The sequence below is a fragment of the Kaistia sp. SLG-1 genome (assembly GCF_059699055.1).
The window spans coordinates 528,841-642,675 of sequence record NZ_AP048544.1; the positions used below are offsets into that span (position 1 = coordinate 528,841).

The window sequence follows — 113,835 nt, forward strand, 5'->3', positions numbered from 1 at the left end:
ATGGACGATCTTGCCCTTGCCGCCGAGCGATTCGATCAGCGCCTTGGTGCCGAGATAGGCCGAGTTGTAGACGTCGGTGCCGAAGCAGAACGAGATCTTGGTCGGGTCCTGCGCGCAGCCGGCGAGGGCGAGCGACGGGACGTTGTTGGCGGCCAGTTCCTCGACGGTCGAGTTGATGCCGACGGCGTCGCCCGGGAAGATGCCGAACGCGTTGTAGCCCTGGGTGACCAGGCTCTCGAGCAGTTCGGTCTGCAGGTTGAGCTTCCACTCAGCCGGGACCTTGTAGTCGACCGCGGCGATGCCGAAGTCCCGCGCCGCGTCCTTGCCGGCCTGTTCCCAGGGGGCGAAATACGGATGCGGACCGGCCGGAACGAGCGCGATCTTGTTGTCGGAAGCGTGCGCGGCACCCGCGGCCAGGCCCATCAGGGCGGCAGCGAGCATCGGCAGGGCGCGCGAACGCACGCCGCGGTAGCGGTTCTTCATGATGTCCTCCCTCGGCGATAGACGCGGGCTGCTCCACCAGTCCACGCTCGCATCTCGATGTAAGCACGATCGCATATCGCGTGCAATATACGATTTCAACCTGTGAACGAGATCGAAGCCGGCGGACAAAAAAGGGCCCCGCCCCCGGGGTGTGGGGCGAGGCCTAGGAAGGTCAGGTTTGGGGTCAGATTCTATGGATTAGCTGGAGCGTCCGCGGCATGGGGGGCGGTGCGCGCGGACGCTCCAGGTGGGCTTACTCCGCCTGCCGGGGGGCGGTGTCAGCCGAACCGTTCGGGGCCTGGTCGCGCGGGCCGTGGTCCCGGCCATGATCGCGGCCGGGGCCATGATCGCGGCCGTGGCCACGCATCGGCGGGCCGAAACGCAGTTCGGCATCCGCGAGTTTCTGCAGCTGTTCCGGCGACAGCTTGGCCTTGAGCGCGTCGATCGCCTTCTGCAGATCGGCCGCCTTGGCGGCGCGTTCGGTGGTGATGGCGATCAGCCGCTCCTCGCGGGCGAACGGCGCCTTGGTCGCGTCCTTGGGTGCGTCGGCCGAAGCTTCGACGTCCGGCCGGGCCGGCCGCTGGAACATGGCGAGCACGGCGTTGGTATAATCGCGCCAGGCGTCCTGCTGGTCGGCGCGGACGCCGATCAGCGTCTCGACCGTGTTGAGGTGCTGGGCGATCCGCATCTGGATGCGTTCGCTCCGCGCACCGTGGCCCCAGTGCTTGCCGTCATGCTGACGCCGCATGTCGCCGCGGTCGCCGGTGGTGGCGCTGTCGGGCTGGGCGAAGGCAGGCGCGATGGCGGCAACCGAGACACTGGCGAGGGTGGCGATAGCGAGAGCTGCGAGAGTGCGCTTCATTGAGGATCTCCAAGGGCTACGCTGAACGAGGGGGCTAAGCTGGTGAAACCGAAACTAGGGAGCGGCCGTTTCCCCGATAGGTCGTTTCGTTTCCGAGCATGTCCGCGAGCAACGATTTTGTTGCGAAATGTTTCCGTCGCTGGTTTTGAGATGCTCGGTTACGAAAAACCCGCCCCCTCCCACCTAGGACGCGGTAGAGATTTTTCGATCGGGCTCGCGCACCGCGAGCATCGCAGATGGAGAGATGAGTAGCCCGCCACGATGTCCACCGCCGTCCCGCATATCCTCGTCGTCGATGACGATCTTGAAATCCGCAAGCTGCTCGGCCGTTATCTCGACGGCCAGGGTCTTCGCGTCACGCTCGCCGCCGACAAGCGCGAGCTGGAGGAGAAGCTGGAAACGCAGCAGATCGACCTGATCGTGCTCGACGTCATGTTGCCGGACGGCTCCGGGCTCGACATCTGCCGCCAGCTGCGCGATCGCCGGCCGCAGGTGCCGGTCATCCTGCTGACGGCGTTGAAGGAGGATGTCGACCGCATCATCGGGCTCGAGATCGGCGCCGACGACTATCTCGGCAAGCCGTTCAATCCGCGCGAGCTGCTGGCCCGCATCCGCGCCGTGCTCCGCCGCACGGGCGATCTGAGCGAGGCGCCGGCCGCGATCTCGCGTTACCGCTTCGCCGGCTTCGTCGCCTCGCCCGAGACGCGCGCGCTGGCCGATCCCGAGGGCGCCGACATCGTCCTGACCGGGGCGGAGTTCGATCTGCTGCGCGTCTTCCTCGACCGGCCCGGCCGCGTGCTGTCGCGCGAGCAGCTGCTCGACCTGACGCAGGGCCGCGAGGCCGATCCGCTCGACCGCTCGATCGACGTGCTGATGAGCCGGCTGCGCCGCAAGCTCGGCGATGACGGCAAGTTCCAGATCTTCAAGACGGTCCGCAATGGCGGCTACCAGCTGGCGGTGAAGGTCGAGACGGAGGGCGAGGCGTGAATTCGCTGCGCCTGAAGATCGCGCTTCTCGTCATCGTCGCGATCGTCGCCGTCGTCGGCATGGCGACGCTCGTCGCCGTCAGCGTCATCGGCCGGCCCGGCCCGGCGCGTACGCTCGGCCCGGCGGCGATGCAGATCGACCTGATCGCCCGGCTGGTCGAGCGCCATCCCGAGGATTTCCAGGACGGCTACCTCTCGCGGGGGACGCTGCACGGCAAGGATCTCGGCATCCGCCTGCGGCCGGAGCCGGCGCGCGGGCCGGTGCAGGAGGAACTGACGGAATCGCTGCGCGAGATCCTTGCCCATTTCGGCCATCCGCGCGAGGTCGTCGTCACCGAGCCCCGCGTGCGGGGGCCGACGCTCGTCTCGATCCCGATCGCCGATCTCGGCTACATCGCCGTGCCGCTCTCGAACACGCCGACGCCCCGCGCCGGCTGGTCGATTTTGATCGGCTGGATGGTCGCGATCGTGCTTGGCGCCACGGCGATCGCGCTGGTGATCGCCGGCCGGCTGACCCGGCCGCTGCAGATGATCGAATCCGCCGTCGCCTCCGTCGGCGCCGACGGCGTGCTGCCCGTCCTGCCGGAGACCGGCTCGGCCGACATGCGGGCGACCGCGGAGGCGCTGAACCGCCTGTCGGCGCGCCTTAAGAACGCCATGGAGAGCCGCATGCGCCTCGTCGCGGCGGCGGGGCATGATCTGCGCACGCCGATGACGCGGATGCGGCTCCGGGCCGAGTTCCTCGACGACGACGAGCGGCAGAACTGGCTGAACGACCTCGACGAACTCGACCGCATCGCCGACAGCGCCATCCGCCTGGTGCGCGAGGAGGTCGAGGCGGGCGAGCGCGAGCCGGTCGCCCTCGACGAGCTGGTGCGGCGGCTGACGACGGAGCTGGCGGCGCAGGGCCGCGACCTCGCCGCCGGAACGCTGGAGCCGCTGCAGGTGGCCGCCGCGCCGCTGGCGCTGACGCGGGCGCTGCGCAATCTGATGATCAACGCCGCGACGCATGGCGGCGGCGGCATCGTCTCGCTCGGGCGCGAGGACGGCATGGCGGTGATCCGCATCACCGACCAGGGGCCGGGCATTCCCGACGCGATGATCGAGCGCGCCTTCGAGCCATTCTTCCGCGTCGATCCGGCACGCCGGCAGTCCGTGCCGGGGGCAGGCCTCGGCCTCGCCATCGCCAAGGAGATCGTCGAGCGCTTCGGCGGCCGCATCGCGATGCGCAACGGCAGCGACGGCGGCCTGGTGCAGGAGATCGCCCTGCCGCTGGTGCCGCCGGCGGGCGCGCAGCCTGATCCGGCGAGCGCATAGAACGCCGCATGAGCCGTTCTCTCGGCTGTTGCCAGCGCGTCATGCCGGCGTGCTAGGGTCCCGCGCTCTTCCCGCCTGAACGGATCAGAAAATTGGCTCTCTCCCCTGAACAACGCGCCGCCCGCCTCGCCCTCGCCAAGGAGGTCGCGCGCGAAGCCGGCGCGCTGGCGCTCGGCTATTTCGAGCGGCTTTCCACCCTCGCCGTCGAATTCAAGCATGGCGGCCAGGATGTCGTCAGCATCGCCGACCGCGAGGTCGAGGTGCTGATCCGCGCCCGCATCGCCGACGCGTTTCCGGAGGACGGCGTGCTGGGCGAGGAGGACGGCCTGGTCGAAGGCGCGTCCGGCGTGCTCTGGGTGGTCGATCCGATCGACGGCACCAGCCCGTTCCTGAACGGCCTGTCGCACTGGTGCGTCTCGATCGCGGTGGCGGTCGACGGCGAGGCCGAGATCGGCGTCATCTATTCGCCTGTCAACGACGAGTTCTTCGCCGGCGCCAAGGGCCTCGGCGCGTCCCTGAACGACGCGCCGATCGCGGTCGCGCCGACCCGAGCCATCGAGGACGGCCTGCTCGGCTTCGGCAGCAACCATCGCATTCCGCCGGAGGATGTCGGCCGTTTCGTCACCGCGCTGCTGGAAGCCGGCGGCATGTTCTATCGCAACGGCTCCGGCGCGCTGATGCTCGCCTATGTCGCCTGCGGCCGGCTCGTCGGCTATTACGAGCAGCACATCAATTCCTGGGATTGCCTGGCCGGGCTCTGCCTGATCCAGGAGGCCGGCGGCTGGCACAACGACTTCCTCGCCGGCGAGGGCATGCTGCAGGGCAACCGCGTTGCCGCCGGCGCGCCGCAGATGAAGGCCGGCCTCGTCGCCCTGCTGGAGCGCGTGGGCGCCTCGACCGAAACGATCGTCTGAGGCAGACCCTCACCCCAACCCTCTCCCGCAAGCGGGAGAGGGAGCCGGGCTGCGCCGATCTCTGGTCAAGGCGGTTGCCGCATCCTATTCGTGTAGGCGATGGTTCGGTTCCCCTGCTTTCCCAAGGAGTCGCCCGTGGCCGAAACGACGTTGTCCTTCAAGTATCGCCTCGAGCAGGAGACCCCGCGGCTGGGGTCGGGCGGCACCACCCGCGGCGCCTCCGTGCATGAGTTTCCCGCCAGCCAGGGCATCGCCGGCGTGTCGATGCGGCTGGAGCCGGGCACTCTCCGCGAGATGCACTGGCACGCCAACGCCGCCGAATGGGGCTATGTCATCTCCGGCAATTGCCGCACCACGCTGATGCGTCCCGACGGCAGCTCGGCGATCGACACCTTCGCCCCCGGCGACGTCTGGTATTTCCCGCGCGGCTGGGGCCATTCGATCCAGGGCATCGGGCCGGGCGAATGCCATTTCATCCTGATCTTCGACAATGGCGATTTCTCCGAGGACCACACCTTCTCGGTCACCGACTGGCTGTCGCGCACGCCGCCCGAGGTGGTGGCGCAGAGCCTCGGCATCTCGCTCGAGGAAGTCGCGAAGCTGCCGAAGGGCGAGGCCTATTTCGCCAGGGGGCCGGTGCCCGACGACGCCTCCTTCCTCTCGGCGCCGCGCAAGGAGCAGGAGCTTGTCACCGTCCACCGCTATCCGCTGATGGCGCAGGTGCCGCGCCGCGTGCCGGGCGGCGGCGTGCAGCGCACGGTGACGGTCAACGAGTTCCCGATCTCGACGACCATGGCCGGCTCGCTGCTCGAGATCCAGCCGGGCGCGCTGCGCGAGCTGCACTGGCATCCGAACGCCGACGAGTGGCAGTATTTCATCGAGGGCACGGCCGAAATGGCGGTGTTTCTGGCCGAGGGCAACGTCGTCATCGACCAGTTCGAGGCCGGCGACATCGGCTATGCGCCGATGGGGGCCGGCCACTACATCAAGAACACCGGCCCGGGCGTGCTGCGCGTGCTGATCGGCTTCAACAGCCCGGTCTACGAATCGAACGAGCTGTCGACCTGGCTCTCGACCAATCCGGCCGCCGTCCTCGCCACCAATCTCGGCCTGCCGGCCGAGACGGTCGCGAAGCTGCCGAAGGAAGAGCACTTCTTCGTCCCGAAGCGCCCCGGCTGACGGGGCTGAAATATCCTTCCTTCACCTCTCCCTGAGGGAGAGGTCGGACCGCAGGTCCGGGTGAGGGTTTACGGCCTCTCCGGATGGTTCCCTAAACCCTCACCCGCCGCACCTCGTGCGTCGACCTCTCCCTCAGGGAGAGGTGAAGCGCGCTTCGCGCGGGCTGTTCGCCGAGTTCCGTCTGCAGTTCGCGGGAGAGACAGGCACCATTCTGTAGCCCACGCTCGCCGTCATCCCGGACGCAGCGAAGCGGAGATCCGGGATCCATCCCGCCGGGTTGCCCAGAGGCTGGAAGGATCTTCGTCGTCCCCGCGAACCCGGCTGGATGGATCCCGGGTCAAGCCCGGGATGACGCCGGTGTGTGTTGCGATGCCGTGCTCTTTCACCTCTCGCCCAGGGAGAGGTTGAAACCCTCCTACACCCCCGGTCCCGACGCCTCGCGCAGGTAGCGGACCGGGCGTTCCGGGGCGAGCGCCAGCGCCGCGCGAACAATCGCCTGCGCGTCGATGCCGTGGTGGCGGTAGAGATCGGCGATGGTGCCGGTCTGGCCAAAGTGCTCGACGCCGAGCGAGCGGGTGCGATGGCCGCCGACCGAGCCGAGCCAGCCGAGCGTCGCCGGATGGCCGTCGAGCACCGTCACGATGCCGCAATGATGCGGCAGGTCGGCGAACAGCCGTTCGACATGCGACCGGGCATGGACGAGCCCACGCTCGCGCGCCCGCCCCGCCGCCGTCCAGCCGGCGTTGAGCCGGTCGGCGGAGGTGATGGCAAGCAGGCCGATGTCGCGCCGGTCCTCGGCGAGCAACCCCGTCGCCTCGATCGCCTCCGGCGCCACGGCGCCGGTATAGGCGATGATCACCTCGGCGTTCGGGCCGGGCTCGCGCAGCCAGTAGGCGCCGTCGACGATGGCGCGCGACAGCTCGTCGTCGATGGTGCGGACCGGCTGTTCCAGCGGTCGCGTCGACAGCCGCAGATAGATCGAGCCGCCGGTCTGGTCGCGCAGCCAGGTGCGCTCGTCCGGATCGCCGTCGCCGTTCCGCTGGATGTAGTCGAAGCCGAAGCGGAGGATGGTGGCGAGCTCGTCGACGAAGGCGGGCTCGAAGGCGGCGAGCCCGTCCTGCGCCATGCCGATCAGCGGGGTGCCGATCGACTGATGCGCGCCGCCTTCCGGCGCCAGCGTGATGCCGGACGGCGTGGCGACGAGGATGAAGCGGGCATCCTGGTAGCAGGCATAGTTCAGCGCGTCGGCGCCGCGATAGATGAACGGGTCGTAGAGCGTGCCAACCGGCAGCAGGCGCTCGCCGTTGATGGAATGGCTGAGGCCCAGCGCCGACAGCATGAGGAACAGGTTCATCTCGGCGATGCCGAGCTCCAGATGCTGGCCCGACGGCGAGAATTCCCAGTTGAAGGTCGAGGGAATCCGTTCGGCCTTGAACGTGTCGGCCATGTTCTCGAGCGCGAACAGGCCGCGCCGGTTGACCCAGGGGCCGAGATTGGTCGAAACGGTGACGTCGGGCGAGGTGGTGACGATGCGGTTGGCAAAGTCGGAATCCTCGCGCGAGATCTCGTTCAGGATCTGGCCGAAGCCCGCCTGGGTCGAGAGCTCCTTGCCGCCGACGCCGGGGGCGGGCAGCACGGCCGGCACATCGATATGCGGCGCGACGGAAGCCTTTTCGCGCTGGTTGAACGGCACGGCGTCGAGGAAGGCCTGAAGCGCTTCCGGTGCTGCCGAAAGGCCTTCAAAATTCTCCCATTCATGGCCGGGGCGGACGTTCATCGCGGTGCGGAACGCGTCCATCTGGGTCGGGTTCATCAGGCCCGCATGGTTGTCCTTGTGACCGGCGAGCGGCAGGCCGAAGCCCTTGATCGTATAGGCGATGAAACAGGTCGGCCGGTCATGCTCGCCGGCTCTCGCGAAGGCGTCGAGCAGGGTGGGCAGGTCGTGGCCGGCGAGGTTGGTCATCAGCGTCGCCAACTCGGCGTCGGAGCGCGCCTCGATCAGCTTCGTCACCGGACCCTGGTCGCCGATCTCGTCGAGAAGGCGCTTGCGCCAGGCGCTGCCTCCCTGGAAGCAGAGCGCCGAATAGAGCTGGTTCGGGCAATTGTCGATCCAGTCGCGCAGGCGCTCGCCGCCCGGCTCCTGGAACGCCGCTTCGAGCAGTACGCCATATTTGAGGACGACGACGTCCCAACCAAAGTTCTGGAAGATCGCTTCGAAGCGCTGCCAGAGGCCCTCGCGGACGACGGCATCTAAGCTCTGGCGGTTGTAGTCGACAATCCACCAGGTGTTGCGGAGGCCGTGCTTCCAGCCTTCGAGTAGGGCCTCGAAGATGTTGCCCTCGTCCATCTCGGCGTCGCCGACCAGCGCGATCATCCGGCCTTCGGGGCGATCCTTGGCGCTCCAGCTCTTGGCGCGGACATAATCCTGCACCAGCGAGGAGAACAGCGTCTGCGCCACGCCGAGGCCGACCGAGCCGGTCGAGAAGTCGACGCCGTCGATGTCTTTTGTGCGCGAGGGGTAGCTTTGGGCCCCCTTGTAGCCGCGGAAGTTTTCGAGCTTCTCGCGGGTCTGGCGGCCGAGCAGGTACTGGATGGCGTGGAAAATCGGGCTCGCATGCGGCTTGACCGCGACGCGGTCCTGCGGCCGCAGCACGTCGAGATAGAGCGCGGTCATGATGGTCGCGAGCGAGGCGGACGAGGCCTGGTGGCCGCCGATCTTCAGCCCCTCGGCATTGTCGCGCAGATGGTTGGCGTTGTGGATGGTCCACGCCGCCAGCCAGAGGATCTTCTTCTCGAGCTCCGCCAGCAGGGCGAGCCGGGTCTCGGCCGAAGGGGTGGTGTTGGGCGCGCTCGACATGGACGATCCTCCATCGATCCGGAAACCGAGAATGGACCGGGCGGGGTGCCCGGTCCAGCCATTCCGTGCCGCGCCGGGGCGCGACAGGTATTCGCGGCGCCCGCGGCGCTTAGCCGATGCGCACGCCGGTCGCGGTGTCGAACAGGTGGATGCGCTCGACCGGGAACGAGACGCTGACCGTATCGCCGCGCTCGGCGAGGCCGCGCTCCAGCGAGAACGCCTTGACGTCGCTGCCGAAGGCGTTGGCGTGCAGGATGGTGCCGAAGCCGGTCGGCTCGACCAGGTCGATCCGCGCCTGGATGCCTTCGAGCCCGGTCTTGCCGACGAGGACATGCTCGGGGCGGATGCCGAGCGTCACCTTGGTGCCGTCCGCCGTCGGCGCCGGGCCGGCGAGCGGCACGACGACGCCCTGCGCCAGCGCGACGCTGCCGCCATTCCCGGCGCGATAGGTGCCCTCGAACATGTTCATCGCCGGCGAACCCATGAAGCCGGCAACGAAGAGATTGGCCGGCCGGTCATAGAGGTCGAGCGGGCTGCCGACCTGCTGCACGATGCCGGCGTTCATGGCGACGATGCGATCGGCCAAAGTCATCGCCTCGATCTGGTCGTGCGTGACGTAGATCGAGGTGGCGCCGAGGTCCTGGTGCAGCTTCTTGATCTCGCCGCGCATGTGCTCGCGCAGCCGTGCGTCGAGGTTGGAGAGCGGCTCGTCGAACAGGAACGCCTTCGGCTTGCGCACGATGGCGCGACCCATGGCGACGCGCTGGCGCTGGCCGCCGGAGAGCGCCTTGGGCCGGCGCTCCATCAGCGGCGTCAGGCTGAGCTTTTCCGCCGCGCCTGAGATCGCCGAGGCGATCTTCTCCTTGGCCGTCTTCCGCAGCCTGAGGCTGTAGCTCATGTTGCCGGCGACCGTCATGTGCGGATAGAGCGCGTAGGACTGGAACACCATGGCGATGTCGCGGTCCTTGGGGTCGAGTTCGTTGACGCGCTTGCCGCCGATCTGGATCTCGCCGGCGGAGATGTCCTCCAGGCCGGCGATCATGCGGAGCAGGGTCGATTTTCCACAGCCGGACGGGCCGACCAGCACGACGAACTCGCCGTCCTGGATCGTCAGGTCGACGCCGTGCAGGATCTTGACGGCGCCGTAGGCCTTGCGGACGCCGGTGATGTCGATGGATGCCATTGCGATGCTCCCTCAGCCCTTGACCGCGCCGGCCGTCAGGCCCTGCACGAGGTAGCGCTGGATAAAGAAGAAGAAGAGACAGGCGGGGATCAGTGCGAGCACGCCCGCGGCCATCATCTGTCCGAAATCGACCGAGAACTTCGAGACGAAGCTCAAAAGTCCGACCGGGAAGGTGCTGGCGTCGACGCCGGAGATCAGCATCAGCGCGAACAGCAACTCGCTCCACGCCGCCGTGAACACGAAGCCGAGCGTCGCCGCCATGCCGGGAAGCGTCAGCGGCAGGATGATCTGGCGGAACGCCATGAAGCGCGTGGCGCCGTCGATCATCGCCGCTTCTTCCAGGTCCTTCGGGATACCGTCGAAGAAGGACTGCATCAGGAAGGTCGCGAACGGCACGTTGAAGGCGACATAGACGAGGATCAGGCCGGAGAGGCTGTTGGTGAGGCCGAGCGGCGACAGCATCTTGAAGATCGGCGCGATCAGCATCACCAGCGGAAACATCTGGGTCAGAAGCATCAGTCCGACGATCCAGAACTTGCCGCGGAACGAGAAGCGCGACATCGCATAGCCGCCGAGCGAGGCGAGGATGGTGACGATGAAGGCGGTCGACAGCGACACGATCATCGAGTTGCGGAAGAACAGCGGGAAGTCGCTGTGCCGCAGCACGAAGTCGAAATGGTCGAACACGGTCCTGGACGGCCAGAGGCGAACGCCCTCGGAATAGAGCAGGTCGTTCGGCGTGACCGAGACCTTGAGCACCCAGAACAGCGGGAAGAGGGCGAACACCACGTAAGCGAGGATGGCGACGCGGTGGGCGACGGTGGCGACGATGCGCTTGTTGCTGGTCATGGTCTCAGCGCTCCCTGAGCAGCGTCTGGCGCAGCAGGATGATCAGCATCGAATAGACGAGCAGCAGTGCGAGCAGCACCATCGCGATCGCCGAGGCGTAGCCGAAATCGAGCCTGCGGAAGGCCTGGGTGAAGATGTAGCTGGCGACGATCTGCGTCCGGTCGGCCGGGCCGCCATTGGTCATGACGACGATCAGATCGGCGAAATTGGCGATCCAGACCGTGCGCAGCATGACGGTGATGGCGATGGTCGGCGCCAGGAAGGGCAGGGTGATCGAGCGGAAGCGCTGGAACGGCGTGGCGCCGTCGATGGCCGCCGCCTCGTAGAGATCGCGCGGGATCGACTGCAGCGCGGCCAGAAGCGTGATGGCGAAGAAGGGGATGCCCCACCAGACATTGGCGATGATCGGGCCCCACATGGCGTGGTCCGGGCTCGACAGCAGGTTGTCCGGCGCGTCCATCAGCCCGAGGGCGAACAGCCAGTGCGGGATCGGGCCGACGATGGGGTTGAACAGCATCGCCCAGTTGAGGCCGGACAGGAAGCTCGGCACCGCCCAGGGCAGGAAGCAGAGCGCCTGCGCCAGGCCGCGGCCGAAGAAGGGCTTGTCGAGCAGCAGCGCCAGGATCAGGCCGAGGAAGAACTGCAGCGCTACCGAATAGCCGGTCCAGTAGACGGTGTTCTTGAGTGCCTGCCAGAAGGTCTTGTCCTTGGCGATGGCGCGGAAATGATCGAGGCCGATGAAGCCGCCCGAGAACGGATCGAGCAGCGTGATGTCGCGGAAGGCGTAGGAGATGCCGATCACCAGCGGCACCAGCATCACCGTGACGATCAGGATCAGGGCCGGGGCGGAATAGAGATAGGGCTCGCTCGCCATGGCGAGTCGCCGCAGGAACGGTCGTCGGTCACGCCCGTAGGGGGCGGCGTTCACGGCCTCTGTCATCGAAAGTCGATCCCTCTGGTCTCTTCGCAGCCTGCTGGGCCTCGGTTCGGCGGCGGTCGCAGTCGCGGAAATGGGTTTCGGGAGGCGCCGTCGCTCGAACGAGGGAACGCGTCATTCCCGCAACCTTCCCGGCCGGTCTCCGGCCCTCCGCGAGGGAGGGCCGGGCGGTCGTATCGGCCGGCGGGCGAGCCCGCCGGCGCGCGCCTTACTTGTTGGCCAGGAACTTCTGCTGGCTCTTGGTCAGGTACTCGGCCCACTGCTGGCCGAGCTCTTCCGGCGTGATCTCGCCGAGCAGCGCCTGCTGGCTGGTCTTGATCACCACCGAGTCCTTGAAGAAGGCGAACTCGGGCAGGTAGCTCGGCATCACGGTCGGGACGACGTCCTTGTCGGAAAGCTCCTCGAACCAGCCCTTGAACTGCTCGCTCGAATAGAACGGATCGGTCTCGGCCGACTTGCGGGCCGGCAGCGCGCCCGTCTTCTTGTTCCAGGCGATGTTGCCTTCCTTGCCTTCAAGCGCCGCGAGCAGCTTCCAGGCGGCTTCCTTGTCGGAAGCGGTCGAGAACATCGACCAGCCGGCGAAGCCGATCGTCGGGAAGGTCTTGCCATTCTCGCCCTTCGGCATGGTCATGATGCCGTAGTCTTCCGGCTTCATCCGCTCGGCGATGGCGATCAGCGCGTCCGGATCCTGGTCGAGCATCGCGCAGGTGCCGGAATAGAAGCCGGCGACGATCTCGTTGAAGCCCCAGTTGACGCTGTCCTTCGGGGCATAGCCCTTCTTGTACAGATCGGTGAAGTAGGTGAGGCCCTTGACCCAACCCGGATCGGCGAAGGTCGACGTGCCGTCTTCCTTGAAGAAGGCGTTGTCGCCGTTGGCGGTCGCGCCGAACATCACCCAGCCGTTCAGGCCGCCGGGGCCGCCGCGCATGCAGTAGCCCGACTTGCCCGGCAGCGCCGAGACCTTCTTGGCGGCCTCTTCGAACTCGGCCAGCGTCTTCGGAACCTCGGTGACACCAGCTTCCTTGAACAGGTTCTTGTTGTAGAACATCGCGCGCAGATAGAAGCCGTAGGGCAGCATGTAGGCGGTGTTCTTGACCGAGCGGCCGAGCTCGAGGGCGCGGTCGTTCAGGTCGGACGCTTCATCCCACTTGGCGATGTAGGGCTCGAGGTTCTCGAGCATGCCGCGATTGGCATAGAGCGACAGCCAGGTGTCCGGCATTTCCATGACGTCGGGCGTCTCGCCGGCGGCGACCATGGTCGCGAACTTCTCGAAGGCCTGGCCCCAGGGCAGCGAGATGATCTCGACGGTGGTGCCGGGATTGGCTTCCTCGAACGTCTTGACGATGCCCTTCAGCGTCTCGGTGCGCTCCGGGCTGGTGATCACTTCGACGAGCTTCAGCTTGGTGTCGGCGAGCGCCGATCCGGCGAGCAGCGCCGTCATCACGGCCGCTGCGGCGATCTTCCTGAACATGGTGGTTTCTCCCTCTGTTGATTTGAGTGTTGGTTACGGACGCCGGGCGGATTCGATCGCCGCGGCGAGATCGTCCCAAAGTGCGTCGGCCCCCTCGAGGCCGACATGCAGGCGGACCATGTTGGCGTCGACGCCGAAGTCGATCGCCGAATTGGGTCCTGCCGCCTGTACCCGCACGACCTGGGCGGGCACGACGAGGCTTTCATGGCCGCCCCAGCTGACGCCGAGCTTGAACAGCCGAAGCTTGTCGGCGAAGGCGGGGATATCGACCACGCCATCGCGGAAGGTGAACGAGAACAGGCCCGACGTGCCGGAAAGCCCGGGCGGCAGCGCGTTGGCGAGGCCGGGATGGGACACGGAGGCGACGGCGTCGTGATCGGCGAGGCGGCGCGCCACATGCAGCGCGGCGGCTTCATGCGCCTTCATGCGGATCGGCAGCGTGCGCAGGCCGCGCACCAGCAGCCAGGCGTCGAAGGGCGACAGCTTGCCGCCGAGATAGGGCAGGGTGCCGGAGCGGATCTTGCCGACCAGCGCCTTCGAGCCGACGACGACTCCGGCGACGACGTCGCTGTGGCCGCCGAGATATTTCGACGCCGAATGCAGCACGAGATCGACGCCGAGCTTGATCGGCTGCTGGAACACCGGCGAGGCCCAGCTGTTGTCGATCGCCGTGATGACGCCATGGCTCCTGGCGAGCGCCGCCAGCGCCTTGACGTCATGCGTCTCCATCGTCCAGCTGGTCGGGCTCTCCATGTAGAAGAGCGCCGCGCCCGGCAGCGCCGCCGCCACGGCCGCCTCGTCGCGGCCGTCGACATAGGTGACGCTGACGCCGTAGCGCGAGAGCAGCGTCTCGAACAGGCGGTAGGCGTCGGGATAGACGTGGCGCACGCAGACGATGCGGTCGCCGGGCTTGACGAAGGTGATCACCGTCGAGGAGATCGCCGCCATGCCGCTGCCGAAGGCGAGGCCGTCCTCGGCGCCTTCCATGCCCGCCACCTTCTCCTCGAAGATGCGGACGGTCGGGTTCAGGCCGCGGCTGTAGACCGGCCGCACCTTGTTGCCCTTGTAGGTCTCTTCCATCTCGGCATAGGACGAGAAGGTGAAGAGCGAGGTCTGCACGATCGGCGGCACCACCGCCTCATAGGCGTTGGCGTCGTCATGGGCGGCGACGAGGGAGGCGTGGTCGAAGGCCGCTACGCTATCGTTCATTTCATTACCTTGTCGGGATGGGGGGCGGTGTCCTGCGACATCTCCCGGATGTCTTCCTCGACGATCTCGAGGATCGCGAGGGTCTCTCGGCGGGCGCGGTCGGCGTCCTGCGCCGCGATCGCCTCGAAGAGCTTGCGATGCATCGGATGCGAGCGATTGGCGAAATCGGGCCGGTTGAACGGCTTCGTCCAGAAGTTCTGGAAGGTTCCGCGCATCTGCTCCAGCAGTTGGCCGAACATCGGGTTGTGCGAGGCGTCGTAGACGGCGAGGTGGAAGGCGAGATCGGCCTCGCCCGAGGTCCCCTCGGCGCGATGGACGCGCTCCAGCTCGATCAGCCGTTCCTCGATGGTGGCGAGGTCGGCCTCGGTCCGCCGCACCGCCGCCAGCGCGCCCGCCTCGGCCTCGAGCCCGCGCCTTATGTCGAGCGTCGCCAGGAGGCCCTCGCGCATGTCGCTCGCATCGATCTGCAGCGGCATGTGGATGGTGTCGGACGAGATGCCGCGCAGCAGATAGGTGCCGCTGCCCTTGCGCGATTCCATCACGCCGAGCGCCTGGAACTGGCGGATCACCTCGCGCACGGTCGACCGGCCAACGGCCAGCGCCTGCATCAGCTCGCGTTCCGTCGGCAGCCGTTCGCCCGGCTTCAGGCCGGAGAGCGCGATGAAATCGGCCAGCGCCTTCATCACCGTGCCGGCGCGGTCGGAAGCGGGAAGCGGGGTGAGGCCCGGAAAGGCGATCGGCTCGCCGGCGCGCTGCCTGGTGTCTGACGAGAGGGTCGTCTTGATCACGCTGGGTCCCCGATCGGACGTGAGCTAAAATTGGTCTGACATCTGATAATTTCTGCAGGAGGGGCTTTTCGTCAAGGGCGAAAGTTTCGGCAAGCCGGCGGTGTTTTGGGCGGCGCTGTGGATTTCGATGCTGCGGGAAGGGGTGCGACGAGGCATGAAATTGCGGGCGCTCGCGAAAAACTCCGCGATTCCGCCACTTATGGCGCGGCGTCCGACCTGCTAGCCTCGCAGGGCGCATCCAGCGCCGGGCGAGCAACCATGAGCGACCAGCCGGAACTTCAGATCACGCCGACGCGGTTCGAGATGGAGCTCGACGGTCATGTCGCCTTCATCCTCTATCGGCTGCAGGGCGATGTCGTGGAACTCGTCCATACCGAAGTGCCGCCGGAACTCAGCGGTCGCGGCATCGGCACCAAGCTGGTTCGCGCCGTGCTCGACAGGCTGCGCGACCAGGGCGCGCGGATCCATCCGCTCTGCCCCTTCGTCGACGCCTATATCGGCCACCATCCGGAATATGCCGATCTCGTCACCGACTGAACCCGACGCCAGCCTTCCGCGTTCAAAGACCAGGACTTCGACCAGAACTTCAGAGACCAAGACTTCAGAGACCAAGACCCCGGACATCTATTCCCCGCCCGCAAGTCTTCAGTAGCCACGTATCCCGCAGCCCGATGTAGCAGCCCGATTCATGGAGATGCCTGATGCCTGCCTATGACGCCATCATCATCGGCACCGGACAGGCCGGTCCGCCGCTCGCGGGCCGGTTGAGCGCCGCAGGCCAGAAGGTCGCCATCATCGAACGCAACCTCGTCGGCGGCACCTGCGTCAACACCGGCTGCACGCCGACCAAGACGCTGGTCGCCAGCGCCAAGGCGGCGCAGATGGCGCGCCGCGCCGCCGAGTACGGCGTGGTGATCGAGGGCTCGGTCGGCATCGACATGCGCAAGGTGAAGGCGCGGGCCGACGCCGTCTCCGGCGCCTCGCGCGACGGCGTCACGGCCTGGATCGACGGCATGGAGAACTGCACGCTCTATCGCGGCCATGCCCGCTTTCTCGATGCCAGGCGCGTGCAGGTCGGCGATGACGAGCTCTCCGCCGACCGGATCTTCATCAATGTCGGCGGCCGCGCCGCGATCCCCGACATTCCCGGCATCGCCGACGTGCCGCATCTCACCAACAGCACGATGATGGACATCGACGCCGTGCCGGAGCACCTCCTGGTCATCGGCGGCAGCTATGTCGGGCTGGAATTCGCGCAGGCCTATCGCCGCTTTGGCGCCCGGGTGACGGTGTTCGAGACGGGGCCGCGCCTGGTCCGCCGCGAGGACGAGGACATCTCGCGGGCGATCGCCGAGATCCTTTCGGCGGAGGGCATCGACATCGTCGTCGGCGCCACCAGCCTCAGCGTCGGACGGGCCACCAACGGCGCCGCGGCGGGCGGCATGATCGCGCTCAGCCATGACGGGCCGAACGGGATGCGCACCGTCTCCGGCTCGCATCTGCTGGTCGCGACCGGTCGGCGGCCGAACACGGACGATCTCGATGTCGCGAAGGCGGGCATCGCCCTCGACGCGCATGGCTACGTCATCGTCGACGACGCGCTCAGGACCAATGTCGACGGCATCTGGGCGCTGGGCGACTGCAACGGTCGCGGCGCCTTCACCCACACCTCCTACAATGACTTCGAGATCGTCGCCGCCAACCTGCTCGACGACGATCCTCGGCGCGTCACCGACCGCATTCCCGTCTATGCGCTCTATACCGATCCGCCGCTCGGCCGCGTCGGCCTCACCGAGGCGGAGGCGATCCATAGCGGCAAGCGCGTCCTGGTCTCGAAGCGGCCGATGACGCGGGTGAGCCGGGCGATCGAGAAGGGCGAGACGCAGGGCTTCATGAAGATCGTCGCCGACGCCGACAGCGGCGAGATCCTCGGCGCCGCCCTGCTCGGCACCGGCTGCGACGAGGCGGTGCACTCGCTGATTGACGTCATGTATGCGCGCCGGCCGTTCGAGCAGGTCCGGCGCGGCGTCCACATCCACCCGACCGTGTCCGAACTGCTCCCGACCATGCTCGCCGAATTCAAGCCCGCCTTATTATCGTAGCGCCGCACTGTCGCGTTGTGCATTTCGGTTGCGTGACGCGCACGTCGCCGACGCGCGGTGGTGGCAGGAACGGCCATGTATGGTAAATGTTAAGGATAGTCTCATAGAGACAGGAGCGTAATCGGCCGATGTAGCGTTCCGGCGGCGTGTATGGGTGTTGTACTGTTGAAAGTCCCTGTCCTTAAACCGCGCGGCACCCGCTCTCGGCGCAGGATTCGCCAGACCGTCGCGTCGGCAATGGTCATCGTGGTGGCGGGGTCGACAGTTACCTACGCGCAGGACGGTGGATTCCTCAACGGCATCCGGTCGCTTTTCGGCAAGGAGAAAGTCGAGCCGGTCGCCGACGCCGTCCCCTACAAGCCGACCGTCAACGTCCCCGATGCCGCGCGCTCGCTGCGCAAGGCGATCACCGCCGCCTCCAATCTCTATTCGATGCGGAAGTCGCCGCCGTCCGGGGCGGCTGGCCTGCTCCGGCGCGCCCGCGCCGACATCGACCAGATCACCGGGGCGCTCTATTCGAACGGTTACTACGCCGGCTCCATCCGCATCACGATCGCCGGCCGCGCGCTCGACGCGCCCGATATCCTGCAGGCGATCGAGGCCGCCCGTCCGGCGGGCCCGGTCCCGGTCGAGATCGACGTGACGACCGGGCCGCTGTTCCATTTCGGCAGCATCACGCTTGTCGACGAGCGGAACCGTCCGCTGCCGATGGCACCGACCTTGCGCCAGCTCGGCATCGAGCCCGGCGGCGAGGCGAAATCCTCCGCCATCCTCGACGCCGAGAGCCACATCACCGATTTCTACCGCGACAAGGGCCACGCCTTCGCCAAGGTGGTCGACAAGGACGTCGTCGCCGACCACGCGACGAACCTCGTCAACGTCACCTATGTCGTCAACGCCGGCCCGGCGGTCGCCTTCGGTCCCGTCACGGTCTCCGGCGCGGAAAAGGTCCGCCCCTCCTTCGTGCAGGAGCGGGTGCGCATCATTCCGGGCGAGATGTTCTCGCCGCAGCGCCTCGCCGACACGCGAAAATCGCTGCTGCGCTACGAGGCGTTCTCCGGCGTCCGCATCCGCGAGGGCGACAAGCTCGACGCCGACGGCCGCCTGCCGGTCGATGTCGAGGTGACCGAGCGCAAGCCGCGCTATGTCGGCTTCGGCGCCAAATATTCCTCGACCGACGGTTCGTCGATCAACGCCTTCTGGGGACATCGCAACCTGTTCGGCGGCGCCGAGACGCTGCGCCTCGACGGCCAGGTGTCGTGGTTCGGCGGCTCGTCCAGCGCCGTGCCGGATTCCAATCCGCTCGGCTACCGCTTCGCCGCGACCTTCGGCAAGCCGGGCATCCTGACGCCGATCGACGACCTCGTCGCCCAGGCGGCGGTGCTGCGCGAAGTCACCGACGCCTATGTCCGCGAGGCGGTGACCTTCACGGGCGGTGTCCGGCGCAACTATTCCGACCAGTTCTCCGTGCAGATCGGCCTCGATCTCGAACAGTCGCATGTCCAGGATTCCAGCGGCTCGCGCGACGACACCATCGTCGGCGTTCCGATCGACATTGCCTACGACACCACCGACAATCCGCTCGATCCCTCCAAGGGCATCCGCGCCGCGGGCACCTTCGAGCCCTTCGCCTATCTCGGCCAGGCCAGCGCCGGCCCGATGATGTTCAAGGGCTCGCTGTCGTCCTACAAGGCCCTCGACGAGGACAAGCGCTACATCCTCGCCGGCCGGATCTCCGCCGGCACGATCTTCGGCGCCGACCTGCTCGACGTGCCGCCGCAGCGGCGCTTCTATGTCGGCGGCGGCGGATCGCTGCGCGGCTACGACTACCAGTCGGCCAGCCCCCGCAACGCCCAGGGCGACATCATCGGCGGTCTCAGCTACCTGACGGCCTCGGCCGAGGCGCGCATCAAGGTCACCGATACCATCGGCATCGTGCCCTTCTTCGACATGGGCGCGGCTTCCGAGGGCTCGGTCCCCGATCTCGGCGATCTAAAATATTCCGCCGGCCTCGGTCTGCGCTATTATACCGGCATCGGCCCCGTCCGGCTCGATGTCGCCATACCGCTCAATCCGGAGCCCGACGACAAGGGCTACGGCATCTATATCAGCCTTGGACAGTCGTTCTGATGACCCGCGCCCTCAAGATCCTGCGCTGGCTCGGCGTTGGCCTCATCGTCCTCCTGATCGCGCTCGTCGGCGCGTTCGGCTTCCTGCAGACAGGTCCGGGCCTGCGCATGCTTGCGAATGTCGGCAGCCGGCTCGCCAGCAGCGAGGGGCTGACCGTCCGCATCGACGGCATTTCCGGCTTCGTGCCGTCCAACCTGACGATCGCCCGGATCGAGGTCGCCGACGCCACCGGCCCGTTCGCCTCGGTCGACAATCTGCACCTCGCCTGGCATCCGCTGTCGCTCCTCTCCGGCAAGGTCTCGATCGCGGATCTCTCGGCGGCCCAAGTCGCTGTGTCGCGCCAGCCGGTTTTGCCGCCGGCGCCGGCGGAGAAGAGCTCCGGCGGCGGCATTCCGTTCATCCGCGTCGCGCTCGATCGGCTCGACATCGCCAAGATCGATATCGGCGAGCCGGTGCTCGGCATGGCCGCGGTCCTCAACCTGCAGGCCTCGGCCCGCCTGGTCGATCTTGCCGAGGGACTGGCGCTCGATTTCGCGCTGCTGCGCGAGGATGCGCCGGGCGAGATCAAGGGCAGCGTCCGCTACGCCCCCGGCAACGGCACCGATTCGCTCTATCTCGACGTCACCGCTTCCGAGCCCGCCGGCGGCCTCGTCGCGCGCCTCGCCGAGATCGAAGGCCTTCCGGCACTGTCGCTCTCGGTCAAGGGCAACGCGCCGCTCGACAATTGGGACGGCCGCATCGCGCTCGACGCGGGCAGCGCCGGCAATCTCGGCGGCACCGCCGCCGTCAAGCAGGTCGAGAACGGCCGCCGCGTCATGCTCGATCTCGCCGGAGAGATCGCCGGACTGGTTCCGGCCTCGATCCGCCCGCTCTTCGCCGACCGGACGACATTGCTCGGCTCGGCGATCCTCGAGCCGGAAGGCCGCATCGCCATCGAGGGGCTGAACGCCACCGCCGCCGGCTTCGGCCTGGCGCTGGTCGGCAGCCTCGACACCAAGGCGAAGACGGCGGATGTCACGCTCGATCTCGTCGGCGGCGACCCTTCGCATTTCGCCGCCTTCGCCCCCGGCGTGACCTGGTCCGGCTGGCGCCTCAACGCCGCCGTCAACGGCCCGTTTGCCACGCCGACGGTCGACGCGACGCTCTCCGCGCAGTCGCTCGCCGGTTCCGGCTATGGCGTCGCCGACCTGAAGATCACCGCCAAGACGACGCCTGCCAGCGCCGGCGGCCTCGATTTCACTGTCGACGGCACCGCGACCGGCCTTTCCGCCGAGGATCCGAAGGTCGTCGCCGCGCTCGGCAAGTCGGCCCGGCTGCAGGCGGCAGGCTCCGTCGGCGATTCCGGCCCGGTCCTGACCTCGGCCACGGTGGCGCTGGAGCCGCTGGACCTCGCCTTCGCCGGCACCGCGGCGGCGAACGACGTCAAGGGCGCGCTCCGGCTCGAGCGCTTGAACCTCGCCGCCTTCTCCGGCCTCGCCGGACGCCCACTCACAGGCAGCGCCGTGCTCGATGCCAAGATCGACGCCGATCCGTCGAAGCGGCGCGTCGCCGTCGATCTCGACGGGTCGTCGAAGGACATCAGCACCGGCATCGCCCAGGTCGACGATTTCTTCGCCGGCGAAAGCCGGGTCAAGGGCTCCGTCTCGTTGGCCGAGGATGGCCGCATCGCCGTCAACGGGCTGACGCTTGCCGCCCGCGGCCTCGACGTCGCCGTCGATGGCGGCATCGAGAAATCAGCCGCCGACCTGACCGCGCGGGTGAAGCTCGCCGATCTGAAGCAGCTCGATCCGCGCGTCTCCGGCGCCGCCAATGCCGATCTCCGCTTCACCGGCGGCCTCGACGCGCTCGGGCTGACCGGCAAGGTCGCGATCCCCGCCGGCATGGCCATGGACCAGAAGATCGAGAATTTGGCGCTCACCGTCGACCTCACCGATCTGACCGGCCTGCCCGGCGGCACGGTCGCGCTCGACGGCAAGCTCGCCGGCAAGACCGCCAAGGGCGGCGCGAGGCTGACCTCGCTCGCCGATGGCGGCCGACGCGTCGACGACCTCGACCTCGCCATCGGCGCCGTGCGCGCCAAGGGCGCGGCGGCGCTCGCGCCCTCCGGCCTCGTCGACGGCAAGATCACCATCGCCGCCTCCAACCTCGCCGATCTCTCGGCGCTGGTGCTGACGGAGCTCGCGGGCCGCCTCGACGCAACAATAGTGCTCGACGCGGCGAACGGTGCGCAGCGCGTCGCCGTCGACGGCTCGGCCGCGGGAATCCGCGTCGCCGGCAACCGCGTCGACAAGGCCGACATCAACGCCCGCCTCGTCGATCTCTCCGGCACGCCGGTGATCGACGGCAAGGTGGTGCTCTCCGGCGTCGTCGCCGGCGGCCAGACGATCGAGAAGGCGACGGTCACGGCGAAGAGCGCCGGCAGCGCCACCGATGTCACGCTCGACACGGCGCTGCTCGGCGCCAGCATCGACGCCAAGGCGCGGATCTCGCCGGCGGGCGAGGCGACCAATGTCCGCCTCGATGCGCTGAAGATCGCCCGCCCCGGCACCAATGTGACGTTGGCGCAGCCCGCCAACATCGCGATCGCCAAGGGCGGCGTTTCCATCGACAGGCTGGTGCTCGCGACCGGCGACGGCCGCACGACGATCAGCGGCAAGGCCGGCGAGACGCTCGATCTCAATGTCGACCTGCGCAACCTGCCGCTCGCTCTCGCCGCGCCGACGCTCGACATGAAGGGCACGCTGAGCGGCACGGCGCGGATTACCGGCAAGGCCGCCGCGCCAGCCGGCAATTACGATCTCCGGATCGCCAAGCTCACCAATGCCGATATCGCGCGGGCCGGCCTCGGTCCGTTCGACATCACCGCGAAGGGCAATCTCGGCGGCGGCCGGGTCGGCGTCGAGGCGACCATCAACGCGCCCTCCGTCTCCGGCCTGACGATCAACGGCTCGGTGCCGATCGCCAGCGGCGACATGGATCTGAAGATCAAGGGCGCCATCGACCTCGCCATCGCCAACACGGCGCTCGCCACCTCCGGCGGCACCGTGCGCGGCAAGGCCGTCATCGACGCCGCGCTCGCCGGGCCGACCGCGGCGCCGCGCGCCTCCGGCACGGTGCGCGTCTCGGGCGGCAGCTACAATGATTCGCTGAACGGCATCGCGCTCTCCAACATCGAGGCGGTGCTGACCGGCACGGATCGCGCCGTCCAGGTCACCTCCTTCGCAGCCCAGACCGTCCAGGGCGGCCGCATCGTCGGCAAGGGCAATATCGGCCTCGATCCCGCGCAGGGCTTCCCGGCCGCCATCGAGGTCACGCTGCAGAAGGCGACGCTGGTCTCCAGCGACCTGATGCGGCTCGTCGCCGACGGCAACATCAACATCCAGGGTCCCGTCGCGACGCGGCCGAAGATCGTCGGCCAGATCAAGGTCCGCAACCTCGACATCAACATCGCCGACATCCCCTCGGGCGGTCTCGACCCGCTCTCCGTCCGACACGTCAACACCGGCAAGCAGCCGGCGGCCAAGACCGGCATCCGCGCGCAGGCGAAAGCCCGCGCCGCCGCCACGGCGAAGAAGAAGACCCAGCCGGCGAGCCCCTTCGTCGCCGATCTCGACCTTCGCGTCTCGGCGCCGAACGGCGTGTTCGTGCGCGGCATGGGCATGGACGCGGAGTTCGGCGGCGACCTGACGCTTCGCGGCACGACGGCCGACATGGTGACGCTGGGCGGCTTCGAGCTGAAGCGCGGCCGCTTCAACGTCGTCGGCCGCCAGCTCGACTTCACCCAGGGCAAGATCACCTTCAACGGCAGTCTCGATCCGGAGCTCGACTTCAAGGCCGACACCACCGGCGGCGATGTCGTTGCCAGCATCATCATCACCGGTAACGCCTCGGCGCCGGAGGTGAGCTTCGCCTCGACGCCGACGCTGCCTCAGGACGAGGTGATCGCGCGGCTGCTGTTCGGCCGGGCGATCAGCACGCTGACGCCGGGACAGGCGCTGCAGGTGGCGCAGACCGTGGCGCAGTTCTCGGGCCGGGGACCGGGCGTGCTCGATTCCGTGCGCAAGTCGCTGGGCGTCGATTCCCTTTCCATCGGCACCGATGCCTCCGGCAAGGGCGGCCAGGTCGGCATCGGCAAGCGGCTGAACGACAAGGTCTATATCGGCGTGCAGCAGGGGACGTCGCCGGATTCGAGCAAGGTCACGGTCGACGTCGACTTGACCCGCAACATCCGCATCCAGGGCGCCGCCGGCGCCGACGGCTCCAACGAGCTCGGCATCGGCGCGCAGTGGGATTACTAGGGGCTCTCTAGGGCCGCGCCGGAATGGCTCTCCCTCATCGCATCCTCCGCCGTCATCCCGGGCTTGACCCGGGATCCATACGGCCGAGGCCTAGGGAGCTTCGCGCGGCCAACGCTCCGGCTGAATGGATCCCGGCTCGGAGGCCGGGATGACGGCGAGCTTGGGGCGGGCGTTGTGCGATATGTCCGCCGATATCGCCGGCAGGTGAGGGGTTTCGGCCTCACCGGAAAGACCTGCTTCTCATCCCACCCTCCATCGTCATCCCTGCGAAAGCAGGGATCCATGCAGCCGAGGCATGGGGAGGTTCGCGCGGCCACGCTCCGGCTGAATGGATCCCGGCTCGGAGGCCGGGATGACGGCGAGTTTGTGGCTGGTTGCCGCCGATTGATGCGACCTGCTACGCGTTGCCTCCACCGGCTCCGCCATCATCCTGAGGTGCTTCGCGCAGCGAAGCCTCGAAGGAGGGTCCAGTGGAGCGCCTCCGAAGGCAGCCAAGGTCGCGTGCGCTCCCTGGACCCTCCTTCGAGGCCCGGCTTACCCCGGGAACAGCGTCAGGCCGCCGTCGACGCGGAGGACCTGGCCGTTGATGAACTTCGAGCCGTCGCCGGCGAGGAAGGCCACCGCGTCGGCGATCTCGGCCGGCTCGGCGTAGCGGTTGAACGATTTTCCCGACGAATCCATCTTCACGGGGTCGACGACGCGGGTCGCCTGGAAGCGGGCCGACTTGGTCGGGCCGGGGCTGACCGCGTTGATGCGCACGCCTTCTTCCAGAAGCTCCTTGGCGAGGCAGCGCGTGTAATGCACGACGGCCGCCTTCAGCGTCGAATAGACCACTTCCGGCGAGCAGCCCATATGCGCCGCCGCCGAGGCGATGTTGATCACCGAGCCGCTGCCGGCCTTAACCATCGGCGGCACGAAGGCCTGGCAGACCAGCATGGTGCCGATCAGATTGTTGTTGGTGAGGACCTGGATGTCCTCGAACGAGATGTTGAGCGCGTCGTTCGGCTTCGGCTTGTTGCCGGAGGCGCCGATGTCGCCGCCGGCGCAGTTGACCAGCACGTTGACGGTGCCGAGCTTCGCCTCGATCTCCTGCTTCATCTTCTGGACGGCGGCCGGGTCGCCGATATTGCCGGTGACGGCGACGGTGCGCACGCCGTGTTTGGCGATCTGCTCCGCGACCTCGCCGAGGTCCTTCGCCTCGCCATATTTGGCCGGGCCCGTCCAGTCGAGGTCGTGGATGGCGACGTCGGCGCCGAGGCTCGCCAGCTTCTCGGCCATGGTGCGGCCGAGGCCGCGGCCCGAGCCGGTGACGAAGATGACTTTGCCGGAGAGTTCCTTGCTCATTTGCGAGCTCCTTGTCTGCCCCCGAAGGGATCTGCGTTGAAAATCTGAAAGGGGGCGGCCTAGGCCATGACGCCGAGCGCCTTCATGTTGGCGACGCTGCGCCGGATCATGTCGAGCTCGTAGGAAACGAGCGCGCCGTCGTCGCCGCGTTCCCACGGCGTGCGATAGTCGGCGTCGTCGGCGAGGCGGTTGCGGCGGGCGGCCTGGAGGCAGGCGGCGAGCGAGCGGGCGGAGCGCGGCGGATAGCCGTTCCACCAGTCCTGCGTCAGAAGCCGCACATGCCGGACGTCGAGCGCGCCCGGCTCCAGCACGGCGGTCAGCCGCTCATGGTGCTCGCCGAGGATCGCCAGCACTTCTTTGAACGGCACGGCGCCGTCGCCGATCGCGCAGCGGACGAGACGAAAACCTTCGTCGGTGAACTGGACGTTGTAGTCCTTGAGATGGACGTGCCGGACCCAGGGCGCGATGCGGCGGGTGAAGTCGAGCGGCGCCTCGGCCACCGGCAGCGTGTTGCCCGTGTCGTAGCAGATGCCGACGCCGCCCTCGACTTCCTCGCAGAAGCCGACCAACTCGTCGGAGGTGAAGTCCTGGTGGTTCTCGATCACCAGCGTCCGCCCCTCGGCGACGGCGCGCGGCGCATATTCGGCGAGCGCCGCATGCGCACCGCGCACGTATTCGTGCCATTTGTCGCCGGCAGCATAACGGTCGCCGCAGAGCACGGACGTCAGGCAGACGCGGATCAGCTTGGCGTCGAGCCGCGCCGCCGAGCGGAAGGCGCTGTCGAGCGGCCCCTGGTTCAGCCCGCTGCTGATCACCGGCGTCATGCCGAGCGCGGCGAGCCTCTCCTTCAGCGCCGCCGCCCCGACATCGTCGAGCCTGGCGATCCACGGCTCGAAGATCTCGAGCGTCTTTGCGCCCAGCTCCTCGGCCAGCGCGATGAAGCCTTCGAGCCCGCGCCCGTCCGGATTGGCGCGCGGCGTGCCGTGCCCCTGCAGGCCGAGATGATAGGTCAATCCATAGGGGTTCAGTCCGACTTGCAGCATGACGATTCCGTTCCGGCGAAGGGATTTTTGCGCGGCGTTCTAGATCAGGCCGCCGTCGACGATGATGGATTGCTTGGTGATCATGCGGCTGTCGTCGGCGCCGAGGAACAGCGCCGTGCGGGCGATCTCGTCGCCCTGCAGAACCTTGCGGATGCATTGCAGGCGGACGAGTGCGTCGACGCTTTCCGGCGTCTTGTACCAGAGCGCATGCTGCTTCTCGGTCATCACCGCGCCCGGCTCGATCGCGTTGACGCGGATGTTGTCGGCGCCGAAGGCGCGGGCGAGGCTGCGCGTCAGGCCGAGGATCGCCGCCTTGGCGGCGGTGTAGGCCGGCATATTGGGCGCGCCGCCGCGCCAGGCGATCGACGAGAAGTTGATGATCGAGCCATAGCCGAGCTGCCGCATCTGCGGCCGCACCGCCTGGGCGGTGAAGAACTGCGGCCGCAGATTGATCGATTGCGACCAGTCCCAGTAGTCGGGCGTCACCTCGTCGACCTCGCGGCGGTCGTCATTGGCGGCGTTGTTGACGAGGACGGCGATCGGCCCGACGTCGCGGCCGGTCTCGGCGATCACCGCCTGCGTCGCCTCGACGTCGGTCAGGTCGCAGCGGCGGAAGAGGGGCTTGTGCTGCGCGCCCTTGAGTTCGTCGGCGAGCGCCTCGCCGGCCTCCTCCTGGATGTCGACGAAGACGACCTTCGCGTCGCTGCCGGCATAGGCGCGGACGATGTCGGCGCCGATGCCGGAGGCGCCGCCGGTCACAAGGACGACGCGCCCGGAGAGGCTCGGATATTTGGCAAAATTCATGGCATGCGGCCTGTCGGGTCTGGGTCTTGAAGGGAAGGATCAGCCGATCGGTCAGATCAGGTTGCGGGTGGTGGGATCGAACAGGCAGGCATGCGACATGTCGATGCCGAGCGTGATCGTTTCGCCCATGCGCGGCGCCTCGTCGGGATCGAAGCGGCCGGTGACCTCGAGGTCGCCGACCCGCATCAGCCCGATCGTCTCGGCGCCGGTCGGCTCGACCATCTCGACGGGGGCGTCGAGGCTGGCGATGCTCTTCTTGGCCGCCTTCAGCTCCGGCGAGAAGCGGAAGATATGCTCGGGCCGGACGCCGAGGATGACCTCGCGACCCGGCGCGCCCGGCGAGATGCCGTCCTGCAGCGCCAGGATCGCCGTGCCGCCCGTCGCCTTGAAGGAGACCGCCGGGCGGCCCTCAGCGTCGGTCGCCAGCGTCGCGGGAATGAAGTTCATCGCCGGCGAGCCCATGAAGCCGGCGACGAACATGTTCGCGGGCCGGTCATAGACCGTCTGCGGCTCGTCGAACTGCTGCACCTGGCCCTGGTGCATCACGGCGATGCGCGAGGCGAGCGTCATCGCCTCGACCTGGTCGTGCGTGACATAGACCGTCGTCTTGCCGACGCGGTGATGCAGCTTCTTGATCTCGGTGCGCATGTCGACGCGCAGCTTGGCGTCGAGGTTGGAGAGCGGCTCGTCGAACAGGAACAGCTTCGGGTCGCGCACCAGGGCGCGGCCCATGGCGACGCGCTGGCGCTGGCCGCCGGAGAGCTGGCCGGGCTTGCGGCCGAGCAGCGGCTCGATCTGCAGCAGGGCCGCGACGCGCTTCACCGCCTCCTCGCGCTGCGGCTTCGGCACGCCGCGGCTCTCCATGCCGAAGGTGATGTTTTCGCGCACCGTCATGGTCGGATAGAGAGCGTAGGACTGGAACACCATGGCGATGTCGCGGTCCTTCGGCGCCACCGAATTGACCAGCCGGTCGCCGATGCGGATCTCGCCTTCGGTGACGCTTTCGAGGCCGGCGATCATGGCGAGCAGCGTCGACTTTCCGCAGCCCGACGGCCCGACGAGTGCGATGAACTCGCCGGTCCGCGCCTCGATGTTGATGCCCTTCAGCACTTCGACGGCGCCGAAGCTCTTGCGCAGGTTGCGGATGGTCAACGAAGACATGCAAGCCTCATCATTGGGTCGCGTTCGTCACGAGAGGGCGCCGTCACTTGATGGCACCTTGGGTGAGGCCCCGCACGAAATACTTGCCGCCGAGGAAGTAGACGAGCAGGGGCGGCATGGCGCCGATCAGCACGGCCGCGCTCATCACGTCATAGGCGCGGACATTGGTGCCGCTCGCCGTCAGCGCGACGAGGGCGGCGGTGATCGGTTGTTCGCGCCCGGAGGTGAACACGACGCCGAACAGATATTCGTTCCAGATGCCGGTGAACTGCCAGATCACGGTGACGATCAGGATCGGTGGCGACAGCGGCAGGATGATCCTGCGGAAGATGCGCCAGAACCCGGCCCCGTCGATTCGCGCCGCCTTGATCAGGTCGTCCGGGATCGAGACGTAGTAGTTGCGGCAGAACAGCGTCGTGAACGAGATGCCCTGGACGACGTGGACGAGGATCAGCCCGTAGGTCGAGTTGGTCAGGCCGAGCTTGCCGAGGATGAAGGCCCAGGGCATCAGCGCGATCTGCCCCGGCATGAACACGCCGAGCAGCATCAGCGTGAACAAGACTTCCGAGCCCTTGAAGCGCCATTTCGACAGCACGTAGCCGTTCAGCGCGCCGAGGAGCGTCGAGAGCAGGGTCGCCGGGACCGTCATCCAGAGCGAGTTCAGGAAGTTGCGCTTCATGCCCTCGCAGGTGCCGCCGATGCAGTAGGTGCTCCAGGCTTCCGACCAGGCATGCAGGGCGAAGCTGCGCGGGAAGGCGATCAGGCCGTTCTGCGCGATCTCCGGCTGCTCGCGGAACGAGTTGAACACCACCACCAGCAGCGGCACGAGATAGACGATCGCGAACAGCGACAGCAGGCCGTAGATCACGACCCGGCTGAAGAAGTGCCGGCGGAAGGCGGCGGCCGCCTCCTGGTCGTGCACCCGGGCGAGCGTGGCGTCAGTCATGTCGGCTCTCCCTGCGATGGCGCCAGACGACGAAGAAGGAATAGGGCACCAGGACGACGGCGAGGGCCGCCAGCATCATGATCGCGGCGGCGGCGCCTTCGCCGATCTGGCCGCGCTGGAACATCAGGTCGTAGACATAGATGGCCGGGAAGGTGGTCGAGATGCCCGGGCCGCCGCGCGTCAGCGCCGCGACGAGATCGAAGGTCTTGATGGCGAACTGGATCTGCACGACGGCGACCGCGAGGAATATTGGCGCGATCACCGGCAGGATCACCCGCCGATAGGTGCGGAAGGCCGAGGCGCCGTCGATCTGCGCCGCCTTGACGAGATCGGGGTCGACCGAGCGGAGGCCGGCGAGGAACAGCGCCATGGCGAAGCCGGAACTCTGCCAGATGCCGGTGATGATGATCGCGTAGATCGCCGTGTTGCGGTCGGCTGCCAGCGCGAAGTTGAAATCGGTCCAGCCGAGGCTCCGCACCAGCATCTGGATGCCGTCGACCGGATTGTACAGCCAGCTCCAGACCGTGCCGGTGACGATGAAGGAGACGGCGAGCGGATAGAGGAAGATCGTCCGCCAGATCGCCTCGCCGCGCACCCGCTGGTCGATCAGGATGGCCAGCAGCAGGCCGATCGCCATGGCGCCGGCGATGTACAGGGCGGAGAAGAGGAACAGGTTGCTGTAGGCGATGTTCCAGCGCCGGTTGCTCCAGAGCGACACGTAATTGTCGAGCCCGACAAAGCCGTAGCTGGGCAGGAGCGAGGAATTCGACAGCGAGATGTAGAGCGTCCAGATCGTGAAGACGAAGACGTAGATGAACGACGCCGCCAGCGATGGCGCGAGAATGAGGATGGGCGAAATCCGGGTCAGGCGTTCCCGCCATGTGGGGCCGGAAGCTTCCGGTCCGGAAACCCGGCCGGCTTCAGCATCGATGGTCGACATGGCTGGCCCTTGCATGAAAACGAAGGATCGGGCGCGGCGCGCGGCACCGCGCCCGACGAAGGGTTCGTTACATCTGGGCCTCGACGGCATCCGCGATCGCGGTCGCCGCCTGTTCCGGCGTCATCGCGGGCGTGTTCACGAACTCGGTGACCTGGTCCATGATCGCGCCGCGGAACTTCTGCGGGATGGTCATGTTGTGGGCCATCGAGCGGACCAGCGTGTTGCCGTCGATCGATGCCTGCAGGTCCTTCTGCGACAGCTGCTGGCAGGGGTTGAAGCCGTGCGACAGGTCGACGTCGAGCCGGGCCGGGATCGAGCCCTTGGCCTGGTTGAACACCGTCTGGAATTCCGGCGACAGGATCGTCTTGGCGAGCAGCTGCTGGCCTTCGATGAAGTCCGGATCCTTCTGCTTGAAGAAGACGACGGAGTCGGAGTTCAGGATGAAGCCGGGCTTGCCCCAATCTGTCGGCGCCTGGGTGCAGTTGTAGTCGACGCCTTCCTTGAAGCCGGCCGCCGTCAGCAGGCCGATGGTCCAGTCGCCCATGATGTGGAAGGCGGCGTCGCCGCGGCCGACCAGCGCCGACATCGAATCCCAGTCACGGCCGACCATGCCGGGATCCATGTATTTCGACGTCATCAGGCGAAGCTGGGTCAGAGCCTTGACCATGCCCTCGCTGCGCAGCGCGTCGACGTCGCCCTCGACGAAGGCTTTGCGGTAGAGGTCGATGTCCTGGCCGTAGAGCACGACTTCGAGGACGGTCGAATCCGTCCAGTCGGCGGTCGAATGCGAGATGCAGATCTTGCCGGAGGCGACGACCTTCTCGCAGGCGGCGTTGAACTCCGCCCAGGTCTTCGGGATGCCCTCGACGCCGGCTGCCTTGAGCACCTTCGGCGACGACCACAGCCAGTTGATGCGGTGGATGTTCATCGGCGCGGCGACCCAGTTGCCGGTCGGCTTCATCACCGGCAGAAGCTCGGGCGCGACGACCTTTTCCCAGCCCTCGGCGGCGGCGAGCTCGTCGAGATTGGCGGTCATGCCCGTCGCGTTCCACTCGGCGATCTCGGGGCCCTTGAGCTGGACGGCCGGCGGCGCGTTGCCGGCGATCACGTCGGCGCGCAGCTTGGCGAGCGTGTTCGACGTGTGGCCGGCGATCGAGGTCTGTTCCCACTTGCCGCCGGCGGCGGTGTACATTTCGCCGAGCTTGGCGATCGCCGCGGCATCGGAGCCTGTGGCCCACTGGTGCAGCAGGTTGGTCTTCGGTTCGGCCAACGCCGTCCCGCTCAGGAGAGCAAAGGTCAAAAGACCAGCGCTCGCCTTCCAAGTGAAGGTCATGGTTTCTCTCCCTGGATGTGCCGCCTGATACTTGCGACCGTTTTGCGCGGCGACTTGTTATTTTGGTGTTCGGTGCGTCTCCCCTGTATTTTGACGCCTCTTTTTTTCTAGGACGAACATATTTACCTGTCAACGCAGCTACGGTATCGGCAGTATTCGCGCTGCACTGCCAAAATGACTGCTTGCGCGGTGCGAAAACGGGCGAGATTTCGAGGATTAAGATCTTGTCGCTGCAACAGGATTGGCCGATGCTGCAACGCCCGCCCGAGACGTCGCCGCCGGGGCGGGCGGCCATCGACGGCTTGCATTAAAAGAAGGCATGGGATCGAACGACCGATTGGTTCGGCCATCGGCCGGATGCCCGAGCGGGAAAGAGAAACGATGACGACAGATCGCACGACGCGAAGGCCGCTACGCCCGGTTGCCGACGCTCCCGCCGAGCGGACCGCCTACCGGCCGTCGGGCCAGAATCTCGTCCATGCCGCCGATCACAATCTGCGCGTCACGCTGGAGGCGCTGCGGCGTACCGGGCCGATGAGCCGGCTGGAGCTGGCCCAGGTCACCGGCCTGACCGTGCCCGGCATCACCAACATCGTCCGCCGTCTAGCCGCCGACGGGCTGGTGGCGGAGGAGGCGGGGCCGAGCGGCTCGCGCGCTAACCGCTTCGCCATCATCCCGGACGGCGCGGTGGCGCTCGGCGTCGACATCGACGGCGCGCAGGCGAGCCTCGTCGCCATCGACCTGCTCGGCCGCATCGTGCTGCGCGACGCGGCCGAAATCTCCGTCGACGATCCGGCGCCCGCGATCGTCCGGCTGGTCTCGGAGGCGCTGGCGCGCCTCGCCGCGCGATCGGCGGGCCGGGTCCTCGGCGTCGGCCTGACGGCGGCGGCGGACTGCGTCGACGGCGTGCGCGCGGCGCTGGCGCCGCTGACGGTGATCGCCGAGCCCGACACGATCGCCGCGGCGCTCGGCGAACGGCAGTTCGGCACCGTGGCCGCCGACGACAGCTTCGTCTACGTCCTGCTCGGCCCGTCCACCCGGGCCGGCATGGTCATCGGCGGCGTCGTGTTCAACGGGGCGGAGCACAAGGCCGGCCGGGTCGGCACGATGCGGACCGGCGAGGACGGCAGGCTGCTCGACGAGGCGCTGTCGACGGCGCCGCTGGCCGGCTTCGATATCGGCGATCCGGAGGTGGCGCGCTGGATCGAGGATGCCAGCGCCCATCTGATGGATTCGATCATCGCCTTCTCCGCCTTCCTCGCGCCGCGCGTCATCTTCGTCGGCGGGCGGCTGCCGACGGCGCTGCTTGACGCGCTGGTCCTGCGGCTCGGGCAGCGGCGGCAGGAGCGCATGACCGAGCCGACCCATCCCTACTGGCTGCCGGAGTTGGCGCGCGGCACGCTGGCCGAGGACGCGGTGCTGGTCGGCACCGCCGCGCTGCCGTTCCTGGAATTCCTGCTGCCCGATCCCCGCCGGCCGTTCCGGCCGCGGGCGCTATAGGCTCGTCTGTTCCGGCGTCGTGACGGCGAGACGCCGTTCCAGCCGGGGCGCGCTGCCGCGCAGGGGCGCGCGGGTCAGCTGCGCCGGATCGGCGGATTCGAGCCGCAGCGCATGCGAGAGCGGCATGGTGGCGGCGCCGAGTGCCGCGGCGTCCTCGGAAGCCGCGGCGCGGTGGATGCGTGGCGTCGGCCGCGGATCGCGCGACAGCGCCTCGCGCACATAGAGCAGCAATTCGTCGAGGATCGTCACCGGGATGCGGCCGCCGATCAGCACGGCATCGGGGTTGATCAGCAGGCCGATGTCGATCGCCGCCTCCGCGATGTGCTGCGCCGCGCCGCGGAGCCACTGGCCGAGCAGCGCCTTGCCGCGCGCGTCGAGGGTGAGCAGCTCCTGCGGGCGGGTCACGACGACGCCGTGCTTGGCCAGGAAATCATAGAGGATGAACAGCGAGACGACCTGGCCGAGCGGCTGGATGCGTTCGCCCGCCGGCGCGTCCGGCAGCGTCACCGGCAGCCAGCCGATCTCGCCGCTGATGCCGGTGGTGCCGTGATAGCAGGCGCCGTCGAGCACCAGGCCGCCGCCGAGGCCGGAGCCGAAGAAGATGTAGAAGAAACTGCGGATCTCGGCGCCGAGGCCATAGCTCAATTCGCCGATCGCGGCGGCGGTGGCGTCGTTGTCGATCAGGATCGGCAGGTCGGTCAGGCGGGAGAAGCGCTCGCGGATGTCGACGCTGCGCCAGAGCTTGTAGGCCGGCGGCATGCCGATGAATGGGATTTCGCCGAGCCAGTCGGGGATGGCGATGCCGATGCCGGCGAGCCGCGTCTCGTCGATCGCGCGGCGGCGACGGAAGGTCTTCAGCGCCTCCTTCATCGCGGCGAAGAAGTCGTCCGGCAGCATGTAGCGCTCTTCGCGGTGGATGCGGTCGCGGATCGTGCCGACCGCGTCGATGGCGACGATGGTCAGGTGGTCGCGGCCGATGCCGGCGCCGACGGCGAAGCAGCCTTCCGGATTGATCTCGAGCTCGATCGCCGGCTGGCCGCGCATGCCGTAGCGCCGGCGCGCCTCGACGACGAAGCCGTCGTCGATCAGCTTTTCGGTGATGCGGGCGACGGCCTGCTTGCTGAGGCCCGAGCGCAGCGCCAGCTCGGTGCGCGAGATCGGCGCGTTCCAGCGGATGGTGCGCAGGATGACGGCCTGGTTATGGCTGGCCGCCAGTCCGGAATTGGAGCCGGCGAGATCGCCCGGTGCCGTCAGGAATTGGATCAAGATGTCATTGCCGCCGGAGGAGATCATGGTTGATCGTCCGCCGGCGGATAGAGGGCAAGGGGTGCTATCTTGTCAAGGATGGGCGTCGCCTATCTCTGCTTGATGAGCCAGCTTCTGACTTCGAACGGACGCAGGTCCGCGCCGGCCGCACGGTCGTCCGCTTCCTCCAGGATGTTGACCGGACCCGACAGCTGCCAGCCGTCCTTCGGCGCGACCTCGAAGCGGCCGCGGCCGCCGGCCGGCTCGTAGACGCGGAGCACCAGCGCGCTGCCGTCCTCGCTTCCCTTCAGGCCGCCGAGGCCGGCCGGAATGCCGGAGATCGCGATCGGCGTCTGCACGCCGGCGGCGAGGCCCGAGGCGCGGGTGGCGAGCAGCGGCTGGTTCAGGTCGAGCGCCTCCTCGCGGACGCCGCCCTCGTTCCAGGCGCCCTGGTGCGGCAGCAGCGAATAGACGAAGCTCTGCTCGCCCTCGTCGGCCAGCGGATCCGGATAGATCGGCGCGCGCAGCAGGCTGAGGCCGAGCACGTTGCCCTTGAGGCTGTGGCCGTACTTGCCGTTGTTGAGCAGCGCCACGCCGAAGCCCGGCTCCGACAGGTCGGCGAAGCGATGCGCCGGCACCTCGAACTTCGCCTCATCCCACGACGTGTTGTTGTGGGTGGTGCGCCGGACGACGCCGAAGGCGCATTCGAAGGTGGCGAGGTCCGAGCGGACGTCGACGGGCGTCAGCGTCCGGAGCAGGACGCGGCGGTCGTGCCAGTCGAGATCGGTCTTGATGTCGAGGCGCGGCGAGTTGGCGAGGAGCTGCAGCGTCTGGGTGATGGTCGAGTCGCGGAAGCGGCGGACGATCCGGATCGCGGCGCGATGCGGGCCCTTCTCGACCACTTCGAGGCTCTCGAACGAGGTCAGCTCCAGGCCATGGTTGGCGTAGTCGTCCTCGAGATCCCAGGCGTCCCAGTTGCGCGGCTTGTCCATGGGATAGACCCAGAGCTGGTTGCCGCGGCCGGCCAGCGCCTCGCGCTGGCTGCGCTTGTCGAAGAGGCTGGCGAGCGTGCCGTCCGGGTTGAGCGTGACGCGGATCAGGCTGTTTTCCAGCGTGTTCTTGGTGACGCTGAGGCCGGCGGTCGCAGCCGTCGCCTTGTCGTCGAGCACCAGGATGCCGAGTGGCGGCACCACGGCGTCGAGCGCGATCACCTCGCCGTCGAGCTCGACCCGGACCGGCCGGGCGTGCAGGTCGGGATTGACGAGGACGAGCGCGTCCTTGGCGTCGCCCTTCGGTAGCTGGCCGACGAGGGCATCGAGCGCCTGCTTCTGGGCGTCGAGGCCCGTCTCCAGCGCCTCTCCCAGCTCGCGCTCTGCGTCCTCGTAGATCTCGCGGATGCCCGAGCCGGGCAGGATGTCGTGGAACTCGTTCTTCAGCACCTTGCGCCAGGCAAGCTCCAGGCTTTCCGGCTGGGCGGCGCCCAGGAGGTTGGCGAGCGAGGCGACCGTCTCGGCGGTGATCAGCGCGCGCTCGGCGTGGCGATGCAGGCGCTTGGTGTGGCTCTGCGTCGTCAGCGTGGCGCGGTGCAGCTCGAGATAGATCTCGCCCTGCCAGACCGGGATCTGCGCCGCCGGCACCTCGTGCATGCGGGCGAACACGTCCTCGACGCGCACCGGCTTCAGCGCGGGGATGGCGGGGAAGTCGGCGAGCTGGGCCTGACGCTCCAGCATCTCCGGCGTCACGCCGCCGCCGCCATCGCCATAGCCGACGGCGAGCAGGCTCTCGTCATGGATGGTCTTGCCGCCGAAATTGCCCCAGGTGCCGAGGATCGCCTCGGGTTCGGTCGAGCCGTTATAGCCGCGCACCGGATTGTCGAAGGTGTGGGCCAGCACGCGGCTGCCGTCGAGGCCTTCCCAGTAGAACAGGTCATGCGGGAATTTGTTGGTCTCGGACCAGTTCACCTTGATGGTGAAGAACGAGTCCATGCCGCCCTGCTGCAGCAATTGCGGCATCGCCGGCGAGAAGCCGAAGCAGTCCGGCAGCCAGCAGACGCGGTGGCGGACGCCGAACTTCTCCTCGAAATAGCGCTGGCCGTAGAGGATCTGGCGCACGAAGCTCTCGCCGGTCGGCATGTTGGTGTCGGGCTCGACCCACATGCCGCCGATGGTCTCCCACTGGCCGCTCTTCACCGCTGCCTGGATTTCCTTGAACAGCGCCGGATCGTCTTCCTCGATCTGGGCGTAATAGGCCGCCGTCGACTGGTTGAAGACGAAGTCGGGGAAGCGTTCCATCAGGCGGAGCGCGGTGTTGAAGGTACGCCGTGCCTTGCGCCGGGTCTCGTCATAGGGCCAGAGCCAGGCGAGATCGATATGGGCGTGGCCGGTGATGCCGAGATTGCCCTGCTGCGGATAGCGCGCCTTCAGGCCCTTCAGCGTCTCGCGCAGATCGGTGAGCGCGCGCTGGACGCTGGCGCGATGGTCCTGGCGCAGGCCCTCGGGGTTCGCCTTCAGCGGCGGCAGCTGCCAGATCTTCTGCTGGCCGCGCTGCGGCGCCGTGCGCGCCACATAGTCCTCGGTCGCCGACGGCCAGTCGAGGGCTGCGAAGGTCTGCTCGGCGGCGGTGATCAGATGCGGCACCACCTCGTGCGCGCCGAGGAAGTGGGCGGCTTCCGAGACCTGGCGCAGCAGCAGGCCGAGCTCGTGCACCGGCTGGTCGATCCAGGCGAGATGCGCGCGGGTCAGGCGCGGCTCGCGCACCGGCTCGCCGAAGGGCAAGCGGGCGACGGCGTCGACATGGATCTTGAAGCTGCGGCCGGGGACGGGGAATTCCTGGTGGTAGGGATCGAGGCCGAAGCGCTTCTCGCCGCCGTCGTCGTTCGGGGTGAGCGTGATCAGGCTCTCGCCGCCGACGTCGATCAGGAGGCGCGTATCCGCGAGCGACCAGTGCTCCGGCACGGTGGCTTCCGTGTCGAAGGCGATGGCGCCGTCCTTCTTCGGCCAGAAGCCGCCGATCGCGAGCGGCGAGCCGTTGAACAGCCAGCCGTCGACCGCCACGGTCTCACGCTCGCGCCAGAACCCCAGTTCTTCGACGCGGACGTCGATGCGGGCAAGCCGCTGCTGGAGGGTCAGGGACATTGGAATTCTCCGTATCAAAAAGAAGCTCAGAAAAGCTCAGGAAAGGGGGATGGGAGTTGGGTTCAGCCCTTCACGGCGCCGGCGGTCAGGGCTCCGACGATCATGCGCTGCAGAAGGAGGAAGGCGATGATGGCCGGCACCACGGCCACCAGACAGGCGGCGGCGAGAACCTGCGTCGACGACGAGTTCGACGTGCCGGCGAAGTTGAAGATCGCCACCGAGATCGGCAGCTGCGCGTCCTTGTTCAGGAGCAGGAAGGGGATCAGGAACTGCGACCAGTTCAGGATCATGATCAGGATGAAGGCCGAGGCGAGGCCGGGCGCGGCAAGCGGCAGCGTGATGCGCCAGAAGGTGCCGAAGCGGCTGCAGCCGTCGATGGCGGCGGCTTCCTCGAGCGATTTCGGGATGCCGTCGATGGCGCCCTTCACCAGCCAGGTGCACATCGGCACGCTGATGGCGATGTAGACCATGGTGACGCCGAAATGGCTGTTGATGAGGCCGAGCGCGCTCATGTAGCGGTAGAGCGGCACCAGGATGACCAGCGGCGAGATCATCTGGAAGGCGAGGATCACCATCATCAGCGCCGACTTGCCGGAAAACCGGAAGCGCGAGAAGGCGTAGGCCGCGGGCGCCGCCACCAGCAGGCAGCCGATGCCGCCGAGCGCCGACAGCTTCAGCCCGTTCCAGAGATAGAGCAGGAAGGTCGGATCCGAGAGGATCTGGGCGAAATTGTCGAGCGTCGGCCGCTTCGGGATGAAGCGCGCGGCGCCGAGGAAGACCTCCTGCCGCGTCCGGAGCGACAGCGACAGCAGCCAGGCGAGCGGCGTCAGGAAGAAGGCGGCAATGAGGATCGCCATCAGATAGGTGAGGGCGTCGCCCAGTTTCTCTTGGCTTGCGGCGTTCATTCGGAAGCCTCCCGGCGCGGCAGGAACGACGCGTAGAACAGCGCGAGCACCAGGCTGATGGCGAGCATCAGCACGGAGAGCACGCTGCCTCCGGCGAGGTCGTAATTGCGGAACACCGTGTTGAAGGTGAAGAGCGACAGCACCTCGGTGGCGCGGCCCGGGCCGCCGCCGGTCAGCGAGATGATCGCGTCGAAGGTGTTAAGGGTCTGGATCGTCACGAGGATCGAATTGACCAGGATGGCGGCGCGCAGCTGCGGCAGCGTGATGAAGCGCAGCTTCTGGGGGCCGCTGGCGCCATCGACGCTCGCCGCCTCGTAGAGGGTCGGGTCGATCGCCTTCAGCGCCGCGTAGAACACGATCATCGAGAAGGCGGTGCCGCGCCAGACATTCGAGAGGACGGCCGAGACCATGGCCATGTTGGGATCGGACAGCCAGGCGACCGGCGAGATGTGTATCAGCCGCAGCACGCTGTTGATGGCGCCGAAGGGCGCCTCGCTGAACAGCATCTGCCAGATCAGGCCATTGGCGATGCCGGGAATGACCCAGGCGATCAGCACGATCGTGCGCAGCGCGACCATGCCGGGCAGCTGGCGCCGCTCGCCGCGCATGACGATGAGCGCGATGGCGAGGCCGAAGATCTGCTGGCCGACGACGCTGCCGAAGGTGAAGAGGAAGGTGGTCCAGAGGATGCCGAGGAGGGAGGGGTTCTCGAACATCGCCCGGATGGTGGCGAAGGTATACTGCTCGTTGCTGCCGACCAGGCTCGCATTGGTCAGGCCGAGGCGGAACACGTCGATGATCGGATAGAGATAGAAGACGCCGAGCATGACCGCGACGGGCACGAGCCATGTGAAGGGATTGGCCTCGAGGCGGCGGCCGAGACTGGGGCCGGCTAGGCTCCGGCCCATGGCCATCGAAGCGGTCTGTGTCGTCTGCATGCTGTCACTCCTGCCCAAACGCGGCGGTCGGTGTCCCCGGCCGGACTGGCCGGCCGGGGATTTCGCTCGCGTCAGAGCCGTGCGTAGGCGGCCTGGACAGCGGTATTGGCGGCGTCGAGAGCCGCTTCCGGCGTCTTGGTGCCGGAGAGCACGTCACCCATCATGATCTGGATCTGGTTCGAGATCTCAGGATAGATCGGCACGCCCGGACGGGCCTGGCCGTTGACCAGCGCCTTGGCGAAGGTCTCGTTGGCCTCGGTCTTGAAGACGTCGTACTTGCCGTAGAGGGCCGCGGCCGTCGGCAGCTGCTGCTGCAGCGCGTTGCCGGGGCCGGCATAGATCTCCTTGATCACGGCCGCGCACATGGCGACCTTTTCCGGATCGTTGGAGAAGGCGCCGAAGGTCCAGCCGCCGGTGCCGGTCGAGCGCTGGTCGGCGGTCGGGCCGGGGATCTCCGAGAAGGTCCACTTGGCGAACTCTTCCGGCTCCAGCGTGTTCTTCAGCTGGCCGTACTGCCAGTTGCCGCCGATGAACAGCGCCGCCGTGCCGGCCGCAGCGGCCGCGTTGAATTCGTCATAGTTGACGATGGTGGCGACGCGCTTCGGAGCAGCACCCGAATCGACGAGATCCTTGAAGTAGTTGACGGCCTTCAGGAACTTTTCGCGGTTCTCGCCCTCGGCGAAGATCGGCTTGCCCTTGTCGTCGACGAGCTTGCCGCCCTGGGCCCAGAAATTGGCGAGCCAGTCGAAGGTGGTGCCTTCCCAGCGGCCGCCGTTGAACAGCACGCCTTCGCCGCCCTTTTCCTTCGAGGCGAGGGCAGCGGCCTTCAGCTCAGCCCAGTCCTTGGGCGCATCCGGAACGATTTCCTTGTTCCGGTAGAGGACACGCAGGTCGGTGTTCCACCACCAGGCGTAGATCTTGCCATCCGGGCCGGTGATGCCTTCGCGGATGAACGGGAAGAGGTCGGCGACTTCTTCCTTGGTAAAGTATTCGTCGAGCGGCTTCAGCACGTTGGCGCCCTTGAAGAGGGCGAGCACGAAGCTGTCGACCGCGGCGCAATCCGGGCCGTGGCCGGACTTGGCCTGCTCGAGCATACGGGCCTGTTCCTGGCCGATATTGTCGGACATGCGCTCGAGATCGATGCGCCAGCCCGGATGGCGCTGGATGAACTCGCTGAACAGCTTCTGGTAACCCTCGGCCCAGACCGGATCGGTGCTGGTCGGGCCGTCATTGGTCAGGCGGAGCGTAAGGGATTTCGGCGCATCGGCGGGGCCGACGCGATCCTTGGTGACGAGGTTCTGGGCTTGGGCCGTGACGGCGACGAACGCGGCGGCGGAGGCCAGCAACGCGGTGACGAGACGCAGGCGCATCATGAAAATCTCCCGTGGGGTGCATCCTCGAACGGACGGCTTTTCGCGGCCGTCTCTTCTTGCGGCACATCCATTTTTCGGGTGCCTTAAAAAGATTAAATCACATCGATTTTATACGAGCAAGGGGCGAAAATTCCCGCCGGACGCCGGGTCCGGAATCGGACTCGGCGGAAAAACAAATCCGGCATTCCGGGCGCGCGGGCGGTGCGGCCCGTCAAAAGATCGGGTAAAGGCCGGCCGCGAACCGCCGGCGTTCCGCCGGCTTTCCGCCAATTCTCAGTCGATGGAAATTCCCGTCAGGCAGCGGCGCCGCGATGCTCGCGAAACGCGGCGGCCAGCGTGCGAAGCGCCTCGCGCGATTTGCGGTCGGTGAGCGTCGAATGCAGCACGATCTCGGAGGGCGGCAGTTCCGGCAGCCGGAAGCGCGGGCCGACCTCGATCGTGCCGGGCGGGGCGAGGCGGCTCGAAAACGCGCCGATGGCGAGGCCGGCCGAGACGGCGGCGGTCACCATCGAGGAGCTGCCGCCGAGAAACACCTCGGTCCAGGGAATTCCGGTGGCATCGAGGGCGCGGGTGGCGATGTCGCGCACGCCGCAGGAGGGGGCAAGCGCCGCGAGCCGCACCGGCTCGCCCTGCCGGTGCTCGAATTGCGGCACGGCGAACCAGCCGAAATGCTCCGGCCCCAGCACCTCGCCGTCGCGGCGATCGTCCTCGCGGCGGATGATGGCGGCGTCGAGCTCGCCGCGGTCGAAGGCGTCGAGCAGGGTGCGCGAATTGTCGAGCCGCACCTCGATCGTCAGGCCGGGATCATGCGCGTTGAGGCGCGCCAGCAACGTCGGCACTTCCGGGCCGGCGACATGGGCGGCGATGCCGAGCGCGAAGTGGCGGCGACAGTCGGTGAGCCCGGCAAGCGCTCTTTCATGCGCGGCGAGAAATCCCCGTGCGCCGTCGAGGAACAGGGCGCCCTGGGCCGAGAGCCGCACCGAGCGCGGCGTGCGTTCGATCAGGCGCTGGCCGACCCGGTCCTCCAGCCGCTTGAGCTTGACGCTGATGGCGCCCTGGGTCGTGCCCAGCGCTTCCGCCGCGCGGGTAAAACTCTGGAAGTCGGCGATGGCGACAAAGGCCCGGACCGAGTCGACGTCCAGCGTCATCATGGCGATCATCCGAAATTGTTGTCCCTGAAATAGATATCCATCCGGTTTCGCTGTCGTCAAGCGCCCGCTAAGGTCCGGCCCGAACCACCCGCGTCCCGAGCGCCCGCCTTTCCGCGTCGCGTGCCCGCTCGCGCTCCAGTCGAAAGCCAGAACCATGTCCGCCACCTCGCAACCGGCCTTTTCGCGCCGGAGCCTTGTCGCTCTCCTCGCCGTCAGCCTCTCCTCCCTGATGTTCGGGCTGGAGATCTCCAGCGTTCCGGCGATCCTGCCGACGCTGGAAAAGGTGCTCGGCGCTGATTTCGTCGAGCTGCAGTGGATCATGAACGCCTACACCATCGCCGTGACGACCGTGCTGATGGCGACGGGCACGATTGCCGATCGCTATGGCCGCAAGCGGGTCTTTGTCCTCGGCATCGCCGCGTTCGGCCTCGCCTCGCTCGCCTGTGGGCTGACGGAAAGCGTCTCGGTGCTGATCGTCGCCCGCTTCCTGCAGGGCATGAGCGGCGGCGCCATGCTGATCTGCCAGGTCGCGGTGCTGTCGCACCAGTTCCAGGAGGGCCGGGCGCGCGGCCTCGCCTTCAGCGCCTGGGGCATCATCTTCGGCATCGGCCTCGGCTTCGGCCCGATCGTCGGCGGCGCGATCGTCGCGGTCTGGAGCTGGGAATGGGTCTTTCTCATCCATGGCGCGCTGAGCCTCGTCACGCTGGGGCTGGCGCTCGGCGGCGTGGAGGAATCGCGCGATCCGGAGGCGACCCATCTCGACCTTCCCGGCATCGTCACGCTGTCGGTCGCCGTGTTCTGCCTGGCCTACTTCATCACCCAGGGGCCGGATCTCGGCTTTGCGAGCCCGGCGGCGCTCACGATCCTCGCCGTGTCGGTTGCGAGCTTCCTCGCCTTCCTCGTCGCCGAGAAGGTGAGCCCGAGGCCGATGTTCGATTTCACCGTGTTCCGGATCCGTCCGTTTTCCGGCGCGGTGATCGGCTCGGCCGCCATGAACATCAGCTTCTGGCCGTTCATGATCTACCTGCCGATCTGGTTCCAGGCCGGCCTCGGCTATGACAGCGTGGCGGCGGGATCGGCGCTGCTCGCCTATACGCTGCCGACTTTGGTCGTGCCGCCCGTGGCCGAGCGGCTGTCGCTCCGCTATAGGCCCGGCCTCGTCATTCCGGCCGGCCTCGTCCTGATCGGGCTCGGCTTCTTCGCCATGAAGCTCGGCAGCGGCGTCGAAAACGCGAGCTGGCTGACGATGCTGCCCGGCTGCGTCCTCGCCGGCATCGGCCTCGGCTTCACCAACACGCCGGTGACCAACACGACGACGGGATCCGTTCCCGCCGCGCGCGCCGGCATGGCGTCCGGCATCGACATGAGCGCGCGCATGATCTCGCTCGCCATCAACATCGCGCTGATGGGCTTCCTGCTCGTCGAAGGCGTCCGCGCCTCGCTGCAGGCGGCGCTACCGGCCGATGTCGACCCGGCGATTTTGCGCCAGCTGGCGCAGCAGGTCGCCGCCGGCACGGCCGTTTCGACAGAGCATGGCGTTTCCGGCGCGGTCGTCCATCAGGCGCTGGTCGACGGCTTCGGCTGGATCCTGCTCTATGGCGGCATCGGCGTCTGGCTGCTGGCCGTGGCGAGCTATCTCGTCTTCGGCCGCGGCGCGGCGAGCAAGGCCGCCTGCCCGGCGGGGCAGGCCGCGCGGTGAGGCGAGAACCGGACGTCAGTACGGCGTTTCGCCGGCGTCGGCGTTGATCGCCTGGCCGCGCACCAGCATGGCGTCGTCGCCGAGCAGGAACGAGGTGACGCGCGCCACTTCGACCGGCTGCAGATGGCGGACGAGCTGGGCCGACAGCATCTTGTCGAAGATCGCCGGTGCCGGTTCGGACGTGAAGGACGAATAGGCCTCGGAGACCTCGCGCAGCATCGGCGTGGCGACGCCGCCCGGGCAGACGCAGTTGACGTTGATGTCATAGGCGGCCAGAGCCTCGGAGAGCATGCGCGTCATCGAGATCACGCCGGCCTTGGAGGCGCTGTAGGCGAGCGACTCGACATGGCCCTTCTTGCCGGCCTCCGAGGCGATCGAGACGATGGCGCCGGGGATCGAATGCTCGATCATGTGCTGCGCCACAAGGCGCGAGATGTCATAGGCGCCGAACAGGTTGATTTCGAACTGGCGCTGCCAGTCGGAACGCGAGATCGCCAGCGGATCGGCATGCAACACGATCGCCGCCGAATTGACGAGGCCGTCGATCCGGCCGAGCAGGTCGATCGCTTTCGCCACGCCGGCCGCGACCGCCGCTTCCGAGGCGACGTCCATGACGACGCCGAAGCAGCCGCCGGCGGCGCCGCCGAGCGCCTCGACCGTGGCGTCGACCGCCTCCTGCTTGAGGTCGGCGATGACGACCCGCGCCTCCTGCGCGATCAGGAGCTCCGCGATCGACCGGCCGATGCCGCCCGTGCCGCCGGTGACGAGGAAGCCCTTGCCGGCATGGACGGGGAAGGTGCGGCTCTTGCGGATCGGCAGTGGCTTGTCCGGGCGGCGGGTCTCGTATTTCGACATTCGGGTTCCTTCGCCGGCATGCGCCGGCCCTTCCAGATCGCGGGTCAGAGGGGGCGATCGGGGGGCATCGCCTGCGCGCAGAATAGGCGTGATCGATAGGCGGTCAATCGCAGTTGTGGCCCGTTGTCTGAGTCGATATCTTCCGGCCATCCAACAAGCAGGAGACGTAAGATGAGGCTTCGGGGTCTTTTGGCTGGCGCGGCTGCGCTGATGGCGGTGACGGCGGCAGAGGCCCAGGACGCGAAGCCGCTGATCGTCTTCGTCTCGCCCAATCCGGTCGGCGTGAACGACTTCCTGAAACTCGCCAAGGTCGGCGCGGAAAAGGCGGCGGAAACCGTCGGCGCCACCGCCAAGGTCTATGAGAGTACGGACCCGACCACCATCCGCCAGAACCTCGACGCCGCCGCCAAGGAAGGCGCCAAGGTGGTGATCGCCGTCGGCTTCGAGTTCAACGACATCCTGCCGGAAGTCGCCAAGTCCTATCCCGACACCAAGTTCCTGCTCGTCGACAGCTGCCCGCAGACGCCGGGGCCGAACGTCCATTGCTCGGTGTTCCGCGAGTATGAGGCGAGCTTCCTCGCCGGCGCCGAGGCGGCGCTGACCAGCGAGACCGGCAAGGTCGGCGCCATCGGCGCGCTCGATATCCCCTTCATCCATCGCTACACCGACCCCTTCAACGAGGGCGCAAAGCATGTGAAGCCGGAGATCGAGATCGCCCCGACGCTCTGGATCGGCGGCAACAACCCGTTCTCCGATCCGGCCCGCGGCCAGCAGCGCGCCAGCGTCATGGTCTCCGACAACACCGATCGCATCATGGCCGGCGGCGCCGGCTCGAACGGCGGCATCTTCAAGGCGATGGAAGACCTGCCGGGCGCGGCGGCCTTCGGCGTCGACAGTAACCAGTGCCCGCAGGCGCCGGGCCTCGTCATGGACAACGTCCAGAAGCGCACCGACATCGTGATCGAGAAGGGCGTCGCCGGCCTGTTCAAGGGCGACCAGCCGGCCTTCGCCACCTACGGCCTCGCCGAGGGCGGCATGACGCTGACCAGCCTGGAGCCGGGCCTCGAGGAATCGGGCTGCCTGATCGTCAAGTTCCCGGACGTGATCACCAAGGTGAAGGCGCTGCGCGACGAGGTCGTCGCCGGAACGGTGAAGGTCGCCGATCCGATGCAGCTCGCGAAGTAGAGCTCAGGAAGTAGAACTCGTCCGCGGCGACGTTCGGGCTTGAGGCCCAGACCAGCCCGGCGTACTGGCGGCCATCGAGGCCGCTCAAATCGGATGCCAACCCGGCTCCGTCATCCCTGCGAAAGCAGGGATCCATGCAGCTGGGTTGGGCCGCGATCGGGATGGATCCCCGCTTTGGCGGGGATGACGGAGTAAAGATGATCGTCGACCCTTCCCGAAAGACATCGGAACCGCCACTACCCATGTCGACGATCGAGCTCGAAGCGTCAGGCATCGTCAAACGCTACGGGCCGCTCGTCGCCAATGACCATGTCGACCTCTCCGTGTTGCGCGGCGAGGTCCACGCGGTGATGGGCGAGAACGGCGCCGGAAAGTCGACGCTGATGTCGATCCTCTACGGCATGCAGGCGCCGGATGCCGGCCGCATCGTGCTCCGAGGCGCCGAGATGCAGTATCGCTCCGCGCTGGATGCGATCGGCGCCGGCATGGGCATGGTCCACCAGGCCTTCAAGCTGTTCAATTCGCTGACCGTCTGGGAAAATGTCGTCTATGGCATGGAGCCGACCCGCTTCGGCTTCATCGACCGGCGCGAGGCGGCGCGTCGCGTCGCGGCGCTGGCCGAGCGCTACCGCCTGCAGGTCGATCCCCATGCCGTCGTCGGCCGTCTCTCGGTCGGCGTGCGCCAGCGCGTCGAGATCCTGAAGGCGCTCTATCGCGACGCCCGCGTGCTGATCCTCGACGAGCCGACCGCCGTGCTGACGCCGCAGGAGCGCGACGGCCTGTTCGACATCATCCGCCACCTAACCGCCGACGACCGCACCATTTTGTTTGTGACGCACAAGCTGCACGAGGTGATGGCGATCACCAACCGCGTCACCGTGCTGCGCGACGGCAAGGTGGTCGACCGCATGGTGACGGCGGAGACCTCGGCCCGCGAGATCATCCGCGCCATGACGGGCAGGGCGGTCAATCTGACCGTCGAGAAGCGCCCCGCCAGTCCCGGCGCCGTGGTGCTGGAGGCGCGCGGCCTGACGGTCGCCACCGATGGCGGCAAGCCGGTGGTCGATCGCGTCGATCTCAAGATCCGCGCGGGAGAAATCGTCGGCATCGCCGGTGTCGCCGGCAACGGCCAGACCGAGCTGATCGAGGCGCTGACCGGCCTGCGCATTCCGGATGGCGGCAGCGTCGCCATCAACGGCGCGGACGTCACCCGCGCCGATGTCGAGCGCCATCGCGACGCCGGCCTCGCCTACATCCCGGAAGATCGCGCCACGACCGGCACGGCGCTCGCCGCCTCGGCTGCCGATAATCTCGCCATGGGTTTTCAGCGCAAGCCGCCGCTTTCGAACGGCAGCCTGCTGGACCGGAATGCGGTCACCTCGCATGCGAAGACGCTGATCGAGAAGTTCGGCGTCAAGATCGGCTCTGAGACGCTTGCTGTCGGCACGCTGTCGGGCGGCAATCTGCAGAAGGTGGTGGTCGCGCGCGAGCTGTCGCATCGGGCACCGCTCTTGATCGCCGAGCAGCCGACGCGCGGCGTCGATGTCGGCGCCATCGAGTTTATCCATGGCCAGCTGATCGCCGAGCGCGATCGCGGCGGCGCCGTGCTGCTCGTTTCGGCGGAGCTGACCGAGATCCTGGCGCTCTCGGACCGCGTCCTCGTCATGTTCGACGGCCGCATCCTGGCGGAACTACCGGCGGCCGAGGCCGACGAGGAAACCCTCGGCCTCCTCATGGCCGGCCGCGTCCGTGACGCGCATCTGACAGACGGAACGGAGGCCGCATGAGCGAGCAGAGCGTGCGGACCACGAGGTTGCCGCGCATCCCGGCCGTGCCGCTGGCGATCGGCATCGGCATTCTCATCGGCGGATTGCTGGTGCTTGCCTCGGGCGGCGATCCCGTCGCCGCCTATCGCGCCATCCTCGTCGGCGCGCTGGCGCCGTCGAACTGGCCGAATACGCTGAACTGGGCCGTGCCGCTGGTCGGCATGACGCTGGTCGCAGCACTCCCCTTGCGCGGCGGTATGGTCAATCTCGGCGGCGACGGTCAGCTCGTCATCGGCGGCCTCGTGGCGGCTCTTGCCGCGCTCTATCTGCCGCTGCCCGGGCCGCTTCTGATCGCAGCCAGCATCCTCTGCGCCATGATCGCGTCCGGCCTCTATGCCTCGCTCGCCGCCTGGGGCGAGACGCGTTTCGGCATCCCGATGCTGATCTCGACGCTGCTCCTCTCCTATCCGGCGATCGGCATCGCTTCCTATCTCGTCGGCTTCCCGCTGCGCGACATGGCGACCGGCCTTGCCCAGACCCGTATGATCCCGGAAGCGGCGCGGCTGCCCGTTATCGCCGGCCCGCTCAACATCGGCCTGATCCTGATGATCGTCGTGGCCATCGCCGTCGTCTTCTTCGACCGCCGCACCGTCGCCGGATACGAGCTCCGCATGCGCGGGCTGAACGCCAAGTTCGCCGGCTATGGCGGCGTGCGGCTTGCCGGCCAGCAGATCCGGGTGATGTTTGCCAGCGGATCCATCGCCGGCCTCGTCGGCGCCATCCTCGTGCTCGGCTCGCTCTATCGCTACCAGGACGGCGCGCTGCTGACGCCGGGCTACACCTGGTCCGGCCTGATGGCGGCACTGCTCGCCGGCGGCGCCCCGCTTGGCGCCATCGCGGCCGGGCTGTTCTTCGCCGGGCTGCAGACGGGCGGCTTCGCCATGCAGCGCGAGACCGAGATCCCGCGCGTCCTCACCATGGTGCTGCAGGCCGTCATCATTCTCTTCCTCGCCATACGCCATGGCGTCGGGAGGCGGTCGTCATGAGTTTGATGAGCTTCATCACGCCGTCGCTGGTCAATTCCGCCGTCCAGTCGATCACGCCGATCCTGCTGGCAGCGCTCGCCGGCACGCTTTGCGGCCGGGTCGGCGTCTTCAACATGGCGATGGAAGGTCAGCTGCTGGTCGGCGCCTTCGCGGCCGTCGTCGGCTCCTACGCCACCGGCAGCGCCCTCGGCGGCGTCCTGTTCGCCATTGTCTTCACCGTGCTGTTCTCGCTGATCCTCGCCTATGGCGCGACGGTGTTCAAAGGCGACGCGGTGGTGATCTGCATCGGCATGAACCTGCTCGCCTCGGGGCTTACCGCCTATCTGCTGCGGCAGATGTTCGGCGTCTCCGGCACGTTTTCCGATCCCGCCATCGTCGGCCTGACCAAGATCCGCATCGACGCGATCAACACCATTCCCTGGATCGGCTGGATCTTTTCGCGACAGACGGCGATCACCTGGCTCGCCTGGATCCTCACCGCCGCCGTGACGATCACGATGTTCCGCACGCCGGTCGGCCTGCGCCTGCGCGGCGTCGGCGAGGATGCGAGTGCGGCCGGCACCATGGGCATCGACGTCACGCGCTACCGCGTGTTGACCGTCCTCTTCGCCGGCGGCCTGACCGGGCTTGGCGGCGCGCAGCTCTCGCTCGGTACCGTCAGCATCTTCTCGGAAGACATGAGTGCCGGCCGCGGCTGGATCGCCGTCGTCGCCGTCATGCTCGGCCGTAACCATCCGCTCTGGGCAGCGCTCGCCTGCGTACTGTTCGGCGTTGCCGACGCGCTCTCCGTCCGCCTGCAGAGCCAGGGCCTGCCCAACCAGCTGACCGATATCGTGCCCTATGTGGTGACGCTTCTCGCCTTGGCGCTCAGCCATCGCAAGCGGCTGAAGCGCCGCGCCGCCGACACCCTTACCGCGCACGCCTGACCGGCCTGCCGTCGCAATCCAAGGACCCCGCCATGACCGAAACCTGCCGCATGATCCTCGACGTCGACACCGGCGTCGACGACGCCATGGCGATCTTCTACGCGGTGCGCCGGCCGGGCATAAAGCTCGAGGCGCTGACCACCACCTTCGGCAACACCGACACGGTGATCGCGACCGAGAACACGCTGAAGATCCTGGAACTGCTCGGCCGTCCGGAGATCCCGGTGGCGCAGGGCGTCGCCCGCTCGCTGATCCGCCCCTACCAGCGGATGGCCGACCATATCCATGGCTCCAACGCGCTCGGCGACGTCGAGCTTCCCAAGCCGAAGATCAGGGCCGTCGACGAGCACGCGATCGACCTGATGATCCGAATCATCAAGGAGAACCCCGGCGAGATCACGCTCTGCCCGGTTGGCCCGATCACCAATGTCGCGCTCGCCATCACCAAGGCGCCGGAGATCGCCAAGCTCGCCAAGGAGATCGTCGTCATGGGCTCGACGGTCCTGCATCCCGGCATCCATGGCCCGATCGCGCCGATGGTCGACGCCAATTTCGCCAATGATCCGGAGGCAGCCCACATCGTGCTGCAGTCCGGCGCCAACGTCACGCTGGTCGGCATGGACGTCACGATGACGACGCTGCTCTCGACCGACATGATGGCGGAGATCACCCGCGAGGGCGATCACGCCGCGCAGACGCTGATGCAGATCACGCAGTTCTATGTCGACGCTTACAAGACGATGTATCCGGGCATCCAGGGCTGCGGCCTGCACGACCCGCTCGCCGTCGCCGTCGCCGAGGATCCGACTTTGGTCGGCCTGGAGCGGATGTACGTCGATATCGAGCTGCATGGCGAACTGACGCGTGGCTCGACGGTTGCCGACCGCCGCCGCACGGCGATCCCGTTCCACAACGCCAATGTCGCCATGACCGTCGATCGCCCCCGCTTCGAGGCCGATTTCATGGCGCTGATGAAGGGGCACTGAGGCCTCATTGTTGCCGGCAACACAGTTCTCATCATGCTGAGGAGGCCCGAAGGGCCGTCTCGAAGCACGCAGAGCGGTGGTACGCGTCCGTCGCCGGCACACCCGCCGTGCGTCCTTCGAGGCCCGGCTTCGCCTGATACCTCAGGATGATGGTCGAGTTTGGGGAGACGGTCTCGGCGACCGATCAGATAAGCCGGGCAAGCCAGGGCTTTCGCCTTATGCCCCCGCGCCCGGCCTCCGCCGCGAAAACTGCTGCTCGATGACCTCGGAGCCCCATTGGGTTCCGGGCGCTTCTTTGGTCAGCTCGAAGCCGTGCGCTTCGTAGAGGCGTCGCGCCGCGTCGAGGCCCTTGAACGTCCAGAGCTGCGTGGCAGCGAATCCTGCCTGGTCGCAGAAGGCCAGCGCTTCGCCCAGCAGGCGGCGGCCGACGCCCTCGCCGCGGCAGCCGTCGTCGAGGATGAACCAGCGCAGATGCGCCTGGTCGTTGCCGAGGTCCTCGCCGTCGATCGCGATCGAGCCGACGATCCGGTCGTTCCGCACCGCTGACCAGATCCGGTTGCGCTTGTGGTTTAGGCGGCCGGAGAATTCGGCCGCGCCTGCCGCGACCGCGCTTTCGAAGAACTGGCCGAAGCCGGAATGCCTGGAATAGAAGGCGGCGTGCATCTCGGCGACGCGCCCGATCCAGCCCGGGCGGAAACCGGCGACAATCTCGATCGGGGCCTGCGGCGTCTCGCCGGCGTCCGTATGGCGCGCCGCGAGCGCGCGTGCATAGGCTGAGAGACCCTGTGCCACCGCCTGCTGTTCTCCGGGGTTCAGGCGCCCCAGGGCGGCTGAAACCTGGCCTCGCGCATAGGCATGGATGCCGGTGACGGTGCGGAGGCCCTGCGAGGTCAGGCGCAACGGCTTGACGCGGCCGTCATCGGCGCCAGCGGTTTCCGCCAGTTCGCCCGCCCGGACGAGCTTGCCGATCATCCGGCTGATGCTGGATTTCTCCAGCTTGAGAACCTGCACGAGCTCCGCCGCGGTCATCGATTCCCGGCGCTCGATCTCCAGGAGAGCATGCACGGCGGAGGCCGAATAGGCCGTGCCCGCCAGCGTCGGATCCATGAAGCCGAGCTCGCGGACGATCCGGCGCGACGCGGAGCGGATTTCATCGATCAGGTCGGATGGGGCGGACACGTCGGGATCCCTGTTGCCATGATAGTTGTACAATACAACTATCATGGCTGCCTCTTGTCCAGAGGAACCTCGCACTGTGTAACGTTTCCATTCGTCGCCGAAGCGTCGCTCAACCTTCCTTCAGCCGCGGGATTGGGCAGAAGCGAAGGCATATGAAAGGCTTGTTGGAAGGCCATGCCAACAGCCTCGCTCGAAAACCCTGTTCCGGTGCGCGAATGTCGCTTGACGCCTGCGGCGTGGCATGTTGACGTTTACATGAGGAAAGGGCGCGGGTGGAGGCGCCCTTGCGGCATTGAGGGATGCCGTGGACGGGAGGGAAGTGCGTGCGCAAGGACAGCGGATCTATTGTCGTGGCTGTTTGGACGGGTGGCCTCTGATGCCGCGCGCTCCGATCGTCGATACCCATCTCCATCTCTGGGATCCGAAGAAGCTTCGCTATGCCTGGCTCGACGGCAATCCCGTGCTCGACCAGGCCTATGGGCTCGATCGCTATGACGCGGCGACCGAGGGGCTCGGCGTCGAGGCCATGGTGTTCCTGCAGTGCGAGGTCGATCCCGCGCAGTATCAGGACGAGGCGGACTGGGTCGCCGGCCTTGCCAAAGTCGATCCGCGTATAAAAGGCATGGTCGCCTGGGCGCCGCTGGAGAAGGGTCGCGCCGTCGCGCCCGAGCTCGAGCGCCTGGTTCGGCATGACATCCTGCGCGGCATCCGCCGCATCATCCAGTTCGAGCCCGATCTCGATTTCTGCCTGCGGCCGGATTTCATCGAGGGGGTGCGCACGCTGGCCGATTTCGGCCTCTCCTTCGACATCTGCGTCGACCATCGCCACATGGCGAATGTGCTGAAATTCGCGGCCCAGATCCCCGAAGTGCCGATGATCCTCGATCATATCGGCAAGCCGGCAATCGCCGATGGCGTGATGGAGCCGTGGCGCAGCCAGATGCACCAGCTGGCCGAGCTGCCGCATGTCTCCTGCAAGATCTCCGGCGTCGCCACCGAGGCGGATCACGCCAGCTGGACCGAGGACGAGCTGAAGCGCTACGTCGAGGTGGCGATCGATGCCTTCGGCTTCGACCGCGTGATGTTCGGCGGCGACTGGCCGGTGGCCGTGCAGGCGATCGAGTACCGCCGCTGGGTCGAGCTGCTCGATACGATCCTCGCCTCGGCCAGCGATGCCGAGCGCCAGAAATTCTGGCGCGACAACGCCGTCCGCTTCTACCGTCTGGAGGCGGTGCGATGACAGCGCCGCTTGTCTCGGCGCGCGGCATCTCGAAATCCTTCGGCGGCGTCGAGGTTCTGAGGAATGTCGATCTCGACCTGATGCCGGGCGAGGTCCATGCGCTGCTCGGCGAGAATGGCGCGGGCAAATCGACCTTCGCCAAGATCCTCGCCGGCGTGCACCGGCCGACGCGCGGCACGATCGAGCTCGGCGGCAAGCTCGTCGAGATCGGCTCGCCGATCGGTGCGCAGCGCCTCGGCATCACGCTGATCCATCAGGAGCCGATCTCGTTCCCGGATCTGTCGGTGGCGGAAAACCTCGTCATCGGCCAGGTCGGCGGCAAGCCGCTCGGCCGTGTGCGCTGGGCCGAGCTCGCCAAGGAAGCCCGTCGCCTGATGGGGCTCCTCAACGTGCCGATCGACGTCACCGTGCCAATGCGGGGTCTGTCGATCGCCGATCAGCAGATGGTCGAGATCGCCCGCGCGCTCGCCTCCGACAGCCGGCTGATCCTGATGGACGAGCCGACTGCCGCGCTGACGCCGAGGGAGGTCGAGACGCTTTTCACCATCGTCCGCCGCCTGCGCGACGAGGGCCGGACGATCATCTTCATCTCGCACCGGCTGGAAGAAGTGCGCGCCATCTGCGACCGCGTCACGATCTTCCGCGATGGCGACAAGATCGAGACGGCTGAGACCGCGAGCCTGACCGACGCCGACATCATCCGCCGCATGATCGGCCGGCCGGTCGCCGATTATCTGCATCGCGGCACCAGTCATGTCGGTGACGTGGCTCTGTCGGTGCGCGCGCTGACCCTGCCGGGCCGGTTCGAGAACATCTCCTTCGACGTCCGCAAGGGCGAGATCGTCGGTCTCGGCGGCCTCGTCGGCGCCGGCCGCACCGATGTCGCCCGCGCCATCTTCGGCGTCGCCCCGGCGGCCTCCGGCGTCATCGAGATCGACGGCAAGCCGGCCGAGATCCGCGAGCCGACTGACGCGATCGCGCACGGCATCGCCTTCGTCTCCGAGGATCGCGCCATCGCCGGCATCTTCCGCTCGCTGTCCGTCGAGACCAACATCACCGCCGCCGTGCCGAAGCAGATCGCGCCGAATGGCATCATCCGTCGCGCCGTCGAGAAGCGGCTGGCGAAGGAATCGGTCGAGAAGCTGTCGATCCGCCTCGCCACCGTGCGCCAGCCGATCGGCGAGCTTTCCGGCGGCAACCAGCAGAAGGCGATCCTCGCCCGCTGGCTGCTGGCCGAGCCGGATATCCTCATCCTCGACGAGCCGACGCGCGGCATCGACATCGGCGTCAAGGCCGAGTTCTACGACCGGATCGGCGAGCTCGCCGCCAGCGGCCGCGCCATCCTGCTGATTTCCTCCGAATTGCCGGAACTGCTCGCCTTGTCCGATCGCATCCTCGTCATGTCCGAAGGCAAGCTGACGGCCGACATTCCGCGCGCCGAGGCGAGCCAGGAGGCGATCATGCATGCAGCCGTGCCGCGCTCCGGCCGCCACACCGTTTCGGGAGCGGCGGCATGAATTCGGTCGCCCGCCTGTTCCGCGCCCGCGAGGCCGGCATCCTCGTCATGCTGGTGCTGTTCGTCGCCGTCGTCGGCCTGATCCAGCCTCGCTTCGTCTCCGTCGACACGCTCCGGATCGTGCTGCTCGCCGTGCCGCTGATCCTGGTCGCGGCGATGGGCCAGATGATGGTTCTGGCCTCGCGCAATGTCGACCTCTCGATCGGCTCGATCCTCGGCTTCTCAGCCATCGCCGCCGGCATGATTTTTCGCGATCATCCGGAGTGGCCGCTTTCTGTCGGCTTCGCCGTCGGCGTGCTGTCGGGCGCGGCGCTCGGGTTCGTCAACGGCCTCGTCGTCACGGTCTTCAAACTACCGTCGATCATCGTGACGCTCGGCACGCTCAGCCTCTATCGCGGCCTGCTGTTCATCTTGTCGGGATCGAAGCAGATCGACCCGAACGACATTCCGGAACCCTTGATCCGCATGGCGCAGACCTCGCCGATCGACGTCCCGTGGATCGTCATCATCGCCTTCGCCGTCGCCTTCGCGACCTGGCTGTTCCTGACCTACACGCAGGTCGGCCGCCAGATCTACGCCATCGGCTCCAACCCGGCCGCCGCGCCGCTGCGCGGCATCCGCGTCATGCCGGTGACGATCCTCGTCTTCACCCTCTCCGGCGCGCTCGCCGGGTTGGCCGGTCTGATTTATGCGGCGCGCTTCGGCTATGTGAACCCCGGCATTACCGGCGTCGGCTTCGAGTTCACCGTCATCGCGGCGGTGGTCATCGGTGGCGTCTCGATCAATGGCGGCGTCGGTTCCGTGCTCGGCACGGTGCTCGGCGTGCTGCTGCTCGGCTCGGTGCAGGTGGCGCTGCCGATCCTCGGCGTCTCCGGCTTCTGGCAGAACGCCATCTATGGCGCGATCATCCTGATCGCCCTCGTCATCGACCGCACCGTCCGCCAGGGCGGCTTGCGCGGCCTGCTCGCCCGAGGTGGCGCATGAACTCCATCGACAAATCCCCGGTCGCTTCGACCACGCCGCGCATCGTCGTCCGCGAGGCGGCGGCGCCGAGGCCGCGCTGGCAGGTATTGCTGATCCGGCCGGAAACGGTGACGCTGCTGCTGCTCGTGGTGGCGACCGTCGTCGCCAGCCATCTGTCGCCCTTCTTCGCCGATCTCGGCTTCATCCTGGAGAGCTCGACCTATTACATCGAGTTCGCCATCGTCGCGCTGGTGCTGACGCTGGTCATCATCTCCGGCGAGATCGACCTGTCGCCGGCAGCCCAGATGGCGCTCTCCGCCTGCCTGTTCGGCACCGCCTTCAAGGCGGGACTGCCGATGCCGGTCGCCATGGGCGTCAGCCTGCTCGCCGGCCTCGTCATGGGCGCCTTCAACGGCCTGCTGGTCACGGTGCTGCGGCTGCCGTCGATCATCGTCACCATCGGCACGTTGATCCTCTATCGCGGCCTGGCGCAGGTGCTCGCCGGCGACAAGTCGATCGGCGGCTTTCCAGGCTGGTTTGTCGGCATCGACTACCGCATGGTCGGTATCGTGCCGGTGCCCGTGCTCGTCTTCGTCGCCGCCTCTCTCCTGCTCGGCCTCTTCCTCGGCATCACCATCTATGGCCGCCAGATCTACCAGATCGGCACCAGTGAGGTGGCCGCCATCCATGCCGGCATCCGCGTCCGCCGCATCAAGATGGGCCTGTTCATCGCCTCGGGGATCACCAGTTCGATCGCGGGTCTCATGGTCGCCTCGCGGCTTGGCTCGGTGCGCTATGACCTCGCTTCCGGCGCCGAGCTCACCATGGTGCTGATCGTCATGCTCGGCGGCACGTACATCTTCGGCGGTCGCGGCTCGATCCTCGGCACCTTCCTCGCCGCCTGGCTGCTCGTGATCATCGCCACCGGCATGACCGTCGCCAACATTGCCATCAACGCGCAGCTCACCGTCATGGGCCTGCTGCTCATCGTCTCGATCATCGCCACCAACGCGATCTATGCCCGCAGTCAGAGGTAGCGTTTTCAAGCGAAGTGGACACCGGTTCGCGTGAAGAAAACGCGACCAAACAAGGAGTTAGGCATTTCATCGTTCCCTGGGAGCGATGAAATGCCTAGTGGGATCCGTCTGTCAGCAACTGGGAGGAACTGATGCTGAGAAGAAACCTGATGCTCGCCGCCGCCTTCGGCGCCGCGCTTTTCTCGGGTGCGGCCTATGCGGCCGATCCGGTCTCGATCGTCTACATCCCGAAGAACACGGGCAACCCGTACTTCGATTCGATCATCAAAGGCTTCGAGGACGGCTGCAAGAAGCTCGGCTGCGAGTTCACGACCGTCGCTCCGGCCTCGGCCGAAGCGACCTCGCAGATCCCGTTCGTCACCGCGCAGATCCAGCGCGGCGTCAACGTCGTCGCCATCTCGCCGAACAGCCCGGACGCGCTCAACCAGGTGTTCGACCGCGCCCGCGCCAAGGGCACGCTGATCCTGTCGGTCAATTCCGACCTGCCCGGCAACGAGACGCATCGCGACGCGGCCATTCTGCCGGTCGACTTCACCAAGACCGGCCCGTCGCAGGTTGAGCTGCTCGGCAAGCAGATCGGCTATGAGGGCGAGATCGCCATCCTCTCGGCCACCACCGACGCGCCGGACCAGAACGTCTGGATCGCGGCGATGAAGGACAGCCTCGAGAAGGATCCGAAATACGCCAAGATGAAGCTGGTCACGATTGCCTATGGCGATGACGACCCGCAGAAGTCGACCACCGAGACGGAAGCCCTGCTCGCCAACTATCCGAACCTCAAGGGCATCATCTCGCCGACGACGGTCGGCGTCGCGGCGGCCGCCCAGGTGGTCGAGACGGCCAAGAAGGCCGATCAGGTCAAGGTTGTCGGCCTCGGCACGCCGAACCAGATGCGCCGCTTCATCGAGAACGGCACGGTCGAGGCGTTCCAGCTCTGGAGCCCCTACAATCAGGGCCTGCTCGCCGCCCATTTCGCCGTCGGCGTCAAGGACGGCTCGATCAAGAACGAAGCCGGCACAGTCTTCGAGGTCGAGGGTCTCGGCAAGGTCACGGTCGACGAGAACAGCGTGATCAAGACGCAGGCGGATCTAACCACCTTCGACAAGGCGAATATCGCCGACTTCAACTTCTGATCCTTCGGCTCGGCCCTGTTGCCCGCGACGCGCTTCGGCCCGTCGCGGGCATTTTCATGGGCGCCGCCTGTCGGGGCTATTCGCCCTCCGCCGGCGTCTCCGGCGCGAGCTTTTCGCGCGCCGCCGCCCAGACGAGGATCGCGTCGAGCGCGGGACAAAGCGCCTGTCCCCAGTCGGTCAGGCGGTACTCCACCTTGGGCGGCACCTGATGGTGGACGATGCGGTGCACGACGCCGTCGCCTTCCAGCTGTCGCAGCTGCTGAATGAGCATCTTCTGCGAGATCGTCGGTATCGCGCGCTCCAGTTCGGAGAAGCGGTGCGGCTCGCCGTCGAAGAGATGGAAGAGGATCACCAGCTTCCAGCGCCCTTCCAGAATGCCGAGCGTCGCCTCGACATCCGCCGCCGCCGTTTGCGGCGTATAGGGCGCGCCGTGGCTGTCGGACTTACTTTTTGGTTCGTACCTTACTTTTTCGTCGGTTCTTGTCATTTTGACAGCCTACTCGCATGTCTTGGCTCAACGCAATGGAGTGAGCCATGAACGCCATGACGGACAGACTTCCCGAACCCATCGCCGCCTATTATGCGGCCGAGAAGGCCGATGATTTCGAGGCGCTCGCGCTCTGTTTCGCCGTCGACGCGACGGTGCGGGACGAAGGCGCCGTCCGGACCGGCCGCGCCGCCATCGCGGCATGGAAGGCCGAAAACAAGGCCAAATACCGCTACGAAACCGAAATCGTCGACATCCGCGAACAGGACGGCGCCTACCTCGTCTCCACCCGGGTCAGCGGATCGTTTCCCAATTCGCCGGTTCTGCTGACGCAGAGGTTCGAGCTGGCCGATGGCGAAATCCGCTCCCTGGAGATCGCATGATGGCCGGCGAGTTTCAGGGCAAGCGCGTTCTCGTGACGGGCGCCAGTCTCGGGATCGGCCGCGCCACGGCCCTCCGGTTCCGGGAAGGCGGTGCGACGGTTATCGGCGTGTCGCGACGGACCATCGAAACCTCGGACGACCAGCTCGCATCGATCTCGGCGGATCTTGCCACCCTCGAAGGCTGCGCCAGCGTCGCGGACGCCGTGCTGACGCGATTGGGCGGGATCGACATCCTTGTCCACGCGCTCGGTGGATCTTCCGCGCCAGGAGGAGGCTTCGCCGCGCTGGACGAGACCGAATGGGCGAGGGAGTTGAGCCTGAACCTGCTCTCCGCCGTCCGCCTCGACCGCGCGCTTCTGCCTTCCATGCTCGACCAGAGCTCCGGCGTCATCGTGCATGTGACGTCGATCCAGGCCCAGTCGCCGGTGTTCGAAGCGACGCTTGGATATGCCGCCGCCAAGGCGGCGCTTGCCAATTACAGCAAGGGGCTTTCCAAGGAGGTCAGCCCGAAGGGTGTTCGCGTCGTGCGCGTTTCGCCCGGCTGGACGGAAACGGAGGCGGCTGTCGCACTGGTCGAGCGCCTCGCGGACAAGGCGGGCACGGACTACGACACGGCCCGCGCCGACCTGATGCAGGCGATCGGCGGCATTCCGATCGGCCGGCCCAACACGCCACAGGACGTCGCCGAGCTGATCGCCTTCGTCGCGTCGCCCCGCGCGGCGACGATCACCGGCACGGAACTTCGCATCGACGGCGGCTCTCTGCCCGTCGTCTAGGCGCCCGAAAGTCCCCTAGGCATTGCATCTTCTTGCCCCTCTCCCGCGCGCGGGAGAGGGTAGGGCGAGCCCTGGCCGCTTACGGTGTCGGGGCGTCGGCGCGGATCAGGCCTTCGTGCTTCAGCTCGGCCCAGAGGTCCGTCGGGATCTCCATGCGGACCAGGTCGAGATTGGTTGTCACCTGTTCCGGCCTGAAGGCGCCGGGGATGACCGAGGCGACGGCCGGATGATGCAGCGGGAACTGCAGGGCCGCGGCCGGCAGCGGCACGTTGTGGCGCTTGCAGACCTCGGCGACGCGGCGGGCCTTCTCCAGGATCTCCGGCGTCGGCTCGAAATAATTGTACTTGGCGCCCGGTACAGGGCCGGTGGCGTAGAGGCCGGACGAGAACACGCCGCCGATGATGATGCCGACATTGCGCTCGACGCAGAGCGGCAGTTCCTTGGTCAGCGTCTCCTGCTCGCCGAGCGTGTAGCGCAGCGCCAGCAGGAAGAAGTCCATGTCGAACATCTCGAGGAAGCGCGGGATCAGGCCGAGCTCGTTGATGCCGGCGCCGATGGCGCGGATGCGGCCCGCCGCCTTCAGCTCGGCAAGCGCGCGCCAGCCGCCATTGGCGAGCTGGGTGAAGCTGGCCTGCACCATCGATTCCGGGCCGCGATGCCACCAGTCGAGATCGTGGATGATCAGCGTGTCGATGCGGTTCATGCCGAGGCGCTGGATGCTGTCCTCGTAGGCGCGCATGACGCCATCATAGCTGTAGTCGAAATAATGGTCGAAATGCAGGCCGCCGGACCAGAAGCCGGTGTCGAACTCGTCGGGCTTCTGGATCGGCGCGCGCAGAATGCGGCCGACCTTGGTCGACAGGATCACGTCCTCGCGCGGCTGCTTGTAGAGGAAGCGGCCGACGCGATGCTCGCTCTGGCCGCGACCGTACCACGGAGCCGTGTCATAGTAGCGGACGCCGGCGTCCCAGGCCGTCTGCAGCGTCGCTTCGGCGTCGGCGTCGGTCACCTTGGTGAACAGTTCACCGAGCGGCGCCGCGCCGAAGCCGATCTGCGGCAGCATCAATTCGGTGCGGCCGAGTTGCCGGCGCTTGAAAGGATCCATGGTCATCTCTCTCCCTGTGGTCATGCCCGCCGGCGCGCCGAAGCCATGAACAGGCCATGAATCGGCAGCCCCAGGGCGAGGCAGTCGGGCGATAGAACGACATGGACGTGTGAACGTCAACATAGCCGTGTCGCTTCTTTCGACCGCAACCATGGCGATGGGACGGGGCTTGATTCTCCTTGATTGCTGGCGGGGCGAGTGGCAGTTTGCTGGCTATGGGTGCCCGGTAGGTCCGGCCGAAGACGGGTCAGGGATGTAAACGTTATGTCAGCGAAGATGCCGACCGGCGGGCGGCGCCAGCCGACGATCCACGAAGTGGCGGCGACGGCCGGCGTCTCGATCGGGACGGTCTCGCGCGTCGCCGGCGAGAGCCCGCGCGTCGCGCCGGAGACGCGGGCCCGCGTGCTGGCGGCGATGGCCGAACTCGGCTACCAGCCCAACGCGGCGGCGCGCGCCATGCGCACCAACCAGACCAAGACGATCGGCTTCCTAATCCCGGACATGACCAACCAGGTCTTTGCCCGCGTCGCGCAGGGGGCGGAGGCGGTGTTCGCGCCGGAAGGCTACATGCTGTTCGCCTTCTCGTCGAACCGCTCGCCGGCGCGCGAGATCGAATTCCTGCAGGCCGCCCGCCAGCGCCGCATGGACGGGCTGATCGTCACGCTGTCGGACGAGACGGCGACAGGCACGATCGAGGAATTGAAGCGCATGGGCGTGCCGGTCGTGGTGCTCGACCGCGACATCCCGGTCGAGGCCGACGTCGTCTACAGCGAGCATATCCAGCCGATCGAGACCGTCGTCGGGCAGTTGCTGCAGCTCGGCCATCGCCGCATCGGCCTGATCACCGCCTCGAGCAACATCCGTCCCGGCCGCGACCGGGTCACCGGCTTCAAGCGGGCGCTCGAGAAGGCGGGCGTGCCGATCGACGAGTGGCTGATCCGCGCCCGCACCCAGAGCGCCGAGCGGGGAGCCGCCGAGACGCATGATCTCCTGACCGGGCCGAACCCGCCGACCGCCATTCTCGCCGCCGGCAGCGACATCTTCTATGGCGCGCTGAAGGCGGTGCGGCTGCTTGGCCTGTCGATCCCGGACGACATCTCCTTCGTCGGCTCCGACGACGCGCTGCTCGGCGAGCTTGTCTATCCGCCGATCACGGTGATCGACCGCGACATGGTCGAGGTCGGCCGGCAGGCGGCCGGCCTGCTGATCGAGCGGCTGAAGGGGCTCGACATGCCGCCGCGCCGGATCATGCTCGGCAGCAGCGTCATCCTGCGCAGCTCGATCGCCCCGCCGAAGCGGCGCTGAACGAACGAAGCCGCCGCCACGCGGGGCTGAAACGAAAGAACCCGGGCCGTGGCGGCCCGGGTTCTTTTTGTTGGCGAGGGGCAGGGGCGCTTACGCCGGTTCCTGCTTGGCCTCGATCGCCGGGATTGCCGGCTCGGCCTTCTTCTTCGTCTTGCCGTCACGCCCGCCGATCAGCTTGTAGAACAGCGGGATGAAGAAGACGGCGATGAAGGTTGCCGCCAGCATGCCGCCGATGACGCCGGTGCCGATCGAATGGCGGCTGGCGGAGCCGGCGCCCGTCGAGATCGCCAGCGGCAGCACGCCGAGGATGAAGGCGAGCGACGTCATGACGATCGGACGGAAGCGCAGGCGCGCCGCCTCGAGCGCGGCGTCGAAGGCGCTCATGCCTTCCTCGCGCTTGATCACCGCGAACTCGACGATCAGGATCGCGTTCTTCGCGGCGAGGCCGATCAGCGTCACCAGGCCGATCTGGAAGTACACGTCGTTGCTCAGCCCCCGGAGCCAGATGGCCAAGAGGGCGCCGAACAGGGCGAACGGTACCGCCAGGATGACGGCGAAGGGCAGCGACCAGCGCTCGTACTGGGCGGCGAGGATCAGGAACACCATGATGATGCCGAAGATCAGCGCCTGCTGGCCGGTGCCGCCGGTGGCGATTTCCTGGTAGGCGGAGCCCGTCCAGGCGACCGTGTAGTTGGCGGGAAGCGCCGTGGCCGCGACCTCGCGGATCGCCGCCAGCGCCTGGCCGGAGGAATAGCCGGGCGCCGGGTTGCCCATCACCTTGGCGGCCGGGAAGTTGTTGAAGCGCTCCAGGAGGTCCGGACCGATGGTCCGATCGACGGTGACGAGCGTGTCGAGCGGGATCATGCTGCCGCTGTCAGACCGCACGAAGACCTGGCTGAGATCGCTCGGCTTCTCGCGGAAGTTCGCCTCCGACTGCAGCTTGACCTGGAAATTGCGGCCATAGAGCGTGAAGTCGTTGACGTAGAGGCTGCCGAAGGTCGCCTGCATGGTCGCGAAGATCGACGTCAACGGGACGCGAAGGGCCTTGGCCTTCTCGCGGTCGACATTGATCTTGAACTCCGGAACGTTGGTCGAGAGCGTCGTGCGGACGCCCGTGAGTTCCGGCCGCTTGGAGGCGGCGTCGATCAACGCCTGGGTGGAGGCGAGCAGCTGCTGCGTGCCGCCGCCGGCGCGGTCCTGGACGTACAGCTCGAAGCCGCCCGTCGTGCTCAGGCCCTGGATCGGCGGCGGGTTGAAGGCCAGGATCATACCGTCCTGGATGCCGGCGTTCATGCCCATGATCTGGCCGGGCATGGCGCGGGCGTCCAGATTGGGGCTCTTGCGCTCGGACCAGTCCTTCAGCATGACGAAGCTGGCGCCGGCGCTGGGCGACTGCGAGCCGGCCAGGAGGTCGAAGCCCGAGAAGGCCAGCACGCTCTTCACCGCGGGATGCGACGACATGTTTTCGCTCGCCGTCGACATGACGTCGCTGGTGCGCGTCAGCGCCGCCGCCGGCGGCAGCACGCCGACGACGATCAGATAGCCCTGGTCCTCGTCCGGCACCAGCGCGCCGGGGATCTTGGTGGACAGGTAGCCCGCGGCGCCCACCATGACGGCGAACAGCGTGATGCCGAGCGCGGCGCGCTTCAGGAAGAAGCGGACGCCCGCCGTATAGCCGCTGGTGATCCGGTCGAAGACGCGGTTGAACCAGCGGAACGGCGCCCAGGGCTCGTGGTGGCCCGGCTTCAGGATCAGGGCGCAGAGCGCCGGGGTCAGCGTCAGCGCGACGATGCCCGAGATGGTCACCGAGACGGCGATGGTGATGGCGAACTGGCGATACATCTCGCCGGCGAGACCACCCATGAAGGCGACCGGCACGAACACCGAGACGAGCACCAGCACGATGGCGATGACGGGGCCCGTCACTTCGCTCATTGCCTTGATCGTCGCCTCGCGTGGCGGCAGCTTCTCCGTCGTCATGATGCGTTCGACGTTCTCGAGCACGACGATGGCGTCGTCGACGACGATACCGATCGCGAGCACGAGGCCGAACAGGGTCAGGAGGTTGATTGAGAAGCCGAGCAGATACATGCCCGCGAAGGTGCCGAGGATCGACACCGGCACGGCGATCAGCGGGATCAGCGTCGCCCGCCAGTTCTGCAGGAAGACGAAGACGACCACCACCACGAGGATCAGCGCCTCGATGAAGGTCTGGATCACCTCGTCGATCGAGGCCTGCACGAACAACGTCGTGTCATAGGGGATCGAGTAGCTGACGCCTTCCGGCATCCGCGTCGCGATCTCGTCCAGCCTCTCCTTCACGAGATGGATCGTATTGAGCGCGTTGGCGCCCGGCTGCAGATAGATACCGATGGGAACCGTCGGCTTGCCGGAGAGCGCGGCGCGGAAGCCGTAGTCCTGGGCGCCGAGATCGATGCGCGCAACATCGCGCAGCCTGAGGGTCGCGGCGTTCGGGTCAGCGCGCAGGATGATGTTGCCGAAGGCCTCGGGGTCGGGCAGGCGGCCGTCGGTGGTGACGGCATAGGAGAAGACGAGCTCGCCCTCGGTCGGCGGATCACCGACGCGGCCGGCGGCGTATTGCTGGTTCTGCTCGCGGATGGCGGTGGCGACGTCGTCCGTCGTCAGGCCGAACTGCGCCAGCTTGTCCGGGCGAAGCCAGACGCGCATGGCGTAGTTCTCGCGGCTGAACAGGTTCGCCTCGCCGACGCCGGGGGTGCGCTTCAGCTCGTCGATGATGTTGAGCAGCGCGTAGTTGGCGAGATAGACCGAGTCATACTGCGGATTGTCCGAGGTCAGCGCTACCACGGCCAGGATCGAGCTGGACTGCTTGTTGACGGTGACGCCGAGGCGCTGCACTTCCGAGGGGAGGGCCGAAAGCGCGCGCTGGACGCGGTTGTTGACGTTGATGGTCGCCTGGTCGGCGTCGGTGCCGGTGGCAAAGGTCACGATCAGTCGCATCGAGCCGGAGCCCGAGTTGATCGACTGCATGTAGATCATGTTCTCGACGCCGTTGATCTGCTCTTCGAGCGGCGCGGCGACGGTCTGCGTCAGCACTTCCGCGCTGGCGCCGGGATAGGTGGCGGTGACGACCACCTGCGGCGGTGTCAGCTCGGGATACTGCGCGATCGGCAGGGCGCGCATGGCGAGAAGGCCCGCCAGCACGATGACGATCGAGATGACGGCCGCGAAGACCGGCCGATCGACGAAGAAACGGTTCATCAGCTCGCCTGCTCAGTCTGGGCGGTTGCCTTGCCGGGGGCGACCGGCGCGCCGGCGCGGACCTTGATCACGCCGGAGGTGATGACCTGGTCGCCGGACTTCAGGCCGTCGAGCACGACCCAGCCGCCCTCGACCGCCGCGCCGAGCGTGACCGGGGTGATCGAGGCGACGTTCTTGTCGTCGATCGTGTAGACGAACTTGCCCTGCGGTCCCTGCATCACGGCGACTTCCGGCACGACGATCGCCGAGGCGAGCTTCATGCCGGTCACGGTGACCCGCACGAACTGGCCGGGGATCAGGTAGAGGTCCGGATTCTCGAACACGGCGCGCGAGCGGATGGTGCCGGTCTGCGTGTCGATGCTCGACGAGGTGAAGTCGATCTCGCCGGCCTTGTCGTAGTGCTTGCCGTCACCGAAGGTGATGTTCGCCGTCAGCTTGATGTCGGAAGCGCCGTTGTTCTGCTCCTCGGCGATGCGGCGGATTTCCGCCACGTCGGTGTCGTTGAGCGAGAAGTTCACATAGACCGGGTCGAGCTGCGTGATGGTGGTCAGCAGGCTGTCGGTGGTGCCGACGCCGATCAGGCTGCCCTCGGGAACGACGTCCAGGCTGGTCACGCCGTCGATCGGCGCCCGCACCGTGGCATAGTCGAGATTGATCTGCGCGGTCTTCAGCTGCGCCTTGGCGGCGGCGACGGCGGCTTCCGCCAGATCGACGGCGGACAGCGAGTCATCGCGGGTCTTCTGCGAGCCGACCTGGCGGCTGAACAGCTCGACCGCGCGCACCTTGTCGCGCGATGCCTGGGCGAGCTGCGCCTCGGCGGTCTGCAGCTGGGCCTGGGCGCGGGCAACTTCCGCCTCGTAGGTGGTCGGGTCGACGCGGAACAGCACGTCGCCGGCCTTGACGCGCGCGCCCTCGACATAGGCGCGTTCCTTCAGGATTCCGCCGACCTGGGCGCGGACCTGCACCTCGCGGAACGCCGAAACGCGGCCGGCATAGGTATAGCTCAGCGGGACTTCGCGCGCCTTCAGGGTCGAGATCTCGACGCTTGGCGGTGGCGGTGCCGCAGGCGCCTGCGCAATGGCTGTGGCCGGGAGCGCCAAAAGGCTGGCGCCGAGCAGGAGCGCTGATAGGGTCGTGGGGGGCACGAAGGGCAATCGCATGATATTGCACCGCAAAAAATGACGAGTCTGGAATTGTTGCAGCACCGCATATATACCGACATCGATGTATGTAAAGGGGAGTTGGTAAGTGCGGCGTACAAAATCTGAGTCTGAGGAAACTCGGCAACGCATCCTGAACGCGGCGGAAACCGTGTTTCTCGATATCGGTGTCTCGCGCGCTTCGCTCGACCGTATCGCGACGGAAGCGGGGGTGACGCGGGGTGCGATCTACTGGCATTTCGCCAACAAGCAGGAGCTCCTGACGGCGATCTGCGCCCGCGTCTACGACCTGCATGACGGCGTCGTCACCCGCAGCTGCGGCGAGGGGGGCGATCCCCTGCAGCGGCTGCTCGACTGGGGGCTCGAGGTGATCGAGCTGTTCGTCCGGGACGAGCACACCCGCCAAGTCTACAAGATCGTCGTGACGCGCTGCGAATACACCGGCGAGATGCAGGAGGCGCTGCGGCTTCAGCAGACCATGCATGACACCATGGTGGCGAACTTCCGGTGCGCCTTCGAGGCGGTCGAGGCGGCCGGCCAACTGGCCGAGGGCTGGACCGCGGAATCGGCCTCGACCACGCTGAAGTGTTTCATGTCGGGCATGCTGGACAACTGGCTTCGCTACGATTTCGACGCCGATGTCGCCAAGACCTACCGGGCCTGCCTGCGGGGTCTCGTCGAGAGCTTTCGCAGCAAGGATGACGCGCCGGTTGCGCCGGGAACAGCCCTCAAAGGGGGGATGGTCTCCGCCTGACGATGCAGGATCCCACCCAGATCCTACCTAAGTTGACGTAACGGAATGTGCAGGATAGTTTGAATTTCAGAATATCCTGAGCTGTCGTCCGGAGGGGGTGCAACCGATCCTTGCCGTCATGCCGTTCGCTGGGGAATGGCGGTCATTCGGCATCCATGCGCCATTCGAGCTGACGGGCGGGCTGCCTCGAGCGGGGCGCCCGTCGGGCCGGCAATTCGTGCGTGGGATCAGTCGGACAGCAATTGGCGTCCGATCGCCCACCACAGCAGGATGCTGATGGCGATGAGGCCCGCATAGACGGCCGTGCGCAGGAGCGCCCTGCCGATCACGCCGGGTTCGAGCGGCGCCGTTCGGCTTTTGCGTCTTTCGGACGTCTCCGGGCCGAAGGCCGGCTTTTCGGCGGTCATCAGGCGCATTCCAGACATGACGGGTGAGAATCGGACGCAATTCGGACGACGTTCGCGATGTGACTTTGCCAAGGGGGCCGTGTCAATTCCTCTGCGTAATGGGGGGTGGGAATGGGACCTTCATCGATCCGCGCGACGAGCGCGGAAGCGGCGGCTCGGGCCACCGGCGTCGGGACCAGGGCGAAGCCGCGGGGCTATCGGTTGAAGCGGGGTCTCGACATCGGCGTCGCGACCTTCGCCATTCTGCTGTTGCTGCCGGTCGGCGTGATCGTCGCGTTCCTGGTCGGGCTCGGCGGCGGACCGGTCTTCTATGTCGCGCCGCGTCGTGGAGCCGGCGGCCGGCGCTTCCACATGTACAAGTTCCGCACCATGGTGCCGGGCGCCGACGCCATTCTCGACGAGTTCCTGCAGAGTAGTCCCGAGGCCCGCTCGCGCTATGCCCGGGCCTACAAGATCGAAAGCGATCCCCGGATCACCTGGATGGGGCGGTTCCTGCGGCGGTTCAGCCTCGACGAGCTGCCGCAGTTCTTCAACGTCCTGCGCGGCGACATGAGTCTTGTCGGGCCGCGGCCACGCGGCGAGATCGAATTCGCGAGCGCCGCCCCCGGCGACCGGCTGTTCGAGGCCTATTATCTCTGCCGCCCCGGCATGACCGGGCTGTGGCAGGTGTCCGGGCGCTCCCGCACGGACTACCAGACCCGCCTCGAATTCGACGCCGATTATGCGAGGAAAGTCAGCCTCGCCGGCGATCTCGTCATTCTGGCGAGGACCGTGCCGGCGGCGCTGATCGGCACTGGGGCGTATTGATCCGCCTGCCTATTTTCGGTCAGCGTCGGCGCATCAGCGCGTGATAGAGTTTTGCATGGGCTGCCGATCCCCCGCTACGCAGATAGCGCGAAGCCACCAGATGGCGGCCGTTCTCGGCCAGGCGGGCATGACGGGCGGGATTGCCCAGCAGGTCGAGGATCGCGGCGGCATAGTCCCGCGGGTCGAAGCCGTCGACGAGGCGGCCGGTCTCGCCGTCGATCACGATGTCGCTGGTGCCGCCGATCTTCGACGCGACGACCGGCAGGCCGACATGCAGCGCCTCGATCGGCGCGATCGGATGCCCCTCCCAGAGTGACGGCAGCACGAGCAGCCGGGCCGAGCGAAACGCCCGCAGCACCTCGGCGCGCGGCAGCGCACCGGCCAATGTAATCGCGGCACGGGCCGGGCTGGCGGCGATCCGCGCCCTGAGCGCCGGCTCAAGCGGGCCGCCGCCGATCATCAGGAGCCGCAGGCCCGATCCGGCCAGATGCTCCCGAAGCCGTTCCATGATGTCGACCAGGAAGAGCGGGTTCTTCTGGGGGTGGGCCCGGCCGGCGAAGACCAAGTCGAAGCGTTGATCCAGCGGCTCGATGCCGGCGAAATCGGCGGGGTCGATGCCGTTCGGGATCCCATGGCCCCTCGGATCGTCGCGGCTGAGTATGGCTTCCCGGTCGGCGCGGTCACGATCGTCGCCGGCGACGAAGACGACGGCTTGGGCATGACCGGCGATGCGGCGTTCGGCCAGCTGGCCGAGCGCGCGGAGTGGTAACGGCTTGTTAGCGTGGTGGTAGCCGTGGACGGTGTAGACGAGCGGGCGCGACATCCGGAACCGGGGCGATGTCAGCGGCAGCCCGGCACGGGCGCCATGGGCATGGACGATGTCGGGTCGGATGCGGTCGATCCGCTCGGCGAGGCGACCTGGCAGACGCGGGTCGAGCCGGCCAGAGAAGAAGTCGAGCGCCTCGGTCGAGATCCCTTGCTCCGTCGCCGCCGCGAGCAGCGACGATCCCGGCCGGGTGACCAGCGAGACGTCGAAATCGCCGGAGCGGATCAGGTCGCGGCAGAGCCCGAGCACGGCGGTGGCGCCGCCGCCAGGACTTCCATCGGGGAGTATGTGCAGGATGCGCGGGCGGCTCATGCCGGCTGCTCCGCGATCGCGACATTCTTCCAGCGGCCGAGCGCGAGCGACCGGCAGACGAGCAGCAGCGAAGCCGTCGCGATCATGGCGAGCGCGGTGCCGGTCAGGCCGAAGGCGTGGACGAGCAGAACGCCGAGTATGGCCGAGGCGAGGGCGGCGCCGAGATTGATGAGCGCGAGCGGGCGATCGAGGCCGAGGCTGTAGAGGCCGTAATTCACCGCGTCGGCGACCAGCCGGACCGCCATGGCGAGGAGCATCCAGCCGAGCAGGCGGGCGTCGACCGGCGCGCCGGCACCGAGAAGCCGGGGCAGGGCGAAGGCGGCGGCGACGAGCAGGAGCGTTCCAAGCGCGATCGCGGCGACGGCGACGCGGGCGATCATGCGGGCCAGCGCCCGTCGCCAGGCCTCGGGCCCGCCGTTCCGCCGCGCCTGGACCAGATCGGGCAGCGATACCTGCACGATGGCCGCGGAGACGAGGACGTGCAGCGCGTTGGCGATCGACCAGTGCAGCACGAACACGCCGACGGCGCGGAGATCGAGGAACCAGTCGACGATGTAGCGGTCGAGATAGACCATGCCGACGAGGGCGAGGTCGTTCAGATAGATCAGCCAGCCTTCGCGAAGGCGGCGGCGGATCCAGCCCCGGTCTACGGAAGCGCGGCCGATCGCGGCGAGTGGCCAGGCGCGGAGGACGAAGGCGAGCCCGGCGAAATTGGCAACGAGCGCCGCGAGCCAGCAGATGAGCACGAAATCGAGCGTCCGGAGCTCCGGCAGCAGGATGCCGAGGCCGGCCGCCGGCACGACCCAGGCGCCGGTGCGGATGAAGAGCAGCCAGTTGGCGGCAAGCGGCTTGCCGACGCTGATCAGCGCGACATGGATGTCGAAGGCGAAGGCCTCCAGAATGAGGATCGGCGCAACGAGGAAAAGCGAGGCCGGCGGCGTGACGATGCCGGCGCCGATCAGCGCGGCGCAGGCCAAGCCCGCCGCCGCCAGGCTGAGCCCCGTCAGGACCAGCCGGTCGCGCACTCGCCGCCCGGCCTCGACCGGGGGACGGCCGACGATCTCGCGGCCGAGGAAATAGCTGGCGCCCCAGCCGAGCGCCACCGGCGTGACGCCCGCCGCGCCCTGGATCAGCCCGAACTTCCCGACTGCGTCGATGCCGAGATAGCGGGCGAGATAGACGAGGAGGGCGAGGCGCATGGCGAGGCCCATGGCGCGGATGACGAGATTGGCGACCGGCGTGACGAGCGGATGCCGGGCGACGAGCGATCGCCCCGCCGGGTCGGCCGTCGCTCCGGCGCGCATCAGCGAGCCTGCCCGGCGGCTGCGCTCGCGGGACCGGCCTGCGCCGCCCGCCGCGGCAATCTCTCCGCCCGCTGTTCGAGTAGGGCCGCGATCCGGTCCCAGTCGAGCGACGCGGCATAGGCGCGGCCGGCCTCGGCGTGGCGGCCGGCATCGGCGAGCGCGGCCTCCGCCGCCTCGGCGAGATTCTGCGGATCCGCGCGCGCGACGACGCCGCAGCCGGAAGCGGCGACGATGGTCTGCGCGCCATTGCCGGGATCGCCGGTGGTGACGACCGGCAGCCCGCTCGCCATCGCTTCGGCGACGACGCGCGGAAATCCTTCGCGCCGGCTGGTCAGCATCAGCAATGCGCTCTCGGCGAGCAGGCGGGCGCGGGTGGCGTCGTCGACCGTGCCGAGGATGTCGATCTCCTGGCGCACCGGCGAGGCGGCGACGCGGCTTTGAAGCTCCGGCATGGCGGGGCCGTCGCCGGCGATGGTCAGCCGGTCCGGATAGCCGCGCTCCCGCAGCGCCTCGAACGCCGCGACGAGGAGCGGCAGGTTCTTGTGCGCGGCGACGCGGCCGAGCGAAAGAAGCCCCCGCCGGGACGCGGCGGCCGGTACGGCATAGGCTGCGAGATCGAGGCCGCTCGGCAGCACGAAGAAGGGCCGGCCGGAGGCCGCTGAGATCGCCGTGGCGACGGCCTCGCTGATGGCGGCGTTGTCGGCCGTGAGGCGGGGCAGCCAGCGCTGGATCGTCCGGTGGAACGGGTCGTCGCGAACCTCGCACCAGTGCAGGATCGCCCGCCGCCGCGCCGCGCGCGGCAAGGTCACGGCGTGCAGCAGCGGCCATTGATTGAGGAGCACGAGATCATGCCCCCCGCCGCGAAGCCGGCGGCGGGTCCAGAGCGCGTAGCGGAAAATCGCCGGCCAGCTCCGTTTCATCCAGGCGCGCGGCGGCGACGTATAGGTCGGCGCCACCGGATGCCGGTAGATTCGCAGCCCGTCGACCGCTTCCTCGGCGGCGAGCCCCTCGGCATGCGCGACGCAGAAGATCTCGACCTCGTGGCCGCGCGCCGCGAGCGCTCGGCCGAGGCCGGCGAAGAACAGTTCCTGGCCGCCGAGGCTGGGCGGGAAGAGCTCGGTCAGGAGCGCGATCCGCATCAGGTCACCCCGGCCGGTTCGAGCGGGCGCTCGAACAGAAGCGGGCTGAAATCCGGCCGGTTCCAGAGATCGCGCAGGCTGTCGTCGATCGTCCGGCGCGGCCGCCAGCCGAAGCGCCGGCCGATCCGGCCGATGTCGGCGGCGAGGAACGGTCGGTCGACAGCGCGGTTCCGCGCGGCGTCGGGAACGGCTTCGAGATGGAGGCCGGTGATGGCGCGCATCCTGTCGAGGATCTCGGCGACGGAATGGCATTCGGAGGTGCCGAGATTGACGGCGAGGCTGGTGCCGCGCGGCACGTTGCCCGCGAGCGCCAGCGCGGCGAGGCCGGAAGCGGCGTCGTCGACATGGATATAGTCGCGCTTCGGCCAGAGATTGCCGAGCCGCAGCAACCGCCGGCCGCTCCGGATCTGCCAGACGATTTCCGGCAGCAGATGGGGATTGGTCTCGCCGGGGCCGACGACGTTGAAGAGCCGCGCGGCGATACCGCTGAAATCGCGACCGCGGGCGAAATGGGCGAGATATTGCTCGGCCTGGAACTTGGTCAGTCCGTAGAGGTCGACCGGGCCGAGCGCCGAGCGATCCTCGACATGCGGGCTTTCGGCCGGGCGATAGACGGCGCCGCTGCTCACCAGCACGAAGCGGCATCCGGCGGGCGCCGCCCGAAGCAGGTTGACCGTGCCGGCGAGATTGACCGTCACCGCCGTGAGCGGATCCCGCTCGCATTCAGGGATGAAATGGGTGGCGGCGAGGTGCAGGATGATCTCGGGCGCGAAGGCGTCCATCGTGCCGGCGACGAGGGGGCCGTCGCGGATATCCCCCTCGACCAGGATGAATTGCTCGCGCTCGTCGGCGGAAAAGCGCTCGCGCCCGAAATGGAGCGCGTCCAGCACCAGGACGTCGTGGTGGGCGATGAGCAGGCGCACCAGCGCCCTGCCGACGAAGCCCGACCCGCCCGTCACCAGAATCCGGCTGCGATGGCTTGTCATGGAGCTCCCCCCGGAGGCTCGTCCGGGCCGGACGACCTCGGTCGCCGGCGCGGCTCTTCATTTCAAGCAGGGCATTGCATGCGTGGCGGCAGTCGAAATGCGACGAAGAATCCGGCGCTTACTGGCTTTGACCGGCCTGTCGCAGGTCGATCCGCAGCACGTTTCTTTAGCACGATGTAGGAAAGTTCGCCATTCGGCCGGAGCCGATGTCAAAGCCCGCGCCCGGCAAGCTGCAGTGCAACGGCACACTTGGGGCGCGAAAAGCCGTGGCTTGGTCGTTAAGCAATCGGAAACGATGTTTCCGATTATCCACGTTAATTACATTGCCTTCCTATGTATTGAGTGGAGGCAGATCAGATTTGGCTTCCGTGCGAGTCTCCCCGAGTCGCCGCGCCTGAGTCGCGCCCTGCGACAATCTTGCAGTTTTCCATCCGAAATCGCTGGAATGTGGCGACATTTCGGACGCCGCCTGCGAAAGCCGGCCGAATCTGGATCCAAGTGTGGAGATATTGTGGCGAGGCCGATTTCACTGCTTTGATTCAAACTCTCGCTGTGTCTCGGCGACAACACTAATTCGGATGGGCTGTGATATAGCTAGCTCACGTTATTCAATGGAGCTCCCCGATGAACATCCTCCGCATTTCCGCTCTCGCTTCCGTCTCGCTGCTGGCCCTCGGCGTCACCGCCCAGGCCGCTGACCTGACCTACGAGCCCGCTCCGGTCGCTGCCGCTGCCCCGGCCGCCTTCAACTGGACCGGCTTCTACCTCGGCGTGCACGCCGGCGCCGCGATCACCAAGGGCGACTACACGGTCAACGGCTTCGACATCGGCAGCGAGTCCAACACCGGCTTCATCGGTGGCGTCCAGGCTGGTTACAACTACCAGATCGACAACATCGTGATCGGCGCCCAGACGGACCTCGCCTACACCTCGGCGAAGATCGGCGACTCGTACCTCGGCTACTCGGCTGACAACAAGCTCGATTGGCTCGGCACCACGACCGCTCGCGTCGGCTACGCCTTCGACAACTTCCTGGTCTACGGCAAGGGCGGTGTCGCCTACGGCGAGTCGAAGATCGACGCCAACACCCCGGTCGGTTCGTTCGACGAGTCGAAGTGGCACGTTGGTTGGACGGCTGGCGTCGGCGCTGAATACGCCTTCACCCAGAACATCACCGGCCTGGTCGAGTACAACTACGTCGACCTCGGCTCCAAGACCTACTTCGAGAACGTCGTCGGCGGCGGCGTCAAGGCCGACCTGACGTCGAACGTCATCAAGGCTGGTCTGAACTACAAGTTCTAATCCGACTTTCGGATTGGTACCGGAAAGGCGGCCCATCGGGCCGCCTTTTTCGTTTTGGGTCGATGCGAAAGGGCGCTCGGCGGTTCACAATTCGGAAATCATGTCTCCGATTATCAATGTTAATTGCGTTGTCTTTCTATGTATTTGACGAGCTAAGGAACTGAATTCTCTGCCTAGTTTCAGCTTCTTGCTGTGGCTCGGCGACAACACTAATTCGGTTGGGCTGTGATATAACTCGCTCACGTTCTTGCATGGAGCCCCCGATGAACATCCTCCGCGTTTCCGCTCTCGCGTCCGTTTCGCTGTTTGCCCTGGGCCTCACCGCCCAGGCCGCCGACCTGACCTACGAGCCCGCTCCGGTCGCCGCCGCGGCCCCGGCCGCCTTCAACTGGACCGGCTTCTACCTCGGCGTGCACGCCGGCGCCGCGATCCTGGATGGCGACTACAGCTTCACCGGCGTCGACATCGGCAGCGACAAGAACACCGGCTTCATCGGTGGCGCGCAGGCCGGCTACAACTACCAGATCGACAACATCGTGATCGGCGCCCAGACCGACTTCGCCTACACCTCGGCGAAGATCGGCGACCAGAACTTCCTCGGCGCCACGGCCGAGAACAAGCTCGAGTGGCTCGGTTCGACGACCGCTCGCGTTGGCTACGCCTTCGACAACTTCCTCGTCTACGGCAAGGGCGGTGTCGCCTACGGCCAGTCGAAGATCGACGTCAACACCCCGATCGGCTCGGTCGACGATTCGAAGTGGCACGTTGGTTGGACGGCTGGCGTCGGCGCCGAGTATGCCTTCACCCACAACATCACCGGCCTGCTCGAGTACAACTACGTCGACCTCGGCTCGAAGACCTACTTCGAGAACGCCACCAACGGCATCAAGGCCGACCTGACGACCAACGTCATCAAGGCTGGTCTGAACTACAAGTTCTGATCCGCTGGGATCGGTACCGGAAAGGCGGCCCATCGGGCCGCCTTTTTCGTTTCCACCTCCCTGAAGGGGCCGCCTCGCGCGGCCCCTTTTGTTTGTCGTGACGACTGGCGGTTCGCCGAAGCCGCTTGCCAGGCGGCGGATCCTTTCGTAGAAGTGTTATGTTATAACATAACATGGAAACTGCGCGATGCCCCCCATCGACGCCGACGGCCGTCTGCCCGTCACCGTACTCTCCGGCTTTCTCGGCGCCGGCAAGACCACGCTGCTGAACCACATCCTCAATAATCGCGAAGGCCGGCGCGTCGCCGTCATCGTCAACGACATGAGCGAGGTGAACATCGACGCCGGGCTCGTGCGCGATGGCGGAGCGAACCTCTCGCGCACCGAGGAACAGCTGGTCGAGATGTCGAACGGCTGCATCTGCTGCACGCTGCGCGACGACCTGCTCCAGGAAGTCCGGGCGCTCGCCGCCGAGGGACGGTTCGACTATCTGCTGATCGAGGGAACCGGCATCGCCGAGCCGCTGCCGATCGCCGCCACCTTCGAGTTCCGCGACGAGGAAGGCGCATCGCTCGCCGACGTCGCAAGGCTCGACACCATGGTGACCGTCGTCGACGCGGTGAACCTCCTGAATGATTATTCCAGCCGGGATCTCTTGCGCGATCGCGGCGAGACGGCGGGGGAGGGCGACGAGCGCGCGCTGGTCGATCTCCTGGTCGAGCAGATCGAGTTCGCCGATGTCGTTGTCATCAACAAGGCCGAGGACGTCGAGCCGCACGAGCGCGATCTGGTCGCGACCATCGTCCGGGCGCTCAATCCCGACGCGCGCATCGTCTTTGCCGCCTTCGGCCGGGTGGCGATCGGCGACGTGCTCGGCACCGGACTGTTCGATCCGGACCGGGCCGAGGAGCATCCGCTCTGGTTCAAGGAACTGAACGGCTTTCGCGACCATGTGCCGGAGACCGAGGAATACGGCATATCGAGCTTCGTCTACCGGGCGCGGAGGCCGTTTCACCCGGCCCGATTTCAGGCGTTTCTGGCGGCGAGCTGGCCGGGGCTCATCCGGGCGAAGGGGCTGTTCTGGCTGGCGACGCGACCCGAATGGGTGGGCGACATGAGTCTCGCCGGATCGCTCTGCCGCACGGGTCCGATGGGCTTCTGGTGGGCGGCGGTGCCGAAGGAGCGCTGGCCGGACGACGCCGAATGGCAGGCGCGGTTGAAGCGGAACTGGGCGCCGGCCTTCGGCGATCGCCGGCAGGAGCTGGTCTTCATCGGTCGCCAGCTCGACGAGGCGGCGATCCGGGCGGCGCTCGATACGTGCCTGGTCGGCTCGTCGGATCCGGCCCGCTTCGACATCGCCGCGTTCCGCGATCTCGACGATCCGTTCCCGGACTGGCGGCGCGGCCGGGCGGCGTGAGGCGATGCGGTTTTTAAACCCGTTCGCGCCGCGCGAGCCGGCGCAGAATGTCGAGGCGGCGGCGCGGATCAAGGGCTGGACGCGGGACGCGCTCGGCCTCGACGAGGCGGCGCGCGTCCTGGTGCATGAGCTTGCCTGCGCGCGGCCGGGCTGTCCGCCGCGCGAGACGGTGGTGCTGGTGGTGCCGGCCGACGCGCCGCCGTTCCGGATCGCCCTGCACCGGGCGATGCACGAGCTGACCGAGGCCGATCTCGCCAGCGCCTGGCGCGACCGGCCTCCGGTCGAGGCGGACTAGATATTCGCCGGCGGCAGCTGCGCCATTTCTCTCTGGCTCTCGGGGCTGTCGAGGACGACGACCTTGGAGCCGGACGGCACGCGATTGTACAGGTCGAGGATGTCCTGGTTCATCATGCGAATGCAGCCGGACGAGACCGCCTGGCCGATCGACCAGGGCTGGTTGGTGCCGTGGATGCGGTAGAGCGTGTCCTGGCCGTTCTTGAACAGGTAGAGCGCGCGGGCGCCGAGCGGGTTTTCCGGGCCGCCTTCCATGCCGCCGGCCCACTTCGCGTTGCGCTCGGGGTCGCGCTTGATCATGTCCTGCGTCGGGGTCCAGCGCGGCCACTGCCGCTTGTACTGCACCGTCGCCGAGCCGGTGAATTCGAGGCCGGCCTTGCCGACGCCGACGCCGTAGCGCAGCGCCTGGCCGTCTTCCTGCACCAGGTAGAGGAAGCGGTTGTGCGGATCGACGACGATCGTGCCGGGCTGCTCGCCGGTCGGATCCTTGACCACCTGGCGCATGTTGCGCGTCTGCAGGCGCTTCAGGTCGACGGCCGGAATCGGGAACTTGTCGTCGTCGATGGCGGCGTAGCGGCTGACGGTGGCCGGGTCGAGGCGCGGCGGCGCCTCGGCGACCGGACCCGTGGTGGCGCAGGCGGTAACGACCGGCAGGAGCAGTGCCAGGGCGACGAAGTTCCGGCGCGACGGGTGGGAGGAAAGCGACATGGCGCTTCTTTCTGCTGGGATGGGCATGGGATTGGGGGAACGGATTTCGGTTATTTGGCCTGGCGTTCGCGCGCGTCGGCGACGACCTGCTTGAAGCCGGCATAGTCGAGCGAGCCGGTCCGGAACGGCCCGACCAGGAAGGTCGGCGTGCCGGTCAGGCCCAGCGATTCGGCCTGGGCGAGGTTGCGCTGGAGCAGCGCGGTGATCGCAGGGCCATGATTGTCGAGGTCGGACTGCAGGCGCTTCATATTGAGGTGGGTGGCCTGGATCGCCTTCAGCATGTCCTCTTCCGAGGCCCTGCGGCCGGAGACGTTCATCAGCGCGTTGTGCGCCGTCTCGTAGCCGCCCTGGTACTTGGCGCCGAGCGCCAGCTGCGCGCCGACGACGGAGGATTTGCTGAGGATCGGCCAGTCCTTGTAGATCACCCGGATGTTGCCGTCCTCCTTGACGACGCGTTCCAGCTCGGGCGCGGACTTCTTGCAGTAGATGCAGTTGTAGTCGAGATAGGCGACGATGGTGACGTCGCCCTTCGGATTGCCGCCGACCGGCGCTTCCGGATCGTTGAGGATCGCGTTGACGTCGACCTGCTGCGCGGAGGCGGGGCTGGCCAGCAGCGGGGCAACGGCCAAGGCGGCAGCGCTCGAAGCAAAGAAGTTGCGGCGGGTGATCATGATGTCTCCTTATAACCGGGGGATGAGGCGATGTTCAGACGCCTGCGCGCCGCAAGCTGCTTCCAAACGCCGCAGCCGTTGTCGCCCCGATGCTGCGCGTGCCTTCGATTTCGGTGCCGGTCCCGGGGTCGAGGATCAGCATGGTGGGCGGCCCGACGACGCCGAAGCGCTGCATCAGCGCCTGGGTGTCGGGCGTCGTCGCGGTGACGTCGGCGAGGATCACCGAGGCCCGCTCCAGCCGGGCGGAGATCTCCGGGTCGGCGAGGACGTTGCGCTCGTTGCTCTTGCAGACCGTGCACCAGTCGGCCGTGAAGGAAACGAAGATCGGCTTGCCGTCGGCGCGGGCGCTGGTGATGGCCGCGTCCATCGCCGCGGGCGAGCTGACGCGGATCGCCGTCTCGTGGCGGGTCGTCGCCGTCGTGGTCCGGCCCTCGGTCAGGAAGGCGAGCGGCCGCAACGGGTCCTCGGCGCCGGCACTGGCGCCGATGATCAGCACCGCGCCATAGACCAGCGCGGCGAAGCCGAGCGTCCGGCGCGGATGGTCGATGAGCGGCCGGGCGGGCAGGGAGCGTGGCGCGGCGGTCAGGGCGAAGCCGGTGCCGATCGCCAGCAGTGCCCAGAGCGCGAGCGTCAGCGAGCCGGGCAGCACGCGGCCGGCCATCTCGATGGCGAGGCCGAGGAAGACGATGCCGAAGATGCCCTTGATGCGGCCGAGCCACGGGCCGGCGCGCGGCAGCACGCCGGCGCCGAAGGTGCCGACGGCGATCAGCGGCAGGCCCATGCCGAGGCCGAGCGCGAACAGCGCGCCGGCGCCGCGCGCGACGTCGCCGGTCTGCGAGACATAGAGGAGGGCGGCGGCGAGGGGCGGGGTCACGCAGGGGCCGACGATCAGCGCCGAGCCGAAGCCGAGCAGGGCTGCGCCCGCCAGCGAGCCGCCCTTGCCGGCGGTCGCCGGCTGCAGGAAACGTGACAGGAAGGCCGGCGCCTGCAGGTCGTAGAGCCCGAACATGGAGAGCGCGAGCGCGACGAGAACCAGGCTCATCAGCCCGAGCGCCCAGGGCGTCTGCAGCGCGGCCTGGAGGTTCTGGCCCGACCAGGCGGCGACGATTCCGAGCAGGCCATAGGCCACGGCCATCGCCAGCACATAGGCGAGCGACAGGGTAAAGCCGCGCCGCGCCGAGGTGTCGGCGCCGGAGCGGGCGATGATGCCGGAGAGGATCGGGATCATCGGGAAGACGCAGGGGGTGAGCGCCAGCAGCAGGCCGAAGCCGAGGAAGGCGACGAGCATGACGGCGGCGTTGCCGGCCATCAGCGTCGTGCCGATGGCGGCGTCCGCCGGATCGGCCTCGACCGGAGTCGCCGGCGTCACGGACGTCGCTTCGTCGGCGCCGCCGACGCTGGCCATGTCGAATTTCGGCGTCGCGAGGCTGAAGGCCGGGCCGGCCGCGCCGACCGAAAGCGTGGCGAGGTCGATGGTCCTGCGCGTCGGCGGATAGCAGATGCCGGCCTCGGCGCAGCCCTGGAAGGTGACGGTCAGCGTCTCGCCGTCGCCGAGATCGGCGGCCCGGATCCGCGCCTCGGCCTCGCGGTGATAGACCTCGGTCGGCCCGAAATTCGGATCGTCCTTCATCTCGCCGGAAGGCGTCGTGACGGCGACGGCAGCGCCGTCCGCGTCGCTGGCTCCGATCTTGTCGCGATAGAGGTAGTTGCCGTCGGCAATGGTCCAGCCGAGCTTGAGATCGCCCGAGGCGTCGCGGCTCGCGGAAAGCGAGAACACGTCATCCGCCGCCGGTGGCGTCTGCGCGCCCGCCGGGGACAGGAAAGTCAGTGCCGCCAGCAGAAGCAGGGCGGTGAACGTCAGCGCATGGGAAAACGCACGTTCGAACGGTAGGAATCGCGACATCAGGGGGCTCATGCTTTTCGTCATGGAGCCTCCCTTCTGAATTCCACCTTAAGGCAGCCTTAAGCTGGCATGGCATGATGGGGCGCAAAGGAGACACGATGCGCATTCTGGTGGTCGAGGATGATCCGATCCTGGCGGACGGGCTGAAAGTCGGGCTGGGCCTTGCCGGCGCCACCGCCGATCTGGTCGGTTGCTGCGGCGACGCGCGCTCGGCGCTGGCCGGGCACGACTTCGACGCCGTCGTGCTCGACGTCATGCTGCCGGACGGCTCCGGCCTCGACGTGCTGAAGGAGATGCGCAGGGCGGGCGACCGCACGCCCGTATTGCTGCTGACCGCGCTCGACGAGGTTTCCGACCGCATTCGCGGGCTCGACGGCGGCGCCGACGATTATCTGAGCAAGCCGTTCGATCTCGACGAGCTGGCGGCGCGCATCCGCGCCATCGCCCGCCGCGCCGGCGGACGGGCGGCGCCGATGCTGGTCGCGGGCGGGCTGATCCTCGATCCCGCCGCGATGACCGCCGCCCTCGAAGGCGTCGACATCCCGTTGTCACGGCGCGAATTCGCCGTGCTGTCGCTCCTGATGGAGCGGCCGGGCATCATCCGCTCCAAGGCCGATATCGAGGACCGGCTCTATGGCTGGCACGAGGAGGTCGAGAGCAATGCCGTCGAGGTGCACGTCCACAATCTCCGCGCCAAGATCGGCCGCGCCGCCATCGAGACGGTGCGCGGGCTCGGCTACCGGATGAGAAGCGACGCATGAACTCGCTGCGCCGCCGCCTTTTCCTGATCCTTCTGCTCGCGACCGGCGTGATCTGGCTCTCGGCCGTCGTCTGGATCTACCAGGTCAGCCGCGTCGAGGTGGAACACGTGCTCGACACGCGGCTCCAGGAAGCGGCGCGCATGGTGGATTCGCTGGTTTCCGGTCGCCTGCCGGCTCCGGGCGAGCCGGCGGCGACGCTTCCGGGCGATTCCTATGCCCGCCAGTTGTCCTGCCAGATCTGGTCGCTCGACGGCCGGCTGATCGCCCGCTCCTCCGGCGCCCCGGACGAGCAGCTCGCCGGGCCCGCGCCCGGCTTCTCGGAGCGGATCATCGACGGCGTGCGCTGGCGGATCTTCACCGTCGACGACGCCGCCAAGGGCGTTCGCGTCATGGTCGGCGACCGGCTCAGCCTGCGCGACCGGCTGATCGCCGACCTGATCAAGGGCCTGCTGTGGCCGACGCTGCTGGTGGCGCCGCTGCTCGGCCTCCTGATCTGGATCAGCCTCGGCCGGGGCCTCAGCCCGCTCCGCGACATCACCCGGGCGCTCGAGGGGCGCGACGCCGAGGACATGCGCCCGATCGACGCCAGCCACGCGCCGGCGGAGATCCGCCCGCTCGCCGACGCGTTGAACGCGCTCTTCGCCAAGGTCGAGGCGGCGCGCCAGCAGGAGCGCGAGGTCACCGCCTTCGCCGCGCATGAATTGAAGACGCCGCTCGCCGGGCTGAAGACGCAGACGCAGATCGCGCTCGCCACCACCGACGACGAGATCCGCAACGGCGCGCTGCGGCAGATCCTCTCCTCCGTCGACCGCACGACGCGGCTGGTGCGCCAGCTGCTGGTGCTCGCCAGGCTCGACGCCGGCTCGTCGACCCCGCCGGCCTCGCCTATCAGCCTCGGCGACATCATCGACGAGATCCGCGTCATCGGCGGCCCGGCGCCCGGCTGCCGCGTGGTCGTCGATCCCTTGCTCTATGATCGCCGGGTGCCGAGCGACCGCGAAATGCTGACGATCGCGCTGCGCAACCTGCATGAGAACGCGGTCCAGCACAGTCCGCCCGGCGGCACGGTGACCTGGGGCTTCACGCCCGACGGGCTCGGCGTGATGGTCGAGGACGAGGGGCCGGGCATCGACGCCGACGAGTTGCCGCATGTCCGCCAGCGTTTTTATCGCGGCCGAAGCCGCAGCCCCGTCGGCAGCGGGCTCGGCCTCGCCATCGTCGAGGCGGCGGCGGCGCGCATCGGCTGGAGCCTGCATCTGGGAGGACGGACGGGGCGGAGCGGCCTCCGCGCCGAACTCCGGCGCGCCGGCGACGCCGAGCTCCGGCGCGCGGGCGACGCGGCCGCCTGACCCTTATATTACCTTATATTAATCGGCGGCGGACTAGGCTCGCTTCCGGACTGCCGATCGCGTTCGCACGCGGTCGACCGTCCTTGTCCGCGTTTCGTATTCGGGCCCCGATCCGGTGGCGCGACTGCGAATGGAAAAGAGGAAGCCGGCGCGTCGATGGACGTCTCCCGCGACAACGGATGGGCGAACCGGCGGCCGGCCGACGAGGCGGGCCCCTGGCCGATGGCGCTCGCCGTGCTGTCGGCGGCGCTGCGCCGCTGGCTCTGGGTGATCCTGCTCGCGGGCGTTCTCTTCGGCGGCCTCGGTATCCTGGCCAAGACGCTGCTGCCGGTGCGCTACGCGGCGACCGCGCAGTTCCTGCTTGATCCGCGCGGCCTGCCGGTCTTCCCCGGCGATCTCTCCAATGCACAGTTCGACGCCAACAGCCAGATCGGCGTGGTCGAGAGCCAGATGCGGATCCTGACCTCCGAGCGCGTGCTCTCGAAGGTGCTCGACGACAGCCAGCTGATGGACGATCTCGAGGTGGGCGACGCGAGCGAGGCGGGTGAGGCGCCGAAGGAGCCGATGCCGCTCCGGCCGAGCCTCGACAGCGGCCGCGGCAAGTCGGCGGCGCTGGCGGCCTTGCAGCGGGCGCTCACCGTGTCGCGGGCCGAGCGCAGCTTCGTCATCGACGTCACCGCGACGGCCCGGACGCCCGAACTCGCGGCGCGGCTCGCCAATGCCGTGGTCAAGGCCTATCTCGCGGAGGACGCGCAGAACCGCGCCGGCACGGCGGAGCGGCTGACGGACGAGCTGACCGGCCGGCTTGAATCGCTGCGCGCGCGGCTTCGCGACGCGCAGGCGCGGGCCGAGGCGTTCCGCACCGAAAGCGGCCTGATCAGCACCGGCGACCGGCTGGTGGTCGAGCAGAAGCTCGCCGAGGCGGTCACCGATTTGAGTGCCGCGCAATTGCGGCTCGACCAGGCGAACTCGCGCGCCGCCCAGCTCGACAGTTCCACGCGCGACCTCGGCATGCTGGGTTCGAGCGACGACAGCCGCGTGCTGACGCTTCTGATCGAGCGGCAGAACGCGGCGCAGGACGAACTGGCCGGGCTCGCGGCGCGGCTCGGCGATCGTCACCCGGCGCTGGGCGAGGCGCGCGAACGCGTCGCCGCGATCGGTCGGCGCATCGACACCGAACTCAGCCGGATCAAGCTCGCCGCCCGCGCCGATCTGGAGCGGGCGCGCACGACGCAGCAGGCGCTCGCCCGGACCGTCGCCTCGCTCTCCGAGAACGCCGCGAAGACCCAGCAGTCGAAGGTCGAGATGCGGACGCTCGAGCAGGAGGTCGAGAGCAACCGGGCGCTGCTCGAATCCTTCAAGACCCGCGCGCTGCAGGTCAGCGAGTTCGGCCGCATCGATCCCGGCAATGTCCGCATCGTCTCGATCGCGCAGCCGCCTCCGGAGCGCGGTGGCCTGAAGGGGCTCGCCGTCTGGGGCGTGTTCGGCGCGCTGATGGGCATGATCCTCGCCGCCGCCCTCGTTACCTTCCAGGCCATGCTCGCCATCGGCGCGGCGGCCGCCTCGTCCTCCCAGCGTTTCCGGCCGACACGGGAGCGCGCCCCGTCCGACGGGATGGCGCAGCCTTCCTGATGGCCGGCGGGACCTCCTCCCGCCTGCTCGGCTGGATCGGCTGGGCCGGCACCGACGCGATCGGCCGGCTGGCGCTTCTGACCGGCAGCACCGTCATCCTGTCGCGCATGCTGACGCCCGAGGATTTCGGCATCAGCGCGCTGGTCCTCACCCTGGTCGCCGTGGCGTCGGTCTGCGTCGGCGCGCCGTTCGAGGAGGCGCTGGCGCAAAGGCGCTCGCTCCGCCGCGCCCATCTCGGCGCCGCGCTCGCCATGTCGTGGCTGATCGGATTGGTCCTGCTCGCGCTCTCGGCCGTCGGCGGTCCTTGGCTCGGCGCCGCCTATGGCGAGCCGGAGATGGCGATCCTGCTGCCCGTTGCCATGCTCTCGATCTTCTTCAGCGGCCATTCCGACATCGCGACCGCGCTGGCGCGGCGGCTCCGCCGCTTCAACGACGTCGCCATGGCGACGCTTGCCGGCCATGCGGTCGGTATCGCGCTGGCGCTCGCCATCGCCTTTGCCGGCGGCGGCGTCTGGGCGCTGATCGCGCAGCGGCTCCTCGTGGTGGTGGCGCGGGCGCTGATCCTGCAATGGCGGCTCGGCTTCTGGATCCTGCCGCGCTGGTCGCGGGCGCATCTCGGCCATATCGGCCGCTTCGCCCGCATCTCCTTCCTCGACCGCCTCGCCGACAATCTGACCTATCTCGCCTTCAACAACGTCGTCGGCGCCCTCTACGGCGTCGCCGTGCTCGGCTATGTCAACATGGCGATGCGCCTGATCGAGCCGATCCGCGGCGCCATCGTCGCCACCTCGCACAACCTCGCCTTCTCCTATTTCGCTGGCGCGGCCGACCGGCCCGCCCGGCTGCGCGACCGGGTCGAGCCCGTCGTTGCCAATGCGGCCTTCGTCATCGCGCCGCTCTTCATCGGCCTCGCGGCGGTGACGCCGATCCTGCTGCCGATCGTCGCCGGACCGGGCTGGGAGGGGGCGATCGACATCGCCATCTGCCTCGCCGTCGGCGCCGCCATCCTGCTGCCGGCGCGGCTGGTCTACACGGCGCTCTCGGCCAGCGCGCGGCCGGAATTCAGCCTGATCGGCGCGCTCTCCGGCTTCGGCGCGACGCTCGTCGTGCTCGTCGCGGCGAGCCCGCTCGGGCCGATCAGCGTCGGCCTGTCGCGGCTTGCCGGCGACGCCGTGCAGGCCGGCTTCGCCATCGGCCTGCCGCCGCGCTACCTTGCCTGGTCGCGGCGCGAGCGGTTCTTGACCCTGCTGCCGGCTTGGGCGCTCGCAGGCGCGATGGGCGTGCTGGTGGCCGGCGCGGGGACATTCGCCGCCGGCATCAACCGGCCGCTCGCGCTGGGGCTCTCGATCCTCGCCGGCATTCTGGTCTATGCAGGGCTGTTGGCGCTGTTCGCCCGTCCGGCGCTACGCAATCTGATGGCGGTCCTTGCCCCCGGCCGCCGAGCCCCCCGCTCGATACTGGATCCTGACTGATGACCGCTACGCCCCGTGACGCCCGAACCGTTCTCGTGACCGGAGCCGCCGGCTTCATCGGCAGCGTCGCGGCGCGGGATCTGGCCGCGGTCGGCTTTGCCGTGCGGGCGGGCATCCGGCGCAGCCCGGCCACGACGCTGCCGCCGGGCGCCGTCGCCGTTCCCTGCGATCTCGCCAATCCGGCGGCGACGCGGGCCGCCGTCGCCGGCGCGCAGGTCGTCGTCCATGCCGCCTACGGCGACGAGCGGGCGATGGTCAGCGAATGCCGCAACCTGCTCGCGGCGATGAGCGCTGCCCGCGTCCCCTGCCTGATCTATCTGAGCTCGATCGCCGTCTATGGCGAGCGCACCGGCATCGTCGACGAGACGATGGGCGCTGCCGGGACCCCGGGCGCCTATGGCGACGGCAAGATTGCCTGCGAGGCCTTCGTCCGCGCCTGGGCGCAGGATCCGGCGGCGCCGGAGCGGCGGGTGCTGATCCTCAGGCCGGGCATCGTCTACGGCACCGGCAGCGTGTTCTGGACCGACAAGCTGGCCGAGCGGATCCGCGCCGGCGCCTGGGGCGATTTCGGGCCGGCGGCTTCCGGTCCGGCGGCGCTGGTCCATGTCGACGATGTCGCGGCGATGGTGGCGATGGCGGCGCGCTGGATCGCGCTCGCCCCGCACGAATGGCCGGCGGTGACGACGCTCAATGTCGTCGGGCCGGAGACGCCGTGCTGGAACGTCTATTTCGCGGCCCTTGCCGAGCGACTTGGCGCGCGGCCGCTGCGGCGGCTGGGCGGCCTCAGGCTCGGCTTCCGCCAGTCGCTCGCCGTGCCGGCCAAGATCTGCCGCCGCCTGCGCCTGCCGCTGTTCCGCCGCGCCGCCTTGGCGCCGACGCCGCCCGAGATGGCGATCTTCGGCCGCGACGTGACCTACAGCACGGGCGCCGCCAAGGGCCGTGGCCTCGCCCCCCGCATCGGGCTGCGCGAGGGCCTGTCGCGGACGGAATTCAAGCCGCGCTGAATCAGCGGCGGAAGGCCCTCACCCCAACCCTCTCCCAGGGGGAGAGGGGGCGCGCCTGCGCTTGTCGCCACGCTCGCATCTCGATGAAGGCCGCGGCCCAAAAACCCTCTCCCTCTGGGAGAGGGTAGGGTGAGGGCCTTGCTTCCTGCGGAACTCCTCAGCCGAACGCGTAACGCCGGGCCGCGCGAGCCGGCAGGGCAAGCCGCCAGCCGCCGTCGATCGCCTGCGCCCCGCCGTCGAGCGCCGTCACGCCGGGTAGAGACCCGTCGAAGCCGAGCGTGGCGGTGAGCGTTCGGGGGGTGTCGAAGCCGATGTCGAGCGTCGCCGGCGCTTCCGACTTGTTGAGCACGACGACATGCACGCCCGGCCAGTCGGCCGCCGTCGCCGCATAGGCGACCAGCCCGGGCGAACCCGTGATCGCGACGTCGAGCGAGCGATCGCCGAACCGCCGTCCCGTCGCGTCCTTGTCGCGATAGAGCCGGTAGGCGTCGCCGAGCCTGCCGGCGAGGCTGCCCCAATGGCTGGCGAAGACGATGTCGTGCCGGCCGAAGCGGCCGAGAACGTCGGCGAGCGCCAGGCCCGAGGCGAGCTGGCCGGCGCCGCCATAGTTGAACTCGGTGACGGCGATCGGCGTGCCGGGGAAGTTTTCGGCGGCGATGGCCTCGAGGCTCGGCAGCAGCGGCAGCCCGGGCTCACCGCCCTCCGGCAGCGCCTCCGTCACCCAGCTGTCCTCGCGAAATCCCGGCTCGGTCAGCGAGCGCGGCGCATCGAGGAGCGCCTGCGCCAAAGCGGGATCCTCGGTGCGGAACAGGTCGCCCTTGCGGCTATAGGGATACCAGTGCACGTCGAGCGCATCGAGCAGGCGGATGCCGTCCTGCTCCGAAGCCCGGCGAAACGCGTCCAGATAGGCGGCGAGGAAGCTGCCATGGGCGCGATAGTCGTCCCAGTCCGGCGCATCATGGAAATTCGCCATCTCGGACGCGCCCCAGCTCACCGGGCCGAACACCCGCGCCGCCGGATCGATCCGCTTGATTGCCCTAGCTGCGGTGAGCGATTTTTCGAGCAAGGCGCGGATCGTCGGCTTCGAGGTAACGACGCGCGGATGTGTCTCGGCCCAGAGGCCGGGCTCGTTGTCGAGCGCATAGGCATGGATGCCGCGCTCGCTGTCCGCGCCGCCGAAGCGCTCGACGAGGCGGGCGAGACAATGCGGAATGTCGGCGACAGTGGGGTCGATCGGGTCGCTCGCGCTTCGGCCGCCCTCCCAGCGCACCGGCACGAAGCGCGGCGACGGCGCGCTCGCCTCCGGCGGGACGGGACCGTCGAAATCGGCGGCGACATAGCCGGCGAGCGGCAGGGTGACCAGGCTTTGCGCGCCCATCGCCAGCGACGTCTCGTGCATCGTCTCGATCAGCAGCGCCGGACGGCTCCATTCCGATTTCGGCAGGCCGAGCACGTCGAGCAGGAACGAACCATTGGCCTGGTGGTAGTCCTTGCCGGAATTGGCGGCGTTGTTGACCCAGTTGTAGGTCGTCATCAGATTGCCGCCGAGCCGGCGCGCCGTGACGCCGGCCGCGCGGTCGAGTTCGGCGGAGGGCGCGCCGCCATCCATGGTGCCGATCTCGTTCGAGCCGTAGATCAGCGGATGGATCGGGCGCTGCCTGCCACCATCGGCGACGCGAAGCGACCAACGTCCTTCCGTTTGCGCCCGGGCCGGCAGGGCGCCGGCTAGACCTGCGGCGAGCCCGCCTGCGAGCACGGCGCGCCGCGTCGGGGCCGGCCGCCCGGCGTTCACGAGACGAGGCCCGAGCCGTAGAGGGCGGGGCGGGATCGCGCCCAAAGCACCTTGCCGAGCCCGCCATGCAGCTTGACGCGCGCCTTCTCGGCGCGGACCGGATGAAACGGCCGCAGCGCGATCGCGAGGAAGCCGTGCAGGACGATCTGGATCATGCCGGCGCTCATCCAGAAGGCGATCCGGGACCATTCGACCGGCCGCGTCTTCCAATGCGTCAGGACGCGGATCTGGCCGGAAAGGAACTTCCGCTTGCGGACATAGGCCCAGTTCTGCCGTCGCTCCGGCACCCATTCCGTCACGCTGCCGCGCCCCGACCAGGCGAAGCGCTTGCCCTCGTCGGCGAGCCGCTTCAGGAGCAGCGTATCCTCGCCGCCGATTTCGTTCATGCTGGTGTCGAAGGGGACCTTCACCGCGAAACAGGCCTCGCGCTCGAACATCGAATTGTTGGTGCCGAGATAGGGCGCGAGGTCGGTGACGTCCTCGCCGTCGAGGCGGTCGAACCGGCGGGAGAAATAGGGCGCCAGCGGCCCGATCGCGCGATCGCCCTCGGCTTTTGCGAGGACCGGGCCGAACACGGCCTGCGCGCCGCTCGTCCGCGCCGTTTCGAGGTGACGGCCGAGCCAGCTCGCCGACGCCTCCTCGTCATCGTCGAGAAAGGCGATCCAGCGGCTCGCCGACGCGGCGACGCCGGCATTGCGGGCATTGGCGACGCCAGGGACCGGCGCGGCCACGTAGCGGACCGGATGCGCGGCGTCGCGCGCCATCGCCTCGATCAGGCCACGCGCATTGCCGTCGCGCGAATTGTCGACGACGAGGATCTCGAAGGCGAAGGGGCCGGACTGCGCCAGGGCGCTGGCGATGGCGCGCCGCAGGGCCTGCGGGCGGTTCAATGTGGGAATGACGATGGAAACGCTATCCACTCGTAACGTCTCCTGTCGACGGGAAGAAATCGCCAGGAACGTCGGAATGCGAACCATAAGGCGACTGAATTTCGCTTGGCCGCCGATCCTACGAATCTATGCTAGGAAGGCAAGCGAGCAGGGCGGGTTCGACCAAACGGTCGCATCGCCGCGACGGCGCGTCCTGCCGCGGTTTCAGCCGGCGCGCGCCCATGGGCTCGCCGCCTTTTCTCGACGGAGCCCGAGCGCATGAGCGATGCCCCGATGCCCGCGCCGCTCCGCGCCCCGGCCGGCGCGTCGTCGCTCGGGTCTTGGCGCAGCGAGGCCGGGCTGTCGGGCCTCCTGCATGCCGTCCTTTTTGCCGGCTTCATGGTCTACACCTTCGTCGGTACGCGCCCCTTCGCCGATGCCTCGGTCGCCGAGCGGCTCGAGGGCAATCCGCTCGACCGGGTGGTGGCGCTCGGGCTGGTGCTGCTGGCGCTGGCAGCCCTCGTCCTGCATCACCGCGCCGCGGCGAGGCTCTTCCTCGCCAACATCCCGCTGATCGCGCTGACCGGCTTCTGTCTCCTGAGCACGCTCTGGTCGGACTATCCGGGGCTGACGCTGCGGCGGGCGATCCTGCTCGTGTTCCTGACGACGATCGCCGCCGGCATCGCGGTCGGCCTTAGGGATCTCCGCCGCTTCCATACGTGGTGGTTCGTCGGCCTCACCGGCGTGATGCTGGTCAATCTCGCCGGTACCGCGCTCTGGCCCGGCATCGCCGTCACCGATATCGGCGTGCGCGGCCTCTACACGCAGAAGAACGTCGCCGGCCTGGTGGCGATGATAACGGTGCTCTGTGGCGCGACCTGGATTCTGGGCGCACGAGGCGCGCGACCGGTTCTTCTTGGGCTCGCGATGCTGTTGCCGGCCGTGCTCTTCCTGGTGCTCACCCGCAGCAAGACCTCGATCGGCCTGACCGGACTGGCGCTCGCCGTCCTTGTCGCCGTCGCGTTGGCGGAACGATGGGGCACGCGCTTCGTGCTGCTGATGATCGGGCTCGGGCTCGTTGCCCTCGTCGCCATGCTCGGCCTCTTCGCCGCCTATGATTTCGATCTCGACGCCCTGTTGAATGCCACGCTCGGCGACGCCTCCTTCACCGGCCGCGACGAGCTTTGGGCCTTCGCGCTGCGGGCGGCCGAGGAGCGCTTCTGGCTTGGGCACGGCTATGGCGCGTTCTGGGATGTCGGCCTCGCGGCGGATCCGCTGCAGCGGCTGGAGCCCGGAACCTGGCTCGGCGACGTCGAGATCGGCACCATCAACCAGGCGCATAACGGCTATCTGGAGCTCTGGCTGCATGTCGGCCTGCCGGCGACCGTGCTCGCGACGTGGATCGTCGCGCGCGGCGTCGTCTCCGGCGCCGCGCAGGCGCTGGCGGGGCCGCTTGACCGGCCGTCGCGCGCCGCCATCGGCTTCATGGCGCTGCTGCTCCTGATCACGCTGCTGCACAACCTGACCGAGGCGACGCTGTTCATGCGCGGCACGGTGCTCTCGAATGTCGTCGTGCTCTTCCTGTTCCTTCTCTCGCGCAGCCGGACGCTGGAGGACCCCGAGGTGGCCGGGCGCCGCGCGTTGGGTTAGGAAAGCGGCAGAACCGGCGGGGGCAGGGCATTTGGACATTTCGACGAAGGCGGACGGCGCGATCGATCTCGCGATCGTCATCTGCACCTATCGGCGCGAAAAGCTGCTCGCCCGCGCGCTCGACAGCATCCGCAGGCAGGCGATTCCCCTCGGTGCGACGCTCTCCGTCGTCGTCGCCGACAACAGCGACGACGGCACGGCGGCTTCCGTCGTCGCGGCGGCGCAGGTGGCTAGCCCGTTCGCGATCCGCTATGTCGAGGCGCATCCGGCCAACATCTCCGTGGCACGCAACGCCGGCATCCGGGCGACCGACGCGCCCTTCATCGCCTTCATCGACGATGACGAGGAACTGGCGCCGGGCTGGCTCGAAGCGGTGGTGCAAGGGTTGAAAACCCATCCGCATGACGTCTTCTTCGGCGGCGTCGATCCCGTCTTCGCGGTGCCGGAGCGGGTGACGCCGGCAATCCGTACCCTGTTTTCGCGCCAGATCGAGGCGCCCGCCGGCCAGGACGTCGTGGCGCTCGGCCGGCGCAGCGAGCGCGTGCTGACGGTTGCGACCTGCAATTCGATCTTCCGCCGCGCCACGACCTTGACCGATGCCGAGCCGTTCAATCCGCGCTTCGGCCATGCCGGCGGCGAGGATCTCGATCTCTTCTGCCGGCTGCAGGCGCAGGGCCGCCGCTTCGGCTGGCTGCCGGCGGCGCGGGTTTCCGAGATCGTGCCGGCCGATCGCTGCGATCCCGCCTATCTCCGCCGGCGCTTCTTCGCCGGCGGGCAGGTCTATGCCGAGGCCGTCGCCGGCAACAGTTCATGGCCCGTTTTCACGCGCTGGTGGCTGCGGGCGAAGGCGCTGGCGCAGCTCGGCCTGCTGGCGCTGCGCTATCCGAGGGTTCGCCGGCAGGGTGGGGCGGCCGAGGCCGATTTCGGCTATCGCTGGGCCGGCGTGCGCGGCAAGCTTTCGCTCGGCAGCCTCTATCCCGTCTATCGCGAGGCGGACCCGGCCAAGCGCGTCGCTTCCTGATCCTGCTCGCTTGCCAGTGCCGCCACCTGCTCGAAGATGGCGCGGCGCTTTTCCATCGAGGTGTCGATGGTCGACTGGATCAGGCAGGTGACATGTTCCGGGCGCAGCGAGCGGATGAAGGCGGCCTCGTCCTCGGCGCCAGCGAATTCGTCGCCCCAGCGCGAATGGCAGAGGGTGAAATCCTCGGCCATCAGCCCGGCCGCCTCGAGGCCGACCACCTGGTCGGCATGGACGCCGTAGAGGACGTATTCGGCGAAATGCGGCGTGCGGGCGAGGACGATGCGCCAGTCGCGGCCGGCGATCGCCTCGATCCGCCCGATCATCGAGCGGATGACGGAGCGCCGCCAGACGACGAACGGGTTGATGTATTCGGCGCCATAGTAGCGGCTTGACGGCAGGCCGAGCAGCCTTCCCGCCGTCTCCTGCCAGACCCGGTGCGTCTCCAGCTCGACCCGCTCCGGATTGCGATAGATCCGCACCTTGCCGTCGTGGGCGAGGTGTTCGAGCTTCAGCGGGCGGATGAAGACGTTGTCGCTGTCGATATGGGCGACGATCTCGGCCGGCGCGCTCGCGGTGGCGGCGATCTTCATGATCTGCTGCGCGATCCAGCCGCGCACCAGCGGGCTGTAGGGCGTCACATACATGTTGCGACGGGGGAGACGCAGCCGCTTCCGCCATTCCGGGCCGGGCAGCGGCAGCTTCAGGAACCAGCGCGGCAGCAGTTCCTCCTGCGCGGCGACGGTACGACGATCGGAGGCGAGGTCGGCGAAAAGCGGGATGTCGGCGCGCGGCACATAGAGGATGTGCGGGATCGTCTCGGGCACGAAACGGTCGATGCTCTCGCAGAGCATGCGGCAGACGTCGAGATCGCCCCGGAACGAGCAGGTGATCAGCGCGGCTTCGGGAGCGCCGGTCATTTCGCCCAGTCCATCGGCCGGATCGGCGCGAAGCGGGATTTGACGTGCGCGGGGCGATCGAAGCGCTCGGGATATTGCAGCATCTCCGTCACTTCCGTCACATGCACGGCGAAGTCCTCGTCGAGCCGCGAGGGGCGTCCATCGCGGATCGCCTCGGCGAGCTCCGCCGGCCCGCGTAAAAAGTCCATGGTCGGCTTGCCGCGTCCGCCCTTGAAGGGAACGCGCCGCGCCATCGGCAGGCGCTTGCCGAGGCCGCCGCCGAGGCGGCGCTCGATCAGCCGCGCGATCCGTCCTTCGCCGGGACGGCGCAGGACGACCGGCGAGGCATAGTCCCACGGCTCCTTGATCTCGATCGTGCCGGTCTCGCCGATGATCCGCATGCGGTGGTCATAAGGCGCGACGATCGAATTGGTGAGGCGGGCGACGACGCCGTTCTCGAACTCGATGCAGCCGACCGAAAAATCCGGCGCCGGATGGGCGAGCGGCGGCGTCGTGCCCTTGTCGGGGACGAGCAGCGCCGCGAAGGACGTCACCCGCGTCGCCGGGCCAAACAGGGCGGCGAAGACGGTGAGCGCATAGCCGGCGTGCTCATAGGTGCAGCCGGTCTCGAACTCGCCGCGGCCCGGCCACGGCTTGCCGCTGCGGCTCCGCCAGTCGCCATAGTTGGCGCGGTGGATCATGCCGTCGTCGAGCTCGGCATAGGCGAGCAGCACCTTGCCGATCCGGCCTTCGCGGATCGCGGCCCAGGCGGTCTGCACGCTCTCGCCGAGCAGGTTGCACGGCGCCGAGGCGAGGCGGACGCCGGCGGCTCGCGCCCGGTCGCGCAGCGCCGCCGCCTCGGTCGCCGCCATGGCGAGCGGCTTTTCCGAATAGACGTGCTTGCCCGCGGCGATCGCCGCCTCGGTGACGGCGGCGTGGCCTTCGGGATCAGTCAGGTTAAGGACGATCGATACGGATGGATCCGCCAGCAGCTCGTCCAGCGAGGCATAGGCGCGGTCGCCCCAGGTCGCCTTGAACGACGCGAGGCGCTGCGGGTCGCGGTCATAGGCGCCCTTGAGCCGCAGCGTACCTTGATGCAGCGGCAGGCATTGCCGGTAGGCGTCGGCGACATAGCCGCATCCGACGATGGCGATGCCCGTCTCCGTCGTCGTCGCCATGCCGCCCCCGTTCCCTCGCGCTCCGGTCGCGCCGCCGGGGCGCGCCGCGACCATAGCCGCAGGATCTTAACGCGGGCTGACCCGTCAGCCCTGCTTGGCTTGCAGCAGCAGCCAGCCCGGGCCGGCGCATTCGAAGGCGGTCTCGGCCGGGCCGGGCACGCCGTCGGAGAGCTTCAGGACGGCGACACGCGACGAATCCCAGCCGGCGACGAGCAGGTGATCGCCATGCACCAGAAGATGCTGCGGCCAGAACACGGAGGAATCGACCTCCGAAACCAGCACCGGCTTCGCGCCGGAGACGTCGAAGGTCGCGATCGTGTCGTTGCCGCGATTGGCGAAATAGACGAAGCGGCCGTCGGCGGAGCGCTGGATGTCGCCGGGATAGTTGCGGCGATGACGGGTGCGGGCGGGGGCCGGCCGCGTCGTGCTCGGAACGCTCTGCCAGGCGCCTTCCGGCGCGCCGAGATGGCCGACGAGCAAATTGGAGCCGAGCTCGCCGGAGACGGCGAGGCGGCCGTCGTTCAGCACGACGGCATGGCGCGGGCCGCAGCCGGCGGGAAGCTTGGTCACCCGCGTCTCCGCCAACGCGGCGGCGCCGGGCTTCGAAAGGTCGAGGCTGAATTCGCGGATCGAATCGTCGCCGAGATCGATGATGACGAGCGTCTCGCCGATGAAGAATGCCTGATGCGGATGCGCGTCGTCCTGCCGGTCGATCTCCGGCCCGCCGCCGGAGAGCTTCACCAGCGCGACGTCGCCGTCGAAGCCGCCATCGGCGCCGAGGCGCTGCAGGCCGAGCGTCGAGGTCGTGTAGTTGGTGAAGACGAGGAGTTTGCCTGAAGGGTCGACGACGAGGTGGCACGGCTCGGCGCCGCCGCTCTTCTTTTCGCCGATCGTCTCGGCCTTGTCGCCCGCGATCCGCCAGGCGTGGATCTCGCCGTCCATGCCGGCGCGCGACGTGCCGTAGATGACCGGCAGCGTCGGATGCCAGGCAAGGGCCGAGAGCTGCTCGGCGCGCCCCAGCGTCTCGCCCACCCATGCGCCGTCCTTCTGCACCCAGCGGGTCAGGCCGTGCAGTTCGAAGACACCGCGCGAGGCGACGAACAGCGCCTCGCCGCTGGCGAGCTTGTAGTCGGACATGTTTGATCTCCCCCGATCGAATGTCTGCTTTGGCCGAAGCCTAGATCAAATCTGGATGCCGCAACATGGAACACCAATCTCAACATGCTGAGGAGGCCCGAAGGGCCGTCTCGAAGCACGCAGAGCGGTGGTGTGCCCCCAAACCATTTCTCGCATCCAGGCTGTGCGTCCTTCGAGACGGCTTTCTGCGAAAGCCTCCTCAGGATGATGGGACGTCGGCGGGTTGCAGGTCCGGCGGCAAGGCACAGTGGTTCTTCCGGATGGTTCCCTAAACCCTCTCCCGGACCTCCCCCTCAGGGGGAGGTGAGAGGCCGCGCCTCGCTGCGTCCGGCCCGTAATCCGCCTCTACTCCGACGAGCCCGGCCCAAAGCCTTCCCAGGTCTCCGTCACCTTGCCGTCCCGGATGATGGCGGCGCGGCGCAGCATGGCGAAGGCCATGCAGACATGGTTGGGCACGATTTCCAGCCGGGTGCCGACCGGTAGCGGCGTCGGCTCACCTGCGCCCTGCCAGCGCAGCCAGCCATGCTCTTCCGACATCTTGTCGATGACCCAGCCTGGCGCGTTCACGATCAGCCCCATGCCGGGATATTCGTGCCGGTGGGCGGCGGCGGGAACGAGATCGGTCGAGAGCGACTTCGAACCGGCGTCGATGCAGGCGCGGTCGGGGTCCGGATGGCTGACGACCGTGCCGATGACGCGGACGGCGACCGTATCGAGCGTCGCATTGCCGAGCGCGACCTGACCGACATCGTTGAAGGCGTAGATGCCGGGGCGGATCTGAGTGACGCCCGGCACGTGCGCGACGGCGCGGGCCGAGGCCGAGGCGCCGAGCGAGACGATCGGCAGCGGAATGCCCTCGGCGCGGATCGCCTCGGCGACGGCGACCATCGCCTCGCCGGCCGCCACCGCGCGGGCTTCAAGGTCGGCGCGGTCCTTGGCGCCATAGGTGCTGCCTTCATGCGTGTAGATGCCGACCAGCTCGACGCCCGGCGCCGCCGCGATCGCCTTGGCGACTTCGGGCGCCTTGGCCGGCGACACGCCCTCGCGGCCGAGGCCGGAATCGATCGCCAGCATCATGCGGGCGGTCGCGCCCGCTGCCGCGAAGACGGCGCCGATGCTCGCGGCGGCGTCGACGCTGTCGGTCGCGAACAGCGTGTCGGCGCGACGCGACAGCGCGAGGGCCCGCGCGCCGTTCTCGGCGCCGAAGATCGGGTTGGCGACGAAGAGCCGCTCGATGCCGGCATCGGCGAAGGCCTCGGCCTCGCCGAGCTTGGCGACGCAGAGGCCGTGCGCGCCGCGCGCGATCTGGCGGCGGCCGGCCTCGGCCATGCGGTGGGTCTTGGCATGCGGGAAGAGCTCGACCCCGGCCGAGCGGGCGATCGCCGCCATCTCGTCGAGATTGCGGTCGAGGATGTCGCGGTCGAGCACGAGGCCCGGGGTGGCGACCGGGATGTCGGTCCAGGCGGAGGCAGCGGGAGCGGAAGGGGCGGACATGTTCTGTACCTGTGGAGTTTCGATCAGGACGGCATGCGGATGACGCAGCCGGCGCGGCTGCCGGTCATGACGCCGTCCTCCAGCGCCAGCTCGCCGTTCACCATGACGTGGAAGATGCCGGAGGCGGCCTGGCGCGGCACCTCGTAGGTGGCGTGCGCCTTGACCGTCATGTGGTCGAAGACGACGAGATCGGCCTTGGCGCCCTCGGCGATGCGGCCGCGATCGGGCTGGCGCAGGCGGTTCGCCGCCGTGCTGGTCATGTGGCGCACGCATTCGGCTAAAGTCAGCACCTTTTCCTCGCGCACATAGGTTTCCAGCATGCGCGGGAAGGTGCCCCAGGAGCGCGGATGCGGCCGGTCGCCGACCAGGATGCCGTCGCTGCCGACGGTGTGCTCGTCGCGCTGCATCAGCGCGCGGACATGTTCCTCATGGCCGATGAAGAAGACGCAGGGCGCGCTGCGTTCGGTGGCGACGAGAATGTCGAGCGCGAACTCGGCCGGCTTCTTGCCAGCCTTGGCGGCGGCGGTGGCGAGGTCGCTCTCCATCACCCATTCGAGCTCGGGCGCGCCGGGCGTGCCGACGACATGCACCGTCGACCAGGCGACGGTCAGGCCCTGATGGCCGTCCGAGCCGGTGACGTCGAGCGCCTCGATGATCCTGGCGCGATCTTCCGGCGAGCGGAGACGCGCCATCTGTTCCTCGCCGGTGCCGGCGAGCGCCCAGCTCGGCAATTGGGAGAGGAGCGTCGTCATGCCGGCGAGGTAGGGGTAGCTGTCGAAGGTCAGATCGACGCCGTCGGCGATGGCGTCGTCCAGCATCTTCAGGAGCTCCGGCAGCTTGCCGCGATTGCACTCGAAGGAAAGGTGCGTGTGGGCGAGATGCAGCGCGACGCCGGAGCGGCGGGCGATCTCGAAACACTCCCGGTAACCGCCGAGCGCATCGAGGCCGTAATTGCGGTGGTGCGGACAATAGAAGCCGCCATACTCGGCGACGACCTCGCAGAGCGCGACCAGCTCGTCGGTGTCGGAATACATCGCCGGCACATAGGTGAGGCCGGTCGAGAGGCCGACGCCGCCTTCCTCGAGCGCGGTGCGCAGCAGCGCCTTCATCTGCTCCAGCTCGTCGGATGTGGCGAGGCGGGGGGCGTTGCCCATCACCAGCATGCGCAGATTGCCGTGCGGCACGAGATAGGCGGTGTTGACGGCGGTGTTGCCGTCGAGCCGCTTCAGATATTCGGCGACCGAGCGCCAGTTCCAGTCGAAGCCGGGCGGGTCGTCGTTCCAGCCCTTCAGCTGGGCGCGGAGTTCGGCCAGCGTCGCCTCGTCGATCGGCGCGTAGCTCAAGCCGTCCTGGCCGAGCACCTCGGTCGTCACCCCCTGCGTGATCTTCGAGGTGTGGTCGGGCTGGACCAGCACCTGCAGGTCGGAATGGGTGTGCATGTCGATGAAGCCGGGCGCGATGATCAGCCCGTCGATGGCGATCGTGCGATCGGCTTCGAGCTTTTCCGTGCCGTCGGTGATGCGGACGATGCGGTCGCCTTGGACGAGCACGTCGCCGCGCACGGGATCAGAACCGAGGCCGTCGACGATTATGCCGCCGGAGAAGAGCGTGGTCTCAGTAGTCATTCTGTGGGGATCCGTATCTTCTGTCCGGTGCGGGCGCTCTCATAGATGGCGTCCGTGACGGCGACCACATGGGCCGCGAGCTGTGCCGTAAGTCCCGTGGGCGCGGGTGCGCCGAGCGCGCAGGCGATCAGCGCCTTGGTCGGGGCGCCGGAATCATAGAGGCCGGAAGCGTCCGCCTCGCCATATTCGACGACGTCGCCGTTCGCCCTGACCAGGCGGACATGGTCGGCGACGGAATCGAGCCATATCTGCCCCTTCGAGCCGTAGAGCGCCATGTGCCATTGCGGCCGGGCCAGATAGGGATGCGTCGAGGCGCTGCTGATCGCCGCCGAGCCGCCGCCGGCAAACTCCGCGTTGACGGTCGCGTGCAAATCGATCTCGCGGCCGGCCGGATAGGTGCTGGCATTGAGTGCGACGATGGGCTCGCCGGCCAGCCATTCGATCAGGCCGAGCTGGTGCGACATCGAGACGGCGGCCGAGCCGCCGCCGGAAATCTTGCGGTCGGTATAGGTCGAGGCGTCGGAATTGCCGGCGCCGCCCCAGCCGCCATCCGTGCCGCCCATCAGCAGCGCCCGCGTGTTGACGGCGAGATGCATGGTCATCTGCTCGACCGCGCCGATCTCGCCGGCGTCGATCAGCTTTTTCGACAGCGCGAAGCAGGGCGCCGCCGGCCAGCCGAAGCCGACCAGCAGCACGCGGCCGACGCGCGTTGCCGTATCACGCATGCGCCGCGCGGCGCCGGCCTCGAGCGCGAAAGGCTTCTCGACCAGCACATGCGCGCCGGCTTCGAGAGCTGATATCACCTGCTCCTCATGCGCCACCGGCGGGCTGGAGACGACGACGATGTCGGGCTTCTCCGCCAGCACGTCGTGCCAGTCGGTGAAGGCGAGCGGCACGTCGAATTCGGCGGCGAGGCTCTTTGCCATCTCACCATTCGGGCTCGACAGGGCGACGAGATCGACGTCCGGGTGGGCGGCGAGCGTCGGCAGATGGCTCGACTGCGACCAGGCGCCGGCGCTGATGACGCCTGCGCGGATGGGCTTCGTCATTTCACGGCTCCGGCGGTCAGCGCGCCGACGACGTGGCGCTGGAAGATGACGACCAGCACGACGGGCGGGATCATCGACATGACGGTGGCGGCGGCGAGCGAGTTCCAGTTGAACTGCTGCACCGACTGGAAGCCGGCGAGGAGCGGCGGCACGGTCAGCTGGTTGGTGAGCACGAGCGAATAGAAGAACTCGCTCCAGGATTCGAGGAAGATCAGCACGCCGGCGGCGACGAGGCCGGGGCGGGCGATCGGCACGATGATGATCCAGAGCGTCTGGAGCCGCGAGGCGCCGTCGATCTTGGCCGCCTCCTCGATCTCGCGCGGCATCTGATCGAAATAGTTCTTCAGGATCATGATCGCGAGCGGCAGCGTGAACACGTTGTAGCTGATGATCAGCGCCCAGGGCGTGTTCAGGATGCCGACGACGCGGAAGGCGACGAAGAACGGGCCGATGATGGCGATCGCCGGCACGACGCGCGAGACGATGATCGAGAGCTCGAACAGGCGCGAGCCGGAGAACGGATAGCGCGACAGGCCATAGGCGGCGATGCCGGCGATGACGAGGTTCAGGACCACCAGCACGGACGAGACGAAGAAGCTCTGGCCGATCGCCGGCAGCAGGCGCGAGCCCATGTCGGTGCTGCCGAAGCCGGTCGAGCCGGTCGCGCCGGTCAGCACCGACAGGTAGTTGTCGAAGGTGATGCTGGACGGCACCATCGGGAACGGCTTCACGCCGAGCTGGGTGGGCGTGATCAGGCTGGAGACGACGAGATACCAGACCGGCAGCAGGATCCAGACGGCGAAGACGGCGACGCAGAGATAGAGGATGACCGTCGCGGTGGTGCTGCGCTGCAGGCCGGCGGCGGTGGCGGCCTTGCCGCGGCGGCGCGGCGCGCGGGAGAGGGCGATGTCGCTCATGCCGGTTGCCTTTCCGCACGATAGAGCAGCTTGACGGTGAGGAGGCCGCCGGCGAGCGCGACGAAGCCGAGGATGACGGCGAGCGCCGAGCCGAGGCCGATCTGGGTGACGCCGAAGAGCTGGCGATAGATCAGGATCGACAGCACCTGCGTCGCGTCGCCGGGCCCGCCCTGGGTCATGGCGAAGATCACGTCGAACTGCAGGAAGGCGTAGATGACGTTGAGCACCGTGACGGTGACCAGCGCGGGCTTGAGCCAGGGCAGGGTGATGTTGCGGAAGCGCTGAAAGACGCCGGCGCCGTCGAGCGAGGCGGCCTCGTTCAGATCGTCGGGGAGCGTCTGCAGGCCGGCGAGCAGCAGGATGCCGGCGAAGCTCGCCTGCCGCCACACCGCCGCGACGATGGTGATCACGAGCGCGGAGTTGGGGTCGGCGAGGAAGTCGTAATATTCGGTGGTAGCGCCGAGCATCAGCAGCACGGCGTTGAGGCCGCCGACGCTGCCGTCGGCGAACCACTTCCACAGGATGCCGATGACGAGCCAGGGCGTCGCCCACGGAATGATCAGCAGCGCGCGGGCGAGGCCGCGGCCGATGAAGCGCTGGTTGAGCAGCAGCGCGATCGCGAGCCCGATCAGCGTCGAGAACACGACGAAGCCGAGCGAGAAGACGAAGGTGACCCAGGCCGAGCGCCAGAACACCTGGCTGCCGAGCACGATGGTGTAATTCTCCAGCCCGACGAACGGGCCGAGGCTGCGGCCGTTGGCCGGCACGTCGTGCAGGCTGTAGAGGACGGTGAGGACGGTCGGCACCAGGAGCAGCGCGGCGAGGATGATCCCGGCCGGCGCCGTCAGCTTCAAACCGAACAGCCTGTCGCCGCGCGTCAGGGCGCCGCTGGAAATGGGGGAGGCCGCCAAGGTCGCTTCCTTCGGGCAATATCAGGGGATTTTGACGGGGGCGGGAGCGGGCCTGCCGGCCGATCCCGTCCTCCGTTCCGCGTTTCGGTTCCCCTCCCGCCGAGGCGAGAGGGGAGGCGCGGAAGCCTTAGAGGCTGCGGCCCTTCTGGGCGGAGTTCGCCGCCGCCGTCAGGTCCTCGACCGTCTTCTTCGGGGTCGCCTGGCCGAGCAACAGGGCGTGCACGACGTCGCCGACCTTGGCCTGGAAGTCCGGATACCAGGGGAGCGTGCGGGCCGGCACGACCTTGGAGCCGGTCTCGAAGGTCTTCGAGATCATCGGCAGGTCGAAATAGTCCGGGAAGGCGGCGATGACGTCCGGATCGGTGAAGAAGCCCGGATAGGGCGCGGCGAGGCCGGCGGCCTTGGCCCACTGGTTGAAGACCGTGAACTTGCCGGCCGAATCCTTCCAGCCATAGAACTTCATCAGGTCCCAGGCGGCGTTGCGGCGTTCCTCGTCGGCGATCTGGCCGAGCTGCAGCACTTCGCCGATCTGGAAGGTGTGGTTGGAACCGCCGATCGGACCCTGCATGACATTGGCCGATTCCGGGCCGTTCAGGCTGCGGATCGACGACAGGAAATAGTGGTGCAGCACGAAGAAGGCGGCGTCGCCCTGCGCCATCTGGTTCGACAGCTTGCCCGGATCGTCGTTCAGCACCGACTTCGGCGCCAGGCCGTCCTGGTACATGGTCTGCCACCACTCGAAGACGCCCTCGGTCTTCGGATCATCGGCGAAGACGGGCTTGCCGGCGGCGTCGAACGCGGTGATGCCCTCGTTCAGCAGGTAGGTGTGCAGGTATTCCTCGCAGAATTCCTTCACCCAGTAGGCGACATAGGGGTTCTCGACGATCTTCTTGTCCTTGAGGATCTTCGAGGCGTCGTGGATTTCCTTCAGCGTCTGCGGCGCGGCGGCGATGCCGGCTTCCTTCAGCATGCGGTCGTTGTAGTGCATCATGTGCACGGCGGAGAAATAGGGCGCGCTGATGATGTCGCCGGCCGCGTTGACATAGGCGGGCCTGGCGCTCTCGTACATGTCGGCGACCATGTCGTCGACGCCGGGAAGGCCGTTCAGCTTGGCGGCCCAGCCCTGGTCGACGAATTTCTGCGAGTTGTAGGCGAAGTTATAGAAGAGATCGATCGCGTCGCCGCCGCGCAGGCGCGTCTGCAGCGCCGGCGAGAAGCCGAGATTGGGGATGACGGCGACGTTGACGGCGGGATTGCCCTTGGCCGTCCATTCGCCGACGAGCTTCTTGATGGTGTCGGGCTGGAAGTCCCAGGCCAGCATGTCGAGCGTGCCGGAGAAGGCCGCTTCCGCCCGTCCGGCGAGGCCGGGGGCCAGGATCGCCGCCAGCGCCGTGGCGCCGCTGGCCTTCAGAAAGGCGCGCCGGTCGAGCCCGCCTCCTGCTGCTGCATTCTTGGATTTCATACTAAACCCCTTCCCGTGGATGGTGTTGAACCCGCTTGGACAATTGTCGGGGTCCGGGCCTTGGCCCTCGCCGCCGTCGTCCCTGGTCCCGCAGGCGTGTCATCCGCCTTTCGGGACCCGGTCGTTCGTGATCCGGAGCTGATCGTGGCCGCGTTGCCGGCGCCCTGAAGCGCCGCCGTGGCTCGCAATGAATGGTCGTTCCCGCTCCTCGAATTCCGCTGGTCGGCGGGTCGTCGAAGGGCCCCTCTGCCCTGATCCGTCAACCTTGCTGGCCGTCGATCCGGCCCGCCATGACGTGGTGTAACACGCCATGGCGGCCGCTATCAAATATCAACGTATATTATTGCTCATGAAATAATCCTCGCGCCTTTCAGACGAAGGTTTTCAGCACTTCCTCCGCCGTCTCCAGCGTGCGGTCGATCTCCGCCTCGGTATGGGCGGCGCTGATGTGGTTGCGCTTCAAGGGCACCGGCAGCATGAAGATGCCGCGCTGGACCATGCCCGCCCGGAAGGCGACGTCGCGGGCATTGTCGTTGGCGAGCAGGTCCTCGTAGCGGTCGATCGCGCCGGCCATGAAATAGGGCGTGAAGACCGAGCCGTAGCCGGCGACCTGCATCGGGATGCCGAGCCGGTCGGCGATTTCCTGAAGCCCCGTCCGCACGCGCTCGCCGAGCCGGAAGGTGCGCTCGTGCACGGTGCCGTCCTCCAGCGCCGCGATGGTGGCGAGGGCTGCCGCCGTGCCGACGGGATGGCCGTTATAGGTGCCGCCGACGAACACCTTGCCGCCGGGCGCGGTGTTGTATTGCAGCATGAGATCGCGCTTTCCCGCGACGATGGCGCAGGGGTAGCCATTGGCGATCGCCTTCGCCATGGTGGTCAGGTCCGGCGTCACGCCGAGCTTCGCCTGATAGCCGCCGAGGCCGTGGCGGAAGCCGGTGATCACCTCGTCGAAGACGAGCACGATGCCGTGCGCGTCGCAGAGCCGGCGCAGGCCCCGCACGAACTCCAGCGTCGGCAGCACGCAGCCGATATTGTGCGGGATTGCCTCGAGGAAGATGGCGGCGATCTCGCCGGGATTGGCTGCGATCGCCTGTTCGACCGCCTCGAGATCGTTGAAGCGGACGACGATGGTGTTGTCGATCGCGTCGGCGAACTGGCCGGCCGAGCCCGGATCCTTGTGCCCGATCTTCTCCGCCGGGCTGGCGATGTTCATCAGCAGGTAGTCGTGCCAGCCGTGGAAGGTGCCCTGGAACTTGATCAGCTTCTGTCTTCCGGTGACGCCGCGCGCCAGCCGCACCGCCATGTAGGTCGCCTCCGAGCCGGTCGAAAACGTCAGCGCCATCTCGGCCGAGGGGACGTGCTCGACCACCTTTTCGGCGAGGCGCACCTCGGCTTCGGTGATGCCGAGGCCGACCATGTCGATGCCCTTCAAGGCTTCGACGACGGCGGCGTTGACGCCGGGATCGTTGTGGCCGAGCACGATCGGCCCGAAGGCGGCGTGGTAGTCGAGATAGGTCTTGCCGTCGACGTCGCGGATATAGGCGCCCTCGGCCCATTCCCAGGCGGTCGGCACGGCGAGGCGGCGGCTGGCAGAGTTGACGCCGCCGGGGATCACCGCGGTGGCGCGTTCGGTCAGTCGGGTCGTCTTGGTATCGAGCATCGGATCGCCGTTCTTCTTCAGGAGAGGTTGAGCAGCGCGAGGCTGTCGCGATGGATGATCTCTTCGATCTTGTCCTCCGGCACGCGCGGGAACTTCGTGCCCTCGACGATCGCGTTGACGGTCCGGAGGCCGTGGATGGTCTCGGCCGGGGTGGTGATCGGGTAGTCGGAGGCGAACAGCAGCTTGTCGAGCACGTTCCACTCGGTCGCCTTGATCAGGCTGTCGTAGAAGCTGTAGGGCCGGTAGAAGAGGCCGGAGAGATCGGCATAGACGTTGGGGTGCTTGCGCACGACCACCGCCGTGTCGACCGTCCAGGGATGGCCGAGATGGGCCATGATGATCTTCAGGTCCGGATAGCGCGCCGCGATCTCGTCGATGACGAGCGGGTGGGCGTAGCGGATCGGCGCCATGCGGACGGGCGAGGTGCCCATATGCAGCAGGATCGGCAGGCCCTTCTTCTCTGCCTCGCGGAAGACGGCGAGGGCGCGGCTCTCGAACGGGTCGAAATTCTGGTAGTTAGCGCCGAGCTTGATGCCCCTGAGGCCGAGGTCGCCGACGCCGCGCTCCAGCTCTTCCAGGCAGCGCGGATCATGCGGATGCACCGACATGAAGCCGATCAGCCGGTCCGGATGGGCGCGGACGAAGGCCGAGGTGGCGTCGTTGACGCCGACGGCGACGTCGCCCGGTTCGCCCGGGCCGTTGACGCTGCCGGTCGGCTCGTTCGGCTGCCAGGCGATGCCGAAGACGATCGACTTGTCGGCCGGCTGCTGCGCTTCCAGGAATTCTTCCCAGTTGTAGACGGATTCGACCGCGCGATCGGGCCGCCATTTCGGATTGGTCCGGCGCAGCTCGGCGGGAATCGCGCCGCGAAACTGCGGCGTATGCGAGTGGACGTCGATGATCATGTCTTCTCTCCCTGGAAGCCCAGATCGCGCGAGATCCAGTCGGCGCAGGCTTTGACGAGCGGAATGAGGGTGGCGAAGGTGTCGGCGTGGACCCGCGTGGTCGGGCCCGAGATGCTGACGCCGGCGATCGCCTTGCCGGAGTGATCGCGGATCGGGGCGGCGATGCAGCAGAGCCCTTCCTCGATCTCCTCGACATCGGTGGCGAAGCCGTTTTCCCGGATCCGGCGCAGCTGCTCGGCGAGCGCGGCGCGGTCGGTGATCGTGTGCGGCGTGCGCGGCTCGAGCGTCATGCCGGCGATAAGCGCCTGCTGCGCCGCGTCATCCTGGAAGGCGAGCAGCGCCTTGCCGACGCCGCTGCAATGGAGCGGATCGCGGAAGCCGACGAAGGACGACATGCGCACCGAGCGGGTGCTGTCGATCTTGTCGATGCAGAGCGCGCTCGCCTGGCTGAGCACGGCGAGATGCACCGTCTCGCCGCTCTCGGCCATCAGCTGCTCGATGTGCCGGCGCGCGACGCGGCGGATATCGAGATCGCCGAGCGCGCGGGCGCCGACGACGAGGGCCAGCGTGCCGAGGCGATAGGTCTGCGTGCGGGGATCGCGATCGACGAACTGGCGCGCCGTCAGCGTCGCCAGCACGCGAAAGACGGTGCTTTTCGGCAGGCCGGTCGCCTCGGTGATCTGGTCGACGGTGAGCGCGCCATTCTGGCCGGCAACGCACTCGATGATGTCGAGGGCCCGGTCGACGGAGCGGATAGCATAACGATCTTCGGATGAAGAATTCATCTAGTGAATTCCTGATTTATTCAGTAAATTAGACTAGGAGTGACGAAAAAGCGTGTCAAGCCGCGACGGCATGTGTCGCGGCCTGGACGCCGTTGCTTCGCGATCCCGGCGAACGGTTGGTGCGCCTGGAAGCCGCCGGCGGACAGCCGGGATCGGCTCGAGCCAAGGCGAGCGCCGGGATGGCGCAGCGACAGGGAATTCAGAGGGATTTCAGAAGGGTGCCGGCGCCGAGGCGCGGGCGATCAGTCCGGCTGGATCTTCGAACCGTCGGCGCGGCGGGTGCCGTCGGCCTTCTCGCGGGCGATCCGTTCGAGGCGCTCGGCGCGGCGGGCGGCGACTTCTTCCGGCGTGCTGACCCGGGGCGGCGGCAGCTCGGCCGCCGCGGCGGCGATCGCTTCCGCGATGGCCGTATCGATGCCTTCGGCGATCAGGGCTGCTTTCAGTTCGTCGGCGCGGGACAGGGCGGCTTCCTCGATGGCCGCTGGACGGCGGCAGCGGATGCGCCGTCCTACCAGCCCCGTCCGCCGGGCTCAACAGGCGCGGCGCGCCGTCCACGTCTGTCGGTCCACGATCGCCGCAGCGCCGTCGCTTATCCCGGCGCGACGAAATGGCCGGAGATCGACCTGCGGTTGATTCAGCCGGCCGTTTCCAACTATTTGAAGGGACTGTGGATTGCAGCATGGCGGCCGGCGCGCGGTCGCGCGGCGGTTGGACGGGGACTGAGACCATTGACGCATAAGCCGGCCGGATGGCTCGTGAACCTGACCCGCCTCAATCCCAAGTCGGCCTGGCCCTGGCGTCATTCCATCCGCACCGCGCTGGCGGTGACGGTGCCGCTGGCGATCGGCCTGCTCGTCGGCCAGCTGGAGGCGTCGCTCCTCGTCGCCCTCGGCGCGCTGCTGAACTCGGTCAAGGTGCGGTCCGATCCCTACCGGGCCCGCTTCCGCAGCTTCCTGATCATCGTGCCGATCGCCATGGCGGGGTTCGTGCTGGGCGCGCTGGTGGCCGGGCACGGGCCGCTGACGCTGATGCTGCTGATCGGGCTCGGCCTGGTCTCCGGCCTGATCAGCGGCTATGGCGCGACCTACTCCACCGGCGCCATGCAGATGCTCATTCTCGCCGTCATCGCCGCCGGCCATGCGTCGGGCTCGATCTGGATTCCGCCGTTGTTGTTCGCTTCCGGCGCCCTTTATGCGGCACTGCTGCTGGCGATCGAGGCGGCCTTTGATCGGCGCATGCCGGAGCGGGCGGCGCTGGCGCAGCTCTTCCATGCGCTGGCGCAGCTCGCCAGGAGTGCCGCCCAGCCGACCCAGGAAAAATCGGCGGCGTCGCTCGCGACCCCGCTGGAGCAGCAGCGCCGCCACGTGACGGATGCGATGCTCAAGGCCTATTCGGGACTGCTGCAGACCCGGTTGGCGGACGAGGGGAGCACGCCGGAGACCGACCGGCACGCGGTCGTGCTGGCGAGCGCCGACCTGGTCTTCTCGGGCATCGTGGCGGGCTGCGTCGAGCCGACGGAGCTGCATGGCATCGCGCATTATCTCGACGAGATCGCGACGGCGGTGCGGAAGGGGCACGGACGGCCGAAGCGCCCGGCCGACCTGCCGGAAGCGAGCGGGCTTGGCGGCAGGGTCGACAACTTCGCCGACAGCCTGTGGCCCGACACCGTGCCGCCGCGCCCGGCGCACAGGGCGCGCGCCAAGGCGGCCGCCGCGCCGGTCCCGGATCTCGCCACGCGGCTGCGCGCGCTGGCGGCGCGGCTGGCGCTCGGGCAGGACGTCGTCGTCTCGGCGCTGCAGCTGGCGCTCTGCCTCGGCATCGCCTTCGCCGTGCAGGACATTCTCGGCGGCGCCCGGTCCTACTGGATCCCGCTCTGCGTCGTGATCGTGCTGAAGCCGGATTTCGGCTCGGTCTTCGTCCGCGCCGTGCAGCGTTCGCTGGGCACGATCGTCGGCGTCGCCATCGGCGTCGTCCTGCTGACCTTCATCCCCAAGGGCTGGTGGCTGCTGGCCAGCATGGGCGTGCTCGGCGCCGTGATCCCGGCCGCCGGCCAGCGCAGCTATGCGATGCAATGCGCGGTGCTGACGCCGCTCGTGCTGATCCTGATCGACATGACGGTGCCGGGGGCAACCGTCGATTTCGGCCCGCAGCGCCTGGTCGACACGCTGATCGGATCGGCGATCGCGCTGGTCTTCGGCTATCTGGTCTGGCCGCGCGACCCGGGCACCCAGATCCTCGCTTCCTTCACCAAGGCGATGAGCGCTTCAGCTGCCTATCTGCGGGCGGCCGCGGCTCCCGTCCCCGCCGACGAGGCTGAGCTTCCGGCCTCGCGGTCGGCGCTGCTGATGGCGACGATGGCGGCCTATAGCAGCCTCTCCAACGTCCGCACGACGCTGCAGCGGGCGATCGCCGAGCCGCCGCCGGCGAGCCGCGAGGCCGCCGCCTGGTTCCCGGTCGTCGTCGAGGCGGAGCGGCTCTGCGACCGCATCACCCGGCTGGCGCAGCAGAACGGGACCGGCGCGATCACGCTCGATCCCGCCGCCGTCGAGCCGCGCGTCGCGGTGCTGAAATTGCTGGGAGCCGAGGCGCCGGCGAAGCATGCGCCGGTGGCGGAGCCGGGCAAGCCGGCCGAGGACGGCGACGCGGCGTTCCGCGAGATCGACCTCGAACTCGACCAGCTGACGCGGATGATGGAGCCGGCGCGGTAGGTAAGGGCGTCCTCCCAGCGAAACGGGAATGCCGTTCGCTGGGAGCCAAGGAGAGCGGGCCGGTCGCTAGATCTTGCGGCCGGTATCGGACAGCAGCGTCACCGGCGTCAGGGTCGCCGTGGCGATCTGGTGCAGGTGGGGCATGTATTCCGCCCGCATGGTGGAATAGGCCTGGAGGCAGGCGGCCCGGTCCGGGTTCACCGGCAGGCCGGCGCTGACGAAGGCATCGTAGATGCCGTTGAAATCATCGGCGGTGCCGGGAAGCGTCTCTGGCTTCGAAACCTTTTCGCTGGCGCCGAGCGCGTGCGCGATCACGCGCATCGTCGTGATTCCTTCGGCCTGGCAGAGGCGCACTTCCGACGGCGTCTTGGAGGCGAGGCAGGCGATCGCCGCCGTGGCGGCGTCGAGCACGGTCGCCGAGGAGACGATCCAGGTCTTGCCTCGGTAGATCGCCGGCACGTAGCTCAGGATGGGCGCCAGCGTGTGCGTCTCGCGCAGCGCGCGGAACCAGTCCTCCCAGTCCTCCCAGCGCTGGTGGATCGCGCCGCCTTGCTGCTCCGCCAGCAGCCAGGTGACATAGCGCTCGGCGTTCGGGCTGTCGTCGGTGCGGGCATAGAGCCAGCCGACGCGGCTCTCGCGCGCCTGCACGGAGGCCTGGTAGCCCGGGACGAAGGTGAAGAGCAGCATGACGATGGCGAGGCCGATCGCTGCCTGGAACACCGCCAGATACTCGCCGATCAGATTGCTGGGCGTCAGATAGCCGAGCGTGCTGAGCGCCGAGCCGCTGGAGCTGAGCGCGCGCCAGAATTCCGGCTCGATCCGAAGGCTCCAGAGGATGCCGGTGAAGGCGAACTGGACCATCAGGAACCAGATCACCACCGAGATCAGGACGAAGAGCGGCATGACCCAGGCCTGCCGCCGCTGGATCTCGACATGCGTCGCCTCGGGGGGAATGAAGCGGTGGACGATGGCGATCGCGGCCCGGCGGGCGCCTCGCTCGACGAAGTCGTCGGCCTTCGAATTCAAGAGCGCGACGACGACGATGGAGCGGAAATACAGGACGAGCAGGGCAACGCCCCCAAGGCCTGCAAGGATTTGGAGCGCGAGCACCGTGGATCCCCCGATGAAGGTTAGCGGACAGGTGGATTGCGAAGCGCGGGCGTCACGGCTTCTTGGCGAACAGCCCGCCCTGCATCCGGCCGTGCGGATGCGGCTTCAGGTCGGCCTTCGGCAGCAGGAACAGCCAGGTCACGAACACGAACGGCGCCGTGAAGGTCGGGATGCCGATGGGCGCGATCGCCGCGTCGAGCGCCCCCTGCACCAGGACGGTGAAGATCGTCCCGAGCAGCGCGAACAGCGTGACCCTGAGCGACGGCGCGTAGAACACCGCGCCGAGCGCCACCGCCGTCAGCACGGCGCTGAAGCCATAGAGGCCGGCCGTTACCGAGCCGAGGCTGGCGCCGAGCACCAGCGACACGGCCAGCGCCACGGCGGCGCCGAGCGCCGCGAACAGCGCCGCGAAGGGGGAGCTGACCAGCAGGCCGACGAGCACCAGCACGCCACTGACCGGATTGTTGATCAGGAAGACCTGCGCCGGTCCCTTGAGCCAGGCGACGAACAGATCGACCGCCGTCAGCGCGGGCTCGGCGCCGGTCGCCGCCACGGCGTGCGGCAGGGCCGGCGGCCCCATCGAGGCGATCGGCAGATGGCCGAACGAATAGGCGCCGAGGACGAGGAACCAGGTCGTCAGCACGAAGGGGAAGGTGAGGGCGGGGGTTTCCCAGGTCTTCATGACCTTTGAGACGGCCAGCATCACGACGGTCGAGACGGCGGCGCCGACGACCAGGATGAACCACATGGCCGCGCCGTCCGCCAGGAAGGTCGGCACGGCGGCGCCGACGAGCACGCCGTTGAAGCCGAACAGGCCCTGTTGGAGCGTGGCTTCATCGGCCTCGAGGACGATGGCGGTGACAGTCGCGATGACAAGCGCCACGACCGCGCCGATGGCGATGTCGATCTGGCCGCCGGCAATGGCGCCCCAGACGATCGCGGCTAGGAAGAACAGGCCGGTCAGCGGGTTGTTCTGGAAGATGACCTGGCCGGCGCCGCGCAGGTTGATGTCGATGAACCGCAGGACCGGGTTCTTCGAGGCGGCGTTCGTCCAAGTGGAGAGTGCATCCGACATTTCGGCCCCCTGACATCTGATGCGGGTTGCCGCCGGCCCCCCGGCCGGCGGGTCGTCTCAGGCCCGCGGGCTCACGCCCACAGGAAGTTCTCCGGCACCTTGTGGCCCGTGACGATCTCGCGGGCCTCCGACCAGAATTCGCGGATCTTCGCCATCACCGGCGCGGATTCCATCGCCAGCACCTTGAAGATGATACCCGCGTCGTTGGGCAGGCGGCTGGCGCCGTAGGCGATCTCGTTTTCGCGGTCGAAAGCCGGCGTGATCGCATCGAACAGCGCGTCGGCCTTGTCCTTCGGCGTCAGCACGACGACGTTGCCGAAGACATGGAAGTCACCCATCATTCCCATCCGCGCCAGAGCGTGGACTTCGGGCTCGAGGATGAACTTCTCCGTGAACAGCGAGTTTCCGTCCGGCCTTGCCGCCTCGATCGTCGACGAGAACAGCTTGTACTGGAAGATCTCGCCGTCGCGGTAGTGCTTCCGGCCCGGCATCATGATCTCCGAGTAGATCAGGGTGGCGGTCGGGTCGATCGAGATCTTGGTGGACTGGATGAAGCGCGAGTTCTTCTGCGGGATGATCGGCCGCGAGATGTATTCCAGGTAGGACCCTTCGGCCAAGGTGAGCGTCTGGGTCTGGCTGGCGTAGTTCGCGTCCATCTCGTGGATGCGGGTGGCCGACTGCGTCGTGACATGCGCCTGCGCGTCGGCCGCCAGGTCGATCTCGATCACGTTGCGATCGCCCTGCAGGATGCCGCCGGCATTGGAGATGATGGAGATGCAGGGCAGGCCCGGCATCTCCTCATCCCAGTACAAGGCCTGCTGCACGATCAGCGGCGCGCGCCGGTGCAGGGTGCGAAGGACGCTTCGATGCGGACCCGGTTCGAAACCGAGCCGCAAGAATGCGTTCTTACCGAAGGAACCGCTCGGCAGCTGCGGGGGTTCGTCCTGGTAGGCCCCCAGTTCCTTGGCGTCGCTGAACATCAGGCCTCGGCTTTGTCGGTGGTTTCGAACAGGAGGTTCTGACGGATGAGGTTGGTCAGTTCCTCGATGCCCTCATTGGTCTTGCAGTTCGTGAAGACGAACGGCTTCTTGCCGCGCATCATCCGCGAATCGTCGTCCATGACCTGCAGGCTGGCGCCGACATAGGGGGCCAGATCGGTCTTGTTGATGACCAGGATGTCGGAATGGCTGACGCCCGGGCCGTTCTTGCGCGGGATCTTGTCGCCGGCGGCGACGTCGATCACGTAGATGAAGAAGTCGACCAGCGCCGGGCTGAAGGTCAGCGTCAGGTTGTCGCCGCCGCTCTCGATCAGGACGAGGTCGGAATCGGGGAACTTCTCTTCCATCTCCTCGACGGCGGCGAGGTTCATGCTGGGGTCTTCGCGCACGGCCGTGTGCGGGCAGCCGCCCGTCTCGACGCCGATGATGCGCTCCTCGAGCAGGATGCCGCGCAGCGTGCGCTGCACGTGCTTGGCGTCTTCCGTGGTCACGACGTCGTTGGTGATGACCAGGATGCGATAGCCGAGCTTCACCAGCACCGGCGTGATCGCCTCGATGATGGCGGTCTTGCCGGAACCGACAGGGCCACCAATTCCAATCCGGGGGATCTTTTTCATAGTGCTATCCAGCTACCTTGTTAGTTCATGAACATGCGCACGTGACCCTTGACGTGCACCGCCGCGAGAATGTCGACAATCGGAGCGAAGCTCGCCATCTCGTCGATCTCGGCGTCGGCGACCCGGTCGTAGACGGGACCGACCTGATCGACGACGTCCAGCAGGATCTTCTGGGTGTCGACGAACGAGATCCGCATCAGGCGAAGCGCCGCGCTCAGCACGCCGTTGCCGACGCCATATTGATGCACGCCGAACGCGTCGCGCCGATTGGCGCCGAGCGTGGCCAGCGTGATGGCGAGGCTGACCGGGTGGGTGCCGGGCGTCTCGCCACGCTTGATGCGCTGGAACCAGTCGCGCGGCAGCTCCGCCTCGATCATTCCCGACGACAGCTCGCAGAGCTTCTTGCCCATGCGAACCGTCATCAGGCGCGTCTCCTCGTTCAGCTTGCGCTGATAGGTCAGCCGATCAATGCGCAGCAGTTCGTCGACGTCGCCGGCCTCGACCGCCCGATGGGCGCAAAGCACCGCCACACCGTCGCTGGTGGCGGCCTGCCACATCGCTGTCTCGGTGTAGGCGCGCAAGGTGGCCGGGCCGTCGACGATCCCCTCCTGAATGGCGGTTTCCAGTCCGTTGGAGAACGAGAAACCGCCGACAGGAAGGGCCGAGTCGGCGAACTGAAGCAGATAGAGGAGCTCCGACAGGGACCGGCCGGATTCGGCCTCAGTGGTCATGGTCGTGCGAATGGCCATGGGAATGACCATGCGAGTGGTCATGGCCATGGCTGTCCTTCGACGCGTGGTGATGCGAATGCGGCGTGTCGCTCGCGCCACCGAACAGCCGGCGCGACTCATGCGGCGCCAGATAGGGGATCACGTCCGAGCCGGGCATGAATTCATGACGAACGCCGGGCAGGGCGTGCGTCTTCATGACCGAGTTCATGACCTTCTTGTCGACGGTAAGCGGCACATAGACCTTGGTGCCCTTGACGACGGCCGGCCAGTGCTGGTTGCCGAGCGCATGGCCGAGCTCGAACAGGGTCTGGACCATTTTCTCGACGTGCTCACCGACGACTTCCTGGAGGTCGATGATCATCACTTCGCGCAGCGTGATGCGCGCGACGACGGCCGCGCGCTTCGCTTCGTCCCAGATCAGGACGTCGCCATCATGCAGGTGCGAATTGCGGTCGAGCGAAAGAGCCAGCTCGACTTCGCCGAGCGTCGCCTTGCGGAGCCGGCTCTTCTGCGCTTCCCACTGGTCCAGTTCGAGCCAGTCGATCGTCGCTCCCTCGAGAGCGGCGACCCACTGGGGATCCCGAACGTTACCGAGCGTGCTTTCAATAAGTATCATGTCTGCCTCTGCCGCATCGAAATGCGGGCGATCAACTGAGAATGGCGATCAACTGAAGAAATAGAGCTGGTTCAGCGAAATGCTCGTCGGCGGGTCGACGGTGACGTGCTTGCCGTCGATCGTCACCGCGAAGGTCTCCGGGTTGACGTCGATATTGGGCAGGTAGTCGTTGCGCACCATGTGGTGCTTGCCGAGCGTGCGCGTGCCGGAGACGGCGGCGATGTTGCGCTGCAGGCCGAGCTTCTCGCCGATCTTGTCGTCATAGGCGGCGCGCGAGACGAAGGTGATCGAGCTCTTCGGCAGCGCGCTGCCGAAGGCGCCGAACATCGGCCGGTAGTACATCGGCTGCGGCGTCGGCAGCGAGGCGTTCGGGTCGCCCATGTTGGCCCAGGCGACGAAGCCGCCCTTCAGCACCATCTTCGGCTTGGCGCCGAAGAAAGCCGGCTCCCACAGCACCAGGTCGGCGAACTTGCCGGGTGCGATCGAGCCGATCTCATGCGCGAGGCCCGCGGTCAGCGCCGGGTTGATCGTGACCTTGGCGATGTAGCGGAGCACGCGGAAATTGTCGTGGTCCGGCGCATCCTCGTCGAGCTGGCCGCGGGCGGCCTTCATGGCGTCCGCAGTCTGCAGCGCGCGCAGGAAATTCTCGCCGATGCGGCCCATGGCCTGCGAGTCGGAGCCGATCATCGAGATCGCGCCGAGGTCGTGCAGCACGCTCTCCGCCACGATCGTCTCCGAGCGGACGCGGCTTTCGGCGAAGGCGACGTCGGACGGGATCTTCGGGTTGAGGTTGTGGCAGACCATGATCATGTCGAAGAGCTCGGCGACCGAGTTCTTGCCGCATGGCAGGGTCGGGTTGGTCGAGCTCGGCAGGACGTTGCCCTGGCCGACCACCTTCAGAAGGTCCGGCGCGTGACCGCCGCCGGCGCCCTCGCTGTGGAAGGTGTGGATCGTGCGGCCGTCGAACGCGGCGATCGTGTCCTCGACATAGCCGGATTCGTTCAGCGTGTCGGTGTGGACGGCGACCGAGACGTCATAGTCGTCGGCGACGGAAAGGCAGGCGCGGATCGCCGACGGCGTGGCGCCGTAGTCCTCGTGCACCTTGAAGCCGGCGGCGCCGCCATGCAGCTGCTCGATCATCGGGCCCTTGCCCGTCGAGTTGCCCTTGCCGAGCAGGCCGATATTGATCGGCAGGCCCTCGACGGCGCGCAGCATCATCTCGAGGTTCCACGGACCGTTGGTGGTCGTGACGCCGTTGCTGCCGTCGACCG

At 67.8% G+C, this 113,835-nt stretch carries 94 protein-coding genes (2 of these 94 cut by a window edge); 37 read left to right on the forward strand and 57 right to left on the reverse strand.

The genetic code is table 11. The features are described 5' to 3' along the window. Both AC6HZP_RS02425 and AC6HZP_RS02430 read right to left on the reverse strand, forming a co-directional pair. A protein-coding gene (locus AC6HZP_RS02425; protein ID WP_201402058.1) for a substrate-binding domain-containing protein crosses the window boundary here: on the reverse strand, positions 1-483 show its 5' end (the start). The gene continues 564 nt to the left of window position 1, outside the view; only the first 483 of its 1,047 coding nucleotides appear in the window; it begins with the start codon at positions 481-483; its stop codon lies off the left edge, out of view. 253 nt (positions 484-736) lie between these two features. Next, entirely contained in the window at positions 737-1,345 is a 609-nt protein-coding gene (locus tag AC6HZP_RS02430; protein WP_497525246.1) for a hypothetical protein, read from the reverse strand. Between the two features lie 261 nt (positions 1,346-1,606). Here AC6HZP_RS02430 and AC6HZP_RS02435 point away from each other — a divergent pair, with 261 nt between their 5' ends. The 4 genes from AC6HZP_RS02435 (at position 1,607) to AC6HZP_RS02450 (ending at position 5,741) form a co-directional block, all read left to right on the forward strand. Further along, the gene (locus AC6HZP_RS02435) at positions 1,607-2,332 is read left to right on the forward strand and encodes a response regulator (RefSeq protein WP_201402060.1); all 726 of its coding nucleotides are present in this window, start codon (positions 1,607-1,609) and stop codon (positions 2,330-2,332) included. Further along, entirely contained in the window at positions 2,329-3,648 is a 1,320-nt protein-coding gene (locus tag AC6HZP_RS02440; protein WP_497525247.1) for an ATP-binding protein, read from the forward strand. Before AC6HZP_RS02435 ends, AC6HZP_RS02440 begins: the two co-directional genes overlap by 4 nt. A gap of 92 nt (positions 3,649-3,740) precedes the next feature. After that, positions 3,741-4,562 carry an inositol monophosphatase family protein gene (locus AC6HZP_RS02445; protein WP_497525248.1) on the forward strand — a complete coding sequence of 274 codons (822 nt, stop codon included), beginning with the start codon at positions 3,741-3,743 and terminating at the stop codon, positions 4,560-4,562. Between the two features lie 135 nt (positions 4,563-4,697). Next, positions 4,698-5,741 carry a cupin domain-containing protein gene (locus tag AC6HZP_RS02450; protein WP_497525249.1) on the forward strand — a complete coding sequence of 348 codons (1,044 nt, stop codon included), beginning with the start codon at positions 4,698-4,700 and terminating at the stop codon, positions 5,739-5,741. A gap of 415 nt (positions 5,742-6,156) precedes the next feature. On the opposite strand, the gene AC6HZP_RS02455 is transcribed toward AC6HZP_RS02450, so the two are convergent. From AC6HZP_RS02455 to AC6HZP_RS02485, 7 genes are all read right to left on the reverse strand, one after another. Further along, the gene (locus tag AC6HZP_RS02455; RefSeq protein WP_497525250.1) at positions 6,157-8,598 is read right to left on the reverse strand and encodes a thiamine pyrophosphate-binding protein; all 2,442 of its coding nucleotides are present in this window, start codon (positions 8,596-8,598) and stop codon (positions 6,157-6,159) included. Positions 8,599-8,707: 109 nt separating this feature from the next. Then, the gene (locus tag AC6HZP_RS02460) at positions 8,708-9,781 is read right to left on the reverse strand and encodes an ABC transporter ATP-binding protein (protein WP_497525251.1); all 1,074 of its coding nucleotides are present in this window, start codon (positions 9,779-9,781) and stop codon (positions 8,708-8,710) included. Positions 9,782-9,793: 12 nt separating this feature from the next. Next, positions 9,794-10,630 (reverse strand): carbohydrate ABC transporter permease, encoded by an 837-nt coding sequence (locus tag AC6HZP_RS02465; protein WP_201402066.1) that lies wholly within the window; start codon positions 10,628-10,630, stop codon positions 9,794-9,796. 4 nt (positions 10,631-10,634) lie between these two features. Continuing rightward, a complete protein-coding gene (locus AC6HZP_RS02470) occupies positions 10,635-11,570 on the reverse strand; it encodes a carbohydrate ABC transporter permease (RefSeq protein ID WP_201402067.1) in 936 nt (311 codons plus the stop codon). Between the two features lie 205 nt (positions 11,571-11,775). Further along, positions 11,776-13,038, reverse strand: coding sequence for an ABC transporter substrate-binding protein (locus tag AC6HZP_RS02475; protein ID WP_497525252.1), 1,263 nt, complete (start codon positions 13,036-13,038; stop codon positions 11,776-11,778). A 33-nt stretch (positions 13,039-13,071) separates the two neighbouring features. After that, positions 13,072-14,247 carry a PLP-dependent transferase gene (locus AC6HZP_RS02480; protein WP_497525253.1) on the reverse strand — a complete coding sequence of 392 codons (1,176 nt, stop codon included), beginning with the start codon at positions 14,245-14,247 and terminating at the stop codon, positions 13,072-13,074. Beyond that, on the reverse strand, positions 14,244-14,930 hold the full coding sequence (locus tag AC6HZP_RS02485; RefSeq protein ID WP_497526723.1) for a FadR/GntR family transcriptional regulator: 687 nt from the start codon (positions 14,928-14,930) through the stop codon (positions 14,244-14,246). The genes AC6HZP_RS02480 and AC6HZP_RS02485 overlap by 4 nt, the downstream gene beginning before the upstream one ends. 363 nt (positions 14,931-15,293) lie before the next feature. Between AC6HZP_RS02485 and AC6HZP_RS02490 the strand changes: the two genes are divergently transcribed. From AC6HZP_RS02490 to AC6HZP_RS02505, 4 genes are all read left to right on the forward strand, one after another. Continuing rightward, positions 15,294-15,572 (forward strand): GNAT family N-acetyltransferase, encoded by a 279-nt coding sequence (locus AC6HZP_RS02490; RefSeq protein WP_201402070.1) that lies wholly within the window; start codon positions 15,294-15,296, stop codon positions 15,570-15,572. Between the two features lie 164 nt (positions 15,573-15,736). Beyond that, positions 15,737-17,137: an FAD-containing oxidoreductase gene (locus tag AC6HZP_RS02495; RefSeq protein ID WP_497525254.1), complete on the forward strand. Its 1,401-nt coding sequence runs from the start codon at positions 15,737-15,739 to the stop codon at positions 17,135-17,137. 249 nt (positions 17,138-17,386) lie between these two features. After that, on the forward strand, positions 17,387-19,267 hold the full coding sequence (locus AC6HZP_RS02500; protein WP_244669746.1) for an autotransporter assembly complex protein TamA: 1,881 nt from the start codon (positions 17,387-17,389) through the stop codon (positions 19,265-19,267). After that, positions 19,267-23,565 carry a translocation/assembly module TamB domain-containing protein gene (locus AC6HZP_RS02505; RefSeq protein WP_497525255.1) on the forward strand — a complete coding sequence of 1,433 codons (4,299 nt, stop codon included), beginning with the start codon at positions 19,267-19,269 and terminating at the stop codon, positions 23,563-23,565. Before AC6HZP_RS02500 ends, AC6HZP_RS02505 begins: the two co-directional genes overlap by 1 nt. A gap of 534 nt (positions 23,566-24,099) precedes the next feature. Here the strand turns inward: AC6HZP_RS02505 and AC6HZP_RS02510 are convergent. The 7 genes from AC6HZP_RS02510 to AC6HZP_RS02540 all read right to left on the reverse strand — a co-directional run bounded on the left by AC6HZP_RS02510 (position 24,100) and on the right by AC6HZP_RS02540 (position 31,136). Further along, positions 24,100-24,909: an SDR family NAD(P)-dependent oxidoreductase gene (locus AC6HZP_RS02510; RefSeq protein WP_497525256.1), complete on the reverse strand. Its 810-nt coding sequence runs from the start codon at positions 24,907-24,909 to the stop codon at positions 24,100-24,102. Between the two features lie 59 nt (positions 24,910-24,968). Continuing rightward, entirely contained in the window at positions 24,969-25,952 is a 984-nt protein-coding gene (locus AC6HZP_RS02515) for a sugar phosphate isomerase/epimerase family protein (protein WP_497525257.1), read from the reverse strand. Between the two features lie 39 nt (positions 25,953-25,991). Beyond that, a complete protein-coding gene (locus AC6HZP_RS02520; RefSeq protein ID WP_497525258.1) occupies positions 25,992-26,756 on the reverse strand; it encodes an SDR family NAD(P)-dependent oxidoreductase in 765 nt (254 codons plus the stop codon). A gap of 51 nt (positions 26,757-26,807) precedes the next feature. Next, positions 26,808-27,917 carry an ABC transporter ATP-binding protein gene (locus AC6HZP_RS02525; RefSeq protein ID WP_497525259.1) on the reverse strand — a complete coding sequence of 370 codons (1,110 nt, stop codon included), beginning with the start codon at positions 27,915-27,917 and terminating at the stop codon, positions 26,808-26,810. A gap of 43 nt (positions 27,918-27,960) precedes the next feature. Continuing rightward, entirely contained in the window at positions 27,961-28,863 is a 903-nt protein-coding gene (locus AC6HZP_RS02530) for a carbohydrate ABC transporter permease (protein ID WP_497525260.1), read from the reverse strand. Beyond that, positions 28,856-29,803 (reverse strand): carbohydrate ABC transporter permease, encoded by a 948-nt coding sequence (locus tag AC6HZP_RS02535; protein WP_201402079.1) that lies wholly within the window; start codon positions 29,801-29,803, stop codon positions 28,856-28,858. The genes AC6HZP_RS02530 and AC6HZP_RS02535 overlap by 8 nt, the downstream gene beginning before the upstream one ends. Positions 29,804-29,870: 67 nt before the next feature. Next, positions 29,871-31,136 carry an ABC transporter substrate-binding protein gene (locus AC6HZP_RS02540; protein ID WP_497525261.1) on the reverse strand — a complete coding sequence of 422 codons (1,266 nt, stop codon included), beginning with the start codon at positions 31,134-31,136 and terminating at the stop codon, positions 29,871-29,873. A gap of 381 nt (positions 31,137-31,517) precedes the next feature. On the opposite strand from AC6HZP_RS02540, the gene AC6HZP_RS02545 reads away from it, so the two are divergent. Next, positions 31,518-32,636, forward strand: a complete 1,119-nt coding sequence (locus tag AC6HZP_RS02545; protein ID WP_497525262.1) for an ROK family transcriptional regulator — start codon at positions 31,518-31,520, stop codon at positions 32,634-32,636. Here AC6HZP_RS02545 and AC6HZP_RS02550 read toward each other — a convergent pair. The 6 genes from AC6HZP_RS02550 to AC6HZP_RS02575 all read right to left on the reverse strand — a co-directional run bounded on the left by AC6HZP_RS02550 (position 32,631) and on the right by AC6HZP_RS02575 (position 41,382). Further along, the gene (locus AC6HZP_RS02550; protein ID WP_497525263.1) at positions 32,631-33,929 is read right to left on the reverse strand and encodes an ROK family transcriptional regulator; all 1,299 of its coding nucleotides are present in this window, start codon (positions 33,927-33,929) and stop codon (positions 32,631-32,633) included. The two genes, AC6HZP_RS02545 and AC6HZP_RS02550, sit on opposite strands and share 6 nt — an antisense overlap. A 62-nt stretch (positions 33,930-33,991) precedes the next feature. Beyond that, positions 33,992-37,015 (reverse strand): alpha-mannosidase, encoded by a 3,024-nt coding sequence (locus tag AC6HZP_RS02555; protein WP_497525264.1) that lies wholly within the window; start codon positions 37,013-37,015, stop codon positions 33,992-33,994. 62 nt (positions 37,016-37,077) lie between these two features. Further along, complete coding sequence (locus AC6HZP_RS02560) at positions 37,078-37,920, reverse strand: carbohydrate ABC transporter permease (protein ID WP_201402084.1); 843 nt, start codon at positions 37,918-37,920, stop codon at positions 37,078-37,080. Next, complete coding sequence (locus tag AC6HZP_RS02565) at positions 37,917-38,834, reverse strand: carbohydrate ABC transporter permease (RefSeq protein ID WP_497526724.1); 918 nt, start codon at positions 38,832-38,834, stop codon at positions 37,917-37,919. Before AC6HZP_RS02565 ends, AC6HZP_RS02560 begins: the two co-directional genes overlap by 4 nt. Positions 38,835-38,929: 95 nt before the next feature. After that, the gene (locus AC6HZP_RS02570) at positions 38,930-40,228 is read right to left on the reverse strand and encodes a type 2 periplasmic-binding domain-containing protein (RefSeq protein WP_201404280.1); all 1,299 of its coding nucleotides are present in this window, start codon (positions 40,226-40,228) and stop codon (positions 38,930-38,932) included. A 296-nt stretch (positions 40,229-40,524) separates the two neighbouring features. Then, a complete protein-coding gene (locus tag AC6HZP_RS02575) occupies positions 40,525-41,382 on the reverse strand; it encodes a LysR substrate-binding domain-containing protein (protein WP_497525265.1) in 858 nt (285 codons plus the stop codon). Positions 41,383-41,536: 154 nt separating this feature from the next. Between AC6HZP_RS02575 and AC6HZP_RS02580 the strand changes: the two genes are divergently transcribed. Continuing rightward, complete coding sequence (locus AC6HZP_RS02580) at positions 41,537-43,081, forward strand: MFS transporter (protein WP_497525266.1); 1,545 nt, start codon at positions 41,537-41,539, stop codon at positions 43,079-43,081. A gap of 15 nt (positions 43,082-43,096) precedes the next feature. On the opposite strand, the gene AC6HZP_RS02585 is transcribed toward AC6HZP_RS02580, so the two are convergent. Further along, on the reverse strand, positions 43,097-43,936 hold the full coding sequence (locus tag AC6HZP_RS02585; protein ID WP_497525267.1) for an SDR family NAD(P)-dependent oxidoreductase: 840 nt from the start codon (positions 43,934-43,936) through the stop codon (positions 43,097-43,099). A 171-nt stretch (positions 43,937-44,107) separates the two neighbouring features. On the opposite strand from AC6HZP_RS02585, the gene AC6HZP_RS02590 reads away from it, so the two are divergent. The 5 genes from AC6HZP_RS02590 to AC6HZP_RS02610 all read left to right on the forward strand — a co-directional run bounded on the left by AC6HZP_RS02590 (position 44,108) and on the right by AC6HZP_RS02610 (position 49,845). After that, the gene (locus tag AC6HZP_RS02590) at positions 44,108-45,121 is read left to right on the forward strand and encodes a BMP family ABC transporter substrate-binding protein (RefSeq protein ID WP_497525268.1); all 1,014 of its coding nucleotides are present in this window, start codon (positions 44,108-44,110) and stop codon (positions 45,119-45,121) included. A gap of 242 nt (positions 45,122-45,363) precedes the next feature. Next, entirely contained in the window at positions 45,364-46,908 is a 1,545-nt protein-coding gene (locus tag AC6HZP_RS02595) for an ABC transporter ATP-binding protein (RefSeq protein ID WP_497525269.1), read from the forward strand. After that, positions 46,905-47,933: an ABC transporter permease gene (locus tag AC6HZP_RS02600; RefSeq protein WP_497525270.1), complete on the forward strand. Its 1,029-nt coding sequence runs from the start codon at positions 46,905-46,907 to the stop codon at positions 47,931-47,933. The genes AC6HZP_RS02595 and AC6HZP_RS02600 overlap by 4 nt, the downstream gene beginning before the upstream one ends. Beyond that, the gene (locus AC6HZP_RS02605) at positions 47,930-48,859 is read left to right on the forward strand and encodes an ABC transporter permease (RefSeq protein ID WP_497525271.1); all 930 of its coding nucleotides are present in this window, start codon (positions 47,930-47,932) and stop codon (positions 48,857-48,859) included. Before AC6HZP_RS02600 ends, AC6HZP_RS02605 begins: the two co-directional genes overlap by 4 nt. A 32-nt stretch (positions 48,860-48,891) precedes the next feature. Continuing rightward, a complete protein-coding gene (locus AC6HZP_RS02610) occupies positions 48,892-49,845 on the forward strand; it encodes a nucleoside hydrolase (protein ID WP_497525272.1) in 954 nt (317 codons plus the stop codon). Between the two features lie 216 nt (positions 49,846-50,061). Here the strand turns inward: AC6HZP_RS02610 and AC6HZP_RS02615 are convergent, their stop codons facing one another. Further along, on the reverse strand, positions 50,062-51,024 hold the full coding sequence (locus tag AC6HZP_RS02615) for a bifunctional helix-turn-helix transcriptional regulator/GNAT family N-acetyltransferase (RefSeq protein WP_497525273.1): 963 nt from the start codon (positions 51,022-51,024) through the stop codon (positions 50,062-50,064). Between the two features lie 376 nt (positions 51,025-51,400). Here AC6HZP_RS02615 and AC6HZP_RS02620 point away from each other — a divergent pair, with 376 nt between their 5' ends. The 5 genes from AC6HZP_RS02620 to AC6HZP_RS02640 all read left to right on the forward strand — a co-directional run bounded on the left by AC6HZP_RS02620 (position 51,401) and on the right by AC6HZP_RS02640 (position 56,913). Further along, the gene (locus AC6HZP_RS02620) at positions 51,401-52,264 is read left to right on the forward strand and encodes an amidohydrolase family protein (RefSeq protein ID WP_497525274.1); all 864 of its coding nucleotides are present in this window, start codon (positions 51,401-51,403) and stop codon (positions 52,262-52,264) included. Next, complete coding sequence (locus tag AC6HZP_RS02625; RefSeq protein WP_497525275.1) at positions 52,261-53,781, forward strand: sugar ABC transporter ATP-binding protein; 1,521 nt, start codon at positions 52,261-52,263, stop codon at positions 53,779-53,781. Before AC6HZP_RS02620 ends, AC6HZP_RS02625 begins: the two co-directional genes overlap by 4 nt. Next, the gene (locus AC6HZP_RS02630; RefSeq protein ID WP_497525276.1) at positions 53,778-54,764 is read left to right on the forward strand and encodes an ABC transporter permease; all 987 of its coding nucleotides are present in this window, start codon (positions 53,778-53,780) and stop codon (positions 54,762-54,764) included. Before AC6HZP_RS02625 ends, AC6HZP_RS02630 begins: the two co-directional genes overlap by 4 nt. Further along, a complete protein-coding gene (locus tag AC6HZP_RS02635) occupies positions 54,761-55,780 on the forward strand; it encodes an ABC transporter permease (RefSeq protein WP_497525277.1) in 1,020 nt (339 codons plus the stop codon). Before AC6HZP_RS02630 ends, AC6HZP_RS02635 begins: the two co-directional genes overlap by 4 nt. A gap of 131 nt (positions 55,781-55,911) precedes the next feature. Then, positions 55,912-56,913: a substrate-binding domain-containing protein gene (locus tag AC6HZP_RS02640; RefSeq protein WP_201402099.1), complete on the forward strand. Its 1,002-nt coding sequence runs from the start codon at positions 55,912-55,914 to the stop codon at positions 56,911-56,913. Positions 56,914-56,989: 76 nt separating this feature from the next. Here the strand turns inward: AC6HZP_RS02640 and AC6HZP_RS02645 are convergent, their stop codons facing one another. Then, the gene (locus tag AC6HZP_RS02645) at positions 56,990-57,400 is read right to left on the reverse strand and encodes a winged helix-turn-helix transcriptional regulator (protein ID WP_497525278.1); all 411 of its coding nucleotides are present in this window, start codon (positions 57,398-57,400) and stop codon (positions 56,990-56,992) included. A 47-nt stretch (positions 57,401-57,447) separates the two neighbouring features. On the opposite strand from AC6HZP_RS02645, the gene AC6HZP_RS02650 reads away from it, so the two are divergent. Both AC6HZP_RS02650 and AC6HZP_RS02655 read left to right on the forward strand, forming a co-directional pair. Next, complete coding sequence (locus AC6HZP_RS02650; protein WP_497525279.1) at positions 57,448-57,783, forward strand: nuclear transport factor 2 family protein; 336 nt, start codon at positions 57,448-57,450, stop codon at positions 57,781-57,783. Next, entirely contained in the window at positions 57,780-58,559 is a 780-nt protein-coding gene (locus tag AC6HZP_RS02655) for an SDR family oxidoreductase (RefSeq protein ID WP_497525280.1), read from the forward strand. Before AC6HZP_RS02650 ends, AC6HZP_RS02655 begins: the two co-directional genes overlap by 4 nt. A gap of 79 nt (positions 58,560-58,638) precedes the next feature. Here the strand turns inward: AC6HZP_RS02655 and AC6HZP_RS02660 are convergent, their stop codons facing one another. Beyond that, a complete protein-coding gene (locus AC6HZP_RS02660) occupies positions 58,639-59,670 on the reverse strand; it encodes an aldo/keto reductase (protein WP_497525281.1) in 1,032 nt (343 codons plus the stop codon). Positions 59,671-59,928: 258 nt separating this feature from the next. On the opposite strand from AC6HZP_RS02660, the gene AC6HZP_RS02665 reads away from it, so the two are divergent. Further along, entirely contained in the window at positions 59,929-60,969 is a 1,041-nt protein-coding gene (locus AC6HZP_RS02665) for a LacI family DNA-binding transcriptional regulator (RefSeq protein ID WP_201402104.1), read from the forward strand. Positions 60,970-61,059: 90 nt separating this feature from the next. Here the strand turns inward: AC6HZP_RS02665 and AC6HZP_RS02670 are convergent, their stop codons facing one another. Both AC6HZP_RS02670 and AC6HZP_RS02675 read right to left on the reverse strand, forming a co-directional pair. Beyond that, complete coding sequence (locus AC6HZP_RS02670) at positions 61,060-64,209, reverse strand: efflux RND transporter permease subunit (protein ID WP_201402105.1); 3,150 nt, start codon at positions 64,207-64,209, stop codon at positions 61,060-61,062. Beyond that, on the reverse strand, positions 64,209-65,369 hold the full coding sequence (locus tag AC6HZP_RS02675; RefSeq protein ID WP_497525282.1) for an efflux RND transporter periplasmic adaptor subunit: 1,161 nt from the start codon (positions 65,367-65,369) through the stop codon (positions 64,209-64,211). Before AC6HZP_RS02675 ends, AC6HZP_RS02670 begins: the two co-directional genes overlap by 1 nt. A gap of 88 nt (positions 65,370-65,457) precedes the next feature. Between AC6HZP_RS02675 and AC6HZP_RS02680 the strand changes: the two genes are divergently transcribed. Next, a complete protein-coding gene (locus AC6HZP_RS02680; protein WP_497525283.1) occupies positions 65,458-66,123 on the forward strand; it encodes a TetR family transcriptional regulator in 666 nt (221 codons plus the stop codon). A 227-nt stretch (positions 66,124-66,350) separates the two neighbouring features. Here AC6HZP_RS02680 and AC6HZP_RS02685 read toward each other — a convergent pair whose 3' ends face one another. Continuing rightward, the gene (locus AC6HZP_RS02685) at positions 66,351-66,530 is read right to left on the reverse strand and encodes a hypothetical protein (protein WP_201402108.1); all 180 of its coding nucleotides are present in this window, start codon (positions 66,528-66,530) and stop codon (positions 66,351-66,353) included. Positions 66,531-66,731: 201 nt separating this feature from the next. Here AC6HZP_RS02685 and AC6HZP_RS02690 point away from each other — a divergent pair, with 201 nt between their 5' ends. Next, on the forward strand, positions 66,732-67,337 hold the full coding sequence (locus AC6HZP_RS02690; protein WP_497525284.1) for a sugar transferase: 606 nt from the start codon (positions 66,732-66,734) through the stop codon (positions 67,335-67,337). A 19-nt stretch (positions 67,338-67,356) separates the two neighbouring features. Here AC6HZP_RS02690 and AC6HZP_RS02695 read toward each other — a convergent pair whose 3' ends face one another. From AC6HZP_RS02695 to AC6HZP_RS02710, 4 genes are read right to left on the reverse strand one after another with little or no spacing between them, the layout of a single operon-like run. Next, complete coding sequence (locus AC6HZP_RS02695) at positions 67,357-68,475, reverse strand: glycosyltransferase family 4 protein (RefSeq protein WP_497525285.1); 1,119 nt, start codon at positions 68,473-68,475, stop codon at positions 67,357-67,359. Beyond that, positions 68,472-69,779, reverse strand: a complete 1,308-nt coding sequence (locus tag AC6HZP_RS02700) for a lipopolysaccharide biosynthesis protein (RefSeq protein WP_497525286.1) — start codon at positions 69,777-69,779, stop codon at positions 68,472-68,474. The genes AC6HZP_RS02695 and AC6HZP_RS02700 overlap by 4 nt, the downstream gene beginning before the upstream one ends. Next, on the reverse strand, positions 69,779-70,918 hold the full coding sequence (locus AC6HZP_RS02705) for a glycosyltransferase family 4 protein (RefSeq protein ID WP_497525287.1): 1,140 nt from the start codon (positions 70,916-70,918) through the stop codon (positions 69,779-69,781). The genes AC6HZP_RS02700 and AC6HZP_RS02705 overlap by 1 nt, the downstream gene beginning before the upstream one ends. Beyond that, positions 70,918-71,904: an NAD-dependent epimerase/dehydratase family protein gene (locus AC6HZP_RS02710; protein WP_497525288.1), complete on the reverse strand. Its 987-nt coding sequence runs from the start codon at positions 71,902-71,904 to the stop codon at positions 70,918-70,920. Before AC6HZP_RS02710 ends, AC6HZP_RS02705 begins: the two co-directional genes overlap by 1 nt. Positions 71,905-72,528: 624 nt before the next feature. Between AC6HZP_RS02710 and AC6HZP_RS02715 the strand changes: the two genes are divergently transcribed. The 4 genes from AC6HZP_RS02715 to AC6HZP_RS02730 all read left to right on the forward strand — a co-directional run bounded on the left by AC6HZP_RS02715 (position 72,529) and on the right by AC6HZP_RS02730 (position 75,859). Continuing rightward, on the forward strand, positions 72,529-73,206 hold the full coding sequence (locus AC6HZP_RS02715; protein ID WP_201402114.1) for an outer membrane protein: 678 nt from the start codon (positions 72,529-72,531) through the stop codon (positions 73,204-73,206). 263 nt (positions 73,207-73,469) lie between these two features. Beyond that, positions 73,470-74,147 carry an outer membrane protein gene (locus AC6HZP_RS02720; RefSeq protein WP_497525289.1) on the forward strand — a complete coding sequence of 226 codons (678 nt, stop codon included), beginning with the start codon at positions 73,470-73,472 and terminating at the stop codon, positions 74,145-74,147. 187 nt (positions 74,148-74,334) lie between these two features. Then, a complete protein-coding gene (zigA, locus tag AC6HZP_RS02725) occupies positions 74,335-75,564 on the forward strand; it encodes a zinc metallochaperone GTPase ZigA (protein WP_497525290.1) in 1,230 nt (409 codons plus the stop codon). A gap of 4 nt (positions 75,565-75,568) precedes the next feature. Further along, entirely contained in the window at positions 75,569-75,859 is a 291-nt protein-coding gene (locus AC6HZP_RS02730; protein WP_497525291.1) for a hypothetical protein, read from the forward strand. Here AC6HZP_RS02730 and AC6HZP_RS02735 read toward each other — a convergent pair. The 3 genes from AC6HZP_RS02735 to dsbD are packed head-to-tail and all read right to left on the reverse strand — an operon-like array spanning position 75,856 to position 79,140. Further along, complete coding sequence (locus tag AC6HZP_RS02735; RefSeq protein ID WP_201402118.1) at positions 75,856-76,566, reverse strand: L,D-transpeptidase; 711 nt, start codon at positions 76,564-76,566, stop codon at positions 75,856-75,858. The genes AC6HZP_RS02730 and AC6HZP_RS02735 overlap by 4 nt on opposite strands. 50 nt (positions 76,567-76,616) lie before the next feature. After that, a complete protein-coding gene (locus AC6HZP_RS02740) occupies positions 76,617-77,237 on the reverse strand; it encodes a DsbA family protein (RefSeq protein WP_497525292.1) in 621 nt (206 codons plus the stop codon). A gap of 34 nt (positions 77,238-77,271) precedes the next feature. Beyond that, the gene (gene dsbD / locus AC6HZP_RS02745) at positions 77,272-79,140 is read right to left on the reverse strand and encodes a protein-disulfide reductase DsbD (RefSeq protein ID WP_497525293.1); all 1,869 of its coding nucleotides are present in this window, start codon (positions 79,138-79,140) and stop codon (positions 77,272-77,274) included. A 98-nt stretch (positions 79,141-79,238) separates the two neighbouring features. Between dsbD and AC6HZP_RS02750 the strand changes: the two genes are divergently transcribed. The 5 genes from AC6HZP_RS02750 (at position 79,239) to AC6HZP_RS02770 (ending at position 85,358) form a co-directional block, all read left to right on the forward strand. Continuing rightward, positions 79,239-79,901: a response regulator transcription factor gene (locus AC6HZP_RS02750; RefSeq protein WP_497525294.1), complete on the forward strand. Its 663-nt coding sequence runs from the start codon at positions 79,239-79,241 to the stop codon at positions 79,899-79,901. Continuing rightward, positions 79,898-81,250: an ATP-binding protein gene (locus AC6HZP_RS02755; RefSeq protein WP_497525295.1), complete on the forward strand. Its 1,353-nt coding sequence runs from the start codon at positions 79,898-79,900 to the stop codon at positions 81,248-81,250. Before AC6HZP_RS02750 ends, AC6HZP_RS02755 begins: the two co-directional genes overlap by 4 nt. Positions 81,251-81,406: 156 nt before the next feature. Continuing rightward, complete coding sequence (locus tag AC6HZP_RS02760) at positions 81,407-82,882, forward strand: GumC family protein (protein ID WP_497525296.1); 1,476 nt, start codon at positions 81,407-81,409, stop codon at positions 82,880-82,882. Beyond that, entirely contained in the window at positions 82,882-84,354 is a 1,473-nt protein-coding gene (locus tag AC6HZP_RS02765; protein ID WP_497525297.1) for an oligosaccharide flippase family protein, read from the forward strand. Before AC6HZP_RS02760 ends, AC6HZP_RS02765 begins: the two co-directional genes overlap by 1 nt. Then, positions 84,354-85,358, forward strand: coding sequence for an NAD-dependent epimerase/dehydratase family protein (locus AC6HZP_RS02770; protein WP_497525298.1), 1,005 nt, complete (start codon positions 84,354-84,356; stop codon positions 85,356-85,358). Before AC6HZP_RS02765 ends, AC6HZP_RS02770 begins: the two co-directional genes overlap by 1 nt. A gap of 157 nt (positions 85,359-85,515) precedes the next feature. Here the strand turns inward: AC6HZP_RS02770 and AC6HZP_RS02775 are convergent, their stop codons facing one another. Beyond that, positions 85,516-87,150 carry a glycoside hydrolase family 44 protein gene (locus AC6HZP_RS02775; RefSeq protein WP_497525299.1) on the reverse strand — a complete coding sequence of 545 codons (1,635 nt, stop codon included), beginning with the start codon at positions 87,148-87,150 and terminating at the stop codon, positions 85,516-85,518. After that, positions 87,147-88,070: a glycosyltransferase family 2 protein gene (locus tag AC6HZP_RS02780; protein WP_497525300.1), complete on the reverse strand. Its 924-nt coding sequence runs from the start codon at positions 88,068-88,070 to the stop codon at positions 87,147-87,149. The genes AC6HZP_RS02775 and AC6HZP_RS02780 overlap by 4 nt, the downstream gene beginning before the upstream one ends. Positions 88,071-88,298: 228 nt before the next feature. On the opposite strand from AC6HZP_RS02780, the gene AC6HZP_RS02785 reads away from it, so the two are divergent. Both AC6HZP_RS02785 and AC6HZP_RS02790 read left to right on the forward strand, forming a co-directional pair. Further along, complete coding sequence (locus AC6HZP_RS02785) at positions 88,299-89,669, forward strand: O-antigen ligase family protein (protein ID WP_497525301.1); 1,371 nt, start codon at positions 88,299-88,301, stop codon at positions 89,667-89,669. 31 nt (positions 89,670-89,700) lie between these two features. Then, positions 89,701-90,690, forward strand: coding sequence for a glycosyltransferase family 2 protein (locus AC6HZP_RS02790; protein WP_497525302.1), 990 nt, complete (start codon positions 89,701-89,703; stop codon positions 90,688-90,690). Here AC6HZP_RS02790 and AC6HZP_RS02795 read toward each other — a convergent pair. The 12 genes from AC6HZP_RS02795 to AC6HZP_RS02850 all read right to left on the reverse strand — a co-directional run bounded on the left by AC6HZP_RS02795 (position 90,651) and on the right by AC6HZP_RS02850 (position 104,709). Then, positions 90,651-91,607: a DUF6492 family protein gene (locus AC6HZP_RS02795; RefSeq protein WP_497525303.1), complete on the reverse strand. Its 957-nt coding sequence runs from the start codon at positions 91,605-91,607 to the stop codon at positions 90,651-90,653. The two genes, AC6HZP_RS02790 and AC6HZP_RS02795, sit on opposite strands and share 40 nt — an antisense overlap. Beyond that, positions 91,604-92,764, reverse strand: a complete 1,161-nt coding sequence (locus AC6HZP_RS02800; RefSeq protein ID WP_497525304.1) for a Gfo/Idh/MocA family protein — start codon at positions 92,762-92,764, stop codon at positions 91,604-91,606. Before AC6HZP_RS02800 ends, AC6HZP_RS02795 begins: the two co-directional genes overlap by 4 nt. Before the next feature lie 84 nt (positions 92,765-92,848). Beyond that, positions 92,849-93,901, reverse strand: coding sequence for a lactonase family protein (locus AC6HZP_RS02805; RefSeq protein WP_497525305.1), 1,053 nt, complete (start codon positions 93,899-93,901; stop codon positions 92,849-92,851). A 345-nt stretch (positions 93,902-94,246) separates the two neighbouring features. After that, positions 94,247-95,395 (reverse strand): alanine racemase, encoded by a 1,149-nt coding sequence (locus tag AC6HZP_RS02810; RefSeq protein ID WP_497525306.1) that lies wholly within the window; start codon positions 95,393-95,395, stop codon positions 94,247-94,249. A 23-nt stretch (positions 95,396-95,418) separates the two neighbouring features. Continuing rightward, on the reverse strand, positions 95,419-97,020 hold the full coding sequence (locus AC6HZP_RS02815; RefSeq protein WP_497525307.1) for an N-acyl-D-amino-acid deacylase family protein: 1,602 nt from the start codon (positions 97,018-97,020) through the stop codon (positions 95,419-95,421). Then, entirely contained in the window at positions 97,017-98,069 is a 1,053-nt protein-coding gene (locus tag AC6HZP_RS02820; protein ID WP_497525308.1) for a Gfo/Idh/MocA family protein, read from the reverse strand. The genes AC6HZP_RS02815 and AC6HZP_RS02820 overlap by 4 nt, the downstream gene beginning before the upstream one ends. Further along, a complete protein-coding gene (locus tag AC6HZP_RS02825) occupies positions 98,066-98,986 on the reverse strand; it encodes a carbohydrate ABC transporter permease (RefSeq protein ID WP_497525309.1) in 921 nt (306 codons plus the stop codon). The genes AC6HZP_RS02820 and AC6HZP_RS02825 overlap by 4 nt, the downstream gene beginning before the upstream one ends. Beyond that, entirely contained in the window at positions 98,983-99,897 is a 915-nt protein-coding gene (locus tag AC6HZP_RS02830) for a carbohydrate ABC transporter permease (RefSeq protein ID WP_244669757.1), read from the reverse strand. Before AC6HZP_RS02830 ends, AC6HZP_RS02825 begins: the two co-directional genes overlap by 4 nt. Positions 99,898-100,024: 127 nt before the next feature. After that, positions 100,025-101,359, reverse strand: coding sequence for an ABC transporter substrate-binding protein (locus tag AC6HZP_RS02835; RefSeq protein ID WP_497525310.1), 1,335 nt, complete (start codon positions 101,357-101,359; stop codon positions 100,025-100,027). A 370-nt stretch (positions 101,360-101,729) separates the two neighbouring features. Next, positions 101,730-103,019 (reverse strand): aspartate aminotransferase family protein, encoded by a 1,290-nt coding sequence (locus AC6HZP_RS02840; protein WP_497525311.1) that lies wholly within the window; start codon positions 103,017-103,019, stop codon positions 101,730-101,732. A 17-nt stretch (positions 103,020-103,036) separates the two neighbouring features. Then, positions 103,037-103,924, reverse strand: a complete 888-nt coding sequence (locus AC6HZP_RS02845) for an amidohydrolase family protein (protein WP_497525312.1) — start codon at positions 103,922-103,924, stop codon at positions 103,037-103,039. Next, positions 103,921-104,709, reverse strand: a complete 789-nt coding sequence (locus AC6HZP_RS02850; RefSeq protein ID WP_497525313.1) for an IclR family transcriptional regulator — start codon at positions 104,707-104,709, stop codon at positions 103,921-103,923. Before AC6HZP_RS02850 ends, AC6HZP_RS02845 begins: the two co-directional genes overlap by 4 nt. Before the next feature lie 218 nt (positions 104,710-104,927). Here AC6HZP_RS02850 and AC6HZP_RS02855 point away from each other — a divergent pair, with 218 nt between their 5' ends. Continuing rightward, positions 104,928-107,417, forward strand: a complete 2,490-nt coding sequence (locus AC6HZP_RS02855) for an FUSC family protein (RefSeq protein WP_497525314.1) — start codon at positions 104,928-104,930, stop codon at positions 107,415-107,417. Between the two features lie 66 nt (positions 107,418-107,483). Here AC6HZP_RS02855 and AC6HZP_RS02860 read toward each other — a convergent pair whose 3' ends face one another. The 7 genes from AC6HZP_RS02860 to AC6HZP_RS02890 form a co-directional block, all read right to left on the reverse strand. Further along, complete coding sequence (locus AC6HZP_RS02860) at positions 107,484-108,527, reverse strand: hypothetical protein (protein ID WP_497525315.1); 1,044 nt, start codon at positions 108,525-108,527, stop codon at positions 107,484-107,486. A 52-nt stretch (positions 108,528-108,579) separates the two neighbouring features. Continuing rightward, positions 108,580-109,602: an urea transporter gene (gene yut / locus AC6HZP_RS02865; protein WP_497525316.1), complete on the reverse strand. Its 1,023-nt coding sequence runs from the start codon at positions 109,600-109,602 to the stop codon at positions 108,580-108,582. 71 nt (positions 109,603-109,673) lie between these two features. Next, positions 109,674-110,582 (reverse strand): urease accessory protein UreD, encoded by a 909-nt coding sequence (locus AC6HZP_RS02870; protein WP_497525317.1) that lies wholly within the window; start codon positions 110,580-110,582, stop codon positions 109,674-109,676. Then, a complete protein-coding gene (gene ureG, locus AC6HZP_RS02875; RefSeq protein ID WP_201402144.1) occupies positions 110,582-111,217 on the reverse strand; it encodes an urease accessory protein UreG in 636 nt (211 codons plus the stop codon). Before ureG ends, AC6HZP_RS02870 begins: the two co-directional genes overlap by 1 nt. 20 nt (positions 111,218-111,237) lie before the next feature. Next, positions 111,238-111,966 (reverse strand): urease accessory protein UreF, encoded by a 729-nt coding sequence (locus AC6HZP_RS02880; protein ID WP_201404284.1) that lies wholly within the window; start codon positions 111,964-111,966, stop codon positions 111,238-111,240. Further along, positions 111,938-112,564 (reverse strand): urease accessory protein UreE, encoded by a 627-nt coding sequence (locus tag AC6HZP_RS02885; protein WP_201402145.1) that lies wholly within the window; start codon positions 112,562-112,564, stop codon positions 111,938-111,940. Before AC6HZP_RS02885 ends, AC6HZP_RS02880 begins: the two co-directional genes overlap by 29 nt. A 48-nt stretch (positions 112,565-112,612) precedes the next feature. Further along, positions 112,613-113,835 carry the 3' portion of an urease subunit alpha gene (locus AC6HZP_RS02890; protein WP_201402146.1) on the reverse strand. The gene runs 499 nt beyond the window's last position, so the window shows 1,223 of its 1,722 coding nt (coding positions 500-1,722); the start codon falls outside the window, past its right edge; its stop codon occupies positions 112,613-112,615.

Bases quoted from the DNA above. Each gene is read 5' to 3' on its own strand.
- AC6HZP_RS02430 (WP_497525246.1), bottom strand. From the start codon at position 1,345: ATGAAGCGCACTCTCGCAGCTCTCGCTATCGCCACCCTCGCCAGTGTC.
- AC6HZP_RS02435 (WP_201402060.1), top strand. From the start codon at position 1,607: ATGTCCACCGCCGTCCCGCATATCCTCGTCGTCGATGACGATCTTGAA.
- AC6HZP_RS02455 (WP_497525250.1), bottom strand. From the start codon at position 8,598: ATGTCGAGCGCGCCCAACACCACCCCTTCGGCCGAGACCCGGCTCGCC.
- AC6HZP_RS02460 (WP_497525251.1), bottom strand. From the start codon at position 9,781: ATGGCATCCATCGACATCACCGGCGTCCGCAAGGCCTACGGCGCCGTC.
- AC6HZP_RS02465 (WP_201402066.1), bottom strand. From the start codon at position 10,630: ATGACCAGCAACAAGCGCATCGTCGCCACCGTCGCCCACCGCGTCGCC.
- AC6HZP_RS02470 (WP_201402067.1), bottom strand. From the start codon at position 11,570: ATGACAGAGGCCGTGAACGCCGCCCCCTACGGGCGTGACCGACGACCG.
- AC6HZP_RS02475 (WP_497525252.1), bottom strand. From the start codon at position 13,038: ATGTTCAGGAAGATCGCCGCAGCGGCCGTGATGACGGCGCTGCTCGCC.
- AC6HZP_RS02480 (WP_497525253.1), bottom strand. From the start codon at position 14,247: ATGAACGATAGCGTAGCGGCCTTCGACCACGCCTCCCTCGTCGCCGCC.
- AC6HZP_RS02485 (WP_497526723.1), bottom strand. From the start codon at position 14,930: ATGAAGGCGCTGGCCGATTTCATCGCGCTCTCCGGCCTGAAGCCGGGC.
- AC6HZP_RS02490 (WP_201402070.1), top strand. From the start codon at position 15,294: ATGAGCGACCAGCCGGAACTTCAGATCACGCCGACGCGGTTCGAGATG.
- AC6HZP_RS02495 (WP_497525254.1), top strand. From the start codon at position 15,737: ATGCCTGCCTATGACGCCATCATCATCGGCACCGGACAGGCCGGTCCG.
- AC6HZP_RS02505 (WP_497525255.1), top strand. From the start codon at position 19,267: ATGACCCGCGCCCTCAAGATCCTGCGCTGGCTCGGCGTTGGCCTCATC.
- AC6HZP_RS02510 (WP_497525256.1), bottom strand. From the start codon at position 24,909: ATGAGCAAGGAACTCTCCGGCAAAGTCATCTTCGTCACCGGCTCGGGC.
- AC6HZP_RS02515 (WP_497525257.1), bottom strand. From the start codon at position 25,952: ATGCTGCAAGTCGGACTGAACCCCTATGGATTGACCTATCATCTCGGC.
- AC6HZP_RS02520 (WP_497525258.1), bottom strand. From the start codon at position 26,756: ATGAATTTTGCCAAATATCCGAGCCTCTCCGGGCGCGTCGTCCTTGTG.
- AC6HZP_RS02525 (WP_497525259.1), bottom strand. From the start codon at position 27,917: ATGTCTTCGTTGACCATCCGCAACCTGCGCAAGAGCTTCGGCGCCGTC.
- AC6HZP_RS02530 (WP_497525260.1), bottom strand. From the start codon at position 28,863: ATGACTGACGCCACGCTCGCCCGGGTGCACGACCAGGAGGCGGCCGCC.
- AC6HZP_RS02535 (WP_201402079.1), bottom strand. From the start codon at position 29,803: ATGTCGACCATCGATGCTGAAGCCGGCCGGGTTTCCGGACCGGAAGCT.
- AC6HZP_RS02540 (WP_497525261.1), bottom strand. From the start codon at position 31,136: ATGACCTTCACTTGGAAGGCGAGCGCTGGTCTTTTGACCTTTGCTCTC.
- AC6HZP_RS02545 (WP_497525262.1), top strand. From the start codon at position 31,518: ATGACGACAGATCGCACGACGCGAAGGCCGCTACGCCCGGTTGCCGAC.
- AC6HZP_RS02550 (WP_497525263.1), bottom strand. From the start codon at position 33,929: ATGATCTCCTCCGGCGGCAATGACATCTTGATCCAATTCCTGACGGCA.
- AC6HZP_RS02555 (WP_497525264.1), bottom strand. From the start codon at position 37,015: ATGTCCCTGACCCTCCAGCAGCGGCTTGCCCGCATCGACGTCCGCGTC.
- AC6HZP_RS02560 (WP_201402084.1), bottom strand. From the start codon at position 37,920: ATGAACGCCGCAAGCCAAGAGAAACTGGGCGACGCCCTCACCTATCTG.
- AC6HZP_RS02565 (WP_497526724.1), bottom strand. From the start codon at position 38,834: ATGGCCATGGGCCGGAGCCTAGCCGGCCCCAGTCTCGGCCGCCGCCTC.
- AC6HZP_RS02570 (WP_201404280.1), bottom strand. From the start codon at position 40,228: ATGCGCCTGCGTCTCGTCACCGCGTTGCTGGCCTCCGCCGCCGCGTTC.
- AC6HZP_RS02575 (WP_497525265.1), bottom strand. From the start codon at position 41,382: ATGATGACGCTGGACGTCGACTCGGTCCGGGCCTTTGTCGCCATCGCC.
- AC6HZP_RS02580 (WP_497525266.1), top strand. From the start codon at position 41,537: ATGTCCGCCACCTCGCAACCGGCCTTTTCGCGCCGGAGCCTTGTCGCT.
- AC6HZP_RS02585 (WP_497525267.1), bottom strand. From the start codon at position 43,936: ATGTCGAAATACGAGACCCGCCGCCCGGACAAGCCACTGCCGATCCGC.
- AC6HZP_RS02590 (WP_497525268.1), top strand. From the start codon at position 44,108: ATGAGGCTTCGGGGTCTTTTGGCTGGCGCGGCTGCGCTGATGGCGGTG.
- AC6HZP_RS02595 (WP_497525269.1), top strand. From the start codon at position 45,364: ATGTCGACGATCGAGCTCGAAGCGTCAGGCATCGTCAAACGCTACGGG.
- AC6HZP_RS02600 (WP_497525270.1), top strand. From the start codon at position 46,905: ATGAGCGAGCAGAGCGTGCGGACCACGAGGTTGCCGCGCATCCCGGCC.
- AC6HZP_RS02605 (WP_497525271.1), top strand. From the start codon at position 47,930: ATGAGTTTGATGAGCTTCATCACGCCGTCGCTGGTCAATTCCGCCGTC.
- AC6HZP_RS02610 (WP_497525272.1), top strand. From the start codon at position 48,892: ATGACCGAAACCTGCCGCATGATCCTCGACGTCGACACCGGCGTCGAC.
- AC6HZP_RS02620 (WP_497525274.1), top strand. From the start codon at position 51,401: ATGCCGCGCGCTCCGATCGTCGATACCCATCTCCATCTCTGGGATCCG.
- AC6HZP_RS02625 (WP_497525275.1), top strand. From the start codon at position 52,261: ATGACAGCGCCGCTTGTCTCGGCGCGCGGCATCTCGAAATCCTTCGGC.
- AC6HZP_RS02630 (WP_497525276.1), top strand. From the start codon at position 53,778: ATGAATTCGGTCGCCCGCCTGTTCCGCGCCCGCGAGGCCGGCATCCTC.
- AC6HZP_RS02635 (WP_497525277.1), top strand. From the start codon at position 54,761: ATGAACTCCATCGACAAATCCCCGGTCGCTTCGACCACGCCGCGCATC.
- AC6HZP_RS02640 (WP_201402099.1), top strand. From the start codon at position 55,912: ATGCTGAGAAGAAACCTGATGCTCGCCGCCGCCTTCGGCGCCGCGCTT.
- AC6HZP_RS02645 (WP_497525278.1), bottom strand. From the start codon at position 57,400: ATGACAAGAACCGACGAAAAAGTAAGGTACGAACCAAAAAGTAAGTCC.
- AC6HZP_RS02650 (WP_497525279.1), top strand. From the start codon at position 57,448: ATGAACGCCATGACGGACAGACTTCCCGAACCCATCGCCGCCTATTAT.
- AC6HZP_RS02655 (WP_497525280.1), top strand. From the start codon at position 57,780: ATGATGGCCGGCGAGTTTCAGGGCAAGCGCGTTCTCGTGACGGGCGCC.
- AC6HZP_RS02660 (WP_497525281.1), bottom strand. From the start codon at position 59,670: ATGACCATGGATCCTTTCAAGCGCCGGCAACTCGGCCGCACCGAATTG.
- AC6HZP_RS02665 (WP_201402104.1), top strand. From the start codon at position 59,929: ATGTCAGCGAAGATGCCGACCGGCGGGCGGCGCCAGCCGACGATCCAC.
- AC6HZP_RS02670 (WP_201402105.1), bottom strand. From the start codon at position 64,209: ATGAACCGTTTCTTCGTCGATCGGCCGGTCTTCGCGGCCGTCATCTCG.
- AC6HZP_RS02675 (WP_497525282.1), bottom strand. From the start codon at position 65,369: ATGCGATTGCCCTTCGTGCCCCCCACGACCCTATCAGCGCTCCTGCTC.
- AC6HZP_RS02685 (WP_201402108.1), bottom strand. From the start codon at position 66,530: ATGACCGCCGAAAAGCCGGCCTTCGGCCCGGAGACGTCCGAAAGACGC.
- AC6HZP_RS02695 (WP_497525285.1), bottom strand. From the start codon at position 68,475: ATGAGCCGCCCGCGCATCCTGCACATACTCCCCGATGGAAGTCCTGGC.
- AC6HZP_RS02700 (WP_497525286.1), bottom strand. From the start codon at position 69,779: ATGCGCGCCGGAGCGACGGCCGACCCGGCGGGGCGATCGCTCGTCGCC.
- AC6HZP_RS02705 (WP_497525287.1), bottom strand. From the start codon at position 70,918: ATGCGGATCGCGCTCCTGACCGAGCTCTTCCCGCCCAGCCTCGGCGGC.
- AC6HZP_RS02710 (WP_497525288.1), bottom strand. From the start codon at position 71,904: ATGACAAGCCATCGCAGCCGGATTCTGGTGACGGGCGGGTCGGGCTTC.
- AC6HZP_RS02715 (WP_201402114.1), top strand. From the start codon at position 72,529: ATGAACATCCTCCGCATTTCCGCTCTCGCTTCCGTCTCGCTGCTGGCC.
- AC6HZP_RS02720 (WP_497525289.1), top strand. From the start codon at position 73,470: ATGAACATCCTCCGCGTTTCCGCTCTCGCGTCCGTTTCGCTGTTTGCC.
- zigA (WP_497525290.1), top strand. From the start codon at position 74,335: ATGCCCCCCATCGACGCCGACGGCCGTCTGCCCGTCACCGTACTCTCC.
- AC6HZP_RS02730 (WP_497525291.1), top strand. From the start codon at position 75,569: ATGCGGTTTTTAAACCCGTTCGCGCCGCGCGAGCCGGCGCAGAATGTC.
- AC6HZP_RS02735 (WP_201402118.1), bottom strand. From the start codon at position 76,566: ATGTCGCTTTCCTCCCACCCGTCGCGCCGGAACTTCGTCGCCCTGGCA.
- AC6HZP_RS02740 (WP_497525292.1), bottom strand. From the start codon at position 77,237: ATGATCACCCGCCGCAACTTCTTTGCTTCGAGCGCTGCCGCCTTGGCC.
- dsbD (WP_497525293.1), bottom strand. From the start codon at position 79,140: ATGTCGCGATTCCTACCGTTCGAACGTGCGTTTTCCCATGCGCTGACG.
- AC6HZP_RS02750 (WP_497525294.1), top strand. From the start codon at position 79,239: ATGCGCATTCTGGTGGTCGAGGATGATCCGATCCTGGCGGACGGGCTG.
- AC6HZP_RS02755 (WP_497525295.1), top strand. From the start codon at position 79,898: ATGAACTCGCTGCGCCGCCGCCTTTTCCTGATCCTTCTGCTCGCGACC.
- AC6HZP_RS02760 (WP_497525296.1), top strand. From the start codon at position 81,407: ATGGACGTCTCCCGCGACAACGGATGGGCGAACCGGCGGCCGGCCGAC.
- AC6HZP_RS02765 (WP_497525297.1), top strand. From the start codon at position 82,882: ATGGCCGGCGGGACCTCCTCCCGCCTGCTCGGCTGGATCGGCTGGGCC.
- AC6HZP_RS02770 (WP_497525298.1), top strand. From the start codon at position 84,354: ATGACCGCTACGCCCCGTGACGCCCGAACCGTTCTCGTGACCGGAGCC.
- AC6HZP_RS02785 (WP_497525301.1), top strand. From the start codon at position 88,299: ATGAGCGATGCCCCGATGCCCGCGCCGCTCCGCGCCCCGGCCGGCGCG.
- AC6HZP_RS02795 (WP_497525303.1), bottom strand. From the start codon at position 91,607: ATGACCGGCGCTCCCGAAGCCGCGCTGATCACCTGCTCGTTCCGGGGC.
- AC6HZP_RS02800 (WP_497525304.1), bottom strand. From the start codon at position 92,764: ATGGCGACGACGACGGAGACGGGCATCGCCATCGTCGGATGCGGCTAT.
- AC6HZP_RS02805 (WP_497525305.1), bottom strand. From the start codon at position 93,901: ATGTCCGACTACAAGCTCGCCAGCGGCGAGGCGCTGTTCGTCGCCTCG.
- AC6HZP_RS02810 (WP_497525306.1), bottom strand. From the start codon at position 95,395: ATGTCCGCCCCTTCCGCTCCCGCTGCCTCCGCCTGGACCGACATCCCG.
- AC6HZP_RS02815 (WP_497525307.1), bottom strand. From the start codon at position 97,020: ATGACTACTGAGACCACGCTCTTCTCCGGCGGCATAATCGTCGACGGC.
- AC6HZP_RS02820 (WP_497525308.1), bottom strand. From the start codon at position 98,069: ATGACGAAGCCCATCCGCGCAGGCGTCATCAGCGCCGGCGCCTGGTCG.
- AC6HZP_RS02825 (WP_497525309.1), bottom strand. From the start codon at position 98,986: ATGAGCGACATCGCCCTCTCCCGCGCGCCGCGCCGCCGCGGCAAGGCC.
- AC6HZP_RS02835 (WP_497525310.1), bottom strand. From the start codon at position 101,359: ATGAAATCCAAGAATGCAGCAGCAGGAGGCGGGCTCGACCGGCGCGCC.
- AC6HZP_RS02840 (WP_497525311.1), bottom strand. From the start codon at position 103,019: ATGCTCGATACCAAGACGACCCGACTGACCGAACGCGCCACCGCGGTG.
- AC6HZP_RS02845 (WP_497525312.1), bottom strand. From the start codon at position 103,924: ATGATCATCGACGTCCACTCGCATACGCCGCAGTTTCGCGGCGCGATT.
- AC6HZP_RS02850 (WP_497525313.1), bottom strand. From the start codon at position 104,709: ATGAATTCTTCATCCGAAGATCGTTATGCTATCCGCTCCGTCGACCGG.
- yut (WP_497525316.1), bottom strand. From the start codon at position 109,602: ATGTCGGATGCACTCTCCACTTGGACGAACGCCGCCTCGAAGAACCCG.
- AC6HZP_RS02870 (WP_497525317.1), bottom strand. From the start codon at position 110,582: ATGTTCAGCGACGCCAAGGAACTGGGGGCCTACCAGGACGAACCCCCG.
- ureG (WP_201402144.1), bottom strand. From the start codon at position 111,217: ATGAAAAAGATCCCCCGGATTGGAATTGGTGGCCCTGTCGGTTCCGGC.
- AC6HZP_RS02880 (WP_201404284.1), bottom strand. From the start codon at position 111,966: ATGGCCATTCGCACGACCATGACCACTGAGGCCGAATCCGGCCGGTCC.
- AC6HZP_RS02885 (WP_201402145.1), bottom strand. From the start codon at position 112,564: ATGATACTTATTGAAAGCACGCTCGGTAACGTTCGGGATCCCCAGTGG.